This window comes from Shewanella marisflavi (assembly GCF_002215585.1).
Taxonomy (GTDB): Bacteria; Pseudomonadota; Gammaproteobacteria; order Enterobacterales; family Shewanellaceae; genus Shewanella; species Shewanella marisflavi.
The window spans coordinates 1,038,088-1,152,257 of record NZ_CP022272.1; the positions used below are offsets into that span (position 1 = coordinate 1,038,088).

Annotated in this window: 109 protein-coding genes, 9 tRNA genes, 2 rRNA genes and 1 pseudogene (2 of these 121 only partly in view); 68 read left to right on the forward strand and 53 right to left on the reverse strand. The window is 48.6% G+C overall.

The genetic code is table 11. The features are described 5' to 3' along the window. From CFF01_RS04565 to CFF01_RS04575, 3 genes are all read left to right on the forward strand, one after another. Positions 1–1,289, forward strand: a 23S ribosomal RNA gene (locus CFF01_RS04565); it begins 1,604 nt to the left of the window's first position. A gap of 230 nt (positions 1,290–1,519) precedes the next feature. Then, positions 1,520–1,635: ribosomal RNA gene (gene rrf, locus CFF01_RS04570) — 5S ribosomal RNA — on the forward strand. Positions 1,636–2,453: 818 nt separating this feature from the next. Beyond that, positions 2,454–2,530: transfer RNA gene (locus CFF01_RS04575), tRNA-Trp, on the forward strand. Between the two features lie 744 nt (positions 2,531–3,274). Here CFF01_RS04575 and CFF01_RS04580 read toward each other — a convergent pair. From CFF01_RS04580 to CFF01_RS04600, 4 genes are all read right to left on the reverse strand, one after another. After that, positions 3,275–4,303, reverse strand: a complete 1,029-nt coding sequence (locus CFF01_RS04580) for a tyrosine-type recombinase/integrase (protein WP_088904026.1) — start codon at positions 4,301–4,303, stop codon at positions 3,275–3,277. Next, positions 4,303–4,521, reverse strand: a complete 219-nt coding sequence (locus CFF01_RS04585; RefSeq protein WP_088904027.1) for a DUF4224 domain-containing protein — start codon at positions 4,519–4,521, stop codon at positions 4,303–4,305. Before CFF01_RS04585 ends, CFF01_RS04580 begins: the two co-directional genes overlap by 1 nt. Then, positions 4,518–4,706: a hypothetical protein gene (locus tag CFF01_RS04590; protein WP_157704939.1), complete on the reverse strand. Its 189-nt coding sequence runs from the start codon at positions 4,704–4,706 to the stop codon at positions 4,518–4,520. The genes CFF01_RS04585 and CFF01_RS04590 overlap by 4 nt, the downstream gene beginning before the upstream one ends. Before the next feature lie 1,083 nt (positions 4,707–5,789). Continuing rightward, complete coding sequence (locus CFF01_RS04600) at positions 5,790–6,053, reverse strand: hypothetical protein (protein ID WP_088904030.1); 264 nt, start codon at positions 6,051–6,053, stop codon at positions 5,790–5,792. Between the two features lie 779 nt (positions 6,054–6,832). Between CFF01_RS04600 and CFF01_RS04605 the strand changes: the two genes are divergently transcribed. Further along, positions 6,833–7,729, forward strand: a complete 897-nt coding sequence (locus CFF01_RS04605; protein ID WP_232479508.1) for a hypothetical protein — start codon at positions 6,833–6,835, stop codon at positions 7,727–7,729. A 412-nt stretch (positions 7,730–8,141) separates the two neighbouring features. On the opposite strand, the gene CFF01_RS04610 is transcribed toward CFF01_RS04605, so the two are convergent. From CFF01_RS04610 to CFF01_RS04620, 3 genes are all read right to left on the reverse strand, one after another. Further along, positions 8,142–8,741, reverse strand: a complete 600-nt coding sequence (locus CFF01_RS04610) for a short chain dehydrogenase (protein WP_088904031.1) — start codon at positions 8,739–8,741, stop codon at positions 8,142–8,144. A gap of 106 nt (positions 8,742–8,847) precedes the next feature. Next, complete coding sequence (locus CFF01_RS04615) at positions 8,848–9,759, reverse strand: 2OG-Fe(II) oxygenase family protein (protein ID WP_088904032.1); 912 nt, start codon at positions 9,757–9,759, stop codon at positions 8,848–8,850. A 224-nt stretch (positions 9,760–9,983) separates the two neighbouring features. After that, a complete protein-coding gene (locus tag CFF01_RS04620) occupies positions 9,984–11,102 on the reverse strand; it encodes an NHL repeat-containing protein (RefSeq protein WP_088904033.1) in 1,119 nt (372 codons plus the stop codon). A 1,301-nt stretch (positions 11,103–12,403) separates the two neighbouring features. Between CFF01_RS04620 and CFF01_RS04630 the strand changes: the two genes are divergently transcribed. The 5 genes and pseudogenes from CFF01_RS04630 to CFF01_RS04650 all read left to right on the forward strand — a co-directional run bounded on the left by CFF01_RS04630 (position 12,404) and on the right by CFF01_RS04650 (position 17,240). Beyond that, complete coding sequence (locus CFF01_RS04630) at positions 12,404–13,222, forward strand: SDR family NAD(P)-dependent oxidoreductase (protein ID WP_088904034.1); 819 nt, start codon at positions 12,404–12,406, stop codon at positions 13,220–13,222. Positions 13,223–13,261: 39 nt separating this feature from the next. Further along, positions 13,262–13,870, forward strand: a complete 609-nt coding sequence (locus CFF01_RS04635; RefSeq protein WP_088904035.1) for an NAD(P)H-dependent oxidoreductase — start codon at positions 13,262–13,264, stop codon at positions 13,868–13,870. Between the two features lies 1 nt (position 13,871). After that, positions 13,872–15,719 carry a monovalent cation:proton antiporter-2 (CPA2) family protein gene (locus tag CFF01_RS04640; RefSeq protein WP_088904036.1) on the forward strand — a complete coding sequence of 616 codons (1,848 nt, stop codon included), beginning with the start codon at positions 13,872–13,874 and terminating at the stop codon, positions 15,717–15,719. A gap of 315 nt (positions 15,720–16,034) precedes the next feature. After that, a pseudogene (locus CFF01_RS04645) lies at positions 16,035–16,498 on the forward strand (IS3 family transposase); the annotation flags it as partial. A gap of 52 nt (positions 16,499–16,550) precedes the next feature. Beyond that, complete coding sequence (locus CFF01_RS04650) at positions 16,551–17,240, forward strand: type 2 periplasmic-binding domain-containing protein (protein WP_088904037.1); 690 nt, start codon at positions 16,551–16,553, stop codon at positions 17,238–17,240. Between the two features lie 29 nt (positions 17,241–17,269). Here CFF01_RS04650 and CFF01_RS04655 read toward each other — a convergent pair whose 3' ends face one another. After that, positions 17,270–18,166 carry a LysR family transcriptional regulator gene (locus tag CFF01_RS04655; RefSeq protein ID WP_088904038.1) on the reverse strand — a complete coding sequence of 299 codons (897 nt, stop codon included), beginning with the start codon at positions 18,164–18,166 and terminating at the stop codon, positions 17,270–17,272. A gap of 344 nt (positions 18,167–18,510) precedes the next feature. Next, entirely contained in the window at positions 18,511–18,819 is a 309-nt protein-coding gene (locus tag CFF01_RS04660) for a DUF1330 domain-containing protein (RefSeq protein ID WP_088904039.1), read from the reverse strand. A 324-nt stretch (positions 18,820–19,143) separates the two neighbouring features. Here CFF01_RS04660 and CFF01_RS04665 point away from each other — a divergent pair, with 324 nt between their 5' ends. Further along, positions 19,144–20,100, forward strand: a complete 957-nt coding sequence (locus tag CFF01_RS04665) for a LysR family transcriptional regulator (protein WP_088904040.1) — start codon at positions 19,144–19,146, stop codon at positions 20,098–20,100. A 44-nt stretch (positions 20,101–20,144) separates the two neighbouring features. On the opposite strand, the gene CFF01_RS04670 is transcribed toward CFF01_RS04665, so the two are convergent. Next, the gene (locus CFF01_RS04670) at positions 20,145–21,017 is read right to left on the reverse strand and encodes a radical SAM protein (RefSeq protein ID WP_088904041.1); all 873 of its coding nucleotides are present in this window, start codon (positions 21,015–21,017) and stop codon (positions 20,145–20,147) included. 388 nt (positions 21,018–21,405) lie between these two features. On the opposite strand from CFF01_RS04670, the gene CFF01_RS04675 reads away from it, so the two are divergent. Beyond that, positions 21,406–22,149 carry a putative quinol monooxygenase gene (locus CFF01_RS04675; protein ID WP_088904042.1) on the forward strand — a complete coding sequence of 248 codons (744 nt, stop codon included), beginning with the start codon at positions 21,406–21,408 and terminating at the stop codon, positions 22,147–22,149. An 89-nt stretch (positions 22,150–22,238) separates the two neighbouring features. On the opposite strand, the gene CFF01_RS04680 is transcribed toward CFF01_RS04675, so the two are convergent. After that, positions 22,239–22,550: a hypothetical protein gene (locus CFF01_RS04680; protein WP_088904043.1), complete on the reverse strand. Its 312-nt coding sequence runs from the start codon at positions 22,548–22,550 to the stop codon at positions 22,239–22,241. 81 nt (positions 22,551–22,631) lie between these two features. Here CFF01_RS04680 and CFF01_RS04685 point away from each other — a divergent pair, with 81 nt between their 5' ends. Next, a complete protein-coding gene (locus CFF01_RS04685) occupies positions 22,632–23,288 on the forward strand; it encodes an NAD(P)H-dependent oxidoreductase (RefSeq protein ID WP_088904044.1) in 657 nt (218 codons plus the stop codon). A 188-nt stretch (positions 23,289–23,476) separates the two neighbouring features. Here the strand turns inward: CFF01_RS04685 and CFF01_RS04690 are convergent, their stop codons facing one another. Both CFF01_RS04690 and CFF01_RS04695 read right to left on the reverse strand, forming a co-directional pair. After that, a complete protein-coding gene (locus CFF01_RS04690; RefSeq protein ID WP_088904045.1) occupies positions 23,477–23,878 on the reverse strand; it encodes a hypothetical protein in 402 nt (133 codons plus the stop codon). A gap of 8 nt (positions 23,879–23,886) precedes the next feature. Continuing rightward, entirely contained in the window at positions 23,887–24,165 is a 279-nt protein-coding gene (locus CFF01_RS04695) for a hypothetical protein (RefSeq protein ID WP_088904046.1), read from the reverse strand. Positions 24,166–24,675: 510 nt separating this feature from the next. On the opposite strand from CFF01_RS04695, the gene CFF01_RS04700 reads away from it, so the two are divergent. After that, complete coding sequence (locus tag CFF01_RS04700; protein WP_157704941.1) at positions 24,676–25,014, forward strand: DNA polymerase III subunit psi; 339 nt, start codon at positions 24,676–24,678, stop codon at positions 25,012–25,014. Next, on the forward strand, positions 25,011–25,454 hold the full coding sequence (gene rimI / locus CFF01_RS04705; protein WP_198387124.1) for a ribosomal protein S18-alanine N-acetyltransferase: 444 nt from the start codon (positions 25,011–25,013) through the stop codon (positions 25,452–25,454). The genes CFF01_RS04700 and rimI overlap by 4 nt, the downstream gene beginning before the upstream one ends. Before the next feature lie 62 nt (positions 25,455–25,516). On the opposite strand, the gene lipA is transcribed toward rimI, so the two are convergent. The 14 genes from lipA to leuS all read right to left on the reverse strand — a co-directional run bounded on the left by lipA (position 25,517) and on the right by leuS (position 39,554). Next, entirely contained in the window at positions 25,517–26,482 is a 966-nt protein-coding gene (lipA, locus tag CFF01_RS04710; RefSeq protein ID WP_033537316.1) for a lipoyl synthase, read from the reverse strand. Position 26,483: 1 nt separating this feature from the next. Further along, on the reverse strand, positions 26,484–27,134 hold the full coding sequence (gene lipB, locus CFF01_RS04715) for a lipoyl(octanoyl) transferase LipB (RefSeq protein ID WP_033537317.1): 651 nt from the start codon (positions 27,132–27,134) through the stop codon (positions 26,484–26,486). Positions 27,135–27,230: 96 nt separating this feature from the next. Continuing rightward, positions 27,231–27,497: a DUF493 family protein YbeD gene (ybeD, locus tag CFF01_RS04720; RefSeq protein ID WP_033537318.1), complete on the reverse strand. Its 267-nt coding sequence runs from the start codon at positions 27,495–27,497 to the stop codon at positions 27,231–27,233. Between the two features lie 134 nt (positions 27,498–27,631). Further along, positions 27,632–28,804: a serine hydrolase gene (locus tag CFF01_RS04725; RefSeq protein WP_033537319.1), complete on the reverse strand. Its 1,173-nt coding sequence runs from the start codon at positions 28,802–28,804 to the stop codon at positions 27,632–27,634. 135 nt (positions 28,805–28,939) lie between these two features. Then, positions 28,940–29,734, reverse strand: coding sequence for a septal ring lytic transglycosylase RlpA family protein (locus tag CFF01_RS04730; protein ID WP_033537320.1), 795 nt, complete (start codon positions 29,732–29,734; stop codon positions 28,940–28,942). Further along, on the reverse strand, positions 29,721–30,674 hold the full coding sequence (gene mltB / locus CFF01_RS04735; RefSeq protein ID WP_232479544.1) for a lytic murein transglycosylase B: 954 nt from the start codon (positions 30,672–30,674) through the stop codon (positions 29,721–29,723). The genes CFF01_RS04730 and mltB overlap by 14 nt, the downstream gene beginning before the upstream one ends. A 65-nt stretch (positions 30,675–30,739) precedes the next feature. Next, positions 30,740–31,846, reverse strand: coding sequence for a rod shape-determining protein RodA (gene rodA / locus CFF01_RS04740; RefSeq protein ID WP_033537322.1), 1,107 nt, complete (start codon positions 31,844–31,846; stop codon positions 30,740–30,742). Further along, on the reverse strand, positions 31,833–33,716 hold the full coding sequence (mrdA, locus tag CFF01_RS04745; protein ID WP_088904050.1) for a penicillin-binding protein 2: 1,884 nt from the start codon (positions 33,714–33,716) through the stop codon (positions 31,833–31,835). Before mrdA ends, rodA begins: the two co-directional genes overlap by 14 nt. A 77-nt stretch (positions 33,717–33,793) precedes the next feature. Beyond that, positions 33,794–34,264: a 23S rRNA (pseudouridine(1915)-N(3))-methyltransferase RlmH gene (rlmH, locus tag CFF01_RS04750; protein WP_033537324.1), complete on the reverse strand. Its 471-nt coding sequence runs from the start codon at positions 34,262–34,264 to the stop codon at positions 33,794–33,796. Continuing rightward, positions 34,264–34,593: a ribosome silencing factor gene (rsfS, locus tag CFF01_RS04755; RefSeq protein ID WP_033537740.1), complete on the reverse strand. Its 330-nt coding sequence runs from the start codon at positions 34,591–34,593 to the stop codon at positions 34,264–34,266. Before rsfS ends, rlmH begins: the two co-directional genes overlap by 1 nt. 144 nt (positions 34,594–34,737) lie before the next feature. Beyond that, the gene (nadD, locus tag CFF01_RS04760) at positions 34,738–35,379 is read right to left on the reverse strand and encodes a nicotinate-nucleotide adenylyltransferase (RefSeq protein WP_088904051.1); all 642 of its coding nucleotides are present in this window, start codon (positions 35,377–35,379) and stop codon (positions 34,738–34,740) included. Between the two features lies 1 nt (position 35,380). Further along, the gene (gene holA / locus CFF01_RS04765; RefSeq protein WP_088904052.1) at positions 35,381–36,412 is read right to left on the reverse strand and encodes a DNA polymerase III subunit delta; all 1,032 of its coding nucleotides are present in this window, start codon (positions 36,410–36,412) and stop codon (positions 35,381–35,383) included. Beyond that, positions 36,412–36,906, reverse strand: coding sequence for an LPS-assembly lipoprotein LptE (locus CFF01_RS04770; protein ID WP_088904053.1), 495 nt, complete (start codon positions 36,904–36,906; stop codon positions 36,412–36,414). Before CFF01_RS04770 ends, holA begins: the two co-directional genes overlap by 1 nt. 68 nt (positions 36,907–36,974) lie before the next feature. Continuing rightward, positions 36,975–39,554 (reverse strand): leucine--tRNA ligase, encoded by a 2,580-nt coding sequence (gene leuS / locus CFF01_RS04775; protein WP_088904054.1) that lies wholly within the window; start codon positions 39,552–39,554, stop codon positions 36,975–36,977. 121 nt (positions 39,555–39,675) lie between these two features. Here leuS and CFF01_RS04780 point away from each other — a divergent pair, with 121 nt between their 5' ends. Next, positions 39,676–40,176 (forward strand): zinc ribbon-containing protein, encoded by a 501-nt coding sequence (locus tag CFF01_RS04780; RefSeq protein ID WP_088904055.1) that lies wholly within the window; start codon positions 39,676–39,678, stop codon positions 40,174–40,176. 122 nt (positions 40,177–40,298) lie between these two features. Here the strand turns inward: CFF01_RS04780 and lnt are convergent, their stop codons facing one another. The 6 genes from lnt to CFF01_RS04810 all read right to left on the reverse strand — a co-directional run bounded on the left by lnt (position 40,299) and on the right by CFF01_RS04810 (position 46,337). After that, entirely contained in the window at positions 40,299–41,858 is a 1,560-nt protein-coding gene (lnt, locus tag CFF01_RS04785) for an apolipoprotein N-acyltransferase (protein ID WP_088904056.1), read from the reverse strand. Between the two features lie 26 nt (positions 41,859–41,884). Then, positions 41,885–42,760: a CNNM family magnesium/cobalt transport protein CorC gene (corC, locus tag CFF01_RS04790; protein ID WP_033537331.1), complete on the reverse strand. Its 876-nt coding sequence runs from the start codon at positions 42,758–42,760 to the stop codon at positions 41,885–41,887. A 26-nt stretch (positions 42,761–42,786) separates the two neighbouring features. Then, a complete protein-coding gene (ybeY, locus tag CFF01_RS04795) occupies positions 42,787–43,260 on the reverse strand; it encodes an rRNA maturation RNase YbeY (RefSeq protein WP_033537332.1) in 474 nt (157 codons plus the stop codon). Then, positions 43,250–44,293: a PhoH family protein gene (locus tag CFF01_RS04800; RefSeq protein WP_033537333.1), complete on the reverse strand. Its 1,044-nt coding sequence runs from the start codon at positions 44,291–44,293 to the stop codon at positions 43,250–43,252. The genes ybeY and CFF01_RS04800 overlap by 11 nt, the downstream gene beginning before the upstream one ends. Before the next feature lie 218 nt (positions 44,294–44,511). Then, positions 44,512–45,936: a tRNA (N6-isopentenyl adenosine(37)-C2)-methylthiotransferase MiaB gene (gene miaB / locus CFF01_RS04805; protein ID WP_033537334.1), complete on the reverse strand. Its 1,425-nt coding sequence runs from the start codon at positions 45,934–45,936 to the stop codon at positions 44,512–44,514. Between the two features lie 98 nt (positions 45,937–46,034). Then, complete coding sequence (locus CFF01_RS04810) at positions 46,035–46,337, reverse strand: hypothetical protein (RefSeq protein WP_088904057.1); 303 nt, start codon at positions 46,335–46,337, stop codon at positions 46,035–46,037. A gap of 187 nt (positions 46,338–46,524) precedes the next feature. On the opposite strand from CFF01_RS04810, the gene CFF01_RS04815 reads away from it, so the two are divergent. The 13 genes from CFF01_RS04815 to CFF01_RS04875 all read left to right on the forward strand — a co-directional run bounded on the left by CFF01_RS04815 (position 46,525) and on the right by CFF01_RS04875 (position 52,132). Next, positions 46,525–47,718 (forward strand): FAD-dependent oxidoreductase, encoded by a 1,194-nt coding sequence (locus CFF01_RS04815; protein WP_088904058.1) that lies wholly within the window; start codon positions 46,525–46,527, stop codon positions 47,716–47,718. Between the two features lie 152 nt (positions 47,719–47,870). Further along, positions 47,871–48,458, forward strand: a complete 588-nt coding sequence (pth, locus tag CFF01_RS04820; protein ID WP_033537336.1) for an aminoacyl-tRNA hydrolase — start codon at positions 47,871–47,873, stop codon at positions 48,456–48,458. A 172-nt stretch (positions 48,459–48,630) separates the two neighbouring features. Next, the gene (gene ychF, locus CFF01_RS04825) at positions 48,631–49,722 is read left to right on the forward strand and encodes a redox-regulated ATPase YchF (protein WP_088904059.1); all 1,092 of its coding nucleotides are present in this window, start codon (positions 48,631–48,633) and stop codon (positions 49,720–49,722) included. 268 nt (positions 49,723–49,990) lie between these two features. Continuing rightward, positions 49,991–50,067, forward strand: a tRNA-Met gene (locus CFF01_RS04830). A 92-nt stretch (positions 50,068–50,159) separates the two neighbouring features. Further along, positions 50,160–50,244, forward strand: a tRNA-Leu gene (locus CFF01_RS04835). A 48-nt stretch (positions 50,245–50,292) separates the two neighbouring features. After that, positions 50,293–50,367 (forward strand) — tRNA-Gln (locus CFF01_RS04840). A 25-nt stretch (positions 50,368–50,392) separates the two neighbouring features. After that, a tRNA-Gln gene (locus CFF01_RS04845) sits at positions 50,393–50,467 on the forward strand. Between the two features lie 20 nt (positions 50,468–50,487). Further along, positions 50,488–50,564 (forward strand) — tRNA-Met (locus CFF01_RS04850). A 136-nt stretch (positions 50,565–50,700) separates the two neighbouring features. After that, positions 50,701–50,785: transfer RNA gene (locus tag CFF01_RS04855), tRNA-Leu, on the forward strand. A gap of 46 nt (positions 50,786–50,831) precedes the next feature. Beyond that, positions 50,832–50,906: transfer RNA gene (locus CFF01_RS04860), tRNA-Gln, on the forward strand. 54 nt (positions 50,907–50,960) lie between these two features. Continuing rightward, positions 50,961–51,045: transfer RNA gene (locus CFF01_RS04865), tRNA-Leu, on the forward strand. 178 nt (positions 51,046–51,223) lie between these two features. Further along, positions 51,224–51,712, forward strand: coding sequence for a hypothetical protein (locus tag CFF01_RS04870; protein ID WP_088904060.1), 489 nt, complete (start codon positions 51,224–51,226; stop codon positions 51,710–51,712). 12 nt (positions 51,713–51,724) lie between these two features. Next, positions 51,725–52,132 carry a hypothetical protein gene (locus CFF01_RS04875; protein WP_088904061.1) on the forward strand — a complete coding sequence of 136 codons (408 nt, stop codon included), beginning with the start codon at positions 51,725–51,727 and terminating at the stop codon, positions 52,130–52,132. 77 nt (positions 52,133–52,209) lie between these two features. Here CFF01_RS04875 and CFF01_RS04880 read toward each other — a convergent pair whose 3' ends face one another. The 3 genes from CFF01_RS04880 to lolB all read right to left on the reverse strand — a co-directional run bounded on the left by CFF01_RS04880 (position 52,210) and on the right by lolB (position 54,671). After that, positions 52,210–53,157 carry a ribose-phosphate pyrophosphokinase gene (locus tag CFF01_RS04880; RefSeq protein WP_041407381.1) on the reverse strand — a complete coding sequence of 316 codons (948 nt, stop codon included), beginning with the start codon at positions 53,155–53,157 and terminating at the stop codon, positions 52,210–52,212. Positions 53,158–53,221: 64 nt separating this feature from the next. Then, positions 53,222–54,076 carry a 4-(cytidine 5'-diphospho)-2-C-methyl-D-erythritol kinase gene (gene ispE / locus CFF01_RS04885; RefSeq protein ID WP_088904062.1) on the reverse strand — a complete coding sequence of 285 codons (855 nt, stop codon included), beginning with the start codon at positions 54,074–54,076 and terminating at the stop codon, positions 53,222–53,224. Then, complete coding sequence (gene lolB / locus CFF01_RS04890; RefSeq protein WP_232479509.1) at positions 54,066–54,671, reverse strand: lipoprotein insertase outer membrane protein LolB; 606 nt, start codon at positions 54,669–54,671, stop codon at positions 54,066–54,068. Before lolB ends, ispE begins: the two co-directional genes overlap by 11 nt. Positions 54,672–55,041: 370 nt before the next feature. Between lolB and hemA the strand changes: the two genes are divergently transcribed. From hemA to CFF01_RS04910, 4 genes are all read left to right on the forward strand, one after another. Further along, on the forward strand, positions 55,042–56,292 hold the full coding sequence (hemA, locus tag CFF01_RS04895) for a glutamyl-tRNA reductase (protein ID WP_033537343.1): 1,251 nt from the start codon (positions 55,042–55,044) through the stop codon (positions 56,290–56,292). A 13-nt stretch (positions 56,293–56,305) separates the two neighbouring features. After that, positions 56,306–57,391, forward strand: coding sequence for a peptide chain release factor 1 (prfA, locus tag CFF01_RS04900; RefSeq protein ID WP_033537344.1), 1,086 nt, complete (start codon positions 56,306–56,308; stop codon positions 57,389–57,391). A gap of 38 nt (positions 57,392–57,429) precedes the next feature. Continuing rightward, positions 57,430–58,272: a peptide chain release factor N(5)-glutamine methyltransferase gene (prmC, locus tag CFF01_RS04905; RefSeq protein WP_033537345.1), complete on the forward strand. Its 843-nt coding sequence runs from the start codon at positions 57,430–57,432 to the stop codon at positions 58,270–58,272. 185 nt (positions 58,273–58,457) lie between these two features. Further along, a complete protein-coding gene (locus CFF01_RS04910; RefSeq protein WP_088904064.1) occupies positions 58,458–58,700 on the forward strand; it encodes a hypothetical protein in 243 nt (80 codons plus the stop codon). Between the two features lie 76 nt (positions 58,701–58,776). On the opposite strand, the gene CFF01_RS04915 is transcribed toward CFF01_RS04910, so the two are convergent. Continuing rightward, a complete protein-coding gene (locus CFF01_RS04915) occupies positions 58,777–59,202 on the reverse strand; it encodes a GNAT family N-acetyltransferase (RefSeq protein ID WP_088904065.1) in 426 nt (141 codons plus the stop codon). Positions 59,203–59,323: 121 nt separating this feature from the next. Here CFF01_RS04915 and CFF01_RS04920 point away from each other — a divergent pair, with 121 nt between their 5' ends. The 5 genes from CFF01_RS04920 to CFF01_RS04940 all read left to right on the forward strand — a co-directional run bounded on the left by CFF01_RS04920 (position 59,324) and on the right by CFF01_RS04940 (position 64,541). After that, positions 59,324–59,710, forward strand: a complete 387-nt coding sequence (locus tag CFF01_RS04920; RefSeq protein ID WP_033537348.1) for a SirB2 family protein — start codon at positions 59,324–59,326, stop codon at positions 59,708–59,710. Then, the gene (locus tag CFF01_RS04925) at positions 59,710–60,498 is read left to right on the forward strand and encodes a transglutaminase family protein (protein WP_088904066.1); all 789 of its coding nucleotides are present in this window, start codon (positions 59,710–59,712) and stop codon (positions 60,496–60,498) included. Before CFF01_RS04920 ends, CFF01_RS04925 begins: the two co-directional genes overlap by 1 nt. A 136-nt stretch (positions 60,499–60,634) precedes the next feature. After that, on the forward strand, positions 60,635–61,888 hold the full coding sequence (locus CFF01_RS04930; protein WP_088904067.1) for a DUF819 family protein: 1,254 nt from the start codon (positions 60,635–60,637) through the stop codon (positions 61,886–61,888). 73 nt (positions 61,889–61,961) lie between these two features. Next, complete coding sequence (gene kdsA / locus CFF01_RS04935) at positions 61,962–62,810, forward strand: 3-deoxy-8-phosphooctulonate synthase (protein WP_033537351.1); 849 nt, start codon at positions 61,962–61,964, stop codon at positions 62,808–62,810. A 192-nt stretch (positions 62,811–63,002) separates the two neighbouring features. Then, positions 63,003–64,541: an AbgT family transporter gene (locus CFF01_RS04940; protein ID WP_088905877.1), complete on the forward strand. Its 1,539-nt coding sequence runs from the start codon at positions 63,003–63,005 to the stop codon at positions 64,539–64,541. 119 nt (positions 64,542–64,660) lie between these two features. Here the strand turns inward: CFF01_RS04940 and CFF01_RS04945 are convergent, their stop codons facing one another. From CFF01_RS04945 to CFF01_RS04965, 5 genes are all read right to left on the reverse strand, one after another. Further along, the gene (locus CFF01_RS04945; RefSeq protein ID WP_088904068.1) at positions 64,661–66,100 is read right to left on the reverse strand and encodes a methyl-accepting chemotaxis protein; all 1,440 of its coding nucleotides are present in this window, start codon (positions 66,098–66,100) and stop codon (positions 64,661–64,663) included. 123 nt (positions 66,101–66,223) lie between these two features. Beyond that, positions 66,224–66,904 carry a phosphatase PAP2 family protein gene (locus tag CFF01_RS04950; protein ID WP_088904069.1) on the reverse strand — a complete coding sequence of 227 codons (681 nt, stop codon included), beginning with the start codon at positions 66,902–66,904 and terminating at the stop codon, positions 66,224–66,226. 208 nt (positions 66,905–67,112) lie between these two features. Further along, complete coding sequence (locus tag CFF01_RS04955; protein WP_088904070.1) at positions 67,113–69,104, reverse strand: flavohemoglobin expression-modulating QEGLA motif protein; 1,992 nt, start codon at positions 69,102–69,104, stop codon at positions 67,113–67,115. Beyond that, positions 69,091–70,125, reverse strand: coding sequence for a glutathione synthase (gene gshB, locus CFF01_RS04960; RefSeq protein ID WP_033537356.1), 1,035 nt, complete (start codon positions 70,123–70,125; stop codon positions 69,091–69,093). The genes CFF01_RS04955 and gshB overlap by 14 nt, the downstream gene beginning before the upstream one ends. Before the next feature lie 3 nt (positions 70,126–70,128). After that, positions 70,129–70,488, reverse strand: coding sequence for a DUF413 domain-containing protein (locus CFF01_RS04965; RefSeq protein ID WP_033537357.1), 360 nt, complete (start codon positions 70,486–70,488; stop codon positions 70,129–70,131). A 152-nt stretch (positions 70,489–70,640) separates the two neighbouring features. Here CFF01_RS04965 and CFF01_RS04970 point away from each other — a divergent pair, with 152 nt between their 5' ends. Continuing rightward, positions 70,641–71,525, forward strand: coding sequence for a LysR family transcriptional regulator (locus CFF01_RS04970; protein WP_088904071.1), 885 nt, complete (start codon positions 70,641–70,643; stop codon positions 71,523–71,525). A gap of 29 nt (positions 71,526–71,554) precedes the next feature. Here the strand turns inward: CFF01_RS04970 and CFF01_RS19120 are convergent, their stop codons facing one another. From CFF01_RS19120 to CFF01_RS04985, 4 genes are all read right to left on the reverse strand, one after another. After that, positions 71,555–71,671 carry a MetS family NSS transporter small subunit gene (locus CFF01_RS19120; RefSeq protein WP_140946870.1) on the reverse strand — a complete coding sequence of 39 codons (117 nt, stop codon included), beginning with the start codon at positions 71,669–71,671 and terminating at the stop codon, positions 71,555–71,557. Further along, entirely contained in the window at positions 71,668–73,179 is a 1,512-nt protein-coding gene (locus tag CFF01_RS04975; RefSeq protein WP_033537359.1) for a sodium-dependent transporter, read from the reverse strand. Before CFF01_RS04975 ends, CFF01_RS19120 begins: the two co-directional genes overlap by 4 nt. 156 nt (positions 73,180–73,335) lie before the next feature. Beyond that, positions 73,336–74,289: a ketopantoate reductase family protein gene (locus tag CFF01_RS04980; RefSeq protein WP_088904072.1), complete on the reverse strand. Its 954-nt coding sequence runs from the start codon at positions 74,287–74,289 to the stop codon at positions 73,336–73,338. Next, positions 74,286–74,666: a VanZ family protein gene (locus CFF01_RS04985; protein WP_088904073.1), complete on the reverse strand. Its 381-nt coding sequence runs from the start codon at positions 74,664–74,666 to the stop codon at positions 74,286–74,288. The genes CFF01_RS04980 and CFF01_RS04985 overlap by 4 nt, the downstream gene beginning before the upstream one ends. Before the next feature lie 156 nt (positions 74,667–74,822). Between CFF01_RS04985 and CFF01_RS04990 the strand changes: the two genes are divergently transcribed. Continuing rightward, on the forward strand, positions 74,823–75,308 hold the full coding sequence (locus CFF01_RS04990) for a YajQ family cyclic di-GMP-binding protein (protein ID WP_033537361.1): 486 nt from the start codon (positions 74,823–74,825) through the stop codon (positions 75,306–75,308). A 51-nt stretch (positions 75,309–75,359) separates the two neighbouring features. On the opposite strand, the gene CFF01_RS04995 is transcribed toward CFF01_RS04990, so the two are convergent. The 4 genes from CFF01_RS04995 to CFF01_RS05010 all read right to left on the reverse strand — a co-directional run bounded on the left by CFF01_RS04995 (position 75,360) and on the right by CFF01_RS05010 (position 78,571). Beyond that, entirely contained in the window at positions 75,360–76,781 is a 1,422-nt protein-coding gene (locus tag CFF01_RS04995) for an AmpG family muropeptide MFS transporter (RefSeq protein WP_088904074.1), read from the reverse strand. 141 nt (positions 76,782–76,922) lie between these two features. After that, positions 76,923–77,255 (reverse strand): hypothetical protein, encoded by a 333-nt coding sequence (locus tag CFF01_RS05000; RefSeq protein WP_033537363.1) that lies wholly within the window; start codon positions 77,253–77,255, stop codon positions 76,923–76,925. A gap of 143 nt (positions 77,256–77,398) precedes the next feature. Beyond that, complete coding sequence (locus CFF01_RS05005; protein WP_088904075.1) at positions 77,399–77,983, reverse strand: peptidylprolyl isomerase; 585 nt, start codon at positions 77,981–77,983, stop codon at positions 77,399–77,401. A 21-nt stretch (positions 77,984–78,004) separates the two neighbouring features. Then, on the reverse strand, positions 78,005–78,571 hold the full coding sequence (locus CFF01_RS05010; protein ID WP_033537365.1) for a YajG family lipoprotein: 567 nt from the start codon (positions 78,569–78,571) through the stop codon (positions 78,005–78,007). Between the two features lie 199 nt (positions 78,572–78,770). Here CFF01_RS05010 and CFF01_RS05015 point away from each other — a divergent pair, with 199 nt between their 5' ends. Both CFF01_RS05015 and CFF01_RS05020 read left to right on the forward strand, forming a co-directional pair. Next, positions 78,771–79,823 (forward strand): DUF2804 domain-containing protein, encoded by a 1,053-nt coding sequence (locus CFF01_RS05015; RefSeq protein ID WP_088904076.1) that lies wholly within the window; start codon positions 78,771–78,773, stop codon positions 79,821–79,823. A 43-nt stretch (positions 79,824–79,866) separates the two neighbouring features. Beyond that, on the forward strand, positions 79,867–80,754 hold the full coding sequence (locus tag CFF01_RS05020; RefSeq protein WP_088904077.1) for a sterol desaturase family protein: 888 nt from the start codon (positions 79,867–79,869) through the stop codon (positions 80,752–80,754). 47 nt (positions 80,755–80,801) lie between these two features. Here the strand turns inward: CFF01_RS05020 and CFF01_RS05025 are convergent, their stop codons facing one another. After that, positions 80,802–82,013 (reverse strand): methyltransferase, encoded by a 1,212-nt coding sequence (locus CFF01_RS05025; RefSeq protein WP_088904078.1) that lies wholly within the window; start codon positions 82,011–82,013, stop codon positions 80,802–80,804. Between the two features lie 92 nt (positions 82,014–82,105). Here CFF01_RS05025 and CFF01_RS05030 point away from each other — a divergent pair, with 92 nt between their 5' ends. The 19 genes from CFF01_RS05030 (at position 82,106) to CFF01_RS05120 (ending at position 99,412) form a co-directional block, all read left to right on the forward strand. Beyond that, positions 82,106–82,723 carry an alpha-ketoglutarate-dependent dioxygenase AlkB family protein gene (locus CFF01_RS05030; protein ID WP_033537368.1) on the forward strand — a complete coding sequence of 206 codons (618 nt, stop codon included), beginning with the start codon at positions 82,106–82,108 and terminating at the stop codon, positions 82,721–82,723. A 121-nt stretch (positions 82,724–82,844) separates the two neighbouring features. After that, positions 82,845–83,348 (forward strand): ACT domain-containing protein, encoded by a 504-nt coding sequence (locus CFF01_RS05035; RefSeq protein WP_088904079.1) that lies wholly within the window; start codon positions 82,845–82,847, stop codon positions 83,346–83,348. A 109-nt stretch (positions 83,349–83,457) separates the two neighbouring features. Further along, complete coding sequence (locus tag CFF01_RS05040; protein WP_088904080.1) at positions 83,458–83,757, forward strand: BolA family protein; 300 nt, start codon at positions 83,458–83,460, stop codon at positions 83,755–83,757. Between the two features lie 278 nt (positions 83,758–84,035). After that, entirely contained in the window at positions 84,036–84,545 is a 510-nt protein-coding gene (gene luxS / locus CFF01_RS05045; protein ID WP_033537371.1) for an S-ribosylhomocysteine lyase, read from the forward strand. 515 nt (positions 84,546–85,060) lie between these two features. Continuing rightward, on the forward strand, positions 85,061–86,395 hold the full coding sequence (locus CFF01_RS05050; protein WP_088905878.1) for a Na(+)-translocating NADH-quinone reductase subunit A: 1,335 nt from the start codon (positions 85,061–85,063) through the stop codon (positions 86,393–86,395). Further along, positions 86,395–87,594, forward strand: a complete 1,200-nt coding sequence (locus tag CFF01_RS05055; protein WP_088904081.1) for an NADH:ubiquinone reductase (Na(+)-transporting) subunit B — start codon at positions 86,395–86,397, stop codon at positions 87,592–87,594. The genes CFF01_RS05050 and CFF01_RS05055 overlap by 1 nt, the downstream gene beginning before the upstream one ends. Further along, positions 87,587–88,381: a Na(+)-translocating NADH-quinone reductase subunit C gene (locus CFF01_RS05060; RefSeq protein ID WP_088904082.1), complete on the forward strand. Its 795-nt coding sequence runs from the start codon at positions 87,587–87,589 to the stop codon at positions 88,379–88,381. The genes CFF01_RS05055 and CFF01_RS05060 overlap by 8 nt, the downstream gene beginning before the upstream one ends. Continuing rightward, complete coding sequence (locus tag CFF01_RS05065; RefSeq protein WP_088904083.1) at positions 88,381–89,013, forward strand: NADH:ubiquinone reductase (Na(+)-transporting) subunit D; 633 nt, start codon at positions 88,381–88,383, stop codon at positions 89,011–89,013. The genes CFF01_RS05060 and CFF01_RS05065 overlap by 1 nt, the downstream gene beginning before the upstream one ends. Positions 89,014–89,018: 5 nt before the next feature. Then, positions 89,019–89,627 (forward strand): NADH:ubiquinone reductase (Na(+)-transporting) subunit E, encoded by a 609-nt coding sequence (gene nqrE / locus CFF01_RS05070; RefSeq protein WP_033537375.1) that lies wholly within the window; start codon positions 89,019–89,021, stop codon positions 89,625–89,627. 48 nt (positions 89,628–89,675) lie between these two features. Next, positions 89,676–90,923, forward strand: a complete 1,248-nt coding sequence (nqrF, locus tag CFF01_RS05075; RefSeq protein ID WP_088904084.1) for an NADH:ubiquinone reductase (Na(+)-transporting) subunit F — start codon at positions 89,676–89,678, stop codon at positions 90,921–90,923. Between the two features lie 105 nt (positions 90,924–91,028). After that, positions 91,029–92,045, forward strand: a complete 1,017-nt coding sequence (locus tag CFF01_RS05080) for an FAD:protein FMN transferase (protein WP_088905879.1) — start codon at positions 91,029–91,031, stop codon at positions 92,043–92,045. A gap of 169 nt (positions 92,046–92,214) precedes the next feature. Continuing rightward, positions 92,215–92,439, forward strand: a complete 225-nt coding sequence (nqrM, locus tag CFF01_RS05085) for a (Na+)-NQR maturation NqrM (protein WP_011866671.1) — start codon at positions 92,215–92,217, stop codon at positions 92,437–92,439. 301 nt (positions 92,440–92,740) lie between these two features. Then, complete coding sequence (gene bfr / locus CFF01_RS05090) at positions 92,741–93,214, forward strand: bacterioferritin (protein ID WP_033537379.1); 474 nt, start codon at positions 92,741–92,743, stop codon at positions 93,212–93,214. A gap of 9 nt (positions 93,215–93,223) precedes the next feature. Further along, on the forward strand, positions 93,224–93,691 hold the full coding sequence (bfr, locus tag CFF01_RS05095; RefSeq protein ID WP_033537380.1) for a bacterioferritin: 468 nt from the start codon (positions 93,224–93,226) through the stop codon (positions 93,689–93,691). Positions 93,692–93,863: 172 nt separating this feature from the next. Further along, positions 93,864–94,943, forward strand: a complete 1,080-nt coding sequence (dinB, locus tag CFF01_RS05100) for a DNA polymerase IV (protein WP_088905880.1) — start codon at positions 93,864–93,866, stop codon at positions 94,941–94,943. A gap of 456 nt (positions 94,944–95,399) precedes the next feature. Then, positions 95,400–96,344, forward strand: a complete 945-nt coding sequence (locus tag CFF01_RS05105) for a carbon-nitrogen hydrolase family protein (RefSeq protein ID WP_088904085.1) — start codon at positions 95,400–95,402, stop codon at positions 96,342–96,344. A gap of 399 nt (positions 96,345–96,743) precedes the next feature. Further along, positions 96,744–97,397, forward strand: coding sequence for a DJ-1/PfpI family protein (locus CFF01_RS05110; RefSeq protein ID WP_088905881.1), 654 nt, complete (start codon positions 96,744–96,746; stop codon positions 97,395–97,397). A 65-nt stretch (positions 97,398–97,462) separates the two neighbouring features. Then, positions 97,463–97,831: a hypothetical protein gene (locus tag CFF01_RS05115; RefSeq protein ID WP_088904086.1), complete on the forward strand. Its 369-nt coding sequence runs from the start codon at positions 97,463–97,465 to the stop codon at positions 97,829–97,831. A 915-nt stretch (positions 97,832–98,746) separates the two neighbouring features. Then, entirely contained in the window at positions 98,747–99,412 is a 666-nt protein-coding gene (locus CFF01_RS05120; protein ID WP_088904087.1) for a hypothetical protein, read from the forward strand. A gap of 448 nt (positions 99,413–99,860) precedes the next feature. On the opposite strand, the gene CFF01_RS05125 is transcribed toward CFF01_RS05120, so the two are convergent. Next, positions 99,861–101,321: an aminoacyl-histidine dipeptidase gene (locus CFF01_RS05125; protein ID WP_088904088.1), complete on the reverse strand. Its 1,461-nt coding sequence runs from the start codon at positions 101,319–101,321 to the stop codon at positions 99,861–99,863. A 504-nt stretch (positions 101,322–101,825) separates the two neighbouring features. On the opposite strand from CFF01_RS05125, the gene CFF01_RS05130 reads away from it, so the two are divergent. From CFF01_RS05130 to CFF01_RS05155, 5 genes are all read left to right on the forward strand, one after another. Then, the gene (locus tag CFF01_RS05130) at positions 101,826–103,358 is read left to right on the forward strand and encodes a M17 family metallopeptidase (protein WP_088904089.1); all 1,533 of its coding nucleotides are present in this window, start codon (positions 101,826–101,828) and stop codon (positions 103,356–103,358) included. 862 nt (positions 103,359–104,220) lie between these two features. After that, positions 104,221–105,510 carry an NCS2 family permease gene (locus CFF01_RS05140; RefSeq protein ID WP_088904091.1) on the forward strand — a complete coding sequence of 430 codons (1,290 nt, stop codon included), beginning with the start codon at positions 104,221–104,223 and terminating at the stop codon, positions 105,508–105,510. A gap of 197 nt (positions 105,511–105,707) precedes the next feature. Beyond that, positions 105,708–106,826 carry a glutamate 5-kinase gene (gene proB, locus CFF01_RS05145; RefSeq protein ID WP_033537384.1) on the forward strand — a complete coding sequence of 373 codons (1,119 nt, stop codon included), beginning with the start codon at positions 105,708–105,710 and terminating at the stop codon, positions 106,824–106,826. A gap of 42 nt (positions 106,827–106,868) precedes the next feature. After that, positions 106,869–108,140: a glutamate-5-semialdehyde dehydrogenase gene (locus tag CFF01_RS05150; RefSeq protein WP_088904092.1), complete on the forward strand. Its 1,272-nt coding sequence runs from the start codon at positions 106,869–106,871 to the stop codon at positions 108,138–108,140. A gap of 270 nt (positions 108,141–108,410) precedes the next feature. Continuing rightward, positions 108,411–109,052 (forward strand): hypothetical protein, encoded by a 642-nt coding sequence (locus CFF01_RS05155; protein ID WP_157704943.1) that lies wholly within the window; start codon positions 108,411–108,413, stop codon positions 109,050–109,052. 97 nt (positions 109,053–109,149) lie between these two features. Here CFF01_RS05155 and CFF01_RS05160 read toward each other — a convergent pair whose 3' ends face one another. After that, positions 109,150–110,136, reverse strand: a complete 987-nt coding sequence (locus tag CFF01_RS05160) for a DMT family transporter (protein WP_232479510.1) — start codon at positions 110,134–110,136, stop codon at positions 109,150–109,152. Between the two features lie 304 nt (positions 110,137–110,440). Here CFF01_RS05160 and dnaK point away from each other — a divergent pair, with 304 nt between their 5' ends. The 3 genes from dnaK to CFF01_RS05180 all read left to right on the forward strand — a co-directional run. Beyond that, complete coding sequence (dnaK, locus tag CFF01_RS05170; protein ID WP_033537387.1) at positions 110,441–112,354, forward strand: molecular chaperone DnaK; 1,914 nt, start codon at positions 110,441–110,443, stop codon at positions 112,352–112,354. 353 nt (positions 112,355–112,707) lie between these two features. After that, on the forward strand, positions 112,708–113,838 hold the full coding sequence (gene dnaJ / locus CFF01_RS05175) for a molecular chaperone DnaJ (RefSeq protein WP_033537389.1): 1,131 nt from the start codon (positions 112,708–112,710) through the stop codon (positions 113,836–113,838). A 116-nt stretch (positions 113,839–113,954) separates the two neighbouring features. After that, positions 113,955–114,170 carry the beginning of a M48 family metallopeptidase gene (locus CFF01_RS05180; RefSeq protein ID WP_088904094.1) on the forward strand. The gene runs 573 nt beyond the window's last position, so the window shows 216 of its 789 coding nt (coding positions 1–216); it begins with the start codon at positions 113,955–113,957; its stop codon lies beyond the right edge, outside the window.

Below are 114,170 nucleotides of genomic sequence, written 5' to 3' on the forward strand. Positions count from 1 at the left end.
CACAGGTGGTCGGGTAGAGAATACCAAGGCGCTTGAGAGAACTCGGCTGAAGGAACTAGGCAAAATGGTACCGTAACTTCGGGAGAAGGTACGCTGCTGTTGGTGATGGGACTTGCTCCCTAAGCTGACGGCAGTCGCAGATACCAGGTGGCTGCAACTGTTTATCAAAAACACAGCACTGTGCAAAATCGCAAGATGACGTATACGGTGTGACGCCTGCCCGGTGCCGGAAGGTTAATTGATTGGGTTATCTTCGGAGAAGCTCATGATCGAAGCCCCGGTAAACGGCGGCCGTAACTATAACGGTCCTAAGGTAGCGAAATTCCTTGTCGGGTAAGTTCCGACCTGCACGAATGGCGTAATGATGGCCACGCTGTCTCCAGCCGAGACTCAGTGAAGTTGAAATTGCGGTGAAGATGCCGTATACCCGCGGCTAGACGGAAAGACCCCGTGAACCTTTACTATAGCTTGGCACTGAACATTGACCCTACATGTGTAGGATAGGTGGGAGACTTTGAAGCGGGAACGCCAGTTCTCGTGGAGTCAACCTTGAAATACCACCCTTGTAGTGTTGATGTTCTAACTCTGGCCCCTGAATCGGGGTTGAGGACAGTGCCTGGTGGGTAGTTTGACTGGGGCGGTCTCCTCCCAAAGAGTAACGGAGGAGCACGAAGGTTGGCTAAGTACGGTCGGACATCGTACGGTTAGTGCAATGGCATAAGCCAGCTTAACTGCGAGACATACACGTCGAGCAGGTGCGAAAGCAGGTCATAGTGATCCGGTGGTTCTGAATGGAAGGGCCATCGCTCAACGGATAAAAGGTACTCCGGGGATAACAGGCTGATACCGCCCAAGAGTTCATATCGACGGCGGTGTTTGGCACCTCGATGTCGGCTCATCACATCCTGGGGCTGAAGTCGGTCCCAAGGGTATGGCTGTTCGCCATTTAAAGTGGTACGCGAGCTGGGTTCAGAACGTCGTGAGACAGTTCGGTCCCTATCTGCCGTGGGCGTTGGATGATTGAAGGGAGCTGCTCCTAGTACGAGAGGACCGGAGTGGACGAACCGCTGGTGTTCGGGTTGTCATGCCAATGGCATTGCCCGGTAGCTACGTTCGGAATCGATAACCGCTGAAAGCATCTAAGCGGGAAGCGAGCCCTAAGATGAGTCATCCCTAGACCTTTAAGGTCTCTAAAGAGCCGTCCGAGACTAGGACGTTGATAGGCAGGGTGTGTAAGCGTTGTGAGGCGTTGAGCTAACCTGTACTAATGACTCGTGAGGCTTAACCATACAACCCAAAAGGGTTTCGTAAGCAATGGTTACTGAATCAGAAGAATACAAGTACTTGATTGAAGTGCGAACTCAAACAGCTTTCTAAATTTACTATTTTGGTTAATTACGCAGGTAATTGTTTGGCTGACAAAGCCGTAACGAAGCGAGGCGCGGAGTGTACTAGAGTACATGAGCACTGCAGCGAGGAAACAATGCCGTCAGACGAAGAATTAACCAGTAAGAATTTGTCTGGAAACCATAGCATTGTGGCCCCACCTGATCCCATCCCGAACTCAGAAGTGAAACGCAATCGCGCCGATGGTAGTGTGGGGTCTCCCCATGTGAGAGTAGGTCATTTCCAGGCGCCTAATAAAGCAAAAAGCCCTAGCCTAAATCGCTAGGGCTTTTTGCTTTCTACGCTCTGTGAAAGCACCTCCTTCACATGCAGCCCAAAGCTGCTTACGCAGTGTGCGCCCCTCAGCTCGCAGTCTAGCTGCTTCGCGCTACAGCCATCCATCAAGCTTCGCTTGATTAGCGGATGCCTTTCGCCCCCATGTGAGATGAGCGTTGAGTCAATATCAGATAATCGGTTTGAAGCTGGCCATAACAGGTGCCTATTTTCGCCGTCCTTCAACCGCTGAGCTTGGTCATAAACTGCATCCTGCGTTTACGACATTCGGCACATTCATGTCCTTGCCCCCAGCTTGCAGCTTCGATTTATATCAATTGTTTGAAGTTTTGTGTGCTGTTGCTATTGGGCGGTATTCTTATCAGGGAGTGTGCTGTGCAGGTTTTATCTCAGAATCGGCTAGCTGATAACAGGTGTTGCCGCTGTGAGCTGTGAAGATATGAATGCGACTTAAGCGACTTAGGAAGGCTGCTTAGGAGCCTTAGTTCCTGTAAGCCGCTCATTTGAGTTAACATAGCTGTGCAAAAATGCGATTTGAGTGCGTAATAGCGATTAACGTGGGTTAATAAGGCTAGTAGATAGCGGTTTGATGGAGATAAATGAGGCGTTAGCTTGCCTTTATTGAAGTGCTTGTATGTTGTGTTTTCGAGTTCTTGAAGAGGGGGAGTGACTGAATATTCGCTCTCTTGCATGAAAAAGCTGCAATTGAACATATTAGGCATAAAAAGTCCTTTACCTTTGAGAGGTGTTTTAGCATAATGCCCCACGTCAACAGGGGTGTAGTTCCAATTGGTAGAACAGCGGTCTCCAAAACCGATGGTTGCGGGTTCGAGTCCTGCCACCCCTGCCAAATAAAACAACGGCTTGCTCAGAAATGGGCGAGCCGTTTTTATTTGCGTAGAAAAAGATGTAGAAAATGATTGTCTTAGAACTGCATGTTCATTCTAGTTTTTGCTACTGATAGTAGTAACGATAGCTATCTTTCTGTGGTATGTGATCACTTTGACCAGAGGTTTGTGGTCGCTAGAGCGTTGCCAAGTCCATCAGCCGTTAACTGTCTTCCGCCTGATTTATTAATCACGTAAATGTTTGAGACGTAGTGAGCTAATGTTTTTGTATGATGGTCGCCGCTTTAGTTGTATTGACGAAGTATTAATTTATTTGTTGTCTATTTTTTCTGGCTGAACGAAAACGCCTCGGTCATTTGTTTGCAACTAATTCAACGTCAACTAGTTGCTTTTGGCGGGCAGAGGACAGATACCTGAATTGGCAAAATAGGCTTAGTCTTGTTTTGCAGAAGAAAGCAGCGTGGAAAACTCGTTGTCCGTGGTGTATTCGAAGAGAGCGTGAAGCGAAAGCATACAACCAGCAAAGTAATGCGTTTTAGTTAGGCTAGTTTATTGTTCTCTCACTTGTGATTATCAGTTAAGTGATAATCACAAGTGAAATCTTGATGATTGAACATTTCAGGTCTGAGCTAGTTCATCTATGTTTACCGATTTTCGGTAAACATAGATTTTTTTATGGCCGTGAAAATTGGCTAAACTAACTGAACTTGTACATATAATAACTGCATGCCAACCTAGAAATACTCTTAATGGCTTTGCGCGTTTGTTTTGCTGCCGATGCTCGGCACAATTGTCACCTTCCTATCATAGTCATGTACCTGAGAGGTAGACTTATGGCCGCTGAAATGCTGTTTGTCATGAATTGTTCCCTCAAAATCGGAAATGCTTTTGGCTTTAATATCGTGAAAAGTAAATGTGCGTTCAACCTCTGGATGTTCCACCGCTAATTTATCCATTGCTCTCTTCCAAGCGCTGCGAAGCCCATCTGCCGTTAACCTCCCGCCACCTGATTTATTGATCACGTAAATGCTGGCAACGCCATGGTGCAATGTTTTTGCCTCGTTAATTGTTTCAATTAGCTGTTGGGACCAAGCCTTAATTTGTTTCTTGCCTGTTTTGCCTTGCTGAATGAAGATCCCGTCATCATCAATCTGGGACCACCTTAGGGCTAACACGTCACTTTGACGAGCGGCGCACAGGTAACTAATTTGGCAGGCTAGACGTAATCGGGTTTCGCAACAGGAGAGTAAAGCGTCAAACTCCTTGTTAGTGATATAGCGGTCCCTAGGCTTCTGCTTAAACTTCTTGATGCTTTTTGCCGGGTTAGTCTTGCATCGACCTCTCTCATACCCCCAGGCGAAAACAACACTTGCTGCCGAAAGCTCGTGGTTCGCCTGCGTCTTGCTCGAATTGCCTCTCATATCCATGTACTCGCGAATGTGGTGAGGTTTGATGCTGTCGGGCTCCATGGCACCAAAAACTCTGTTGAACATGGCCAGCTCTCGCTGACGGTCTTTTTGAGTCCGCGGCGCGAGCTCTTTAAAGGTTGCTGACACTATGTAGTCGTTGGCCATCTTCTCAAATGTGTAGACGCTGAGACTCGATTCTATTGCTGCTTCAAAGGCCGCCCACACCTCTGCTTTGGTAGCATCTGCCTTGCAGAGGCTCTGCGTTGAGTTCTTTCCCTTTATTATGTAGCAAGAAGGTGTGCCGCCGCGGCGGTGCAAATACACAAAAGGTGGCATCCATTGATCTTCTGGTTTACGTTTTCTCATTATCTCATCGCCTTAAAGTTTGGTTGGTTTACATTGTCTGTAGTTCGTTTGATGAACGGGTAGTTTACTGCTGTCCAGGTGACAACCGGCTTACCATCTCCGCGCAGGTGGTAGTTAATTTTCTGCTGGTTTAACTGCTTGACCTGGGCACTGGCCTTGGTGTAACCAGTAAGCTCTATCAGTTGTTGTTCTGTGAGCATTTCGCTTGAATCCGTCATACCGCACCCTCTTCAAAAGTATTTTTCAGGTTGGCGAGCACTGCCTGTTCGCAGACATGCACTGTTGATAGGTCAAACTCTGGCTGCTGCAACAGTATTTCGACTTGCTGCTCTAGTTCAGTGTTACTTACTCGCAGCTGCGCGTTCTCAGCGCGCGCCTGAATAAGCAGGTCGTTCATGGACATAAAATCAAACCCCCTTAGCTTTTAGTGCTGTAATCGGTAAAGTGAAAATGATGGCGCAAGGGATTCCGACCTTGGCCCACAGTGTCGCTGTTATGTTCATCTTTCCTCCAACAGTCATGAGTGACTGAGTTGTTATCCAAAAAGTAGCGAATGCTTTCGCTTCTACAGTGCAGCCGTAACTGCAGCTGACAGAGGTGAATTTAGAGTAAAAAAATTTTTTTCCAAAAATTGTGAGTTCAGTAAACATGAACTTGGGAGTTACCCTCGTTCTGAGCATCTGCAGCTGACAGAGGTGAACTTTAGAGTAAAAAAATTTTTTTCCAAAAATTGTGAGTTCAGTAAACATGAACGTGGGAGTTACCCTCGCTCTGAGCATCTGCAGCTGACAGAGGTGAACTTTAGAGTAAAAAAATTTTTTTCCAAAAATTGTGAGTTCAGTAAACATGAACGTGGGAGTTACCCTCGCTCTGAGCATCTGCAGCTGACAGAGGTGAACTTTAGAGTAAAAAAATTTTTTTCCAAAAATTGTGAGTTTAGTAAACAAGAACGTGGGAGTTACCCTCGTTCTGAGACGTTTGGTCGTTACAAGCGGGCAGGAAGTTGTTAAAAAAGCGATGAGCGTGGTAGGGCCGAATAGTCAACACTAGCATTTAACGCGCTATTGTGACCTACTCGGCACTCATTATTTTGTCATTAACAAAAGTTTCTGTGAGGCATTGTTTATTCTGGTGTTTTTATATTTCTCTTATGGTTGTTTATGATGTGAACACTCAGGAAGATACTTCCTGCAACAAAAATGGTTAGCGGTATCAGCATGATCATAGATTTTCTTCCTTTTAAATGAATCGCAGAGCGACATAGCATAGATGAGTCCACCTTGTAGGCTTTATCTGATTCGTTGCTTTTCGATATTCATAGAGATAGCCCCCACAAGTAGATTTTAGGCCAAAAAACACAGAGGCTATAAAGTTGGCTTTAGTTTCAAAGATAACTAAACACGCAAATAGACCTCCACCTACGACAACTATGTAGAGTAGTGGTGATATTTCGGCAAAATAATCAATGTCGAATTTTAGGCGCATACTAAAACGTATCCCCAAAGCCGGAATCGAAGCCTGAATCAAAGCTAGAATCACAGAAGCTGGAGTCAGCATCAAAGCCCGAGTCAAAGCAATCGTCATAGCCGCTATCGATTGTGTTGAGGCTCAAGTCACCCTGTATCGAATGAGAGGTTGAATCGTCATTTGTTACGCCAAATGGCTTACCCTGGGCATCGACATAGGTACCGTTTATCATGGGGGTGCCATCAACATTTACAGCAGGTGTAGTCGGTGATTCATTTTTCATATTAAGCTCCTGTTGCGTCGTTTATTGTTTGGTCTTTTTTCGACATTAATGAAAAAAAGTGCGATTGCAAGAGCATTTTTCATCATTTTTTATTCGATGCTTTTTGTTAGTTTAGCTTCTGTTTTTGCTAGTTTTTATTCGTTTATTTCACCGGGAATTGAGTATTGCTAAGCACAGAATGTATATCTTTAAAGCAAACAATCGGCACGATTTTTTGTAAATAAAAGCGCCTGTGAAACAGGCCAACTCAAGGCGTATTTGAATGGGGACGAAGTCCCGATTCAAAGGAGCAACGCGCATGTACAGCTGGTCTGTACTAACCGTATTTACGTTTTGCTTCAGCAAAATTTAGCCTCACATTTGGCACAAATTGATGGCTAAACCATTTGTCTTTTCGTCAGAAAAGCAGAGCGTCGAAAGAGGGGAGAGGAGTGGCACACTCACCCTCGTCGTAAGCGGCGAAAATGCGGTTAGTACAGAGCGTAGCTCGGTGCATGCGCGTTCAATGTCTTTGGAAGGCTAGAGCGTAGCTCGTAAGACAGGTCGATGACGAGTCATCAGAGCTGGCGTGCCTTTCAAGACATATGGCCGAACAACGAAGATGTTCTGCCATCAGGCAAGGCCTGGCTTTGTAGCGACTTCTGTCGCTATTTTCATTCCGATAGGGATGAAACAGATCCTCGTGATGATTATCGAGACCTTTCTATCAATAGGGATTGTTTGCCTGGGGGGGATCTACCTAGTGATACCACTTAATCCGTTGTCTAAAAAGGTATCCCATGCAAACGCACATTTCTCAATCTCAGCAGCTCGTCAATCAGAGCATATTGCAGGCAGGAACCTCTGCAGAAAAGTACCACCCGTATCTCAATATGACCATGCAATATGCTCCAGGTTGTAACAACAACCAGACAGGTAAAATGAGAAGAATGGTGACCATCAAACTCGTGGCGCGCTTCGGCTTAACTTCTCCTAGCATTATAGCCTGGATGTATGCCATTCCTTACCGACTCGCCTTGGAGCACTTAAACAAGTTGGTAAAAGAAAAACTATTGAGTCTAGTCATTACACATCGCTCTATGGATGGCCGGGTATACCTGCTTGATTATGCCGGCGCTAAATATGCCGAAGAGTTACTTTCAGTTGCTGTGTATTTTCGTTCGGGCGAGCCGAGCTTGAGGGTGAATCAGAACACCATCATGCACGACCTTATGATGCAGTACATTTTGCAAAAGGGGCTTATCAATAAAACCAAAGAAGGGGCAAACAAACCGTTTTGGCATGCCTATGTCACGGAGCCTGAGTTTAAGCGTTTATTTAAGTCAAATGACGTCCGCAATGTGGATGCAATAGCCATCGAACCTGATGGCACTATAGTCGCTGTTGAGATGGAGCATTCTTTTAAAACCAAAGCGACCAGGCAAACCATATTGTTGAAATGGCTCTATGGGTTAAAGCATGGGTATTACGGTAAGGTCATGCTGTTTTCTCAGTCACTCTCCATCTTTAGCGATATAAAACGGTTGCATGCTGAGTTGCTAGAGGAAATGCCTTCTAGATACGACAAGGCGACCCGAAAGCCGTTACTTAGTGAGAGTGATGCCCAGTTGCTCAAAAGAGCGATTATTTGCCGGACTGTGCTTTGCACCGAGCTCTCAGAAATGTTCTACGGGTAGTTAAACTGCAGTCTAAAACGAAGAAAAGACACACTAGGTGTCTTTTCTCGGTTCATCTTACCAGAAAGAGGAACAGTAGGATGATGACGGTATGAACACTTTGGCTCAAACGTCGGGTGTCTATGTCTAGACGATAAACACCTCCTCGGTACAGGAATCATCTACAAGGGCGCGCGCTCCCTTGTATTGATAAGTAATATCGATGAGTGGGAATTTTTCAATTTTGCGTTTCCTGTATTGTTAGGTAATTGAAAGTTGGTGATATAATTTGCGACTCCAAGTATGAGAGTAACCTCTTATTACCTTTGACAATGGAATAAGCACCTTTAATCAAAGTGGATAACTCTTTTATTTTGAAATTGAAGAGCAGAGCTAGTCTGAATTAATGCAAATCAGCTAAAAAAAACTCAAGTTACAAATAGTCTGCTACATCAAGAGATTTTCCAGAAACTTCATTTAAAAGTGCATATCTATAAGCTTTTGCGGTGTTGGCTGCAGATATACCGTCAGTGCTATCTATATTCATGAGTTCCATCGTTTCCTTAACAAAGCGAGGGCTCACAGTGTTAATTTTGATTTTTTCTCCCATTTCCAGGGCAACTGCTTTAACGAAGGCATCTAAGGCGGCGTTGGCCAAACTTACTGCCGACGATCCTGGCATAGGGTTTTGTGCCAGATAGCCCGATGTAAATGTAATACTTCCTTTTTCATTTAAGTAATGATGGCCAATTTGAAACAAATTTATGTGGCCCAGTATTTTGCTTTTTACCGTTGTTTCAAACTGCTCATAGCTAAGCTCCTCGATCGGTCCAAACGCTATTAAACCAGTTGTGGATATAATTGCGTCAACACAACCAACGGTTTCAAAAAGTTTTTTAATAGAATTTCTATCTTCAATATCGACTTGGTATTCGCCTTTAGAATGACCTACTCGTAAGACTTCAAATTCTTTTAGCTCATCAGCTACGGCTTTACCAATAGTGCCCGTTGCACCAATCAATAATATTTTCACTTTTTTCCTCTCTAAATCCTATAATTTTAACAATTAACTGCTTACGCAGTGGTGAAATCAGTAATATTCGACCTATCGGCTTAACTTTTAGTGACTTTTCCCTATATTAAAATGGAGCAAATGAATCAAGTGGTGTATTTGGAACCTGCCAACGCTGTGCTGCATCAACCATATGATTAACAGTCACCTCAGCAGGGAGCTTTCCCTGTGTACCGTACAGCCACAACACAATGTTCGTGCGTTCACCGCGAAGTATTGGTTGTGCTGCATGTGCGACATGCCCTCGGTGTAACATCGCGACACCAGGTTCAAAAGCTAGACGATTTACTTTCCCCGTGGCTGGATCATAAAAGTCAACTTCCGACCCCGAATACTCTTCACCTGGTAAATTCAAATTGACGTTCAAAGTAACTGTCGAAGCATCAGTATGAAGGCGAAGTGAAGTATCCATATCGGCCTGATATTGGATGGAGAAACCAAACGACTGACTATCGAATCCTACAATTTCAGGAAACAGCATGCGGGCAATCGGTCGCATGAAACGGTCAATAATATCCCGATAAAATTCTTGGAATTTGGGGGCGGCAAGAAAGCCTTCAGAACGAGGATCTAGCATAGCGCCCTTACGATTTAAGACAATTCCATATGGTGGACGAACAGGAATTTTTGAATCAAACGCTTTGTCCAGATAATCGCGTAATAAAATCAATCGTTCAGGATCAAAAAATTGGGCTTGATACACTCCACTCGAAGTCTCTTTCCAAAGTTCACGTACTTGAATCTCTTTGCTGGGGTCTTTCCATGCCTTAGTTACAGCGTCGAGGAGTTGACTATCTAACACTGAATCATCAGGAAATACTCGAAGCCTTGATTCAGTTTCTTCCCACTCGCCCCAAGCATCTTTTAATACCTGTTTATTGTTATTCCAAAATTTTTGTACTGACTCAGCTCTCTGTAACATTGCTTCACGGCTGGGCAATGGCAACGAACGCGCGAATAGTAATTGATTAACAGACATAAATTTTTCATCTCAAGAACCTTTAATATTCTTAATCTACTATATAAAAACGCGAAGACACATTAGGCGAAAGAAGAAACACTATCAGTTAAAACTAAATAATTTAAAGCACTAATTTTTGTCGATTAAATAGTCAAATCAAAAGAGAGCGACCAGTGAATTAGTGTTATTAGGTGAAGACGTGAATACTAGGTTGGGCAACACCAAATGCATTGCCCCTTAACTTAATCTAGTGAAAAAACTGAAATGGTAACTGGGGCGTCTGGAGTTGTATTTACCATCGATGGAACATTAAACGCCGCATCGAAATTATTTACAAATACCTCCTTTCCACGAACGATAGCCTCACCTGGAGCATCCAACAGACCTCCCACCCCTGTGGTGTCGTCGTTTTGGGCCAACAGGGTTAGCTCACCGTTCAACTGAATGCTGTATACAGAATTAGTAAACAAATCAGTTATGTACATTGCTTTAGTGGCAGAATCCCATTGGATGCCATCCGGTGCAACTAAACCTTTGGTAAACAATACAGTTTCAACAGGGTTGTTTTGACTGTCCAATATGGTTTTGTAAATTGTTCCCTCTTCCATAATTCCAACGTATAAACTTCCGGAATCATCAATCGCTAATCCATTTGCGCCAAAACCAAGACTTCCGTCTGATTCGAATGTTTTGATAAGGTGAGTATCAGTTTCTTCGTCCCTCTTAAAAGAGGAAATTTTTAATGGTTTATCTGAATTCAATTCCTTAAGTTTTATGCGATAAACTCCACTAATAGTTGGTTTTCCTTTTTTTGATGAAAGAACAGTATCAGAAATAAACAAATCGTTTCCTTTCCAAGCGAGTGCATTTGGAAATGACAGGCCCGTAGCAACAATATCTACATCTTGAGCTTTGCCATTTTTGACATTAATTCGAAGGATCCGTGATTCACCACCAGCCCAAAGCTGCATATCAGCCACATACATATTTCCATCAGGTCCTTTTGCAATCCCCATAGGGACTACCGTATGGCTACTGGTTTCCATATCTTGAGGTTGAAATTCATACCACGTTGAGACCTTGTTTGATTTGTCAATTAAGCCAACTACAGGAACTGCAGGCTTAGCTAAAAGTCCTTGTTTTAAAAACAGATCATTGTGCAGATTTGGTGAAGTAAACAGTATATTGTTACTACTGTCGAGCGCAAAACTCGCCGGCGAGTTAAAAGAAAGCGGTAATTCTGCAACTAACCTCGTCTTGTGCAAATTCGCATTATTAGATATTGGCCTGTCATTGGCATTAGCTGTACTGAAATTTACTATGGCCAGAGCTACAATCGATATTTTAAGAAAGCAGTTCATATTATCTCCTAATATTCGTTTAGTTACGGTTATGACTCTCACGGTGGGGAGTCATTCTCATTTTCTAGGGGGCAAAACCACCGAGTGGTTTAAGAAGTTGAGGGGCAAGTGCGGCATGTTATTCACGCCGTTCAATAGGTAGTTCGCCATGGTGCACCATTCTCGTTGGAGTTGCTGCAATCCATCGCTCAGCATGCGTACCCCAGTTTTCGATATGTTCATGAGAAGCATTTGTATCAGCAAGGCGTTCATAAACCACAACCTCTCCCTCATCTGAAATCTAATATTGATAATTGAACGTTCCATTTTTCGTTAAAGCGCGATGAACCTGAGAGTTCATAACATTCTTGAAATTCTCTAGTTCACCTTTTTCATTTTTGCTTCTACTATCTAGCCGAAGCTATCAAACATATTTTTCTCTGTTGACTCTTATTAATACCGTGGCGGTTAAGTTGTCTCTGATGAACGCTTTACTAGTTGAAGCAATACACCTCATGACGGAAGAAATGTTAGACCCTTTCCATCCAGATTGTAATTAAGAAAAAAGAGGAATCACTTTATATAAATATTTTAAAATGATGATTGATCTTGAGTATTGGCTTTCAAAGGAGCACAACATAAATTTCTGAAAAGCAACCTAAATCATCCAAATGATGATTTCTTAAGACGTTGCTCGTTGGTTAAGTTATCGATTTAAAATGATTAATATGACTTGGTGTATGCGTTGATGCATTGACAATGCAGCTTCATGAAATGCTTCACTAATGCTCAGATTAAATCGCCACAACTTCTCTATGTGTTCACTTACCTCAGAATATATGTAGGAGGATTTAAGAAGTGCTTTTGATGGAGTTTATCCAAAATTTAAGCTAGTATCACCAAGTACTGCCGCACCATTAGTTATCACGCTATTTTCCTAAACAAGCTGTCTTTAGTCTCTGGTGAGCGGCACGAATAGTTGTAACGTTCTCACCTGCGCCAGCCGCGACCATAATCAAATCATGCTCACCAGTCATTTCACTCTGTCACACCAAAGAACAATTACGTTTTGAAAAGCCCTTTAGCCACCCACAGTTAACATCAATTGACACAGATTGGATTTTTTTATTATCAACTGATGGTAAAAAGTGATTATCTATAAAAGAGCATTATCTTATCAACACACTGAAGATATTCTGATTACTACGTCTATCAATACTGCAGTGCAAACGGGCAGGTTTTTAAAAGTGGTTAATTTTTGGTGGAGATATTAATTCAATTTCCATTGTGAGAATAATCATCTGAAAGTAGGAGAATCTTAAATGAACAGGGTTATAGTTATAACTGGCTCTACTGATGGTATTGGCTTGGCAACTGCAAAGCTCCTTGCTGGACAAGGCTACAATTTGGGAATTCATGGAAGAAATCAAGCTAAATTAGAAAATACTAAGTCAGTTCTTCTTGGTATAAACGATAAGATCCAGATCGAGACGTTTAAAGCCGATTTGTCAGACCTCAAACAAACTCTCTCATTGGCTGATTCCATCAAAGCGCATTATGGTCATATTGATACTCTGATTAATAACGCTGGGGTCTATTCGGTCCCTCAAACAAAATCTGTAGATGGGTTAGATGTTCGTTATGTTGTTAATGTCATCACTCCATACTTACTCACTCGTGCATTGTTGAAAGTGATGAATGATTCCAGTCGTGTTGTTAATTTGTCGTCTGCAGCCCAAGCTCCTTTTGAACCGCACGAACTATGCTCAGTAAGTTTAATGCCAGATGGAGTTGTATACGCCAAAAGTAAACTCGCGCTTACTATGTGGACACGGTATGTATCAAAAGAGTTTGAAAACAGCGGTCCTTCAATTTTTGCAGTGAATCCTGCCTCGATGTTGGGTAGCAAAATGGTGAGAGACGCATATGGAGTCAATGGCGGTGATCTTAATATAGGTGCGAAAGTACTTGTGGAAGCTTCCCTAGGTAAATCGTTCACTGGAAAAACCGGCCAGTACTTTGACAACGACACCGCTCAGTTTAGAGAGCCACACCCTTTTGCAAAAGACAGCAAATCCGGCGAAGTGCTAATAACTATTTTGAATAATTTAGTGGCCCCTTTTCTTGCTATTCAACATTAAGATTGGTTGCAGCCATGGTTTTTCCATTGAGAAGAGTATATGAAAAAGGTACTAGTTAATTTCGCGCATCCTGCAAAATTTCGTTCAAATATTAATATTGCCTTACGTGAAGCCATTGAGGACTTACCTGGCGTAACGGTCAACGATTTATACGCAAATTATCCGGACTTCATGATTGACGTTAAAAGAGAACAAAACTTGTGTGAGAGTCATGATTTTATTGTATTCCAACACCCGTTTTATTGGTACTCGACGCCAGCCATAATTAAGGAGTGGTTAGACCTTGTACTAGAGCATGGCTGGGCATTTGGAAGCAGCGGGAAAGCACTTGAAGGAAAGTATGTTTTTCATGCGCTCTCTGCAGGTGGAGATTCTGAATCATACCATGAAAGGGGATTTAACCGATTCACTATTAATGAGCTTCTTTCGCCTTTCATCGCTACAGCAAACCTTTGCAATTTAACGTGGCTTCCACCATTCGCAATCCTCGGAGTACATCGCGGACTGGAATCTGAAGTAGTTGTTTCACATGCGGAAAATTATCGTCGAATACTTATTGCGTTACGTGACTCTCAATTTGATTTTAGTGGTCTTGATTCCGAAGAATTCATAAATACAAATATAAACCAGCGCATCAGGAATCCTTAGTATGGAACACTTTCTTCTTCAACTTTTTATTTTCCTCGTATCAGCAGCAATTGCGGTACCAATTGCAAAGAAATGTGGATTAGGCTCGGTGCTAGGTTACTTAATAGCTGGCATTGTTGTGGGGCCTGCAGGTTTTTCACTGATCAATGATGTTGATGAAGTTATGCACTTCACGGAATTTGGTGTTGTAATGATGCTTTTCCTTGTCGGATTGGAGTTACGACCTTCATTATTGTGGAAAATGCGAGTTTCAATTCTTGGAATGGGAGGGGGGCAAGTAATATTGACATCTCTTGCCATTTTTTCACTCGCGGTCTTTTTTATAAACTGGCAATACGCCGTTGCGATTAGCTTAATACTAGCGCTCTCATCTACGGCAATCGTTCTGCAAACATTACAAGAGAAAGGGCTTATGGAGACACAAGCTGGCAAGTCAATTTTCTCGGTTTTGTTGTTTCAAGACTTGGCTGTTATACCGATGCTCGCAATTTTTCCGATGCTGGCTACATTGGCTGTGGAGAATAGCGAGCAAAGTAAACAACAGCTTGTTGATTTCAGTTTACTCCCTCCATATGCGGAATTCATTGCAACGTTGCTCGCTATTTTACTAGTACTTGTTATTGGAAAGTTTGCATGCCGTCCATTTTTCAGAGCTATCGCTTCAACTGGTATTAGAGAAATATTTGTAGCAGCAGCACTTGCATTGGTGATAGGTATATCAGTGTTGATGATTGTAGTCGGATTATCACCGGCCCTCGGCGCTTTCGTGGCTGGTGTGGTACTAGCTGATAGCGAATATAGACATGAGTTAGAAAGTGACATTGAGCCATTCAAGGGATTGTTACTAGGAATCTTCTTTATCTCTATTGGAGCAAGCTTAAACTTTGAGTACATAACCGACAGCGCGGTGCTAATTGCAGCGATTACCATCGCTCTAATGATTATTAAGTGGTCTGTGCTTTTGCTTGTAGGCAAATTGTTTCATTTGAAGAGCAGTGAGCGTAGATTGTTCGCAATCTCACTCGCTCAAGGTGGCGAGTTTGCGTTTGTGCTGTTTCAAGTCAGCAAAACGCAAGGGGTACTGCCTGTATCACTGATAGATCCCGTCATGTCATCGGTTGTCATTTCGATGTTTATTGCTCCCTTACTCTTTTTGATATGGGATAAAGTCGGTCTGGAAAAGGGGACTCCGGTAGAACAAACATTAGATGACGTTATTAACAGTAAAGATCACAAAGTGATCTTGGCAGGATTTGGACGAATGGGTACAGACGTTGGTAGGTTTCTGCTGTCTGCCGGCATAAAGCCCGTCATTTTAGATCATGACGCCAACAACGTAGAAGTTTTAAGAAAGTTTGGATTTGAAGTTTATTTTGGTGATGCTACGCGTCTTGATCTGTTGGAATCAGCAGGAGCTGCCGAAGCAGAGTTATTGGTTATTGCTATTTCTCAAGAAAACACAAGTAAGTTGGTGGACTTGTGTCACAAACATTACCCTAAGTTAAAAGTGGTTGTAGCAGTAAGAGATCGTGAAGCTGCGTTTGAAATGATGGATAAAGGAGTAAAAAACATTCATAGGGAAACCTTTGGCAGCGCTCTTCAGATCGGACAGGACGTTCTAAATCAACTAGGTTGCGATCCCCATTCTACTTATCGTCTTATGAAGATTTTTCAGCAAAAAGACAAGGATATGATGCCCGAACTGCACTTGAACCGAAATGAAGAGAAAAATTACCTGGCACTATACCAGCAACATCATTTCGATTTAGAAGATTTGATAAAAAGAACCGTGGATCCAAATGCACAGGTGTCAGATCAGGCTTGGACTGCGAAAAATCCTGAGCATTAGCCGATCTCGGATTTAACCGTGTTTTATCAACAATTGCAGACTTTATTCAGATTATGAAGTGTTTAGGGAAAGGAAGATTCTCATGATTCTGCGCTTGATGTTACACCTACAACTGGTGCTTGGGGCGCTTACTATATGGAACAGCAAACCTGCTTGTAAAGAAGCATGGTGGTAAATATATTGCGTGGGCTGTAAGTCATGAGCGTATGGAGGGGGCATGCTGATTCGGTAATGTTACGTTGATTGCCTTCAAAAGAACCAGCCGTTGCACTAATGAATGAACCTTAGTATCAACCCCATTTAAAAGCAAGGACTGAAGGTTGGCTCTATCTTGGGGCGGTGATGGACTTGTTTTCACGTCGCATCATTGGTTGGTCAATGGGTAGTCGGATCACCAAAGAGCTTGCGTTAGATGCCTTACTGATGGCGGTGTGGCGTCGTAAGCCAGATGAAAGAGTCTTAGTGCATTCAGATCAAGGAAGCCAGTACACGAGTCATGATTGGAGTGAATTTCTGAGTGCTCATGGTTTGGAAGGTAGCATGAGTCGTCGAGGGAATTGCCATGATAATGTTGTGGCAGAGAGCTTTTTCAACTACTGAAACGAGAGCGGATTAGGCGAAAAATCTATGCTACAAGGGATGATGCTAAGATGGATGTATTTAATTATATTGAGATGTTTTACAACCTGAAACGACAACATAGTTCCAATAATGGGCTATCACCGTTAGAGTATGAACGTCAGTATTTTTATGAGGCTAAAAGTCGTCTAGTGAACTAGTGAAGTAGTGGCGATTCACATGTCCCTCCATTGTTTAATTGGAGGAGGATTTATGAAAGTAGCTTTGCAAATTTTTTTGGTCTTTTTGTTATTAGCTTTGTCGGGGAAATCCGCTGAGGGTATATCGCAACTACGTGTTGGTATTATTGATGTAAAACCTTGGGGGTATGAAGAGTCAGGGGTAATCCGCGGTACTCAAATTGACAGGTATCGAGAGTTGGAGAAAGAATCAGGTCTCAAGTTTACTTATATATTACTTCCTTTAAAAAGAGCATTGTTCATGCTTGAGAAAGGGCAGATTGATATTCTATCTGTTTGGGAGCGTGAGGAATTGAGCGATTTCGCAGAACGAATTAACACTGTCAGTTGCGATGAGTATTTTGTAGTTGAACTTGAAAATACTGTGCAAGTAAACCCAGCAATTAATTTCCAAGTAGCTGTTCAAGCAGAGAGTAACTTAAGTCTTAACAATCTGAAATCACGAGATGTTAAGTATGTGGGGGTAAATTATAAACAATTAATTTTAATGTTGCATAAACAGAGATTTGGTTCAATACGCATTGGGTTGTCAGGATTGAAATCAGGAGCCAGTGAATTAAATTTCCCACTAGCCGACTTCAGATTGGTTGAATCGTTGGGCCAAGTCAAAGAGTACTTGTATTTTTCGCGATTATCGCCCAACTTTGACATTATGTTGGTTAAGAAACTAAGTCAGTCAATCAAATTAGAGGTTGAGCATTAGTTCAATTTTATCCAACGCTCGATGGAAATTTAAGAACAATTCCAATTTTGACTTGAACTGAAGAGGTTTGCAAAGTAATCGATAAAAGCACGAACTTTCGGGGCGAGAAATCGAGAAGATGGATAGAGAGCCCATATGGCAGTTGTGCTTTCTATGGGATAGTCTGACAGAATTTCTACAAGCTCACCAGTTCTTAGCTTTTCGTAGGAGCACCATGTGGAAGAAACTGCGATGCCCAGCCCCGCTACGCAGGCATCTCTCACAGCTTCACCGTTATCTACCTTTACGACACTGTTTGTTTTAATATTTATATGGCCATTAGGTGTTCTAAACACCCAGGTATTCATCCCCATTAGATTAATAAAAGTGTGCCGATATAAATCTTCAGGAGTTCGTGGTTCCCCGCATTTTTTTAAATAACTCGGTGCAGCAACAAGTTTTCGATCGTCACCACAAAGCTTTCGTGCCTTTAAGGATGAATCATTTAATGCAGCATCTCTGATAGCAATATCGAACCCACCTTCAATAATATCAATAACGTTGTCGCTGAACCTTAGTTCAACCTTTATCATGGGATTGTTGTCTAAAAAACCCTTAAGGTTTGGGATAATATGCATGCGACCAAATGAAGCTGGCGCAGTAACTCTTAGAGTACCGTGTGGTGTTATACTTCCACTGCCTACAGCTGAACGAGCAGTTTCAATGCTAGCCAGTATTTCCTCTGCATGAGGCAAAAAGGTTTCGCCTTCATTAGTTAATGAAACTTTTCGAGTAGTTCTATTAATCAATCTAACACCAAGCGCTTCTTCAAGTTTGTTCATATGAGAACTGGCGACAGCGGGTGATAATCCCAGCTCATTTCCCGCTGAGCTGATGTTAAACGTCGAGGCAATTCTAACAAAGAGTCTTAGATGTTCGATGTTCATAGTGTTCCTTTTATCTACTTTGCTTTACCGTTGAGGTAAAATTCTTAGAATCAGGGTAAGTTATGTCATCGCCTAATGGTAGCTTAGTTGAGGCTGCTTTTTGTAGTGACTAACTAGCTTTTTGTTGTGGCTGGAATGGCCCGTATTTCATTGACACCCTAATACCTCAAAATGAGGCCTTAAAATGTCTAGGATTCTGGGGCGAGTCCAAAATGAGGTTGTTTAAATTTTTCTGGGATCTTACCGTTAGGTGTAAACGATAGCGCATAGGGTGGGGTTGTTAATTTGGTTAGATGATGAAACGCTGGCCGAAAAAGGGCCAGCGTTTCTAATTTCTTTTATAGCTATGCAAGATCGTCTTTTGCTTCGACTAATCCATGATGGCTTACTGACCCTGCGGTACGAGCTCTGAGGTGTGGAACATACTCAGGATCATTCATAAAATCAATGGCGGCTTGGCGAGATGGCCACTCGATAACGATTCGTAGTGCGGGATCTTCTCTGTCGCCTTCAAGACGTTCATGGCTATTTGTTCTAGCTAAGTATTTTCCACCGTATTTGGTCACAAGTTTGTTTGCGGTGCCTATGTAATCAGAGATCCAGTCTTGACTGGTTGGAGTTACTTCTAGTACTGAGTAATACTTATTAGACATAGTTTATTCCTTCGTTTTCATCTGTGAGAAGCTAACTGCCCACTTGAGCGATAGTTGGGATGGCTAGTAATCCCGTGTTGTAGAATTAAATTTAACGCCCTACCAATTTTTCAACAATATCGAAGATTCAATAAACATTTTATAGATAATGTATATAATAAGTTCGTGTTGCGCTTATTGTTTTTGTTTTATATTAAATAGAATGAGTAGAAAGGCTCAGAATTTTTAAATTCAGAGAGATGACATTATCCAATGTTGTTCGTTCGTTCTTCGTGATGAATGTAGCGGCTTTTGGGAGGGGTAATATTAGGGGTCGTTAATATTATGAATGTTGAGCATGTAAAGCTGTTTGTTCGCCTTGCCGTTACTCACAATATAAGCTCTGCAGGGCAAGAGTTGGGATTATCGCCTGCCGTGGCAAGCTCTTATATCAATAAGCTTGAAACAGGATTGGGAGTCCGTTTAGTACACAGAACTACTCGCAAGGTTTCTCTGACTGAAGAAGGGCTAGCTTTTCTTCCACATGCTGAAAATGTTATTGAAAGCATCGATGCAGCATGTGCATCTGTTGGTGTAGGAAGTCATACACCTAGTGGTGTGTTGCGTATTTCGGCTCCGGCATCATTTGGGCGGCTATACCTTATTCCCGCTATTAAAGCCTTTATGAAAGCATATCCAACCCTCAAAGTTGATTTCAGAATGTCGGATTCAATTATTGATCTGGTTGAGGGTGGCTTTGATTTGGCAATTCGAAATGCAGAGCTTAAGGATTCTACTTTAGTTGCTCGTAAACTTGCGGAAGATAAGCGTATTCTATGTGCAGCGCCAAGTTATTTGGAGGCGCATGGGGTTCCCTCTCACCCATTAGAAGTTGCAAGTCATCAGTTTGTTAATTTTAGTGAATTTGATAATTGGATATTTGCTACACCAGAAGGCCCGATTAGTGTTAGAGCTCAAGGGGAGTTTAAGGCTGACAATGGTGAAGCGGTTCGTGATGCTTGTGTTCAAGGTCTTGGGCTTGCAGTTAGCTCAATATGGTGTTGCCACAAGGAGTTAAAACGAGGAGAGTTAGTTCCTATTTTAGCAGAATACCCACTGATTACCGATTCAGCTATTTGGGCAGTATATCCAAGCTCACGTTTACTGGCCCCAAAAGTGAGAGCATTTATTGATTTCTTCATTGATTACTTTGGAAGAACACCTGATTGGAATGACTATTCCACTACGGAGATTAAAGAGAAAATGAATTTAGAATCTAGGAAAGGTGTAACTGGTAAGTAGAAGAGGCCTTCATTAACTGAAGGCCTACGTTGCGCTAATAGTGATTACCAAGCGTAGGTTTGAATTATTTTGTCTTGTGCTAGCGGATTTGCTGCGATAGCTAGATTGAGGTTTGCTAAAAACTGCTTTCGCGAGTTTATTAGATAGCCTTTTTGTGGCACTAAGTTGTTTCCGTGATCTCCCCAATAGTATGTGTCGATGTTAAGGTTTTCAAGTAAGTACTTTTCTTCCATTAACACTTGCATTTGAGTCGGCATTATAAATTCACCACGTTGTACCTCTTGCTCCATCAAGGTTCCAGGTTGTAGAGCTAATGCCATAGGAGCAATTTCCTCTGGTTGTGTAACGTTGAGAACTGCAGTGGTTGCTTCAATATGTTCGCTAGAGCGTTCTCGTCCACCTAATCCTAAAATAAAGGACAGTAGTGTTCGTATGCCAGCTTCTTTCGCCATGCTCATACCCTCAATTGCTTGTTCAGCCGTCATTCGTTTTTTGATGCGTTCAAGTACGATTGGGTCTCCAGATTCTAAACCTGAGTAACACATGTCTAACCCTGCATCTTTGATCTCTTTAAGTTCAGACACTGTTTTACGTCTAAAGTCGTTTAAACCACTGTACATTGATATCCTTTTCACTTCAGGAAAAGTGTTTTTCAATTTGTCGAGAATTTGTAGCAAATAATCTGTACGTGCTGCCATTACATTACCATCTATTAAAAAGATAGACTCAACAAAAGGATAATAAGCACGTGCCTGAGCGATATCCTGAAATACATCATTGATGTCACGCACCTTGAAACGCTTGTCATCAAACATGTTACAAAAAGTGCAGGTATTTATGCTACAGCCAAGTGTTGTTTGTATCAGAATGCTACGCGCTTCTGTCCACGGACGGTAAATCTTGCCTTCATATTGCATTCTTATTTCTCCAGCTGACTGTACGAGTGTTATGATTTTCGCTTGTCAAAATATACGAGCAAGATTAACAAAGCGCAGTGGTCTTGATAATAGGTGTTGCTTATTAATCAGTTTATTTGTTTTGTATATTATTGTGTTTAATTTTTATTATCATCTTACTTGTTTTTTTATGTTTTTTATGTTTTTAAATTTTTGCGTTAGTTTATGCTTTTTGTATATGGTGTTTCACTGCTTTGTTATATTGTTTGCTCGAATGTTCTCTAATAAATTAGCTTCAGCGACAGCGCATTCCCCTTTGTGTAGCTTATGTATGGAGAGGTTTGGTTATGGCCGTCCATTTTCGCTAAATGAGTAGAATGCAACTTACTAAGTAAATTGGAGAAGAATTATGTTTGTAAACAATGGCTGGATAGTTGAAGCGAAATTAAATGAAGGTGAATTAGAACGCTTCAAAGAAGTTATGAACTCTCAAATAAACCGTGCTTTGACCGAAACTGGCACGCTTAACTATCAGTACTATATGTCAGAAGATGGTGACATTTTAGTTTATGAGCGCTTTGTTGATCCGCAATCATCGCATGAGCATATTGAAAACTGGGACGACCATGCGGCACGTTGGATGGCTGCTGCTACCCCAACTCGTATGCTTCATCTTGGTGAATTACCTGAGGATGTTCGTAAACGCCATTCAGCACTTTCTCCACTATGGTTTAAACCTTTAGGTGGTTTTGCTCGCGAAGAGATCGAACCTAGTGAGATAAAGCGACAAGATGGTACAACTACTTTTGAAAACTTTGGTTGGATTGTCGAGGCAAAGCTTAATGAAGGCCAACTTGAAGCATTCAAAGAGGTGATGAATTCACAGGTAGAGCGTGCAAAAACAGAAGAGGGTACCCTTAACTACCAATACTACATGTCAGATGAAGGTGACATTCTCGTTTACGAGCGTTTTAAAGATTTAGAATCATCATATATCCATATTCAAAACTGGGATGATCATGCTGAGCGCTGGATAGCTGCTGCAACGCCAACTCGTATGGTTCACCTTGGTGATCTCCCTGAGGAATTACGTGAAAAGCATTCGGCTTTGTCACCTTTACTGCTAAAGCCTCTAGGAGGTTTTGCCAAGTAAGTCATTGTTTAGCTATACATAGAAGTTAAGAGCATTAAAGCATCTTCTAGTTAGGAGATGCTTTTACTAGGAAAAACATACAGTTTTGTTCAGCTGTTTTTGCTTATTATGTTCTTTATCACGGCAATAATTCTGCTGTTTATTGAATCATCGTACGTATCACTGTGCGGCGATATGAAAGCTTCAATATCGTTGTCAAAGCATTTCCCATGTGCCATTGTGAAATCTTGTGCAAGTGCATCATGGACTATAATGTTTTCTCCTACTTGAATATCTCCAACTGTAATACCATAAGAAACTTGAGCCGCCACTACTTCACTATGCCACTGCAATGCTTGTTTAATTTTCAATGAAAACCATAAAGTGATTGTGGAAAGTGGTGAGTTATCAATCTGTTTCAAATTGATATCATGGCCGCCATTCCGAAGCTTGCATTACTTTTAATTAAGTGGTTTTTTTACTGACTGAAATGGGGATGGCTAATGTCTCATCAAATTATCAAAGATCTGAATAAGCGTTATACAACAAAAAAATATGATGCAGAGAAGCGAATCTCTCACGAAGATATGGTTGTTATTAAAGAAGCAATTCGTTTATCGGCATCATCTATCAATTCTCAGCCTTGGAAATTTATTGTCATCGAAAGTGATGATGCCAAGCACAGATTTCACAACACTTTTGCAAATGTTCATCAGTTCAATCAACCACATGCGAAAGCAGCTTCGCATACTATCTTATTGGCTTACGATCCAAAATTTACTAAAGAAAAATACGCTAAACGTGTGGATGCTGAAGTTACATCAGGCCATCTCCCTGCGGAGATGTATAACACTTTTATGGGAGCATACGCTTTTGCTGAAGCCAATACAGATGACGTAGGATATAACGGTACCTGGACAAAAGCTCAGGTTTATATCGCTTTGGGCAACTTGTTACACACGTTGGCTCGCTTAGGTATTGATTCTACGCCTATGGAAGGGGTGGATTCACTATTAATTGGTGAAGAGTTTAAAGAAGAATTAGATGGTCATGTCTGTGAAGTGGCGTTAGCAATTGGCTACCATAAAGAGGGTGAAGACTATAATTACGGTTTACCAAAGGCGCGTTTGTCATTAGATGACGTGATTACAACTCTATAAATTTAGATGTAGCTTTTCGTTTCATGTAAAGGCAATCTGTTGATGCTTTTCTTGTTATTGACAGTTTGCCTGTTTAGTTAAATCAACACTGAATGAGGTCGTGGTGATTCATATGTGTTTTTGTAGACTGTAAAATTTTCTGTATAAGTGATCTATTAAAAGCGAGCCAATTGGCTCGCTAGTAGGTGTTACAAGTCATCATTTAACCTGTCTGCCCAGTGTTGCTCCGCTTGGTCGAAATACTCATTAGGATAGAGGCCGTATAGTTCCAAAAACTCATGTTTGAACAAGTTACAGAAAGTTCTGATCTCTTCCTTTAGCAAGAGGAGAATGATGTACATATCTGTGCCCTCAAGATATTGGCAAGTGAACTCTGGAAAGTCCTCTAGGATAGACTTGCTAACGCTGATACCTAAAATTCTTCCTGCTGAATCCCTATGCTGGTAGATGTATTGTCCAAAACTTAGTTCAATTGTTCCTTGAATATCTCCTTGCTGTTCAGCTAGCAAAAGAACTGTGCAGTGGTCATCCCAGGGACTTTTCGATTTCCTTTGATATTCTCTAATGAATAGTGACTTGTTGGTGCTCATGGCTTCTCCTAGTTAATGGATGATGTGTCCTCTTCAGTAGCTAGGTTCGTTAGTGGCATATTAATTAAGAATTGATACAAGAACTCCAAAACAAGTTCGCATTCAATTTCATTCAAGCCATTTTTGCCAAGGTATGATTCAACCGAGTAGAGCAGAAATTCCTGTTCAGCAAGTAGTCCGAGTTGAACATCGCTAACGTTTTCAAGCTCTATGTTTATCACTTTATAAAGTTGTTTAATGATGCCTCTTAGTCTGATGAGCTGAAGAGCGATAGTGTTGTTTTTCATAGGTACTCCTTAAAAGGTTAGTGACGACAGATTTAGCCGCAACACTAAGTAGTATCTGTGTGGGCAAATTTTGGAGCACTAGAATGGTTGCACTACTGAGGAGGCGCTTAACTCATCTTTTTTGTCAAAATAATTTTTTTCATGGCGTTAGCGTTAATGTTGAGGGGGAACTTCCATTTTTATGCGATTTATCTGTTTAAAAGCGGTAGAAAATAAAATCGTACAATAAGGGAAATCAAGCTGTTATAGCTCTAAAATCGGTGGTTTATTTTCTACGACTTCAAATTAAGATATTGATTTTATTGGTTTTGACAGCGGTCTCCAAAACCGATGGTTGCGGGTTCGAGTCCTGCCACCCCTGCCACATTCTAGAAAAGCCGTTCAGAAATGAACGGCTTTTTGCTTTTCTAAGCTTTATCATTTCACTCACCCTCCCTGATTATTTACGTACAGTGACATAGGTAGTGCCAAGGGGTATCCTTATGGGGATGATTTTTGTCGGGAGGCGACTTGGAAAGAAGTGCATATTTAGATGCTATGGGCATTACCCGTTGGGTAGAGAAAGGTGCTGATCTCCCCCTTTATCCGATCTTGGTAGACAGGGGCGCAAGTGTTTCAGCCGAGCACCCTATTATACGCCAAGTGTTGACACTCTTTCCTGAACAGGAAAAGCAGGTGGTCATCAGCGATACCTTGAGCGGTACTAAAGAGGTATTTTGGGATATGCGCAGTGTCAGATTACCTAAGGTGGCTTGTGTCATTAGCTCGGCGCCTTTGGCGGTTTTAGAGCAGCAGAGCAAGGCCAAACGTGCTTTGTGGCAGGCGATATGGGAGGCAAATGCCCAATGACCTTAGCGCTGAAAACCCTTAATCGAGAACAGGCTCCGCTTTTACATGAGCTGGAGAGCGTCTGTCATCGTTTCCCAATGTCTTTGACCAACCTTGAGACCTGTTTTGGGCGTTTCTACCATGTTATCGGCCTGTTCGATGATGAGGAGCTCATAGGGTTTGCCATTTTGCATCAACTCTTTGAAGATGCCACCTTGATGGATATCTGTGTCAGACCCACTTCTCAGGGACAAGGTTTAGGCAAGCGTCTCACGGAGGCATTAATCGAGCTGGCAGCGACCCAGGGAGCCGAACGTATGATGTTAGAGGTAAGGGCCTCTAATGAACGGGCTATCGCCTTATATCGCCAAATGGGCTTTGTTCAGACAGGGATGCGCCCTAACTATTACCAGCTGGAACAAGGTAAAGAGGATGCCATCTTGATGGAGCTCTTGTTTTAGATAGATCTTAGATATAAAAATAGCGCCATTTGGCGCTATTTTTGTGTAGAGGTAATGCAGAATTACTTAACTTCTTTTCCCTGAGCCTGAAGGTCGGCATGGTAGCTAGAGCGTACCATAGGTCCACAGGCTGCATGGGTAAAGCCAATCTCTTCAGCAAACTCTCTCAGTTCATCAAACTCAGCTGGCGGTACGTAACGTTCAACCGGCAGGTGGAATTTAGAGGGCTGTAGGTATTGACCGAGTGTCAGCATCTCAACATTATGGGCACGTAGGTCACGCAGTACCTCGGCGATCTCTTCGTTGGTTTCGCCCAGTCCCATCATCAAGCCCGATTTAGTCGGAATATGTGGGTGTTGTTCCTTGAATTTCTTCAGCAGATCCAGTGACCATTGGTAGTTTGCCCCTGGTCGCGCCTTACGATAATGCTTAGGTGCGGTTTCCAGGTTGTGGTTGAAGACATCGGGTGGCTCGGTAGCCAGGATCTCCAAGGCGGCGTCGATACGGCCTCTGAAATCGGGCACTAAGATCTCAATCTTGATCTCTGGGTTGAGCTTACGGATCTCGCGGATACAGTCAGCAAAATGCTGTGCACCACCGTCACGCAGATCGTCACGATCCACTGAGGTGATCACCACATACTTAAGCTTCATGTCTTTGATTGTTTGCGCTAGTTTAACCGGCTCTTCTGCATCGGGTTTCAGCGGACGACCATGGGCCACATCACAGAAAGGGCAGCGGCGGGTGCAGATCGCACCTAAGATCATGAAGGTCGCCGTACCATGGTTAAAACACTCAGCCAGGTTAGGGCAAGATGCTTCTTCACAGACAGAGTGCAGACCGTTTTTACGCAGTGCCTGCTTGATGTCGACGATACGCTGATTTGACGCTGGCAGTTTTACTCTCAACCAATCGGGTTTGCGTAGCATGGTTTCGCGCTCGGAAGGCACGACTTTGACCGGAATACGAGATACCTTTTCAGCATCGCGTAGCTTGACTCCAGGTTGTAATCTTTCAGGCCTAGTCATATTAGTCTGTTAACCCTTGATGATGTTCTAGATGTTGATAGCCCAATTCTTGGCTAAAGGTTTGTATCAGTTTTTCGCCAGCTTCTTCGACGCTCTGGGGCCCGTTGAGAGCTTTGCATTGGATCATCTCTAATCCAGCATAGCCGCAGGGGTTGATGCGTTGAAAAGGAGACATATCCATATCGACGTTAAGCGCTAGGCCATGGAAGGAGCAGCCTTTACGTATCCTCAGACCCAGAGAGGCGATCTTACGCTCATCGACATAGACGCCGGGCGCATCGGCCTTGGGGTAGGCTTGGATATCATATAGGGCGAGCATATTGACGATACTCTGCTCGATATCGGTCACCAGTTGGCGTACGCCTATTTTGAGGCGCTTAATGTCCAGCAGCGGGTAGGCCACCAGTTGCCCTGGGCCGTGGTAGGTCACTTGGCCACCACGGTCGACTTGAATGACGGGAATATCGCCGGGATTAAGAATATGCTCACTCTTACCCGCTTGGCCTTGAGTGAAAACCGGAGGATGTTCTACGATCCAAAGTTCATCTTGGCTGTTTTCATCGCGATTATCGGTATAGTCCTGCATGGCATGCCATACCGATTCGTAATCTTGGCGTCCAAGATGGCGAATATGTAAAACCGTATCTTTCAAGGGCAACCTCTCCCCTCAGGATTAAAGTGCGCTTATTATACGCGCGAAATCAAGAAATGTAAGACAGATCACATTTCGAACTTGGGTGAAGGCGTTTTACAGGACGCGTTTCACCCCTTCGATGGCCGCTAACTCTATGTAGAGCAGTTCGATCTGTTCTTTGCTGTGGACGGTCACCTTGATGGTAATAGAGTGATAGGTGCCTTTACTTGATGCTTTAGACGTCGGCATATAGTCGCCAGGCACGTGGCGTTGAACCACACCCACTACGTCATCGGCGAGGTTGTCTCTGGCATCACCCACCACTTTGAAGGGGAAGGCGGCTGGGAACTCTAAAAGTTCATGAAATTTGGTGTCTAACATAACGGTATATCTCTTGCCCAATCTAATGGCTATAAAATGGGGGGCATTATACCTAATTCAACCCTCGGAGGCTAAAAACAAAAAAGCCACCCTTAGGTGACTTTTTAATATAGGGGCGTTAACCCCAGGTGTTTTTAGCTAAACCAGCTGGCAAACATCTGCTTAAAGTAGTCCATGAGCTTGCTAAACCAACTACCTTCATTGACCTCTTGCAGGGTAACCAGTGGGAACTGGGCGATATCTTTGCCGTTAAGCTGGAAGTAGATGCGGCCCACGGTTTCGCCTTTGGCGATTGGCGCGGTCAGCTCTTTGTTTAGCTCATAGTTGGCTTCCAGGTTTTTGGCCTGACCACGATTGATGGTAATAGGGGTATCGGTAATAACGCCTAAGTCCACCGACTCTCTGTCGCCATACCAGATCTTCTGCGTCACAAAGCTATCACCTGCCTTGTAAGGCGTGATCGTTTCGAAGAAGCGGAAACCATAGTTCAGCAGTTTTTTACTTTCAGCTTTACGTGCAGACTCGCTGGCGGTACCCATAACCACAGATACCAAGCGCATGCCATCTTTAGTGGCAGAGGTCACTAGGTTGTAACCGGCTCCTGAGGTGTGGCCCGTCTTGATACCGTCGACGTTTAGGCTCTTATCCCACAGCAGACCGTTACGGTTATATTGCTTGATGCCGTTAAAGGTAAAAGATTTTTCTGAATAGACGCGGTATTCCTCAGGAACATCGCGGATCAGCGCCGCGCCCAGCAGTGCCATGTCGTAGGCAGTCGTCTTGTGGTTTTCAGAGTCTAAGCCGTGAGAGTTCTCGAAGTAGCTGTCACGCATGCCCAGCTGTTTGGCCCAGGAGTTCATTAGGTCGACAAAGCCATCTTCTGTACCGGCAATGTGCTCGGCCATGGCCACACAGGCATCGTTGCCTGATTGAATGATGATGCCGCGGTTAAGATCGTCTACTGATACCTGCTTACCCACCTCGATAAACATCTTGGAAGAGTCAGGGAAGTTTTTCGACCAGGCGTTCTTGCTGATGGTGACCTTATCTTCAGGTGAGATGTTACCTACCTTGATCTCATGACCTATCACGTAGCTGGTCATCATCTTGGTCAGACTGGCGGGGTTGAGGCTCTCGTAGGCATTCTCTTCGGCGATGATCTGTCCTGAGTTGTAATCCATCAGGATAAAGGCTTTTGCCGCTACCTTGGGTGCATCTGGCGTAACAACGGGTGCCGCGTTGGCCGCCGTAAAGGAGAGTGAGGAGACAAGGAGCAGTGTTTTGAAGCTGTGATTCAATAATTTCATATTTTCAAGGCACGTCTTTTGGTTGAATGCAAAAATTTGGGCGCTATGTCGGGCGAGTATAACATTAGTCGACCACCGAAATCAGTGAAGGTTCCTTAATCTTACGGAAAAGCTCACTGATTTAGGGTGGTGATGTTATTCGGTCACCAGATAGCTTTGGGGATAACCGTTTTGCTGCAGGGTTTGATGCAGCTGGGCGGCGATCTGTTGGCGGCCTATAGGGCCAAGTTGTAAGCGGTAGAGATTGCCGTTTTGTTGTATGCGGGTCTTGACCTGGTATTGGTCGGCCAAGGTTTGCGCCAGATGATCGATACGCCCTTTATCGGATGAGGCGATCACCTGCACATAGTGAAGTTTGGTATTTTTGAGCGCCGCCAGTGCAACCGACTCTGGGTTTTCGATATAAATCACCTCAAGCTTCACCTTGGCGGTGCCCGTCTTGAGCATATCCAGACGATGAGCGGCGGCGTAGGAGAGATCGATGACCCGATTGTCATGGAAAGGACCGCGATCATTTACCCGCACTATGACGGTCTTGTCATTGGCAAGATTCGTCACTTTGACATAGCTGGGCAGCGGCAACGTCTTGTGCGCTGCAGACATGGAGTACATATCATAGGTTTCGCCATTCGAGGTAAGGTGACCATGAAACTTGGCACCGTACCAGGAGGCGATACCTGTCTTCTGATAGCCTTTGCCTGAGTCGAGAACCCGGTAGGTCTTACCTAAGACGGTATACTCTTTACGGTTGCCGCCACGACTATAGGGTTCAAACTTGGGGTGTGCATCCTCCACCTTAGAGACATCGGGTGCATCTTTAGGTGCCAAATCGTCGGCAATCTTATAACGGCTGCCGCTCTGAGATGAACATCCCGCAACGATTAATAGCAGGACTAAGGTCAGTAGGGGGAGGCCTTTACTGGTTCGCATAAGCTTCTTTTAGTTGTTGGCTAAATTGATAAACCGCCATGGCGTAGAGCGGGCTGCGGTTATAGCGGGTGATGACATAAAAGTTGTTCAGTCCCAGCCAGTAATCGTTGCGGTCTTCTTGCACCAGTTCTACCAGGAGCGCTGGTTGCTGCACATCTAAATCGACATTCTGCGCCAGGGCAATGGTTGGTGACAGGATATCGGCCACCTTGTAAGAGAGCTTTTCACCTGACCAGGTCTTTAAGTGGGCAGGCAGCTGGTGCGTGGTCAGCGGTAGGGTCACCAAGGCGCCCTTTTGCCAGCCATGCTGGTGAAAGTAGTTGGCAACACTGCCAATAGCATCGAGCGGATCGCCAAGCAGATCCCGGCGGCCATCACCGCTGAAGTCTACCGCGTAGTGACGATAGCTCGAGGGAATAAACTGGCCATAACCCATGGCACCCGCGTAGGAACCTTTGAGTTCGGCGAGGTCCAGGCGTTCCTCTTTGACTAAGGACTGCAACTGCGCCAGCTCTTTGCGGAAGAAGTCGGCGCGGGGCGTGTAGTGAAAACCTAAGGTGTAAAGGGCGTCGATGACAGGGTAGGTTCCCATGTAGCCACCATAGAAGGTTTCGATCCCGATAATGGCCACTATGATCTCTGGATCTACCTGATAGGTTTTTGCGGCCTTGGCGATCGCCTCATCATAGGTCTGCCAAAAGGTTAGTCCTTTGGCGAGACGCTTATCGGTCAGAAAGATGGGATGATACTGATACCAGGGCTTAGCCTCCCACGGGGTGGTGATGGCATCGATGACCTTTTGGTTGTACTGGGCGCTGCCAAGAAACTTGTCTATCTCAGCCTGGGTAAAGCCAGCTGCGCGTTGCTTTACGATAAAGTCGGCCTTGAGCTGACTAATATCGCCGTCTTGAGGGATGACTTTGTTATCGGCATGGGCCAGTAAAGTGGCGCTGCCCAGCAGTAGGGACAAAAGAATGCGTGCAACGGGTTTCAAATTGTCTTCCTTTAACGGTCGATGAATCGTCTATGGGTATGTATGCTCATCAAGATGCCGAAACCTGTCATCAGGGTCAACATAGAGGTGCCGCCATAACTGATCAGTGGTAAGGGCACGCCAACCACGGGCAACAATCCAGATACCATGCCGATGTTGACAAAAACATACACAAAGAAGGTTAAAGTAATACTGCCTGCGAGTAAACGGGCAAAACTGGTCTGGGCACGCGAGGCAATCACCAGACCCCGGCCTATCACGTACAGATAGAGACAGAGTAAAATCAGACTGCCTATCAGGCCAAATTCCTCGCCGATAACGGCAAAGATGAAATCTGTGTGACGCTCGGGTAGAAACTCAAGTTGAGACTGAGTACCGTCTAGCCAGCCCTTGCCCCAGAGGCCACCAGAGCCGATGGCGATCTTAGACTGAATGATATGATAGCCGGCACCCAAGGGATCCTTTTCAGGATCCAACAGAGTCAGTACCCGGGTGCGTTGGTAATCGTGCATCAGGAAGTACCAGAGCACGGGGAGCATGGCCAGGACGCCACCGATAAAACTGCCAACAATGGCCCAGCTCATGCCTGAAAGAAACAGCACGAAGATCCCTGAGGCCGCTACCAGGATGGAGGTGCCGAGATCGGGCTGTTTGGCGATCAGCAAGGTTGGGACCAGCAAGATCACCCCGGCGCCAGCCAGATAACGTTTCTTCGGTGGTAGGGGATACTTACTGATATACCACGCCATGGTAATAGGAAAGGCCAGTTTTATCAGCTCTGAGGGTTGAAACTCCATGAAGCCCAGGTTGAGCCAGCGCTGCGCACCCTTATTAATCTCACCAAAAAAGTGCACCCCGAGCAGGAGGATCACCCCCGCAATATAGATGGGAAACGCCCAGCGTTTGAGTACTTCGGGATTGATCTGCGCCACGAACAACATGATCCCCAAGGAGAGTCCCATACGGGTTAGCTGACGCTCCATCAGCGCCATATCTTCACCGCCTGCTGAATAGATGACAAACAAGCCAAAACACATGAGTGCCAGCAGGCCCAGGAGCAGTGGCAGGTCGAGATGCATCCGCTGCCAGATGTTGGGGCGATGACTATGGGCGTTCATTGTGAGGGCTCCCGGCGGTTTCTATGGGCAGGTTATCGCGTAGGATATATTCATCTAACAGGGCGCGGGCGACAGGGCCTGCGTTTGCGCCGCCCCAACCGGCGTTTTCCAACACCACGGCTAGCACGATACGCGGCGCCTCATAGGGGGCGTAGGCAACAATTAGGGCGTTATCTCTTAAATGCTCATCGATGGTTTCGGCGTCATACTTCTCATCTTCCGCCACGCTAAATACCTGGGCGGTACCTGTCTTCATGGCTGCCGTATATCCGGCATCCACAAATCGTGACTTGTGGGCGGTATCTTTCATCGCCTCGTTGATGATATCCCAGTTATTGGGGTTTTTCAGTTCAACGGGCGGCATCCTATCTACCGGCGTGTCGACCTTAACGGTATCGTTTTTGATCGATTTCAGCAGGTGCGGCACAAAACGCTCACCCTTATTGGCCATGATGGCGGTAGCGTTGGCCAGTTGCAGTGGCGTGGTGGTCCAGTATCCCTGGCCAATTCCCACAGAGATAGTGTCGCCGATATACCAAGGTTGATTGTACTTGAGACGCTTCCAATCCTTAGAGGGCATATTACCGGCCGATTCTTCAAAGATATCGACCCCTGTTCGCTCGCCAAAGCCAAACTGCTGCATGAAGTTACTGATCTTGTCTATACCTGTCTTGTAGGCCAGATCATAGAAATAGGTGTCGCAGGAATGCACCAAGGCGCCGTTAACATCGACCCAGCCATGACCCCAGCGTTTCCAGTCGCGGTATTTGCGTTCTACGCCGGGGATCTGCCAAAAGCCAGGATCCCAGACCCGAGTTTTAGGGGTTACCGCCTTATCTTCCAGGCCCAGCAGTGCCATATGAGGTTTGACCGTTGATGCCGGGGCATATTGCCCTTGGGTCGCGCGGTTGATCAGTGGGCGTGAGCGTGCATTAAGCAGATCGCTATAGGCCTTAGAGCTGATGCCGTGAACGAACTGGTTGGGGTCGTAAGTGGGGCTAGATACCATGGCCAGGATGCCACCATCGCGCGGATCCATGGCCACGATGGAGCCTCTGCGTCCGGCAAGGAGTTCCATTGCCTTCTTTTGCAACTGGAGATCCAATGTCAGGTAGATATCCTGTCCCGGCTCTGGTGCTACCGACTTGAGGGTGCGAATGGTTCTGCCGCGGTTGTTGACCTCTTCTTCAAGATGCCCAGGCATGCCATGAAGTAAGGTTTCATAAAATTTTTCAATGCCTTGCTTGCCGATATCCTTGGTGGCTGCATAGTTTGGCCACTGGCCATTACTCTGTAGCGCCGCCTGATCTCGGTTGTTGATGCGGCCGACATAACCCAGTACGTGGGTTAAAAGACCATCGTAAGGGTAGTGACGCTTAAGGCCGGCATCGACAGAGAAGCCAGGGAACCTGTGTTGATTGACACTAAATATGGCAACTTCATTTTCCGATAGACGGTTTTTCACCGTGATCGGTTTGAAGCGGCGATGGAATTTGAGTGACGACAATAGGCTTTCCCGCTCATCTTTGCTGATGGCGATAACTTCGCTCAAGGCATCTAAGGTGGCGGGAATGTCTTTAACCTTTTCAGGGATCAACTCAAGCGAATAGAAAGGCTGGTTCTCGGCCAGTAGCTGGCCATGTCTGTCATAGATCAGACCACGACTGGGCGCCACAGGAACGACGCGAATACGGTTGTCGTTGGAACGGGTCTCATAATCTTTATACGACAGGATCTGCAGATGATATAGGTTGGTGAGCAATATGCTCAGTAGCACCACCACACAACCAAAGGTAAAGATAGCCCGGCGTTTGAATAGCGAGGCTTCGGCAGCATGGTCGTGCATGGCCATCCGTTTGCGTGGCGCCAATTATACTCTCTCCGGCAGTATGTTGGTTGTCACTATCATTGTCTATCCCTTGATTGACTCGAGTGTCGCGCTAAGCGCTACTCTCTATGATACGGGTGGTTGTTGTTGATGCTCCAGGCACGATACAGGCTTTCGGCTACTAAGACACGTACCAGTGGGTGTGGCAGGGTCAAGGCCGACAGACACCAGCTTTGGCTTGCTGCTTGTTTGCAGGCGGGGGCCAGTCCCTCTGGCCCGCCGATCAGCAGGCTTACATCGCGGCCATCGAGTTGCCAGCGGTTGAGCTGAGTGGCCAGCTCTGGCGTAGTCCAGTTTTTGCCGGGCAGATCCAGGCTGACGATATGGTTCCCCTTGGGGATAGCCGCCAGCATCTGTTCGCCCTCTTTTTGCAAGATACGGGCGATATCGGCGTTCTTACCGCGCTTTCCCGCTGGGATTTCGATCAGCTCGAAGGCCATGTCCCGGGGGAAACGGCGTTGGTACTCTTCGAAACCTTTGGTGACCCAGTCGGGCATACGCGTGCCCACGGCAACGAGTTGTAACTTCATTAAGCCGGCTTTTCAGACCACAGCTTTTCAAGCTGATAGAAATCACGGGTTTTGTCTTGCATGACGTGAACGATCACATCGCCCAGATCAACCAGTACCCATTCGCTGCTATCACGGCCTTCGACGCCATGGATATGCAGATTAGCACGCTTGGCTTCTAGTACCACGTTTTCGGCGATTGCCTTAACGTGTGTTTTAGAAGTACCAGAACAGACCACCATATAATCGGTGACATTAGATTTGTCGGTGACTTCTAGCACTACGACATCTTTGGCTTTTAAATCTTCGACTTTGTCGACTACAAACTGTTTAAGCTCGGCGCTTTGCACGCTAATTTCCTCATTCATTTTTAACAGCGAGGCAGTATAACAGGTTATCCCTTCAAAGTAATTGCTAATAGTGCCCGCCTTGCGGGCTGGCGCGCCATAAATGCTAGCGATTTATATCACCTTTAAAGGCTTGTTAACGCGAGGTTAGCGGTAGAGTCGATGGGCGTCGATATAGTCGATGACGGCTTGGGGAATAGCGTTAGGGGCTGGCGCATGTTGGCGCAGTTGCTGACGGATCTCTGTAGAGGAATAGGGCTGAGGCGTGATGGTGACCGGAAAGATGAGCCCACTGAACTGCTCGGTCGTTGTGGCATTATCCAGAGCAGGTTTATCAGCGCTGCGCTCACTGAGCAGCTGCGCCATTTGCGGCGCATCTGCCAGGCTCCAACCGGGGCGCTGACACACAGCGATATGGCAAAGCTCTAGCAGCTGCTGCCAGCGATACCAGCTGGGCAAAGTCACAAAGGAGTCCATCCCCATGATAAACACCAGTTGATCATGGGGGTGAGCCAGCCTTAGTTGGGTCAGGGTGTCGACCGAGTAGGAGGGCGTGTTGCGTTTTGCCTCAAGGTCGCAAAGCTTAAGCTGTGGGTATTGCTGGCACACCAATTGAGCCATGGCGAGGCGATGGCGCGTTGCCGTGCGGGTCTCAGATTTGTGAGGCGGTATATGGTTGGGCATCAACCAGACTTCATCGAGCCCCAGCGCCTGCTGGACTTCCAGCAGAGGCTTGATATGGCCGTAATGTATCGGGTCGAAGGTGCCCCCCAGTAAGCCTATTTTCATGTTAGCTCAGCTCGATATGACTCAGGTGAGCGTGGGCCTTAGGATCGTACAAAAGGCAGAGGTGGCTCATGGCCGTCCAATCTTCATCCCCTTGCTGTTTGAGCTTAAGCTCAGTCTTAGAGGCGCAGGCGAGCAGGGTCTCTATTTGACTCAGGCTCAGACGCGATAGCGCGCCCTGGTAGAGCCCTTTACGTTTATCCCAGATCCTGAACTTACTCCAAAGGCTTTGCAGTGGTGTACCAGCCTCCATGGCCTGCTTGAGCTGCAGCAGGGTGGTGAGCTCTTTGAATTGTCCCCAAAGCAGTATGGGGAGTGCAGTGCCTTCGGCCTGGAGCTGGGCCAGGATGTGCTGGGCCTTTTCTTGCTGGTTGGCCAGCAAGCAATCCGCCAGTTGAAATACGCTAAAACGGGATTGATCTTCAAAGTAGCTCTGCAGTTGTTCGCTGGTGATCTGCTGATGTGGACTCAGTAGTTGCAGCAGTTGTATGGCTTGATCCGCCGCTAGCAGGTTACCCTCATACAGAGTTTGCAGCAGTTGCTGAGCATCAGGGGATAGCTTTAACCCCGCGGCGCGGATCTGCCCCTGCAGCCAGCGCTGGAACTGCGGCCCCTCAGGTGTTGCGCAGGGGATATAAATGCCCTTGTCGTCGAGTTGTTTAAACCATTTTGATTTGGTTTGTTCACTGGCCAACTTGGGACCCGTGACGATCAGTAGCAGATCGGGATTGTCCTGCTGCATCAGGCTTTGTAGCTGGCTGCTGCCTTCGCTACCGGGTTTGGCCTGGGGCAGGTGCAGTTCTATGATGCGTCGACTGGCGAACAGGCTCATGGTATTCCATTCATCCTGCAATTCACGCCAGTTGAATCCCGTCTCTTGGGTGAGCACAATACGCTCCTCGAACCCTTCTCGCTTAGCTTGGGCCAAGATAGCCTGCTTGCTGGTATCACACAGCCAGGGATCGTCACCAAAGATAAGGTAACAGGGCTTTAGCGGTGAGAGCTGCTTGGCGAGTTGATCCGGGTAGACGCGCATCAGTTGGTCTCGATGGACGCCAAGATCTGTAAGATCTGGTCAGCGGCTTGAATGCGCATCTCTTTGACTAAGAGCTCCATTTCACGGCTCTTTGCCAGGGCGGTGCGGGGATCGTCCAGGTAGTCGCGATGGATATCCACATCGAAGGCCTTGGCTTCGCGCTCTGGGTACTGCACCGCGAAACGCACATGGTAATTCAGCTCATATTCGGCCACGTTGCCCGTAGGGTAGAGTGACAGTGTGCTTCTGTCTAACGAGTCGCTGATGATGCGTACGCTAGGTACGCTGGCATCGCCTTCGACCACACTGATGTTATTAAGACGCAAACGTTCACGCACCAGGCGGGTAAGCTCGCTATATTCATCCTGACTGGTCAGGTTGAGGGTCTTAAGATCATCTGGGATCGAATAACTGCGCTGAAGTTTAAAACCGCATCCGGCGCTCAAGAGTACCGAAAGGGCCAAGATTGCAAAACATAAGCGTTTAATGAGCATAGGCTAAGCCATCTATTTCCATAATTGATAAGACTCGGCCACCCAAGGTGGCCGAGTAGAGAGGGCGATTAGTTTGCTACGATATTGAGTAGCTTACCAGGTACGTAAATCACTTTACGAACCGTCTTGCCTTCAGTGTGTTTGAGTACGCCTTCTTCTGCCATACCTGCCGCCTCAACCGTTTCCTTATCGGCATCGGCTGCTACGGTGATCTTGGCGCGCAGCTTACCGTTCACCTGTACGATGATCAGCTTGCTGTCTTCCACCAAGGCTGACTCGTCAACGTCTGGCCAAAGCACGTTCTCGATGGCTTCTTCGTGACCCAGTGCCTGCCAAAGCTCGAAGCTGGTGTGCGGAATGATAGGGTAGAGCAGACGGACCACGGCGCACAGGGCTTCCTGCATTAGGGCTCTGTCTTGCTCGCTTTCCATCGGCGCCTTCTGTAGACGGTTCATCAGCTCCATCACAGAGGCGATGGCGGTGTTGAACATTTGACGACGTTCGATATCGTCACCCACTTTAGCGATGGTCTTGTGCAGCTCACGGCGAAGCTCTTTTTGAGCGCTGTCGAGAGAGGCTAGATCCAGTGCGACGGTTGGGCCTTTTGACACATGGTCGTGCGCCAGTTTCCACAGACGCTTGATGAAGCGGTGAGCCCCTTCAACGCTTGACTCTTGCCATTCCAGTGTCAGTTCTGGTGGCGAGGCAAACATCATGAACAGACGCACAGTATCAGCGCCGTACTTGTCTACCATCTCTTGTGGATCGATACCATTGTTCTTCGACTTAGACATCTTGCTCATGCCGGTGTAAACCAGTTCATGACCCTGACTGTCAACGGCCTTAACGATACGGCCTTTGTCATCGGTTTCGGTGACCTTGGCATCGTTTGGCGATACCCAGACGCGTGCACCCTTCTCATCTGTGTAGTAGAAGGCATCAGCCAATACCATGCCCTGGGTCAGCAGGCGCTTGGCAGGCTCATCGCTGTTTACTAGGCCTATGTCGCGCAGTAGCTTGTGGAAGAAACGGAAGTAGAGCAGGTGCATACAGGCGTGCTCGATACCACCGATATATTGATCCACTGGCAGCCAGTAGTTGGCCTTGGCTGGATCCAGCATCTGGTCTGCCTTAGGGCTACAGTAGCGGGCATAGTACCAAGATGACTCCATGAAAGTGTCGAAGGTATCAGTCTCTCTGAAAGCTTCTTGACCGTTCACCTGCGTCTTGGCCCACTCTTTGTCGGCCTTGATTGGGCTTTGGATACCGTCCATGACCACATCTTCAGGCAGGATAACGGGCAGTTGATCTTCTGGCGTTGGCATCACTGTGCCATCGGCTAGAGTCACCATAGGAATTGGCGCGCCCCAGTAACGCTGACGTGACACACCCCAGTCGCGCAGACGGTAGTTCACCTGACGCTTACCTTTGCCTTCACTGGTCAGTTTGGCGTCGATGGCATCAAATGCCGCTTGGAAGTCTAAATTATCGAACTCGCCAGAGTTAAATAGGATCCCCTTCTCTGTGTAGGCTTCTTCGCTGATATCCAGCTCGCCGTCCACAGGCTTGATCACGCCTTCGATAGGCAGACCATACTTAGTGGCAAATTCGTAGTCGCGCTGGTCGTGACCCGGTACCGACATCACGGCGCCCGTGCCATAGTTCATCAGGACGAAGTTGGCGGCCCAGATAGGCACCAGCTTACCAGTGAGCGGATGAATCGCCTTAAGGCCAGTATCGACACCTTTCTTCTCCATGGCGGCCATGGCGGCTTCTGTGGTGTCGGCGTTCTTGCACTCTTCGATAAAGTCGGCCAGCACAGGGTTGTTTGCCGCTGCTTGCTCAGCTAACGGATGACCTGCGGCGATCGCCACATAGGTCACGCCCATAACAGTGTCGGGACGAGTGGTGTAGATGTCGAAGCTCTGATCGCTACCTTCAACCTGGAAGGTCATCTCGATACCTTCGCTACGGCCAATCCAGTTGCGCTGCATGGTCTTGACCTGCTCAGGCCATTCGTCCAGTTGGTCGATATCGTTTAGCAGTTCTTCTGCGTAGTCGGTGATCTTAATGAACCACTGAGGGATCTCTTTTTGCACCACTTGAGTGTCACAGCGCCAGCAGCAACCATCTTGAACCTGTTCGTTGGCCAGTACGGTTTCATCGTTTGGACACCAATTGACCGAGGCAGTCTTCTTGTAGACCAGGCCCTTCTCGTAAAGCTTAGTGAAGAACCACTGTTCCCAACGGTAATATTCTGGGGTGCAGGTGGCGATCTCACGGCTCCAGTCGTAGCCAAAACCCAGCATCTTGAGCTGGTTTTTCATGTAGTCGATGTTTTCATAGGTCCAAGGCGCTGGGGCGGTCTTGTTGTTGATTGCTGCGTTTTCAGCAGGTAGACCGAAAGAGTCCCAACCTATGGGTTGTAATACGTTTTTTCCTTGCAGGCGCTGGTAACGCGCAACGACATCGCCTATGGTGTAGTTACGGACATGGCCCATATGCAGTCGGCCTGAAGGGTATGGAAACATAGAGAGGCAGTAAAACTTCTCTTTGCTTTCGTCCTCGGTAACTTCAAATGTTTTAGTGTCTTGCCAGTGCTGCTGCACCTTAGCTTCAATCTCTGAAGGTAGATATTGCTCTTGCATTGATGATTCCCGGCCATGCCGCTTATTTATTTGATCTTGCGCATCTTGCGCGCGAGTTAGATCTGCATAGAATAAACTAGAAGTGAGTCATTAAAAAGGTTCGCATGAAGGAGTATTGAACATGAGCAAAAGAAGTACCGAGTTGCTATCGTTATACGAGGCCCTGTTTGATCAGGTGAAATCGGATTTCTCTGAAGATAACTCAATGACTGCAAAGGAATTATATAAGGTCGTTACTGCGAGCAAGGAGTACTTGCGACTCAAGAAGCAGGCCAAGGAAGAGGAGCTTGCCTTGGTGGAAGAATTTTTAAAGCGTGATATCGGCAGCTTCCTTGCCGAGAAAAACGCTAAAGATCTCAGCCACAGTCCTACCGTTATCGCCGCGGAGAACACCTTGTGGCACTGGTTGAGTGAGATCACTGACAGGAGCCAGGTTGAGTGGCATGAGGTGACCCAAGACTTCAAACATCACGGTTATTACCAAAGTGGTGAGATTGTGGGTCAGGGCACTATGGTCTGTACAGACTGCGGTCATGAGATGCGCATCGAGTTTCCTGGTGTGATCCCTGAGTGCCCCGAGTGCGATGGCAGCCAGTTTACCCGTGAGGCTCTCGCTCCCTAAATAGGAGCTTCTTAAATAGGAGCTTCTTAAATAATAGCCCTTAACTAGGTGCCGATAGAGATTGCCAGTGTTATTAAAAAAATCCCCGCTAAGGCGGGGATTTTTGTTTGTTATGGGCTTGCTTATCTAAGTTGCAGGCGTCTTATCACGGCGCCAATTAACACTAGAGTGCACAGAAGCAGAAGCGGCGTCTGACCCCATCGGGCAAATCCTGTCATCCCTGCCACGAGCGGCACCTCAGCCTTAAGTACTCCGGTTTCAAACTGGGGCAAACTATGGGTTATCTTGCCTTGGGTATCGACGATTGCCGTGACCCCGTTATTAGTGGCCCTTAGCAAAGGTCTACCTAATTCGATGGCGCGCATCTGGGCGATCTGCATATGTTGCAAGGGGCCATTGGAGCGGCCAAACCAGGCATCGTTTGAGACGGTAAGCAGCAGCTCTGTCCCTGCGTTGACGTTGGCTCTGAGCTGCTCGGGGAAGGCGATTTCATAGCAGATGGCTGGTGCTATCTGATGTCCCACAGCGTTCAGGTTCGGCTGCTTAAAATCACCTCTGGCGAAGGAGGACATGGGCAGATTAAAGAAGGGCGCCAGTGGCCTGAGTAGATCTTCAAGGGGCACAAACTCGCCGATGGGCAGCAGATGATGCTTACGGAATTCGTTATTGCCATCGCCGCTATAATCGGCGCTTTTCTGTTGTCGCTGCTGGTGGTTGCCTAGGACAATCAGCGAGTTATAGAAGCTATTTTGCTGCTTGCTGATAATGCCAGTGATGATGGCACTATCGTTCAGGCCCGCAACCTTGTTAGCGTTATCGAGAAACTCTTCGACCATATATTCGGGCGCAGGGATCGCCGCCTCTGGCCAGATAAACAGATCTGTGTCTGTCAGCGAAGGCCGTGAAAGATCCATATATTTCAGCATGGTTGGCCAAAGCGCTTCTGGTTGCCACTTCATGCTTTGAGCGATATTGCCTTGCACCAGGGCGACCTTTACCGATTTACCCGTAGGCGTAATGCCAGACCAGTGACCGCTGGCATAACTGCCGCTACCGGCAAGGATTGAGATGAGGATGAGAGGCGTAAACCTGACTGCGAGTTTGTGACCCGGCCTAGCCGCGATAACCAGAGCACCAGAGAGCATCACCAGCAATAAGCTAAGGCCTAATGCGCCTATGTTACTAGCTAGTGGCGCCAATGGACCACTGGTTTGACTGTATCCTGCCCAGATCCAGGGGAACCCGGTCAGCACCCAGCCTCTGGCCCATTCCATTAACACCCAGAAGGCGGGAAAGACGGCAAGATAGCGTAACCAATATGAATGAGGGGATAACTTGGCGCTGAGATAACCGGCAAGCGCGGGGTAGAGCGCCAAGTAGAGCGCCAACATTGCCATCAGACCGAGAGAGGCAATAAGTGGGAGACCACCATAGACGTCCATGCTGACATGGACCCAACTGATGCCGATAGAGAAACAGCCAAAACCAAAACTTAGCCAGTAGCCAAATGCCTGTTTAGGGGCAAGTGAATGACTGTGACCAAGGGCGAAAGCGAGTGCCAGCAGGTAGATGGGCCAGTAACCATAAGGGGCGAAGGCCAGTGTGGTACTGGCACCCGCCAGATAGGCGAGTACCAGCCGTATTACAGGATGATGGGCAATTGCCCTAAGTCGTAGCAGCATTATAGCCTCATCAAGGGACTGAAAAGTTAAGCGTTTTCTTCTTCAGTCTGGGGATCGGGGAGCTTGACCCTAAGCTGAACCAGTCTGCGGGTATCGGCGCTAATCACCTTAAATTCAATGTCATCTATGGTGATCTTTTCGTTACGCTCGGGCAGGTGGCCAAAGGCATGGGAAACCAGGCCGCCGACGGTATCAAACTCTTCGTCACTAAACTGAGTGCCGAAGGTTTCATTGAAATCGTCGATGGGGGTGAGCGCCTTAACCATATAGAGTTGTTTGCCGACCTTGCGGATCTCTGTCTCCTCGGCTGAGTCATGATCGAATTCATCTTCGATTTCACCGACGATCTCTTCGAGAATATCTTCGATGGTGACCAGGCCTGATACTCCGCCGTATTCATCGACTACGATGGCCATATGATAACGCTGAGAACGAAACTCCTTGAGGAGGACGTCGACGCGCTTGCTTTCTGGCACAACGACCGCTGGGCGGATCACCTGTTCGAGGGAAAAGGGTTCGTCGTTATTTTTAAAGCCGTACTGCAGTAAATCTTTAGCCAGCAGTATGCCTTCGATATGATCTTTATCTTCATTGACCACGGGGAAGCGGGAATGCGCCGAGCTGATAACGGTCGACAGCAGCTCCTCTACCGTGTTGTCTATTTTTAGCGCCACAATTTGTGCCCGTGGGATCATGATGTCACGCACGCGCAGATCGGAGACTTCTAAAACACCTTTAATCATTTCGCGCGTGTCTTCGCTGATCACTTCTCTTTGTTCAGCGTCGTGGATCACCTCCACTAACTCGTCGCGACTTTGTGGTTCGCCCTGGAATAACTGACTTACTTTTTCTAACCAGCCCTTCTTATGGGCGTTGGTACTCGGTGGGTTATCGTCACTCATAGTATTTACCTGACCAAAAAGGTCGATTATTGCTCCTTGTAAGGATTGGGAAACCCCAAGCTTTCAATAAGTTGAGTCTCTAAAGACTCCATCTCTTCTGCTTCGCTATCAATGATATGATCATACCCTAGCAGATGCAGACAACCATGTACAACCATGTGAGCCCAGTGGGCTTCGAGGCTTTTTGCTTGCGCTTTTGCCTCCTGTTCAACCACAGGCACACAGATGACTAAGTCGCCAAGTAGTGGCAGTTCGACCTCTGGTGGAGACTCGAACGGGAATGATAGCACATTTGTCGGCTTGTCTTTGCCTCTATAGGTATGATTTAACTGCTGACTTTCAGCCTCATCCACCAAGCGAATAGTCAGTTCGGCTTCTGGCATAGTATTGCCAAGAGCGAGGCGTACCCAAGACTCAAACTGCGCCTGAGTCGGTACCTCGCTCGCCTCTGTGGCGAGTTGTAGATCCAGATTAAGGATTAAGGGGGTATCAGGCGTCATGGTGCTTTGGTTCCTCAGCCCTAAATTGGCTCTCACGCTTGGCCTTTTCGCTGGCCACCTTCTGTTCGTGAACCTCATAGGCTTCGACGATACGGGCCACCACAGGGTGACGTACCACATCCTTGGCCTGGAAGAAGTTAAAGCTCACTTCATCGACTTCGCTCAATACCTCGATAGCATGGCGCAGGCCTGACTTTTGATGCTTAGGTAGATCAATTTGCGTGATATCGCCTGTGATCACCGCGCGAGAGTTAAAACCGATACGGGTAAGGAACATCTTCATCTGCTCTACCGTGGTGTTTTGGCTCTCATCTAAGATGATAAAGGCATCGTTAAGGGTGCGGCCACGCATGTAGGCCAGTGGCGCAACTTCAATCACGCTGCGCTCAATTAAGCGCTCCACCTTTTCGAAGCCCATCATCTCAAATAGGGCGTCATATAGGGGACGCAGATAGGGGTCGACCTTTTGACTGAGATCGCCAGGCAGGAAACCCAGCTTCTCGCCTGCTTCAACTGCCGGGCGGGTTAGCAAGATGCGTCTCACTTCCTGACGCTCCAGGGCATCGACCGCCGCAGCGACCGCCAGGTAAGTCTTACCTGTACCAGCAGGACCGATACCAAAGCTGATGTCGTGGCGCACAATATTGGCCACATACTCGCTTTGATTCGGGTTGCGGGGCTTGATCACGCCACGCTTGGTCTTGATATAGAGTTCTTTATCGTCGCGGGGGGCTTCGGCTTCCAGGGCTATCGCCTCCTGAATTGCCATATGCACCTTATCGGGTTCCAGATCTGGGGTGCTGCCGCGTACCGGTTGTGTCTCGATATAGAGTTCTTTGAGCAGATTATTGACCGTTAGACAGTTACGCGCCTGACCGACAATTTGAAAGTGGTTGTTGCGGTAGTTGATCTCTACACCGATGCGGCGCTCGAGTTGTTTGATATTGTCATCAAAGGGACCGCATAGTGACGCGAGTCGACGGGTATCAGAAGGCTCTAGATACAGATTGAGCGTAGTGAGTTTGTTTGACAAAAATAGCTCCAGTTGCAGATTGTCGTAAAAGCATATTTCGTGAGGCTTAACCTCAACAGACTATAGAGACAGTTTACGAGGCATTAAGTTTAATTGCTAACGCTATTTGTTTGAAGTTATACGCTCGGTAAGTCAGCGTAGCGCCAAGCACAAAGCGGGAGCAATAAAAAAAGCGACCCGATTAAGGTCGCTTCTTCTCTGCTGTTAGCTGATCACGGTTACGGGATAAACTGAGTCACGCCGAGGTCGTCATCTTTCTTGTGCTTGGCCAAGATGTCAGATGGGCGCAGGTCGCGGCGCAAATCCATCTCATCTTCGCCGCGAATGAACTTGCCACGCAGTGAGTTGGTAAACACATCGACAATCTCAACATCGACGAAGCTGCCAATATGTTTAGGGTCAGCCTCGAAGTTGACCACGCGGTTGTTTTCGGTGCGGCCGCGCAGCTCCATCGGGTTTTTCACCGAAGGGCCTTCTACCAAAATACGCTGGACTGTGCCGAGCATCTGACGGCTGTAGCGCATTGCCTGCTGGGTGATCCTGTCTTGCAAGATCGCCAGACGTTCCTTCTTCTCTTCCAGCGACACATCATCGGGAAGATCCGCTGCCGGTGTACCCGGACGCGCGCTGTAGATGAAGCTGAAGCTGTGGTCGAATTGCACATCTTCAATCAGCTTCATGGTATCGGCGAAGTCTTGCTTAGACTCGCCTGGGAAGCCGATGATAAAGTCAGAGCTGATCTGGATATCGGGTCTTGCCTTACGCAGACGGCGAATGATCGACTTATATTCGATCGCCATATGGCCACGTTTCATCTGGGTGAGAATGAGATCCGAACCCGACTGCACCGGCAGGTGCAGGAAGCTCACCAACTCAGGCGTATCCTCATACACATCAATGATGTCTTGGGTAAACTCGATCGGGTGGCTGGTGGTGAAACGGATACGATCGATACCATCGATGGCGGCCACATAACGCAGCAGCTCGGCGAAGGTACAGATATCGTCATCATGGGTCGCACCGCGATAGGCGTTGACGTTCTGGCCTAGCAGGTTCACTTCGCGCACGCCTTGCTCGGCAAGCTGGGCGATCTCAAGGATCACATCGTCCACCGGACGACTCACCTCTTCACCGCGGGTATAAGGCACCACGCAGAAAGAGCAATATTTGCTACAGCCTTCCATGATTGAGACGAAGGCGCTTGGGCCTTCGGCGCGCGGCTCAGGCAGACGGTCGAACTTTTCGATTTCGGGGAAGCTGACGTCGATAACCGCCTTGCCACCTTGTTGGATCTGCTCGATCATCTCAGGCAAGCGGTGCAGCGTCTGTGGGCCGAAGATCAGGTCGACACACTGGGCTCTGTCTTTGATCGCTTTACCTTCTTGAGACGCCACGCAGCCACCTACACCTATGATCAGGTTAGGGTTCTTATCTTTTAGCGTCTTCCAGCGACCCAGCTGGTGAAAGACTTTTTCCTGTGCTTTTTCGCGAATCGAACAGGTATTTAGCAGTAGGACATCTGCCTCTTCTGCCTCTTCGGTCAAGGTATAGCCTTGATATTCGTCGAGTAGGTCGGCCATCTTTGATGAGTCATACTCATTCATCTGACAGCCCCAGGTTTTAATGTGGAGTTTCTTACTCATCAGTTTTGCGCCGTTGTTGCAACTACTGGGAAAAATAGCGCGACATTTTACCCTCTGAGCACTCCGCTGGCTAGCTTTTGCGCGTCATAAGCGTGAATTTACTCTGCGCGCGCCTTTTGCTCAGCCGGGAAATCCACTAGCGCGACCTGTCTGGGCATGTCCTGTGCAAAAAATGCTTCGGCCATCGCCTGGCTGCTGTTTTTAGCTTGTCGTTGTATGCTTGTTCGGATCTCGGCTCTATAATGGCTCATTAATTCAATCGTATATTGATATAGGGCATAATCGAGCGAGTTACGATAGGTTACAGTCATCGTCTCCATTTGGGAGGTGACGCTAGCACCAGCTAGGTTAGATAACAGGGCTGATGCGGTGAATACACTAGCTATCATTAACTTTTTCATCGGACACTCCATGACACTCAGTAAGTGGTAAAGATTGCTTTGAGGTGAGAGTGTAGGGGGCATAGCTCAGGCTTGCGCCCTGGCTTTGTAACTGAGTGTGAGCAGTAGCCTTGCTGGTAACATTTATATACGCAATCCGCCCAAGTGACATATTTGGTAATAAAAGAAGTAGGGAGTCGAACTCAAGGTGAGTCAGAACCAGCGCAAGACCTTAGTAAAAGATGTCGTCGTCATTGGCGGCGGTATGGTGGGGGCGGCAACCGCCCTTGGCTTGGCGCAGCTTGGCCTGTCTGTAGCTGTGGTTGAGGCCTATGCGCCGCAGGCTTATGACAGTGAACAGGCTTTAGATCTTAGGGTTTCGGCGATCAGTGTGGCGTCAGAGCAGTTGCTTGAGCGTCTAGGGGCCCTAGCGTCGCTTGGCGAGATGCGGCAGGTCGCTTACAAAGGGCTGGAAACCTGGGAGCTCGATGCTTGTATCACCCAATTTCATAGCGACCAGATTGGCGCCTCTCACCTGGGTCATATCGTCGAGAACCGTCTGGTGCAACTAGCCTTGTGGCAGCAATTTGAGCAACATGAGCAGTTAAGTTTGCTTTGTCCGGCTAAGGTGAGTCAATTCGAGCGCATGGATGAAGGCGTTCGGGTCAAACTAGAGGATGGCTGCGAGATAGAGACCCGTCTATTAATCGGCGCCGATGGTGCCAACTCTCAGGTGCGTCAGTGGGCGGGTATTGGCGTTACTGGGTGGGACTATGGCCAGTCGGCTATGCTGATTAATATTGCCACAGCGCAAGAAGAGCAAGATGTGACCTGGCAACAGTTCACCCCGAAAGGACCAAGATCTTTACTGCCGCTACCGGGCAAACATGCCTCTTTGGTGTGGTATGACGATGCCAGTCGCATTGCACAGCTACAAAGTCTGAGTAACCAGGCGCTCTTTGAGCAGATAGATGCTCATTTTCCTAAACGCCTGTCGCGGGAGTTTAAGGTGCTCTCGAAGGGCAGCTTTAAGCTGACCCGACGTCATGCTCAGCGTTACTATGATGATCATCTGGTGATCCTGGGGGATGCCGCTCACACCATTAATCCGCTAGCCGGTCAAGGGGTTAACCTGGGTTTTAAGGATGTCAGCGCCCTTATCGATACTTTTGCCGATGCCATTGCCGATCATAAATGCTGGTGGGATAGGGCAGTGCTCAAGAATTACCAATGTAAACGCTATAGCGACAACCAGCTGATGATGACCACCATGGATCTCTTCTACGCAGGTTTTAGCAACAATCTGTTGCCATTAAAAGTGCTGCGAAACGGCGCCCTCAAACTTGCCAATATCGACGGTCCCATCAAGCAGAAAGTGCTCAAGTACGCCTTGGGGCTTTAAGATGTTCAGATCAGGGTTTCTCTAATAAAGCAGACTTTGGGGGGGCGTTTAGCCCCCTTATTCTCTGGGCTCGGGATAAATTTGTTGCTGGCTCGATTGAGTGCTAAAATGCCGCGTTTTTTATTGGCACTTGCGAGATGGACTAGAGTGAGATGAGCAACATAAAGCTGATTGTCGGGTTAGCTAACCCGGGCGATAAATATGAACAGACTCGGCACAACGCAGGTGCATGGTATGTCAACGAGCTAGCGCGAGTGTGTGGCGTGAGTTTAGTTGCCGACAGCAAATACTATGGCCTTACCGCCAGAGCCACCCTCTATGGTAAAGATGTACGCCTGCTGATCCCGACCACCTTTATGAACCTTAGCGGTAAGTCGGTAGCGGCGCTGGCGAATTTCTTTCGCATCGAACCCGAGGAGATCTTGGTGGCCCATGATGAACTGGACATGCCGCCGGGTGTGGCTAAGTTTAAGCTGGGCGGTGGGCATGGGGGTCATAATGGCCTCAAGGATATCATCGCCAAGCTGGCGAATAACAAAGGCTTTTATCGATTACGTATCGGTATCGGTCATCCAGGGGACAAGAGCTTGGTCAGCAACTATGTGCTGGGCAAGGCGCCACAAACCGAACAACGCCTCATCGAAGAGGTGGTTGACGAGGCGGTGCGAGCGACTGAGATCCTCTTTAAAGAAGATATGAGTAAGGCGATGCACAGGTTGCACTCTTACAAGGCAGGTTAATGCCAATCGTACTAAATAACTGAGCATTCTAACTTGTTAAAACGCTCGATAACTGCGTTTTCCAGTGCTATGACTGATCACTTATTTATTGTGATTGGTAGAGCCAAGAATTCGACAGTGAACAGCTTCATTATCGCTTAGGCGATAAGATTAATTGAATAAAGGTAAATATATGGGTTTTAAATGTGGCATCGTCGGCCTACCAAACGTAGGTAAATCGACACTGTTCAACGCCTTAACTAAGGCGGGTATCGAAGCGTCTAACTTCCCGTTTTGTACGATCGAACCTAACACGGGTGTAGTGCCTGTGCCCGATCCACGTTTGGAGGCCCTGGCGGAGATCGTTAATCCTGAACGTGTATTGCCAACCACCATGGAATTTGTCGACATCGCTGGCTTAGTTGCTGGCGCCTCGAAAGGGGAAGGTCTGGGCAACAAGTTCCTGGCAAACATTCGTGAAACCGATGCGATTGGTCACGTGGTACGTTGTTTCGAAGATGACAATATCGTGCACGTTGCTAACAAGGTGTCGCCAGTCAGCGACATCGAAGTGATCAACACTGAATTAGCGCTGGCCGACTTAGATTCTTGCGAGCGTGCTATTTTACGTCAGCAAAAGCGCGCCAAAGGCGGTGACAAAGATGCTAAGTTTGAGGTAAGTGTCCTTGAAAAGATGCGCCCTGTGTTAGATGAAGGGCATATGCTTCGCTCTATGGATCTGACCAAGGAAGAGCTGGCGGCAGTTAACTATCTTAACTTCCTGACGCTGAAGCCTACCATGTATATCGCCAACGTTGCCGAAGATGGATTTGAAAACAATCCGCATTTGGATGTGGTACGTGAGATCGCCTCGAAAGAGAATGCGGTTGTGGTTGCTGTGTGCGCCGCCATCGAATCTGAGTTGGCCGAAATGGATCCAGATGATCGCGACGAGTTCATGGCCGATCTTGGTTTGGAAGAACCTGGTCTTGACCGCGTGATCCGCGCCGGTTACCAGTTGCTGGACCTACATACTTACTTTACTGCGGGTGTGAAAGAGGTTCGAGCTTGGACTGTGCCTGTGGGCGCCTGTGCACCACAAGCGGCTGGCGTGATCCACACTGACTTCGAACGTGGCTTTATTCGTGCTCAAGTTATGTCTTATGATGACTTCATCGCCTACAAGGGTGAGGCGGGTGCTAAAGAAGCGGGTAAACTGCGCGTCGAAGGTAAGACCTATGTGGTTAAAGATGGCGATGTGATGCATTTCCTCTTTAATGTCTAGCATCTAGCGCCGAGTTCGGCGCCCTAGAAGTAGATGACATAAAGGCGGCTCGGTAGTGATATCGGGCCGTTTTTGTTTTAACAAAGGGGCAAAATAGCCGCAAATCTTCGCTTTTAAGGGGGAAATTGCATAAGGCCTGGCCACTTTGGTGAGTTTATAGGCGAACGGCTTAGATAGTTTAAATTAGCGAAAAAAAGCTGTTGACCTGCCTACGCTGAATAAGCATAATACGCCCCGTTCCTCAGCAAGAGGGGCGCGAAATATTGATGGCTATGTAGCTCAGCTGGTTAGAGCACAGCACTCATAATGCTGGGGTCGCAGGTTCAAGTCCCGCCATAGCTACCATCTCTTCAAGATGTAAAATTGAAATCGTGGCAGGGACTGAGTCCCGACTATATATGGCCACCATCTGTTCAAGATGTAAAACATGAAGCAGTGCGGGAGTGGTGGAATTGGTAGACACGCCAGATTTAGGTTCTGGTGCCGCAAGGTGTGAGAGTTCAAGTCTCTCCTCCCGTACCATTTATTTTTGACTAGAGGTTGTCTACCTTTAGTCTTAAGCAAGAAAATTGGGGTATCGCCAAGCGGTAAGGCACCGGGTTTTGATCTCGGCATTCCTAGGTTCGAATCCTAGTACCCCAGCCATTTTCCTCTTGCTTAACTTGATTCTTGGGGTATCGCCAAGCGGTAAGGCACCGGGTTTTGATCTCGGCATTCCTAGGTTCGAATCCTAGTACCCCAGCCATTTATCAGTAAGATAAATGTGGCTATGTAGCTCAGCTGGTTAGAGCACAGCACTCATAATGCTGGGGTCGCAGGTTCAAGTCCCGCCATAGCTACCATCTTATTTCAGGTAAATCCGCCGTTATCGGCGCCATCTGCTCGAGATGTAAAACTTGAGGTTTGCTAGTTAGTTGAGCCCTTAGTGGTTCAGACATATGACTAGAATCTTTATCAGGATGTAAAACTAGATGCAGTGCGGGAGTGGTGGAATTGGTAGACACGCCAGATTTAGGTTCTGGTGCCGCAAGGTGTGAGAGTTCAAGTCTCTCCTCCCGTACCATTATTTTGAGGTTATAGGTTTAGCCTGTAATCTAAGCCAAGCTTGTTGGGGTATCGCCAAGCGGTAAGGCACCGGGTTTTGATCTCGGCATTCCTAGGTTCGAATCCTAGTACCCCAGCCATTTTTATCTAGCTTAAGATGTAAAACTAAGCCATCTGATCAGATGTAAATCGATGCGGGAGTGGTGGAATTGGTAGACACGCCAGATTTAGGTTCTGGTGCCGCAAGGTGTGAGAGTTCAAGTCTCTCCTCCCGTACCATTATTTTGATACAAAAAAGCCTGTCCAAGTGACAGGCTTTTTTGTGTCTGTTCGTTAGGATCTTAAATCTCTCGCCTGTATCTGTTTCAGCTTACTTCAGGGTATCAAACGGTTCTTTTATCTGGCTCTGCTAGGGCGAATTGTCGGCTGCTGGTGGCTGCTAGCGCCTTGTGATAGCATGAGTTTTTTATCACAGGGAGTGAATACCTTGAGCCTTAAAACCTTACTCTGTGGCCTTAGCCTGCTGGCCCTAAGTCCATTTGTACTGGCCGAGCCCAGTGTCTTATCGATAAAGCAGAGCGTCAAACCAAAATCTTCAGATCGTTATATTCGCGCCGTACACCAAGAGATAGAGACCAATAACCTAGGGCTAGAAAAGATTCGCTACGCCATCCTGATGGGCATGCTCAATACCAAGGGCTTTGCCTGGGTGTACGATGGTGAGGGCGAGGGCTATATTCTGGCGCGCTTCGATTATCGCGGCGACACTAACGTCATGCGTATCGAATACGATGAGTCTATGGTGCAGCTCAAGTATCAGGACGCGCTAGGAGATTATCAGTGCGCCAATCTCATCGATGGGATCTGCTATAAAAATGGTCGCGGCTATTACAACTACATTAAAAATCTTAGGGCCAGCATCGCCAGACAGCTGCAAATGCGTTAGGGAAGGATGAAGATGAAGAAGATAACATTTGGAATGCTATTAACGCTAAGTCTTATCAGCCCGCTACAGGCTGAGGGCCTGCACATCTATCAAGATCCCATTCCACTGGGCAGCTATGTGAGCGATTATGATGACATGCTCGATAAAGCCGTTGCCCGTAATCATTGGGTCTTTGAGCGCCAGGGAGACAAGCGTTTCGCCAGGCTTAATTACAAAACTTATTTGATCAATGTTGAACTGGTTGAAAGCGATAAGGGAATTGCCGTTACCTTGCTTGATGCCAAACGCGAAGGTTGCACTAAAAGTTGTGACGTCGACATGAAGAAGGTCACTGGCTGGTTAGTGAAACTGCGCCGTGCTATCGCCTATGAACTAACACTTCTGGTTCGTGATGACGCCCTGCGGCGCGCGGTTCACTAACCCATATATGTGATTATGATAGATACAAAAAAGCCACTCAATTGAGTGGCTTTTTTCGTTAAGCAGCAAGCTTGCGATTAGTGCTTGAACATCGCAGAGATAGACTCTTCGTTGCTTACGCGGCGAATCGCTTCTGCCATCACGCTAGACATGGTCAGCTGAGTCACTTTATCCAGTGCCGCCATCTCTTCACTTAGTGGGATAGTGTCGGTAACGATCACTTCGTCGATCACAGACTCGGCGATGTTCTTAGGCGCGTTGCCAGAGAATACTGGGTGAGTGGCGTAAGCGAATACGCGGTTAGCACCGTGCTCTTTAAGTGCTTCTGCAGCCTTACACAGGGTACCGCCAGTGTCGATCATGTCGTCGACTATGATGCAGTCGCGGCCTTGTACGTCACCTATGATATGCATCACCTGGGCAACGTTTGCCTGTGGGCGACGCTTGTCGATGATAGCCAGATCTGAATCGTCCAGTAGCTTAGCGACGGCGCGAGCACGGACAACACCACCAATGTCAGGTGAGACAACAACAGGGTTGTCTAGTTGCTTAGCCAGCATATCTTCAAGCAGCACTGGGCTACCAAATACGTTGTCAACAGGTACATCGAAGAAGCCCTGGATCTGCTCGGCGTGCAGGTCACAAGTCAGTACGCGGTCAACCCCAACGCTTGATAGGAAGTCGGCGACAACCTTAGCGGTAATAGGTACACGAGCACTACGAACACGACGGTCTTGACGTGCATAACCAAAGTAAGGAATAACCGCAGTAATACGGCCAGCAGATGCGCGACGTAACGCGTCTACCATAACGATAAGTTCCATCAGGTTATCGTTAGTAGGTGCACAAGTAGATTGAATGATAAACACATCCGCCCCACGTACATTTTCGTTAATCTGGACACTGATTTCACCGTCGCTGAAAACGCCAACCTCAGCGTCTCCGAGTTTACAAAATAGGCGATCTGCTATCTTTTTTGCGAGACTGGGTGTGGCGTTACCGGCAAATAGTTTAATGTCAGGCACTGTATGGACCTCAGGCGTATGCTTCATTGTAATGACCGGGATAAATGGCTTATCCCGCATGATCTTAGCGCTGTTCTAATCTCAGCACTAATGGTGATTTATTTGTCCCTTTGGCGATAAAACCGCGCAATGCCGCCGGCAACTGGGCAAAGACCTGCTCTGCTTGCTGGCGAGTGTCAAAGATACCGAATACACAAGCACCGGTTCCCGTCATTCTGGACGGCGCATATTCTATCAGCCACGCCAATGCTTTGGCAACTTGGGGGTATTGCTCGGCGACCCTCTGTTGGCAATCGTTGTGCCAGTCACTGCTCATTAAATCGTCCATCGACAACTTAGGTGTATCCCTTGGGAGTTGCGGATCGTTAAACACCTCGGCGGTGGAAACGTGTACATCAGGCGTCAGGATCAGGTACCAGTTTTCAGGGGCGTCGACTGGGATTAGCTTTTCCCCAACACCTTCGGCAAATGCGGCGAAACCATTAATAAAAACAGGGACATCAGCCCCAAGGGATAGACCTATTTGGGCCAGTTCTTCCTGGGGTAAATGGGTCTGCCACAGATGGTTCAAGGCGACCAGTGTGGTGGCTGCATCGGAAGAACCGCCGCCAATACCGCCGCCCATAGGCAGTTTTTTATCCAGCCAGATCTCGGCGCCGAGGGGAGTACCTGTATACTCCTGCAGTGATTTTGCAGCTTTTAGAATTAAGTTATCGCTATTTGCGACAACAGCTTCCATCTCAGAATGGAGAGTAAGGGTTCCTTGCTCATTGATGGCAAAATCCAGATAGTCGCAGTAGTCAATAAACTGAAACAGGGTTTGCAGTTCATGGTAGCCATCAGGACGGCGACCGTTGACGTGAAGAAACAGGTTGAGTTTAGCTGGCGCCGGCCAGCCCTTAGAGAGGTTATTTGTCATCTGTCGATTCCGATTGCGCGTCGGTTATGCTGTGCGGTGTTAGAGCTTGCCATTGATTAACTTGCAGTTTCAGACGAATCTCATCTCGTTGTAACGTTAATAATCTGGGTACGTCTGCGCCGCTTTGTTGCTGCCAGCTGTTAAAGCTGACCTGCCAAGGGGTATTGTCTGTGTGGTTAAGCACTTCTTGTGGGCGGCCTTGCGCATCAAAGGTGATCACCTCATCTTGGGGCGAGATCTGGCCTGTGATCCACAGAGGTAGCGTGTCGACGGGGATAGACCAGCCTGTGAGACGCTTGAGCAAGCGCTCCGCCTCGGTATCCTGATAGACCTTGCCATCGAGGGCTAAGGTTGCCTGGTTTGGACGCTTGGTAAGTGTCATTACCGTGGTGCCTAACATAGTCGTTAGGGTGAGCTCGTCATTGGATTGAGTGTGAAACCAGTAAAGGTTTGTGCTGAATTTGTCGTCTGGAGTACGAACGGCCAACTTACCTTGTAGTTCCCAGGCATGGGCCTGACTGGCATGTTCTACTTGGGTGGGGAGAAGACTAGTTGGCTGACGGGAAGCACAACCTGAGAGTGCCAACAGGACCAAGACTACACCGCTTATCGATATTTTTGTGAAGTAGTTCAAATTATTCGTCTATTGCTAAAATGACTGGTGCCTATGATACGAGGGCTGACATTAAATACCAATGACTAATCGTTAAATTTCCTGCCAGCCTAGGCTAGGGTTAGCAATGGCTAATTTTCCAGAGTGGACCGCGAACTTGATTTAAGCCTGCAGGTTTAATAGAAAAAAGTTGTGACAAGCCAGATTATTGTTCGGTTTTGTTAAGCGTATTCTGTTTTTAGTTGATTCAATTGCGTAGAATGACTGCCATTAAGTGAGATGATTTCGGGCGAGTACCCCAGTAGTCATAAACTCCCAAGATTAACAGACCCTAGAGACCAGAAAGAGTCAGATGAGCCTTGTAGCAATCGGTATTAATCATAAAACAGCCACTGTAGACCTACGTGAAAAGGTAGCGTTTGCGCCTGATAAAATTCATGAAGCAATGAAGAGTCTTGCCAGTCGGACTAAGACAGGTGAGGCGGTGATCGTTTCTACCTGTAATCGCACCGAACTCTATTGCAACACGGGTGATGAGGCGGATGTGATCAGTTGGCTGGAGTCTTATCATCAATTATCCCACGATGATGTCTTGCCATGCCTGTACAAGTATCAGGGTCAGGAAGTGGTGCAACATCTGATGCGTGTCTCTGCCGGCCTGGATTCGCTCATTCTGGGCGAGCCGCAGATCTTAGGTCAGGTTAAACAGTCGTTTGTGAAAGCCAAAGAGGCTGGCACAGTGGCTGTGACCATGGACAGATTGTTTCAAAATACCTTCTCGGTTGCTAAGAAGGTGCGCACCGAGACTGAAATCGGTGCCGCGGCGGTTTCCGTTGCCTTTGCGGCAGTGAGCATGGCTAAACATATCTTCTCGGCGCTCAGTGCCACTAAGGTGCTGCTGATTGGCGCCGGTGAGACGATAGAGCTAGTAGCACGCCATCTAAAAGACAATGGTGTCGATTCTATGATAGTCGCTAACCGCACCATTTCTCGCGCCGAGGCTATGTGCGAAGAGTTCGGCGCCACAGCAATTACGCTCGAACAGATACCAGATTTTCTCCCTAAGGCCGATATCGTGATATCCTCTACCGCCAGCCCATTACCTATACTGGGTAAAGGCATGGTAGAAAAAGCGCTTAAGCAGCGTCGTCATCAACCTATGTTATTGGTTGATATAGCAGTTCCTAGAGATATCGAGGCCGAAGTTGCCGATCTGGACGATGCCTTCTTATACACGGTTGACGATCTGCAAAGCATCATTGAACAGAATATGGCCTCCAGACGTGAGGCGGCCGAGAAAGCTGAATTAATTGTTGAAGAGGAATCTCATCAATTCATGGAATGGATTCGATCGTTAGAGTCGGTCGATAGCATTCGTGAATACCGAAGCCAGAGTATGGCGATCAAAGATGAGTTGGTTGAGCGAGCAATCAATAAATTGGCCCAGGGTGGTGATAGCGAACAGCTAATACTGGAACTGGCGAATAAGTTAACCAATAAGTTGATCCACGCGCCGACCCAAGCGCTCACCCAGGCGAGTCGCCGTGGTGACCTCAATACCATTGGACAATTAAGAGCAGCGCTCGGACTAGATAAAGACTAAGGTTAGCGTTGTAATGAAGGACAGTGTTATTCGCAAGCTCGAAGGCTTGCTTGAGCGTAATGAAGAAGTTTTGGCGCTGCTGAGTGATGCGGAAATCATCGCCGATCAGGAGCGTTTTCGCGCTCTGTCCAAAGAGTATGCTCAACTCGAAGATGTCGTCAAAAGCTTTCAAGCTTATCGTCAGGCTGAAGAGAACCTCGCCTCAGCGCAAGAGATGCTTGCCGAAGATGACGCCGATATGAAAGAGATGGCTCAGGAAGAGATCAAAGAAGCCAAGGCGACTCTGGAGACCTTGGAAAGTGAACTGCAGATCCTCTTGCTGCCTAAAGACCCTAAAGATGATAACAACGCCTTCCTTGAGATCCGTGCCGGTGCCGGTGGTGACGAGGCGGCAATCTTTGCGGGCGACCTTTTCCGCATGTACAGCCGTTACTGTGAAGCAAATCGTTGGCAGATGGAGATCATGAACGCCAACGAAGGCGAACATGGCGGCTTTAAAGAGATTATCGTCAAAGTCTCTGGCGACGGTGTTTACGGTAAGCTCAAGTTTGAGTCTGGCGGACATCGCGTGCAGCGTGTACCAGAAACAGAATCTCAAGGTCGCGTACATACCTCTGCCTGTACCGTAGTCGTGATGCCTGAGATCCCAGAAGCCGAAGCGATTGAGATCAATCCTGCTGACTTGAAGGTCGATACCTTCCGCGCCTCGGGCGCCGGTGGTCAGCACGTTAACAAGACAGATTCTGCTATTCGTATTACCCATATTCCATCGGGCATAGTCGTAGAATGTCAGGATCAACGTTCACAGCATAAAAACCGCGCCCAGGCCATGAGCGTCTTGGCGGCCCGTATTCAAGCTGTCGAAGATGAGAAGCGCCGTAGCGAAGAGGAATCGACTCGCCGTAACTTGGTGGCCAGTGGTGACCGTTCAGAGCGTGTGCGTACCTATAACTTCCCTCAAGGACGTGTGAGTGAGCACAGAATCAACCTGACCCTTTATCGCCTCAACGAGGTAATGGAAGGGGATCTCGATGCCATCCTAGGCCCCTTGATGCAGGAAAACCAAGCCGACATGTTAGCAGCCCTTTCCGAAGGCTAATCCTGCTTGCATTGCCGCTGGGTAATTAAGGAAATTCTTTGTTTCAAACGTTAGCACAGGCCCTTGAGTGGGCCTCGACTCGACTACAGGATGTGTCTGACAGTGCCAAGCTCGATGCTGAGGTGATGTTGCTGCATGTTATTCATAAGCAGCGCACTCATCTCTATACCTGGCCAGACGAACGCCTGACCAGCGAGCAGGTCACCGAATATAAGCAGATGGTCGCGCGTCGTCTGCTGGGGACTCCTATCGCACATATCGTCGGAGAGCGTGAGTTTTGGTCCTTGCCCTTCATGGTCAACCCCACCACGTTGATCCCGCGCCCAGATACTGAGATCTTGGTTGAAACCGCCCTTAACCTGCCGCTGGCCGATAACGCCAAAGTGTTGGATTTGGGCACGGGCACCGGGGCTATCGCTTTGTCGCTGGCTTTTGAGCGCAGTAACTGGCAGATCACCGCGGTCGATAAGGTGCTCGAAGCAGTGGTGCTTGCCAAAGCGAACCGGGACAATCTCAAGCTGCCTCAGGTTGAGGTGCTGCAGAGTGATTGGTTTGACGCCATTACTCACTATGACTTCAACCTGATCGTCTCCAATCCGCCCTATATCGATGAGGAAGATGAGCATCTGTCTCAAGGGGATGTGAGGTTTGAACCCCACAGCGCCCTGACGGCGGGGGAACATGGCTATGCGGATCTCTTCCACATTGCCACGGCCGCCCGGGATTATTTGGCACCAGGCGGTTATCTGCTGCTTGAGCATGGCTTCGGCCAGGCGATCACTGTGCGTGATAAGATGATCGAACTGGGTTATGAGGCGGTGTCGACGGTGCGAGATTTTGGCAGTAACGACAGGTGTACCTTGGGTCGCTGGCCAAGATAGCCGTTGAGTGTCCTAAGTCCAAATCACAAGCGCCATGGGTTTACCCCGTGGCGTTTCTGTTTTTGCCTTAGGAAAAATAGTTGAGTTTTCATCTAGATTGTTATCGGCGCAGTCGGTAGGCCATAATTTAGCAAGTAAAAAGGCAGCGGCGGGGACGCTCGCCGTGACGTCGTGAGGAGAACTGCATGAAGATGATCGTTATGTTACTGGCCTTATTGATCCTTGGTTTCCTGTATTATCAGCAACTTGGAAAGCAACCACTGCTCAGCGAGCAGACTGAGGCGGCTTTGGAGGCAACCCAAGGCGCGGGCCCTAAGGTGCCGACTCGGCCCGAGGAGATAGCCGACTTCGAGAAGGAGATGAACACCTTGATGCAGGAGGAGGCTGATAAACGTGCCAAGGCGTTAAAGGAAGCTCAAGAGCAGTAATTTCAGCGCAGCAGGTCACCAGGGGCAATGGCTTGAAGTGCTTGAAATCAACACCACCGCCCTGATGCTCAATCTACTAGAGAGTCTTGGTCATAAAATACTTACAGCCCGTTGCCGGATAGGCTTTTTGTGTCCATTCCAGTCGATAGCCTCTGGCCTCATAGAAAGGCTTAGCTTGAAAGTTTAGGGTGTCGAGTATGGCATAGACACAGCCTCGTTCTTTGGCAATGCGCTCGGTTTCGGCCAACATCTTGCTGCCGATAGCTTTTCCTCTTAGTGCTTCGCTGACCCAGAAGTTATCTATCATTAGCCAGTTGCCGAAGGTGCGCGCCGACAGACCGGCTATCAGCTCTCCAGCCTCATTTTCCAGCTTTAAACCTAGCGGTAAGCGCTCGCTAACCTCCCAATGTTGCCAGTTAAATTCAGCGATTTTCTGTTTAACCGTCTCGGCGAATTCGGCCGAGTCATCACGTATTAAACGAGTGTCCTGTAGTGTTTTCAAAATGCCTTCTCTTATTGAAAATGATTGTGTCCATTTAACTTAGATATTCTCAGTACGATATTGGTGCCTCGGCCTTTGATCGGGTACACTAGCGCCTTTGCGAGCCACTAAAGAAGAGACAATGGACAGTTTATACCCAGCTATTAAGCATATTCACCTCACCTTAATTGCCGTGAGCGTGCTGTTTTTTATTGTACGTTTTGCGCTGCATCTTAAGCAATCTGCCATTATGGAGAAGAAATTTGTTAAGATAGCCCCCCATGTTATCGATACCTTCTTGCTCCTATCTGGTTTAGCTTTATGTTTCATCATTAAGCAGTATCCGTTTCAGGATGCCTGGTTAACCGAGAAGATCGGTGCCGTCTTTGCCTATATCTTCCTGGCAACCATAGCGATGAAGGCAAATCGCAACAAACTTTTCAAGACTTTTGCCGCCTTAGGCGCTCTGGCTTGGGTGATGTACGCCGCTAAGCTAGCGATGTTTAAACAAGCAATATTAATGAGCTAATGACAAATCCGATCCTAAAAGATGAACTCTCCTTGCCTGAGAGTGCGTTTGACATCTCTACTCACTTAGGGTTTTCCGATAAGGAAGCCGCTAAGTGGGCTTGGTATGAATTGGCTGGCTCAGTGTTAAGCCATTACCTGGTGGACAGAGAGGCACGTCTGGATGCGCTGCTGAACTGGTTTTATCAGGACCTGGGCTTTTGCGCCCGAGATTCTTACTTCAGTATCGAAGCGGCCGATCTGGCGACCTGTATTACCACGCGTCAGGGTAACAGTACCACACTGGCGACAGTGCTGATGCTGCTGGGTAAACAGCTGGATCTGGTATTGCAACCTCTGCTACTGCCTGGCACGACTGTGCTGGCTTGTCGTTTGGATGATGTGGTGCGTTATATCGATCCTCTGACCGGTAAATCCCTTACGCGTCACCAGCTGCATGTATTGGTACGTGGAGAGCTGGGTAATGGCGCGCCATTTAAGCCGCGCTATTTGAAGGCTGCGAGCCTAAAGCGCCTGCTGTCGCGTATGCTCCATGAACTGAAAGCCGGTGCCATATTGGCCAGTCAGTTTGAGAGTGCGATGGAGTGCTGTAACTTGCTGTTACAGTGGCATAAAGATGATTTAAACCTGAATCGTGAAAGGGCCTTTATTGCCCAGCAGCTAGGCTGTATCAGTGTCGCGGCAGCGGATCTGAGACACTTTGTCGACAATAGCCCTCACGATCCTGTGACCGAACTGGTCAAGTTGCAATTAAAAGAGCTCAACGATGAGGTTGAGGTCTATCATTAACCCTTAGCGTCGAGGCCGGGAAGGCCTCTCGCGGGGCAAAAGATAAAGCCCGCATCCCCACTGTGATGCCGTGGCCACCCATATAACTACAACAATAAATAACGAATACAGAATAATAAATACTAAGGGAGATGAAATGAGTAGTACCGCATTAGTGACCAATGACGCCACGGGCCTGGGGCTACTGGCGATTATTTTAGGCTTCGTATTTTACACCAACAGTAGCCAACATCCTTTTTGGGTTAAGTTTTACCGATTTATCCCCGCCTTACTGCTTTGTTATTTTCTTCCCTCGTTACTGAATTCATTCAATATTCTCGACGGTGATACCTCGAATCTTTATTACGTGGCCTCCCGTTATCTGTTACCCGCCTGTTTGGTACTGTTGATCTTAAGTGTCGATCTCAAGGCGATCTTAAGCCTGGGACCCAAGGCGATAGTGATGTTCCTGACCGGTACCGTAGGCATAGTGATCGGTGGGCCTATCGCGCTGCTGATCATCTCGGCTATCAACCCTGAGGTGCTGGGTGTCAGCGGACCCGATGCGGTTTGGCGCGGTATGACCACGCTGGCCGGTAGCTGGATTGGCGGCGGCGCCAACCAGGCGGCGATGAAGGAGATCTATGAGGCGGGCGGCAGCATCTTCTCTATCATGGTGACAGTGGATGTGATTGTCGCCAATATCTGGATGGCAGTACTGCTGTTTATGGCCTCAAAGGCCAAAGAGATCGATGCCAGGACCGGCGCCGATACTCGTGCTATCGAGACACTCAAGCAGAAGGTTGAAAAGTATCACGCCGAAAACGCGCGTATTCCCAGCCTGAGAGACCTTATGATGATCGTGGCCGTAGGCTTTGGTATTACCGGTCTTGCCCACATGATCGCCGATTTTCTCGGGCCCTTCTTTGAAGCAAATTATCCTTGGACGCGCGATTACAGCCTGACCTCTAAATTCTTCTGGTTGATCGTTACCGTTACCACCATAGGCTTGGCCATGTCTTTCACGCCAGTGCGTCACTTGGAAGCTGCTGGTGCCTCCAAGGTCGCCTCGGCCTTCCTGTACATTCTGGTGGCGACAATCGGTCTGCATATGGATGTATTTAAGCTGTTTGATCCGGCCAACCTTTGGTATTTCGCCATCGGGATTATCTGGATGGTAGTGCATGCTAGCTTTATGTTGCTGGTGGCCAAGTTGATTCGCGCGCCGCTGTTTTACATGGCGGTGGGTAGCCAGGCTAACGTGGGCGGCGCCGCTTCGGCACCTGTTGTCGCCGCAGCCTTCCATCCTGCGCTGGCCCCGGTCGGTGTACTCCTGGCGGTATTAGGCTATGCTGTAGGCACTTATATGGCGTGGTTATGTGGGCAAATATTGCAGGTGGTCGCGCTATAATCAGGTGATCCGCCCGATAAGATTCAGTTGATTCATGCCGGGTATGGCCCGGCAACTTAAGAGAGAAGTAGCAATGAGTAATAAGACCATAAAGTTAGGTAGCATTGAAATTGCAAACGATAAGCCGTTTGTTTTGTTTGGCGGCATGAATGTGCTCGAGTCTCGCGACCTGGCCATGCAGATTGCAGAGACCTATGCGGAAGTTACTCAGAAGCTGGGGATCCCTTATGTGTTTAAGGCCTCATTCGACAAGGCTAACCGCTCGTCGGTTAACTCTTACCGTGGTCCAGGCATGGAAGAGGGATTGAAGATCTTTCAGGAGATTAAAGATACCTTTAATCTCCCCTTGATCACTGATGTACACGAGACACATCAGTGCCAGCCTGTGGCCGAGGTCGTGGATATCATTCAGCTGCCTGCCTTCCTGGCGCGCCAAACCGATCTCGTAGTGGCCATGGCTAAGACCGGCGCGATTATCAATGTGAAGAAGCCGCAATTTTTGGCCCCACATGAGATGCGCCACATCATCACAAAGTTCAATGAAGCGGGCAATGATGAGATCATCCTGTGTGAGCGCGGTTCTTGTTTTGGCTATAACAACCTGGTTGTCGATATGCTGGGTATGGACGAGATGAAGCAGTCGGGTTATCCAGTGATCTTCGATGCGACTCATGCACTGCAGCGTCCTGGTGGACGTTCCGACAGCGCAGGTGGTCGTCGTGCTCAGGCCACAGAGCTGGCCCGTAGCGGTATGGCACTTGGCTTGGCCGGTCTGTTTATCGAAGCCCATCCCGATCCTGACAATGCTAAGTGTGATGGCCCTTGTGCATTGCCACTGCATCAGCTCGAAAATTATCTCACTCAGATGAAGGCTATTGATGATCTGGTGAAATCTTTCGCACCGATTGACACCAGCAAGTAGTCACCAGCAAATAGACACTAGCAAATAGACATCAGCAAGTAAAAGTTGCTGCATCGTAAGCCTCGCTCATTGAGTGGGGCTTTTTTCTGTCTGTGATTTAAGGTTGATTACAGCCTCAGTTTGTATCCTGTTGCTATATTAAGAAAGCCGATTAGTTAAAAAATCGGCGTTATAAATCAGAAGGGTAGAATGATGGCAAGTAATGATAAAGCGCCAGGCATGCTGGGAAGAGCATTGGATGGCATTGAACGTGTGGGCAACAAGTTACCAGATCCGGCGATGCTGTTTCTGATGTTGCTCTTTACCGTGTGGGGCCTTTCCTGGCTGTTATCCGGTGTGAGCTTCGAGGCGATAGACCCTCGCTCCAATGAGCCAATTCAGGTGAGCAATTTGCTCAGTGGTGAAGCACTTACTCACTTTCTAACCTCCATGGTATCGACCTTTACCGCCTTTGCTCCCTTGGGGGTTGTCCTGGTCGCCATGCTGGGTGTCGGTGTTGCAGAACATTCTGGTTATATCAATACCGCGCTGAAACAGATGTTGAAAGTCACACCTGCCAAATTGCTTACGCCTGCGGTGGTATTGGTGGGGATTATTTCTCATACCGCGACAGATGCCGGGTATGTGGTAGTGATTCCCTTGGCCGGGGTGATTTTCTTTACCGTTGGGCGACACCCGTTGGCTGGGATAGCGGCGGCATTTGCCGGCGTATCAGGTGGTTTTTGCGCTAACTTTATTCCCTCAGGCATAGACCCTCTACTACAGAGCTTTACCCAATCGGCAGCGCAAATCGTCGATCCGGATATACGAATCAACCCGCTGAACAACTGGTTCTTTGCCGCTTCTTCTTGTATTCCCATCACTTTGTTGATCTGGTATCTCACCGATAAGGTGCTTGAGCCTAGGTTAAACCGCACCCATAAGGTGGCGCGGGATCAGGTGGATATTCCTGCGATGGAGCAAACCACAGAAGCAGAATTGAAAGCTTTTCGTATTGCCACTGTGGTGATGTTGCTTGCGATTGCTGGTTTCTTTTCTCTGACCCTGTCGGAAACATCGACTCTTAGGGATGCTAACGGCTCATTGACCAGTTTTAGTGCGCCTTTGATGCAATCGATCGTGCCGCTGATCTTTCTCTTCTTCGTCTTACCTGGGGTCGTGTTTGGTTATCTGACTAAGACATTTAGCAGCTCAGCTGATGTAGTGCAGGCGATGTCAAAATCCATGAGCGGTATGGCGCACTATATCGTGATGGCGTTTTTCTGTGCCCAGTTTGTGGCTGCTTTTTCTGCCTCAAATCTTGGGGCGCTTATTGCCGTAGAGGGCGCTGGCGCGCTAAAGGCGATGAACCTTTCGGCCGAAGTCACCATAGTGGGTATGATTATCTTGGTCGGCTTCGTGAACCTTTTTGTCGGCTCATCATCTGCCAAGTGGGCGCTAATTGGTCCGGTACTTGTCCCCATGTTGATGCAGTTGAATATTAGCCCTGACTTATCCCAGGCTGCCTATCGCGTTGGTGACTCTAGCTCGAACATTATTACCCCTTTGATGCCATATTTCCCCTTGGTAGTGGTCTACTGCCAGCGCTACGTTAAAGGGATTGGCATAGGGACCTTAATCTCTATGATGCTGCCATTCAGCTTGGCCTTGCTCACTATCTGGAGTGCTTGGTTGCTGCTCTATTGGTCGCTGGGGATCCCACTTGGCTTAGGGGCAAGTTATATCTATTAATTTACAGCCTAAGTGTCGCCGTCTCTCTTAAAGGCGGCTGATACAGGCTTTAAACCTGAGCATTAAAAATGGCCGCCCAGGGTTAGCATGGCGGCCATTTTTTATACCTTACCTTTTATTTAGGCGGTCTGGTAACGTGCGAGGATTTTACCAAGACTCTCAGAGGCTTGGGACAGCTGACTCACGCCAATTGATGATTGGTTTGCCAGCTCTTTAATGACATTGGCCTGCTGCCTAATTTCACTCAGTTCTGAGGCGATGTCGTTAGCCACTGCGCTCTGCTCTTCGGAAGACGCGGCGATCTGGAAGCTCATATCGATAACCGATTGCGATGATTCGTTAATGGAGCTGACATCTGTGCCTATTTCAGTGATCAACGACTGACTGGATTCGGCCTGCTTAACGGTGCGCTGGGTGATGTTGTCTATGTTATTGGTTTCCTGCTGCAGATTTTCAATCATCGCCTGGATTTCTACCGTGGCAGACTGAGTGCGGCTGGCCAGGGTTCTTACCTCGTCAGCGACAACGGCGAAGCCGCGGCCCATTTCACCTGCGCGGGCCGCCTCAATGGCAGCGTTGAGCGCCAGCAGGTTAGTCTGCTCTGAGATGGCGTTGATGGTGGTGATCACCTCATTAATCTTAGTGGCGTTGATCTTCAGAGTGCTGACCGAGTCGGAGGTCTGCTCGATAAAGCCTGAGAGCTGCTCGATATCCTTAATGGCGCGCTGCACGCGCTCATAGCTTTGGCGGACAGATTGTGAGTTCTGCTCCACTTTTTCTACCGAGCTATTGGAGATGTTAGAGACTTCACCAGCAGAGGCCGTCATCTCCTCCATGGCGGTCGCTACCGAGTCGAGTGACTGGTATTGCTGCTCGATCTGACGCTCGCTCTCCTGATTTTCCGCTGCAAAAGAGCTGGCGGTGGCATGCAGGGTCTCGGCATTTTCTTTCACCGTGACCACAAGCTCGGTGAGGGTGTCCATGGCATTATCCAGGGCGCAACCTATGGTGCCAAACTCATCGCGGCCAGGGTGAAAACCTAGGCGAGAGGTGAGATCGCCCTTGGCGATATTCTTAGTGGTCGTCCACAGTACCCAGAGCGCGCCGCCAATAAAGGTCGCGTTCCAGTAGAGCAGAATAGAGAAGGGGATTAGCCAGAGATAGGTGAGCAGCAGGCTGTATAGTGCCGATTGTTTGGCCTCGCGCTCCTGACTGGCGACATTCTGTGTCAGAGACAGGTTTTGTCCGGCGCTGCTGCGAACCACTGCGGTGACACTGTCTTGGTTGCGGCTAGATTTCGCTTGTCCGCTGGATTGTATATTGAGGCTGGCAAATTTGTCCGTTTGGCCGCTGGCCTCGAGGGCTCGTATCATGCCCGTGAGCTCACCTTCGAGGGCCATGACAGACGCCTGCTCTATCTTGTCGATACTCTCCTGATAGCGGTTGACGCCTAAAAAGGTGATGGCGATGAAAAACAGCGTGCCAATGACCCAAAATTTATCGTTGATAGACATCTTGATGAAGAGTTTATCTATGGTGCGAAAATTCACTTCTCTCATAGTTTTTTTCCGTCTTAAACTAAGGCTGAGGCCTTAGGCATTAGTAGAACAAAATAGGGCAACACATTTAAAATTACGCCCTTTTTGCTAATAAATACAGGCTGGTTTAACGTTTTTTTACACCTATGGCTTGCCGTCAGACTCATTATGCTGACGGATGAATAGCCTGAGTTTGTGATGCAGGCTGAGCGACAGCTGACTGGCGAGTAGGGCAAAGCTTGCTCCTGCCAGCAGATCCCCTAGGTAATGATAGTTGAGACTTAATTGCCCGGCGATGACGGCAGCCATACAGCCTAGCCATAGTGGCATCAACTTGGGCGAGTGGCGCCAGAAGGTAAAGGCGAGGGCGAAGGTGAGCAGAGCATGGCCTGAGGGAAAGGAGTCGTAGGCTTGCCCCTGGGCAAAGGGGTGAAATGCCTCTACCTTGTCTGCAATCCACGAGGGGTTTAGCCTATCGCCGAGTTTAAACCAACTTTCAGGCCAGGTTCGGCCAAATAGTATCTTACCAAGCCAGCGCAGCGAAAATGCCAGTATCAGAGTGAAGGTAAGCTCAAGTGCCAGTGCTTGAAACCTTGATCGAAATCTTTCGCTAATACAGGCGAAGATGGTGAGGCCTGCCAAAAATTCCAGCAGTAGCGGGGTCTTGCTTAGAGCTTTTAACCATGTGCTCGACAACTGCTGGGCGTGCATCAGCTCCGCCAGAGGTCGATCGACAAACAGTACACAAATCAGCACCAAAGCAATCAGTAGTGTGTAGAGAATCAGTGCATTTTTAAGAGTGTTGGGAAATAGGTGTTTTAACATGCTCGGCTAGCGGTTCTTGTCATGATGGGAAGCTCCAGCCTAAGGCAAAAGCGCTCGCATGCAAAGCATGCTAATTCACATTCTGAGTAGCCCAGTGGCCACTCGCAGATATAAGCGGCAATGCTTTGGCAGTATTTGCTTTTGGGCAGAATTTGCTTTTGGGTAGAGTTATCGCGACCGGGCAAGGCCTGGCCGCGATAATGGGCGATTAGCTGCGCAGGCTCTCTATCAGATAGTTGAGGCTGGGGCTCTCTTCTAAGTTACTGCTCGGGAAGAAGTTATACTTAGGAGGCACAAGCCAGTCCCGCTGCACCAGCTCATCGAGCAGATCCAAATACTGCACACTGGTCTTGCCCACAAGGAGGTTGTCCAGGCTGCGAGTATGAGATAGATGCAGCATCTCCAGGAAGCCGCTTAGATAGAGGTGATCCTTAGTGAAGCCGCCGCCGCGATAGACGCGGGCCGTGGTCACAAAGGCGTCGTCCTTATCCATCTCCAGTTCATCTATCAGGTAGCAATAGGTGAGGTAGAAGTCCTGCTCTTTCAGCATAGAGTCCACCGCCAAGACTCGACATGCCAAGGTATTCAGGCGTGAGTGCGCCATAAAGCCTGCCTTGAGCTCTGCTAAGATGGCAAGCCCTTCCTGGGTATAGGTTGAGCCTGGTAGTCCCAGACGTAAGACCTTAAGGGATTGCTGCTTGGCGTTAAGCGTGGTGGCCATATGTACCCCCAGCTCATGCTGGATCAAGCGCTGCACTTCGCTCTGATGAAATTGGGCATGGCTGCTGATCGCCAGCTGGGCAGGATTTGAGCTCACCATGGCACGGGCAACTATGGTGCCGCTAAGGCCTATCTTACAGCGCATATCCCACTGCTCGGCGCGCTGTTTCATCATCTGGCACACTTGCTGAGGTTCAAGGGCAGGCCCCTTATCTTCCGGGATCTCCTTGGCATATAACAGGAACTTGGCGTTAGCGATGGCACTTGGCTGTGGCCGGCCATGATAACGTAGAGAGTTATAGACAAAACCCTCCTGGCCGACACTGGTGAGCAGATCTATCTGCTCGCCCAGCTTATTGACGATATCCTTGTAGAGCTGCTTAAGCGCGGGATCGGCGATATTATCTATGGGCAGACGGTAGAGACGGTACTTAAATTCGTTAGCGTCTATTGGCAGCTGACGATAGGCAAAGTTAGGCTTATAGCGACTCGGCGCCTTCATGAAGCGTCGACGTTCGGCCGCCAGGTTGGTCGGATTGACATACTTTAAGGTGTCGACCTTCTGCGCCAGGCGGAACAGGGCGGCATCTATCTCCAGCACCTCTGGTTCGATGGCACTGCTGAGCATGTCGGCGCGGCGGGTCTTGCTTTGACGATTGAGCTTACGCTGAAAGTAGGCGCTGGTGGCGCTAAAGGCGTTCTTCAGTCCAAGCTTGAGATCGTCCAGTACTATGGGATAGACCTCGCCGGTCAACTCATCCATAAACACCTTTTTGATCTCCGTCGGCAGCACTAAGGTGCGGTCGAAGCGGGCGTTGGTGTGGGCGATCAGATAGCCGCGGCCCTCGAAGGCCACATCCAGCTCGGCATCCACCTCTACATTGGGTAGGGTGATGGTTTTCAGCTCGCGCTTGAACTTGTGCACTACGCTACCCCAGCGCTCCATATCGATCTGCGAGGTGCCTATGTTAAATACTGGCGTCGGCTTTTCGATGCGCTTGTAGTTGTAAGAATGCAGATCGAACACGACGACCATGCCGAACATACTCTCTAACTTGGCGATCAGTGCCTCGTAGAGTTGATAGAACTCCTGATGCTTGGCGTGACTGATGGCGCGCTGTTTAGCGCTTAGCGGCTTGCGCCATACCTGCTTCATCCAGGCGGATTTGTAATAGGTACTCAGGCTCTTAGGGCGATTGAGATCGTACTCGAAGCGCGAATCGCAGCCCGCCAGCGTGATCGGCTGAGAGGCAATAACCTCATCGGTAAAGGGATCTTCTTCGAAGTAACGTTCCTCGGCACTGAGCTGACATAACTTTATCAGCTCGGGGCGCAAGTTGTGCCCCGCGTGGATCGCGGTGCACACAACGGGCAGATACTCTTGGATGGTGATAACGCAGCCGGAGGAGGCCAGCTGGCCTGAAAATGTCTCCCCGCGTTTAATCAGGGAGAGCATTTGGTCGAGACTATAGGTTTGCATTTTCTACCGCTTGACGATATGCACTCTTACGTTGCATCAATAGCTCTTTGGAGTTGATGATATTTTCGGCGAAATCGATCACCTGCTTTTGCAGTCGTACGCGGTTAAGCTTGTTGATACGCGTGATGCCGCCTGGGCTGAGCACGTTAACCTCAACCAACTTATTACCGATCACATCCAGACCCGTAAAGTAGAGGCCGTCGCGCATCAGTTTAGGGCCAATGGCGGCGCACAGTTCACGTTCTTCACGTGTAATAGTGTGTTTGACCACGCTGCCACCGGCGTGGACGTTAGATCTAAACTCGCCACTGGCAGGGACACGGCGCATGGCGCCAATGGGTTCACCATTGAGCATCAGAATGCGCTTGTCACCCTCTTCTGCACCTTCGATATAGTCCTGCAGAATCACATAGTTGCTCTGCTCTTCAGTGCCTATGTAGAAGTCCAGCAGCGAGCTGAAATTTTGGCGAGCGCTTTTTTCGATCACGATAACGCCATGACCACCGAAGCCATTGAGGGGCTTAAGGATCATCTTATCGCTGTCACTTTCTTCCAGCACCCTTTGCAGGTAGTCGCGATTTTTCGACACATGGGTGGTGGGAATATATTGGCTCGCGGCACCGCTCATGCTGGCGGTGTAAAGTTTGTTGTTGGCGACCCTGAGGCCTTCAAGATCATTGATGATCAGGGTGTCGCCTTTGACCGAATCTAAGAAATTTAACGCCAGATTATCCAGCGGTGGGTTAGCGCGCATAAAAATACAATCAAAGCCAGCCATGGGCAGGCGCGCTTTATGAAATTCGGCGGAGCGGTAAAAACGTGGAATGTTATCCGATATTTTCATCCCTTTTTTGATGATTTGACAAAACCCGTAGACACTACTGTCACGAATGGTCAGCCCACTGGTCGTGGTGATGGCAACGGTATGACCACGCTGCGCGCACTCATGAACTAATCTTAGGGTGGTATCGCTCTCTGGATCGATACGCTCCCACGGGTACATCAAAAAGCAGATGTGCATTCTTTAAGCAACCTCATCTTCAGGGTGAGATTCCACATACTCAAACTGATCAACACGCTTGTTATTCGTGCTGTTTAGGGTGTGGAACTTTTTTGGCTCTCGGGTAAGCTTGGTGTATTTCAACCATACATGCTCAAGCTTGGTATTAGCCTTGTTGGGGTGTTTTAGGACCTTAACAAAGTGTTTTTCCTCTGCAGTTTCAGGCTCAAGATCGCCTGCTTCAAAGGCTTGCATAGTGTCGCCATATAGGCTCAACAATTCAGCTTCAGACAAGGTAAACTCTCCGGACTTACTAAAGCCGCGGGGAAAGTTTTTGTCATCAAAAAAACGCTTTTGACCAAAACGAAATGACTCTTCTGACATAACAACCTCTCACTGTGATAGCAACGCTGTAACTACAGGGTTTTTCGATCGCGAAATTATGATTTTTGTCGTCAAAAGAGAAACAAAACTTTTTTATCGTCACCATTAGGATTAGTTGTTATTCTCTCGGTGAAATTGACTGAGAGAATAAAATGGACGTCAAAGTATTTAAAACCTTTCTAGAAGTGGCCAGAACCCGTCATTTCGGCCGTGCGGCGGAGAATCTTTATATCACTCAGGCGGCGGTGAGTGCCCGAATTAAGCAGCTGGAATCCTTCTTCGATTCCGCCCTATTTGTGCGCAACCGCAATAGCATACAGCTTACCACTTCGGGTGAGCGTCTGGTGCCTTATGCTGAGGTGATGGTGAGTACTTTAGAGCAGGCAAAGAACGAGCTGGCTTTGACCAATCACAAGGCGTTGCAGTTGACCATGGCAGGTACTCCCAATATCTGGGATGCCTACCTTCAGCACTGCCTGAGTAAGGTGACCGATGCCTTCGGCGGTTATGGCTTTCTGGCCGAGGCGCTCAGTCGTGAACAGTTAAACCGAAACCTGCTGGAGCGCACCTTAGATATGGCCTTCGCGTTCGACCCGCTTAAGTCGGAGGAGTTGGTGTGTAAGCAGGTGGCCGATCTTATTCTGGTGCTGGTTTCTACCCAGCCTTGCGATCAGGCCCAGGCGCTGAGTCAAAAATATGTTTATGTGGATTGGGGAACACGTTTCGCTTCGGAGCATGCCGAGCGTCACTATCGTATGCCACCACCTTATTTAAGAACCTCCACCGGACGTATCGCGCTGGATTTTATCTTGGATAAGGCGGGGGCGGCTTATCTGCCGCTGTCGATCGTTGAGCCATTTTTACAATCTAAACAGCTTTATCGGGTCGAAGGGGTCGAGCCCTGGAACCGCCCCATCTATCTTTCCTATCGCAAAGACAGTGGATCCCTTGAGGCGATCATCAAGATTGAGGAACTGGTTAAGGAGATCGATCCACTAACGGCCTTTAGCCTGCAGCAGATAGGTCAACTGGGTTAACCTTCTTGGATTGGATGAGAGGGGACCGGCTAATCGTCGGCCTCCTCTTTTTGTTTGCGCTTGATGGCAATGGCGATACACAGGGCGGCGCCACCCCAGGTGAGCGCCAAGGCAAACAACATCATGATAAAGGCACTCTGGCTCATCTTTTACCTCCTGGGTGTTGATCTGGATAGCCTGGCGATTTGCTGGTGAAGTTGATCAGTATGGCGAAGAAAAGCATGGTGCCCACCAAGCCCCAGCCTAAGATCAATTGATCGGCTATCGGATAGTCGCCATAACCATCGACCAAAGTGTTGTAGAGATTCTTCATTAATATGGTGGCTAAGATCGCTGGGCTGATAAAGCGCAGGCAGATCACAAACCAGCTGCCCACCTTAAACTCAGAACTTTCGTTGGCGTGTTGGTGGATAACCGTGACCTTTAATAACCAAGTGATGATCAGCAGCTCGACCAAACAACTGAGCAAGAGAGCAATATTGTTAATAAAGTAGTCCACCAGATCCAACAGTAAGAGACCGCCATTGGTCGCAAACGCCATGGAGACCAGATAGCCTAGGCTACACACCAGTATCGCCGCTACTTTTCGTGGCAGATGAAACTTGTCGATAACGGCGCTGGTGACCGCTTCTATGATAGAGATATGGGAGCTTAGCCCGGCGATCACCAAGGCGATAAAGAAGAGGGGCCCGAGAATATAGGGCGCCGGCATCAAGTTGATGGCGGTGGGGATGGTGACAAAAGCCAGTCCTATGCCTGAACTCACCACCTCAGTCAGTGGCTTCATCTGCTCCTCGGCCATATAGCCCAGCACACCGAAGATTAAGATACCCGCTAAAATAGAGAAGCCGCAGTTGATCAGCACCGTCATAAAGGCGTTGTTATTGATGTCAGCCTTGGTCGGCAGATAGCTGGAGTAGGCCAGCATGATGGCAAAGCCAACACTGAGGGTAAAGAAGATCTGCCCATAGGCTGCAGACCAGACCTGGGCATCGAGCAGGCGGCTAAAGTCAGGTTCAAACAGATAGTTGAGCCCAGACAGTGCCCCTGGCAGAAACAATATACGGCCGATCAGCACCAGCACCATGATAAACAGTATGGGCATCATGATCTTGTTGGCTCGTTCAATTCCCCCCTTTACCCCGCTAAAGACGGCGAGGAAGGTCATCAGCCAGGCGATACTCATGGAGAGAGCAATGCCCAGCTGAAATTCTCCGAGATGGGACGGCGAGTTGTTGCCCAGTTTAAGATACTGATTAAAGAAGAAGTCGTTAGGATTATCGCCCCAAGCCTGGCTGAAGGAGAAGCCGAGATAGGAGAGAGTCCAGCCGATGACGGCGACATAGTAGACGGCGATCACCGCGGCAATAAACACCTGAAACCAGCCGAGCCATTCGAGTTTTATGCCTAGGGTGTGTCCTAGCTGGGCGAAGATGCGTGGCGAGGTCTTCTTTATCTTATGGCCCAGGCTAAACTCCATAATCATAAAGGGGATACCAGCGGTTATCATGGCAAACAGGTAAGGAATAAAGAAGGCGCCGCCACCATTTTCATAGGCCATATAGGGGAAGCGCCAGATGTTACCCAGGCCAATAGCTGAGCCGACGGCAGCCAAAATAAAACCTACCCTAGAGTTCCACTGCTCTCGCTTCATCTATCACCTCAAGCCCTGCGCCTTGTACAGATAATTCTAGACCTTAATACTCAGGTGAGAGCGGAAATTTCCACAGATTATGCAGGGTTATATTGTGCGTTCGACCAATAGGGTCAAGATGTTAGCGCTTTAGCACGGGAATTGCTGCGTGGTTCTCTATTGCTTGACGGCTTGGCGTTCTACTGCTTTCAGTTGCTGGTAGATTGCCAGGTTTTCAGGTGTTGCTATGCCATGGCTTTCGGCGCGGCGAAGCAGATAACCTGTGATCGCTTCTATCTCTGTCTGGCGACCGTGATGAATGTCCTGATGCATGGAGGAGTAGTTACTGGCCGTTAGCGCTATCACCTGATATACACGTTCAATTAGCTCAGTTTTGTCGAGCGGGATTTGCTCGGCGCTTGCCACTGTCACCACCTCGTCGATAAGCCTTAAGATGCTTGGCCTATAATGCTCATCGGCCAGGTCACCGTTGTGACAGTCATTGATGGCGGTCAGCGGGTTGATAGCGATGTTGATGGCGAGTTTCTGCCACAGCATAGGCAGAATGGGCTCACACCACTGACTATTAGCGATAGCTCTTAGTAAGGCTTGGCGTGTCGCTGCTGGCAAAGCCGGCCCCTGTGCGTGACCCAGTTGAGTTAGACCCGCACCAGTTTGTCTTATCTGCCACTTGGCCAGCCTCAACGCTCCCTGAGAAGTGGTCCCCAGGCTTAAGCCTCGACCATTTAGCTTATCGGCGAGCTGCTGGTGGGGCCCTAGGCCGTTGTGAAGCAGTAAGATATGGGCCTGGGGATTTAAGTTATCAAGGCATGGCAGCAGGGCGTCCTCGACTTGATAAGCCTTGACACAGACGATCAGCAGTTTGCAGGCATTTAGGGCTGAGCTATCGATAAGGCGAGCCTCTCGCTCAATGGTGACGCCGTTTAAATCGGTGAAGGTTAAGCTTTGACTTGCGGCGAGCCCCTCTCTTGCCATCAATACTGGCTTGAGATCATGGGCCGAAAGCTGGTGGAAGATCAGCTGACCTATCGCGCCTGCTCCGAGGATCACTATTTCACCTTGTAACTCGCCCTGAGAGTCGCCTAGAAGAGAGGTCGCCGCAGATTTCATGGCTGGCTGTTGGCTCCCGTTTTGGTGATCACGCTGGCCTTAATATAGCGGCGATAGAGCCAGAGGCCGAAATAGAAGAGCAAAACGCCCACCATATCGGCAATAAAATCGGCGCTGGAGGCGCTGCGGTAGGGCAGGCGCGACTGTACCAGCTCGATAAACAGGGCGTACCCGGCCAATATACCAGCCAGACTGTACCACTTGGGCTCGAAAGCAAGATGGGTTAATAGCGCCAGAAAGAAGAAACTGCCCAGATGGCCAACCTTATCCATGTGAGGGATCACTTGAGGGTAGTTAGGGCGAGAGAATACCAGGTAGCTGATCACTATGATGGTGAGAAGTAGCGCTATTTTAAAAAAGGTTTTTCGAGAATTCACGAGTCGCTTCAGTTAAGTGGTTTTGCCAATCATAGGAAAATGTCACCTTAAAGTCATTAAGAAACGCCCTTGGTTTTGCCAAGAATTTTTGGCGAATGCCTGTCTGAGCGGGTAAACTAGCGGGCAGATAAAGTGACTATAAAGAGGATGATAAATATGCCTTCGATGGATATCGTATCGGAAGTGAACGAAGTTGAACTGCGCAACGCCGTCGACAATACCCGCCGTGAGCTGGATAGTCGTTTCGATTTTCGGGGTGTCGAGAGCGAGATCACCTATAAAGATCATCAGGTGACTCTGTCATCTGAATCAGATTTTCAGTGCCAGCAGTTAGTAGACATGCTGCGCAATCAGCTGAGTAAGCGTAACGTAGACCCCGCCTCTATGGATGTGGCCGATAAGGCGATTCATAGCGGTAAGACTTTCTCGCTCAAGGTGACCTTTAAAGAGGGGATCGACAGTCTGGTGGCCAAGAAGCTGGTGAAGCTAATCAAAGACAGCAAGCTTAAGGTGCAGGCCGCTATTCAAGGCGACTCGATTCGCGTCAGTGGTAAGAAGCGTGATGACCTGCAGGCGGTGATGGCCATTGCCCGCGAATCCGATCTGGGCCAGCCTTTCCAGTTTAATAATTTCAGAGATTAATCTGCTTACCTCATAAGAAAGCCCCGCTATTAAGTGGGGCTTTTTATTGGCTTATTGCTCACCGGGCTGTTCTTTTACTTTCGTCGTCAGTGGCTCGGCCTGTTCATCACCGTTGGGATGAGGCGCATATTTTTGCACTAATAGAACAAGCCAAAGCACGGGGAAACCTATTACGCTGGCGGCGACAAAGAAGTTCACATAGCCGAAGGCGTCTATATATTGACCCGAGAAGCCTGCCACAAACTTGGGAAACAGCAGCATGATAGAGGAGAGCAGCGCATATTGGGTGGCGCTGTAACCGCTACTGGTGAGGCTTGATAGATAGGCGATAAAGGCCGCCGTGGCGATCCCGGCGCTGAAGTTGTCGATGGAGATCACCGCTGTCAGCAGCTGCAGGTTATAACCTATCATGGCCTGATAGGCGAATAATAGGTTGGTCACCGCTACCATAAAGGCCCCTAGAAAGAGGATCTTCATGGTGCCATAGCGGGCCAATAATATACCGCCGGCACCGGCGCCCACTAAGGTCATGATCAGACCATAGACCTTGCTCAGAGTGGCAATCTCCGTCTTAGAAAAGCCCATATCCACGTAGAAGACGTTAGCCATGATCCCCATGACGATATCTGAGATCCGGTAGCAGGAGATAAGCAGCAGGATTAAGATGGCGCTGCGGCCATAGCGTTTAAAGAAGTCGATAAAAGGTAAGATACTGGCGGTGTACAGCCAGGATGCGGCGGCGGCCACGACCCTAGGGTAACGCTCAGATAATCTTTGTTGCAGCGCCGATTCTACCTCGTCGGCGTCTTTAGTATCGACCTCAGGCTCACTGCTCGCCAAGGTGGTTAAGATACCGATAAACATCAGGCACGCCATCGCAAAGTAGGCGGTCTGCCAGGAGGTGAGATTATAGCTGTCGCTAGTGGGGTCGACCCAGGCGGCAATGGTGAGCGCCCCTGCGGTGGCAACAATCATGGCGCTGCGATAACCCACCTGATAGGCGGCGGCAAGGGCGGCCTGCATCTTTTGCGGCGCCGATTCGATACGAAAGGCATCGATCACTATATCTTGGGTGGCCGAGGCAAAGGCGACCATTAAGGCAAATAGTGCCAGATGCTCGAGATCGGCGACCGGATCGCTCTGGCTCATGCCTAAGATGGCGCACACTAACAGCGCCTGGGCGAACAACATCCAAGCGCGTCGCCGACCAAGCAGCCGGGTCAATATCGGTAATGACAGCCGATCCACCAGAGGTGACCAGGCCCACTTGAAACCATAGGCCAGGGCGATCCAACTGAAATAGCCGATGGCCGTTCTGTCGATCCCCGCCTCTCTAAGCCAAAAGGAGAGGGTGGAGAAGACCAGCATCAGTGGCAGACCGGCAGAAAAGCCAAGTAGCAGCAGAATCAGTACCCGTTTGTGACAATAGATAGTAAGGGCGTCTTTAAATCGGGATACTTGGGATGAAATCAAAATAGAGTAGGCTTTATAAGGCTAGGTGGGGTTAGCTTAAACGCTGACGCGACAAATAAAAAGTGAAAAATCCATCATGAAAAAAGCCCAGTCTCGAGAGACTGGGCTTGGCTTTCATAATTAAACGTTTTAAGACGTGAATTATGATATTGAGCTAGGTCGTGTTCCGACACAACAGCTAGGACATTGGCCGCCAAGACTGAGGAAATCACAGCAATCGTCTATCTGCTTGCGCAGAAACTGGTTGCCTTTAATTGTCCAGTCAGGCCATTTGTCGAAGGCGTGTATCAAGTGCCAAAACACTCGCTCGATATCGGTTTGCGCATCACCTTGATGATTGAACTGTTGCCACTCTTCCAAGGTGTCCCATAAGTAAAGCTGGATCTCATTGAAATCGAGTTGATTATTTAAGAACGCTTTTCCATATTGAGCCAGCTGGGGCGCTTTATTATCGATGAACTCATCTGGGGTCATCGTTCGCCTCCTTGCCACTACAGGGCTAATTATAGCCAGTGGATCTACCGGCGTTTGTCTGAGATAAAAAACTTAGCGTTCTGTTTTATGGCACTTTAGTGAAAGCGCCATTAATTTTGAGTGAACCCTAAGCCGTTGCTAACTTACTCTCTTGGGAGCAGGGTCGCCTTGTTCAGGATAATGGGCTTCACCGGAAAGTCGGCCCAGCCTAGCTTAGTGTTGATCTGAGTCTCTACCTCTGACATCGCCTCTAACACTTCCATCCCTTCAACCACCTCACCGAACACGGCGTAGCCCCAGCGACGCTTGGAGGGATCGAGACGCTTGTTGTCGCCCACATTAAAGTAAAACTGCGCGGTGGCTGAGTGTGGGTTGTCGTCGCGGGCCATGGCGATGCTGCCCAGGCTGTTGCTAAGACCATTGCCCGACTCGTTTACGATTGGTTCACCGTAAGGCTTCTCTTCCAGCTTAGGGTTGAGTCCGCCGCCTTGTACCACAAAGCCAGGGATGATGCGGTGAAATAGGGTGTTGTCATAGTGGCCTTTGACCACATAGGTGAGAAAATTATCGACCGTAATGGGCGCACGTTTGCGATCCAGCTCGACGATGATATTACCCATGCTGGTTTCCAGCTTCACTTTGGGGTAGATGGTATCGCTCTGAATATCCAGAGCCTGAGCCAGGCTAGAAAATGACAACAGCAGCAGGGAGGCGAGCCAGATTCTCATGTAACACTCCTTATCTTATGATTATTGTTGGATAAACTCGTTGAGTTCGGGGTCGTTGATGATCTTAGCCGTGAGATCGCTCAGTAGATCGTTTACCGATAGCTCCAGAGTGGCAAAATCGGCACTAAAGGGGCCTGAAACCAGGTTGCGCGCCGTGTATCGCTTGGTAAAAGTCTTACTGGTATTGCTGGCGATCACATTGATGATGATGTCATTGGTGGCCTGATAGCCGAAGGTGGTGTCGCTCACATCGGTTAGCAGTTTCTCCAGCTGCAGCTGCATATGGTTTACCGAGGCAGGGTCGATGCGATAGCCAGCCTTGGTAAAGCCGTCTCTGAACACTTGCTCCAGCTGACGACGGGGTGACTCCGATGGGCTGACGAGTCTGGCGGCATCACCTTCATTATTAAAGCGGGCAATAAAGTTTGCCGAGCGGGTATCTATCATCTCGATAGCGATTGGCTTGCTGGGAATGCCCTGAGACTGTACCACTGGCAACTGAGGGTTGAGCGCCATATGGGTCGGAGTATGGCTGGCGCAGCCAAAGAGTAGGCCGGCACAGGCGATGATAGGAATAAAACGTTTCATAGCGATAAATCATGCTGTAAAAAGGTGGCATCAGCATACCAGAATCCTCATTGGATGCCAGCCTGAGGCGCTATTGTTAAGACTATGTTGCTCGGCAGGGTTTTAACTTAAACGAGAAAGCGTTAGAGTAAAAATTCAAGTTTAAAATAGACGGCCGACAGCCATTCGGTTCGATAATAATGACAAGCGATAATAAGCGATGAAGATGGATATACAACCCGGTGCACTGCACACCCTGATCGCACCAGATAGCCTGATCTCAAATACGGGGCAAGTGCAATTTGGTCATTTTGATGGCCCGGTTAAATCGTTCGGGTTAGAGCATTTTCACTATACCAATGTGATGGATAAGCCAGCCAGTCACCTTGCCAGGCATTTTCATTTTAAGCAGTTTCAGTTTGTCTCTGTGTTTACCCCGAGATATGTCATTGGTGTCGCGATTGCAGACATTCGCTATGCCGGTACAGGTTTTTGTTACCTCTACGATATTAAAGCCAACCGCTTGGTAGAAACCAACTGGCTTAAGCCTCTGGCGCTGGGCTGTCAGCTGGCTGAGTCACCTTGGTCGGGACGGGCGCAGCTTGCCAGTGGCAAGGGTAAGGTGGTTATCGATATCGAGCAAGGCCAGTGGCAGCTCAAGATAGATACGGCGCAGATTAAGGCCGAGCTCAGCCTGACACCTATGCCGCTTAGCCTGCCCATGGCCATGTGTAACCCAACGGGTTACAGCGGTTGGACCTATACCCAAAAACACAATGGTCTCAAGGTTGGTGGCAAGTTAACCATTAACCATGAGCCACAGCCTCTTAATCGCGCGCTCGGTGGCTATGATTTTTCGGCGGGCTATATGCGCCGCGAGACCAGTTGGCGCTGGGCGAGCATTAACGGCTATCAAGGTGACTCATTGGTTGGGCTCAACCTGGCTGCCGGGGTAAACGAAACCGGCTGCAATGAAAATGTCTTCTGGGTCGATGGCCAGCGACACCTGCTGGGGCCTGTGCATTTCGAATTCAGCCGCGCCCCACAGCATCATGATGATGCCAGCTGGGCTATTCGTTCGTTAGATGGTCGGGTGGACTTAAGTTTTCAACCGTTAAATTGTCGTCAGGAGAAACTCAACCTTTGGCTGCTTAAGAGTAACTTCAGACAATATCTGGGCTATTTCGATGGCCAGATTAAAGATGGCGAGGGGACGACTCACTATATCGATAACCTTTTGGGCTTGACCGAAGATTATTTTGCCCGTTGGTAACCCAAGGCTTACGTATTACATAGGGACATAAAGGAATAATTAGATGGATTTTAATTCACTCATCACGCACCCAGAGGTGTTGCTATTGGTGCTGGCACCGCTGTTTTTCGTTTGTATCTTACTCGAATGGTATTTTGGCGATCGTAAGGGTCACCTGCCTGACAACGCCCGTTATCAACTGCCGGAAGTCTTGTGTAATTTTACGCTGGCGGGGCTGCATCAGGGGGCTGATATCCTGACCGGGCTATTGATTGCCAAGCTGTACCTTTGGTTTTTCGATTGGCGCCTGTTGGATATCCAGATGGGATTAGGCAGTTTTATCGCCCTGCTGATCGCGCAAGATTTCTGTTATTACTGGTTTCACCGCGCAAGCCATCGCGTGCGCTGGATGTGGGCAGCCCATGTGGCTCACCACAGTTCGGAGCGAATGAATTTCAGTACGGCCTTCAGGCAGAGCCTGATGTATCCCTTTGCCGGTATGTGGATCTTCTGGTTGCCGCTGGTGGTGCTAGGCTTCGATCCAAACTGGGTCGTGTTTGCCGTATTGCTTAATCTGGGTCTGCAATTTTTCGTTCACACCCAAGCGGTTAAGACGCTGGGGCCGCTGGAGTGGATCTTTAACACCCCCTCTCATCACAGGGTGCATCACGGACGTAACCCACAATATATCGATAAAAACTATGCCGGAGTGTTGATCATCTGGGACCGCTTGTTTGGCACCTATGTTAAAGAGGAGGAGACTGTCGACTATGGCATTACCAAGCCGGTCAAGAGTTTCAACCCTCTGGTCGTGACCTTTAGCGAGTGGCGCGACATGTTTAGCGAGGCCTTTGCGCCCGGTCTCAGCCTAAAGCAGCGTTGGCAGCTGTTATTTGCACCGCCACTCAGTAACTCTGATGCTAAGGCGACAGAAAAACGAGACGCTGCATAACAAAACAGGGCCAAATGGCCCTGTTTTGTTATCTTGAGTAATTAGCGCTATTCGTTTGCTGTTGAAGTATTTGCAGCCGTATTTGTAGTCGTATTTACAGCCGTATTTACAGCTTTAGTCGCCTGAAGAATGACAAACTTACCGTTCGAGGCCACTGTGGTGCAGTTTTTAAATATGCGCTTGAGTTTCACATGGTAGGCCAGATGACGATTACCCACCACCTGCAGTAGGCCGCCTGGCCTTAACTTATGAAAAGCGTCTAAAAACATCTGCCAGGCAATATGGTCTGTGATGGCCTCTCCCTGGTGGAAGGGCGGGTTGCACAGCACCAGATCGGGTTGCAGCTCCTCACTTAAGTGGGTCAGGCAATCGTCCCAATGAAAATGTGCCTGTGGCAGGGGCTGATTTGCATTATCTAATTGGTTGTTCTGCCAGTTAAGCTTCGCCGAGGCGATAGCCATCTCTGAGTCGTCGACAAAATGGATTATCGCGTCTGGATAAAGCTGTTTTGCCCTCAGGCCGAGAATGCCGTTGCCGCAGCCCAGATCCACTATGGTATCAAACTGCCCCTTGGGCATATTATCCAGCATGATACGGGCGCCGATATCCAGCTTATTGGCGGCAAACACGTTACTGAGATTACTGATAGTGAGATTAAACTCCTTCACCGGCCAGCAAACCTCGCTCGGCAGGGCTCTTGGCGTGCCGTCGGCGATACAGGTGATCACTCGGGTCTTCTTCCACGCTAGGCTGGCCGAGGCGGAACCTAAGTGCTGGGCGATGGTTTCAAGTAGCGCCTTATTGATCGATTTAGCCTTGGCGCCTATGAATACAGGAGTCCCAGGTGCCAGTGATCTTGAGAGGCGTATCAGCTGATGGGCAAAGTAGCTCAGGTTTTTTGGCAACTTCATCAGTACTAAGCCTATCCCTTTTGGCAGGGTGTCTCGGCTATTGAGCCAGGTGAGATTATCATGGCTCAAGTTGTTGCTAGCAAAGTTTTCCAGGGTGCCCAGTTGACTGGTCTTGGCATCGGTTTCGACCCACAAGGGCCAGTCGGCGGCCTGAGTGGTGAGCACCGCGCACAAGGCACCGAAGCTATCGTTGATGATGGCAGTATTAACTTTTTCTTGCTCTATCTCCTGTAAGTGTTTTATCAGGTGCTCATCTGCCGCATCCCATGCTTGCAGGTTAGAGGCCTGCTTGGCCGGATAGCGAGAGAGTTGAAGCGTGATATCGGCGAAGGAGAATTGAGTTGTCATCACTTGGCTGCTACTTTGAAAATTAGGGTCGCGATTATCGCAGATTTACCCAGTCAGGTATATGCCCAGCACTAAGGGCAACAGGAAGAGAGATGCATCAACAAGACCTTGGTTTTGAACTACCGGGCACGGCAACCACAAAGCCGCCTATTAGCCTTATTCCCGGGTACCTCAATCAGGCACAGCAACAAGCGCTGATGCTTGAGGCCGAGCACTATCCCTTTAGCCGACCCGAGATAGCCGTATATGGTCGTATGCATCCGATCCCAAGGCGTCAGGTGTGGTTTGGTGATGATGGCTGCGATTATCAATATTCCGGCCTGTTTATTCGTGCCTTGCCCTGGCCTAAGTATGCTTTGCGTTTGCGAGATAAACTGGCGCATGACTTTGGCCTGATTAGCAATGGGGTCTTGGTCAATCACTACAAAGATGGGGCCGACACCATGGGGTGGCACAGTGATGATGAGGCTGAGATCATGCCAGGCTCTGATATCGCCTCCATCACCTTGGGGGCGAGCCGCCCCTTCTTTCTGCGCCATAAGCAGAGCAAACAGAAAGTGGAATTGCAGCTCAATAGTGGCGATCTCTTAATCATGCACTGGCCGATGCAGGCGAGTTGGCAACATTCTTTGCCAAAAAGGGCCGGGGTGACTCAGCCTAGGCTAAACTTGACCTATCGCCATTTAATTCCACACTTTCATCAGGGATAATGTGTAAGGCTGAATTGTAACCTGGCTCTCACTCTTGGGGCGATGAAAGGTCTATCCTCAGGGGGAGCCCACAGCTCGAATAATCGCTGGATAATGAGACAAGCCCATCAAGGAGTCTGCTATGAATAAGATGTTCGTGACAACGGTAACCGGCACTGTCACCCCTGGAGTTGTGAAGGCGATGGCCAACCTGACCCGAGATGCCGGAGGCGAGTGGTTAAGCAGCAAGGTAATCAAGATGGACGCCTGGTTTGCTGCCATGATGAAGGTGGCAATTACTCAGGATAAGGTGGCGCAGCTACAGGCCAACTTTGTGCAGGAGTTTCCTGAGCTTACCTTTAGTTTCAGCGATATGGCGGAGCTACATAGCGAACACACCCGTAGCTTGAGATTCAATGTCGATTGTTCAGACAGACCTGGGCTGACAAGGGAGATAGTCGATATTCTCTCTAACCTGGATCTCGAAGTGGATCAGATGGAATGCAACCGAGTACATGTCTCTACCCTAGGGCAGACGGTGTTTTCCGCTAAGTTGGCGGTATCCGTGCCCGATGAGATCAGCGGGGACAGCATCATAGAGTTACTGGAGAATGTCTCTCAAGATGCCAGGGTCAGCCTGACCTGATCTGCGGTTAGTGCTCTGCGGTGGGGACCGATGAAGATGAGTTGATCTTTTGATCCACTCAAAGTACTCTGCTGCCACTTAAGTTTTCTACTCGACAGAGATGATGACCATGTCAGTAAAACAGCAGATAATCGATACGCTCACAGAGGTTCTATCCCCAGTTCACCTAGAGGTGATCAATGAGAGCGACAACCACCATGTCCCACCTAATTCAGAGACTCACTTTAAGGTGATCGTTGCTAGCGCGGCTTTTGAAGGTAAGCGACTCATCGGTCGTCACCGCGTGGTCAATGAAGCGCTGCAGCCTCAGTTCGATGCTGGACTGCATGCCCTGTCTATGCACACTTTTACGCCTGACGAATGGGCGCAAGAGGCAGAAGTTCCCGCTTCGCCTAAGTGTCGCGGTTAATCTAAGTCTCTCGGTTAACCTAAGTGTCGCGGTTAACCTATGATTGTGCGGGCATAACTGTCCTTTAGGTGTTGACGAGACAGAGCTAGTTTAAAGCCACAGCAGGCATGGCCGCTGTGGTTTTTTATTGGCCGGGTTTTGAGATATGTTCACTTTACTTTGCTCGGCACCTACCGCATATTGTGTAGGTCAGTCGGCGGCTGAAGCTATCAGTCGGTCGCACTCAATCTAGGTGCCTTGGCAAACTCTAAGATGCCTTTGTTTATGGGAGAAAAATAATGCCGTTACTCGATAGCTTTACCGTAGATCATACCCGTATGAATGCCCCTGCCGTGCGCGTTGCCAAGACGATGACCACCCCAAAGGGCGATACTATTACCGTTTTTGATCTGCGTTTCTGCGCCCCGAATAAAGATATTCTGAGCGAGCGCGGTATTCACACCCTAGAGCACCTTTTTGCCGGTTTTATGCGAGATCACCTCAATAGTGATAGCGTCGAGATCATCGATATATCTCCTATGGGATGCCGCACCGGTTTCTACATGAGCCTTATTGGCACCCCCAAAGAAGCGGAAGTGGCCGAGTGCTGGCTGGCTGCCATGGAAGATGTGCTAAAGGTAAAGCAGCAGTCTGAGATCCCTGAGTTAAACGAGTACCAGTGTGGGACTTATGAGATGCATTCTTTGGAGCAGGCTAAGGATATCGCCAAAAATATCATCGCCGCCGGGGTTAATGTCAATCGTAACGATGAGCTTAAACTTAGTGACGATATCTTAAAGGGACTCTGATCTCAGCTCACCTTTTACCTGTTCAGAGACAAAAAGCAGCCGTGGCTGCTTTTTGTTTTTTTAGCCTGTTGGTGGTCATAGAGGCGGTAAACAGGAAAAATCGGTAAATTTACTGGTTAAACTTTAGTCGAACAGTGTCGGGTTTTGTTGTTTTTTTGCCCAGCGAAATTCGCCAAAATAAGGCCGTTAAAAAGTAGATTTTTGGCTACTCAAATTCATATAACCCTGCTAGGACAGGGGGCTAAATTAATTTCCATTTACCTAAATCATAAAAATCACAGGAACTGTGATCTACTCCTCACTGTAGAAATCCCCTGAGTCCGTTTTAAAACACCCGTATTTTTCATAGCGATAAGGAATTATTTACGGTAAAATGCGCCCGACCAGCGTGATTGCGATCGCATTTCTGTAATAAATCTGCGCTAGCTCAATGCGATAGCTTCTGTTTGAAATCTATCTCATTTAGCAGGAACGCGACGCATTATCTTTCCTTCATAAACGTAGTGCTTGTGGATATGATTACAATAAAGAAAGGATTGGACCTGCCTATAACAGGTGGACCAGAGCAAGTTATCCATAATGGCCCAGCCATTAAACACGTAGCTACTTTGGGTGAAGAGTATATTGGCCTGCGCCCCACGATGAAGATCAAAGTGGGTGACAAAGTGCAAAAAGGTCAGGTGATTTTTGAAGACAAAAAGAATCCTGGCGTTAAATATACTGCTTTAGCCAGTGGCACAATCTCAGAAATTAACCGGGGCGCCCAGCGTGTTCTTCAGTCTGTCGTCATCGAGGTAGAGGGAGACGATAGCGTTTCTTTCGCCAAGTACGATGCCGCAGCATTAGACACCCTTGACCCGCAATTAGTGCGCGATAACCTGATCGAATCAGGCATGTGGCCCGCCTTGCGTACGCGTCCTTTCAGCAAAGCACCTGCAGTTGACTCAACGCCTGCTGGTATTTTTGTGACCGCTATCGATACTCAACCTCTTGCTGCCGATCCTGCCGTTATCATTAACGAGCACAAGGAAGATTTTGCCAATGGCTTAAAAGTCCTTGCAAGATTGACAGAAGGTAAGGTGTATCTGTGTAAGGCGCCAGGAACCGATATTCCTGCAGCCAACGCACAAGTTGAAGAGTTTGCCGGTCCGCATCCTGCGGGTCTTGCCGGTACTCATATCCATTTTGTTCTGCCCGCATCGGCTAAGCGCACCGTTTGGCATGTTGGCTATCAAGATGTGATCGCAATCGGTCAACTATTTACTACTGGTGAGCTAAACACCCAACGTGTGGTCGCGATAGCAGGTCCTAAGGCGCTTAAGCCTAGACTGGTGCGCACTCAGAGTGGGGCATCTATTACCGAATTGACGACTGGCGAAGTGGCCCAGGGCGATGTTCGTGTAGTTGCAGGTTCAGTGCTCAACGGTAAAACGGCAACAGGCCCACATGCCTATTTAGGTCGTTTCTTTAACCAGATTTCTCTGCTTGAAGAAGGCCGTGAACAAGAGTTTATTGGCTGGGCGATGCCTGGTCCTAACAAGTTCTCTGTTACACGTGCATTCCTGGGTCACCTGTCACCGTCTCGTCTGTTTAACATGACGACCAGCACTGGTGGTTCTGACCGTGCCATGGTGCCAATTGGCAACTATGAGCGTGTTATGCCTCTCGACATTCTTCCTACCATGCTATTGCGTGACCTGGTGTCAGGTGATACCGACGGCGCTGCCACTTTAGGCGCGTTAGAGTTGGATGAAGAAGATTTGGCACTATGTACTTTCGTATGTCCTGGTAAGTATGACTATGCGTCGTACCTACGCGACTGCCTAGATACGATTGTGAGGGAAGGCTAATGGGCTTGAAACAATTTTTCAAAAGTATTGAACCCCAGTTTGAAAAGGGTGGGAAATACGAGAAGTGGTATGCGCTCTTCGAAGCGGCATACACGGTATTTTATACACCAGGCCACGTAAACAAGGGCCGTACTCATGTGCGTGATAACCTTGACCTGAAGCGTATGATGATTACGGTTTGGGCCTGTGCATTCCCTGCGATGTTCGTAGGTATGTACAACGTAGGTCTTCAGGCACAAGAAGCTCTAATGGCTGGCTTTGCCACTCCTGATACCTGGCAAGTGGCTTTGTTTGGCTTGTTTGGTACTGAGCTGACTGCTGATTCAGGTGTTGCTGCACTCATGTGGTATGGCGCCTGTTGGTTCCTCCCTATCTACGCGGTGACCTTTGCCGTGGGTGGTATCTGGGAAGTGCTGTTTGCTATGGTTCGCGGCCATGAAGTTAACGAAGGTTTCTTCGTCACCTCGATTCTGTTTGCGCTAACCCTGCCGGCAACTATTCCGCTATGGATGGTAGCGCTGGGTATCACCTTCGGTGTGGTCGTTGCCAAAGAGATCTTCGGTGGTACGGGTCGTAACTTCCTTAACCCTGCACTGGCCGGTCGTGCCTTCCTGTTCTTCGCTTACCCGCTAAACATGTCAGGCGATACCACTTGGGTGGTTGCAGACGGTTTCTCTGGTGCAACGGCGCTAAGTCAAGCGGCACAGGGCACTCTGGACTACGGCTTTAACCAAGCTTGGTGGGATGCCTTCCTAGGTTTCATTCCTGGTTCTGTGGGTGAAGTGTCTACTCTGGCGATTCTGCTGGGTGGTCTGGTGATTATCTACACCCGTATCGCGTCATGGCGCATCGTGGGTGGTGTGATGGTCGGTATGATTGCCGTTTCTTACCTACTTAACATTATCGGTAGCGATACTAACCCTATGTTTGCTATGCCTTGGCACTGGCACTTGGTACTGGGTGGCTTTGCCTTCGGTATGATGTTTATGGCGACTGACCCAGTTTCTGCGTCTTTCACCAACCAAGCTAAGTGGGCGTACGGTATCTTGATTGGTGCTATGGCCGTGTTTATCCGTGTCATTAACCCTGCTTTCCCTGAAGGTATGATGTTGGCTATCTTGTTCGCCAACCTGTTTGCGCCGCTATTCGACCACTTTGTGGTTCAAGCGAATGTTAAGCGGAGGATTGCTCGTGGCTAGTAATAAAGATTCGTTCGGTAGAACGCTGTTTGTTGTTGTTGGATTATGTTTTATCTGTTCGGTATTCGTTTCTACCGCGGCAGTACTGCTTAAGCCAACACAGCAAGAAAACAAATTGCTTGATAAGCAAAAGTACATTCTTGAAGCGGCTGGCTTGGTGGACACTAAGTCTGGCGAAGTGAGCAAGGATCAGATCCTTAATACTTATGAAAAGTATGTCGAAGCTAAGCTGGTTGACCTTAAGTCTGGCGACTGGGTAGAAGGCAACGCCGATACTTTTGATACTGAAAAGGCTGCTCGTACACCTGAGACCTCTTTTAAGCCTGAAAATGATATCGCTTCAGTGAAGCGTGTGGCGAATAAAGGCGTGGTCTACTTGGTTCGCGATGACGCTGGCACGCTACAGACTGTGATCATTCCGGTTAAAGGTTATGGTCTTTGGTCTACCATGTACGCTTTCCTAGCTGTTGAAGCCGACCTAAACACGATTCGTAGCTTAGTGTATTACGACTTTACCGGTTCAGGTGAAACCCCTGGTCTGGGTGGTGAAGTACAGAATCCTAAGTGGATTGCTAAGTGGCAAGGTAAGAAGCTTTATGATGACCAGGGCAACTTGGCGATTAAAGTGACTAAGAACCCTGTCGTCGCAGAAAGTGTACACGGTGTAGATGCATTATCAGGGGCGACGCTTACCGGTAATGGCGTTCAAAACTCACTTGACTTCTGGTTAGGAGAAGAGGGTTTCGCTCGCTTTATCGAAAAGGCGCGCAACGGAGGGCTTAGCTAATGGCTGACGCTAAAGAACTTAAACAGGTTCTAACTGGACCTATTATCAGTAATAACCCGATTGCGTTGCAGATCCTGGGTGTATGTAGTGCGCTGGCGGTAACCAGTAAAATGGAAACCGCACTCGTGATGACCATTGCACTGACAGCAGTTTGTGCGTTTTCAAACTTGTTCATCTCGATGATCCGTAATCACATTCCAAGCAGTGTGCGTATTATTGTTCAGATGACCATTATCGCTTCACTGGTTATCGTGGTTGACCAGGTACTGCAAGCTTATGCCTATGACGTGGCTAAGCAGCTGTCGGTATTCGTCGGTCTGATCATTACCAACTGTATCGTAATGGGTCGCGCTGAAGCTTATGCGATGAAGACACCGCCTATGATGAGCTTCATGGACGGTATCGGTAACGGTTTGGGTTATGGGGCCATCTTGTTGTCAGTTGGCTTTGTGCGTGAATTGTTTGGTAACGGTTCGCTATTTGGTGTCGAGATCCTAAGCAAGATCTCTGACGGTGGCTGGTATCAGCCAAACGGTCTGCTACTGCTACCGCCAAGTGCGTTCTTCCTGATTGCTTCGTTAATCTGGATCATTCGTACCATCAAGCCAGAGCAAGTTGAAGCAAAAGGATAAGCGTAATGGAACATTTTATTAGTCTGTTAATTCGTTCTGTTTTCATTGAAAACATGGCGTTATCCTTCTTCCTTGGTATGTGTACTTTCTTGGCTGTGTCTAAGAAGGTGACCACAGCCATGGGCTTGGGGGTCGCTGTTATCGTGGTATTGGCTATCTCTGTACCCGTTAACCAAATTATCTATCAGAGTATTTTGGCTCCGGGCGCCTTAGCCTGGGCTGGTGTACCCGATGCGGATCTGAGCTTCCTTAAGTTCATCACCTTTATCGGTGTGATCGCGGCGCTGGTTCAAATCCTTGAGATGACATTAGATAAGTATTTTCCACCGCTATACAACGCGCTGGGGATCTTCCTACCGCTAATCACCGTAAACTGTGCGATTTTTGGTGCGGTATCTTTCATGGTTGAGCGTGACTACAACCTGACTGAAAGTTTAGTGTTTGGCATAGGTTCGGGTATTGGTTGGGCGTTGGCGCTTGTCCTACTGGCCGGTATCCGTGAGAAGTTAAAATATGCTGATGTCCCTAATGGTCTACGTGGTCTAGGTATTACCTTTGTGACTGCAGGTTTGATGGCTCTAGGTTTCATGTCGTTCTCAGGTGTGTCTCTGTAATAGAGACACCTTAACGGCTTCTGAATTTGAACCTTAAAGGATAAGTTAATGGGTATTATTGAATCTACTCCAATCGATGTATACCTCGGTGTGAGTATGTTTACAGCCATTGTACTGGTATTAGTTTTGGTGATTTTGTTCGCCAAGTCTAAGTTGGTACCAAGTGGCGATATTACTATCGGCATCAATGAAGATGCGGATAAGGCGATTAAAACGGCTGCAGGCGGTAAACTGCTTGGCGCATTGGCTGAAAACGGCATCTTCGTTTCATCGGCCTGTGGTGGCGGTGGTTCTTGTGGCCAGTGTAAGGTGATCGTTAAATCTGGTGGCGGTGATATTTTGCCAACAGAACTCGACCATATCTCTAAGGGCGATGCCCGTAATGGCTGTCGTTTATCTTGTCAGGTAAACGTTAAGTCAGATATGGAGATCGAGCTGGAAGAAGAGATCTTCGGTATCAAGAAATGGGATTGTGAAGTTATCTCTAACGATAACAAAGCAACCTTCATTAAAGAGCTTAAGCTGCAAATTCCTGATGGCGAGTCTGTACCTTTCCGTGCCGGTGGTTACATTCAGATCGAAGCACCTGCTCACCATGTTAAGTACGCCGATTTTGACGTACCTGAAGAATACCGTGGCGACTGGGAACACTTTGGCTTCTTCAAGCTAGAGTCTAAGGTTGATGAAGAGACAATCCGTGCGTACTCAATGGCGAACTATCCTGAAGAGGAAGGTATCATCATGTTGAACGTACGTATCGCGACGCCGCCTCCACGTAACCTGTCACTGCCTTGCGGTAAGATGTCTTCATACATTTGGAGCCTGAAGGCTGGCGACAAGGTGACTATCTCTGGTCCATTCGGTGAATTCTTCGCGAAAGATACCGATGCCGAGATGGTATTCATCGGTGGTGGTGCAGGTATGGCGCCTATGCGTTCACACATCTTCGACCAGCTCAAGCGTCTTAAGTCTAAGCGTAAGATGAGCTTCTGGTACGGTGCGCGTTCTAAGCGTGAGATGTTCTACGTTGAAGACTTCGACGGCCTGGCGGCTGAGAACGATAACTTCGTATGGCACGTGGCCCTGTCTGACCCGCAACCCGAAGATAACTGGGATGGTTACACAGGCTTCATTCATAACGTCTTGTATGAAAACTACCTACGTGACCACGATGCGCCAGAAGATTGTGAGTTCTACATGTGTGGACCTCCAATGATGAACGCGGCCGTTATCGGTATGCTTAAAGATCTTGGCGTTGAAGATGAAAACATCTTGCTGGATGACTTCGGCGGCTAAGCAATCATTCTTGTGATATTATTGCCGTGATTATCGTGCTCCCTAAGGCGCCCAAAGGCCCTTAGGGAGTGTGTTACCGGGTTATCATTAAGGACAATGGTCAATATGTATAAGACCTTTATCAAGGGGTTAGTCCTGGCGGGACTAGCCTTTTTTATTTCAGCCTGTACCCAACCTGTTAAGACGATCTCCCTGTCTGGGCAGACCATGGGCACGACTTACCATATTAAATTTGTCGGCGATCAACAGATGCCTGACGAACAACTGCTGCAAGCGGAGATCGACCTGGCGCTGGAGCAGGTGAACGATCAGATGTCCACTTATCGCACGGACTCAGAGTTGTCACGCTTTAATCAGATGACGCTCGAAACTGGTCTGGCGGTATCGCCCGATACGGCCAAGGTGGTGCAGACGGGGATCGACCTCTATCGTAAGACTGACGGCGCGTTGGATATTACCCTAGGGCCACTGGTGAACCTGTGGGGCTTCGGACCCGATAAGCGTCCAACACGAGTGCCGAGCGCGGAACTTATTGCTCAGACCAAAGCTAAAACGGGTATTGAATACCTTAAGGTTGATGGCCTCAAACTGAGTAAAAGTAACCCAGATCTCTATGTGGATCTTTCCTCAATCGCTAAAGGTTTTGGGGTCGATAAGGTGGCCAAGCTGCTGAGCAAGTATCAGCCCAAAGGTTATCTGGTGGAGATAGGCGGCGAGATCAGCCTCTTCGGCGTCAAGGCGGACGACAGCCCTTGGGTGATCGCCATAGAGCAGCCCGATGAGGATGAGCGAGTGGCGCAGCAGGTGATTGAGCCGGGCAATATGGCCATGGCAACCTCTGGCGACTATCGCAACTACTATGAGGAAGAGGGGCAACGCTTCACTCATATTATCGACCCGCGCAATGGCTACCCCATCGACCATAAGCTTGCCTCGGTGACCGTGCTGGCCAAGGAGAGCATGATTGCCGACGGTTATGCCACCGCCATGATGGTGCTGGGCACAGAGGCCTCGCTGGCGCTGGCCGAGCGTGAGCATCTGGCCATCATGCTGATCGAGAAGCAAGCGCAAGGTTTCAAGGTCTACTATAGCGATGCCTTTAAGCCCTACGTGGGTTTGTGATAGAATAGCGTCCATCGGTGCGCCAGCCCGCTAAGCATAGTGGCAATGCGCACCTTTGAATGCAGTCTTGCATGTCGGTTGATTAGCTTGCCAAATAGCTATTCAACTAGTTAGCGAATGGTTAGACACATAAGCGATACAGCCAACTTATGTGTATCTGGAGTCAGTGATGAGCACTTTTTTAGCGGCTTTTGTGGTATTACTACTGTTTTTCGTTCTTATGTCTATCGGCTACCTGGTGAAGCAGAAGGCGGTTGCCGGCAGCTGCGGTGGTCTGGGTGCCCTGGGTATCGAGAAGGCCTGTGACTGTGACGACCCATGCGATAAGCGTAAGGCGAAGATGGCCGAAGAAGAGGCCCGTCGCGAGAAGCTGGCTAAAGATCGTATCATCTAGGTTAATAGACTCGTCCCGATTAAAGGTTCCATTTTGGAGCCTTTTTTATTGCTCTGAATTTGTCGACTCCCACTAATTTCTATCTATTTTTGAGTGCTTGATCCTGACGTCGCTGGGGCAAGATGGCGCTTAACAGTCTGGATCTATTATCTTTAACCTCTTACTTTTTTATCGCTAATCAAAGCGCGAATAAGAATGATTATCTTTGATAACCAATTGAAACATAATGTTTATTTGTAATTGGCTTAAAATTGCTCTAGTCTTAAATATTGATTTAGATCAAGTTTATTAAGGAGATCAAATGAAGGGTCATCCGAATGTCATTCGTCAGTTAAATAAGATACTGACCTTTGAATTGACGGCAATCAATCAGTACTTCCTGCATGCGCGCATGTATAAAAATTGGGGTCTGGAAGAGCTCAATGAGAAGTGCTACAAGAAGTCGATTAAAGATATGAAGCACGCCGACAAGTTAATTGAGCGGGTGCTATTTCTCGAAGGCCTGCCTAATCTACAGCAGCTTGAAAAATTGCGTATCGGTGAGCATCCAGAGGAGATGTTGCAGTGTGACAAGACCATGCTTGAAGAGCAGCTGGTCGAGCTTCGCAGCGTCATAGACCTGTGCGAGACGGAGCAAGATTATGTCAGTCGTGAGATCCTCGAAGATCTGCTGGAAGATGAAGAGGAGTACCTTGACTGGATCGAGGCGCAGCAAGATCTCATTAAGATGACAGGCATTCAAAATTACCTGCAGTCACAGATAGAGTCGGAATAGGGAGTCAATATGAAAGGTAACCAAGAGGTGATCAACACACTGAACAAGTTATTGACCGGCGAGCTGTCGGCAATGGATCAATATTTTGTTCATGGCCTGATGTATGACGACTGGGGACTGACCGAGCTGCATGAGCGTATCTCTCACGAGTCTGACGATGAGCGCGAACACGCCAAAAAGTTGGTCGAGCGCATTTTGTTCCTCGAAGGTACACCCGATGTGGCCAGCCGTGAGGCACTCAACATCGGTAAAAACCCGCAGGAGATGCTGCAAAACGACCTTAACTATGAATATCAGGTCGCCAATAATCTGCGCGCCGCCATTGCGCTATGTGAAGAGAAGAAAGATTACGCCTCTCGCGAGTTGTTAGAGGTCTTGCTGGAAGAGACTGAGTCGGACCATATGTACTGGCTAGAGAAGCAGTTAGGCCTGATTGATAAGGTCGGCCTGCAGAATTATCTTCAGTCCAAAATGTAAGGCGTGAGATGTAAAATACCAGTCGCTGCTTGATTGTCATGCGGCAGATTCAGATAAAGCCACCTTAGGGTGGCTTTTTACTGGGCGCAATTCAGTGCCAAGCTATTACCTTAGCGCAAAGCGATTGAATACTGTTTAAATGTACAGTATTCTTGGCGCCGGAGGTATTAAGGTGAAAAAGATTATTCATGTAGATATGGACTGCTTCTTTGCGGCGGTCGAGATGCGTGATTTTCCTGAGCTCAGGGGCAAGCCCATTGCCGTTGGTGGACGCAGCGATCGCCGCGGCGTGATCAGCACCTGTAACTATGAGGCGCGCAAGTTTGGTGTGCGCTCGGCCATGGCCTCCGCCTATGCCCTCAAGCTCTGCCCAGATCTTATCTTGGTGCCCGGCCGCATGTCTGTGTATAAGGAAGTCTCGGCGCAGATCCGAGAAGTGTTTGCCCGCTACACAGAGTTAATCGAGCCCCTTTCCCTGGATGAAGCCTATCTGGATGTCAGTGATTGCACTCAACATCAGGGTTCGGCCACCTTGATCGCCGAGGCAATACGCCAGGAGATCTTTGAGCAGACAGGACTCACCGCCTCAGCCGGTATCGCGCCGGTGAAGTTTTTGGCCAAGATTGCCTCAGATCTCAACAAGCCTAATGGCCAGTATGTGATCACCCCGCAGATGATCCCAGAGTTTGTGAAGACATTGCCACTGATCAAAATTCCCGGCGTCGGTAAGGTGACAGGCGCTAAGCTGGAGACCATGGGGCTGAAAACCTGCGCCGATGTGCAGGCTTGTAGTCGGCAGAGCCTGATGGAGCGCTTCGGTAAGTTTGGTGGTGTCTTGTATGACAGGGCGCAGGGGATAGACCCCCGCGGTATCTCGCCCCACAGAGAGCGTAAGTCTGTCGGCGTTGAGACCACGCTCGCCAAAGATATCTATAGTTACGAGCAGTGTCAGGCGGTGATGCCGCAGCTGATCCAGGAGCTATCCGGCCGCATTAGTCGCAGCGCTAAGTCGCGGCGTATTCACAAGCAGGTGGTTAAGCTCAAGTTTGATGACTTTAAACAGACCACCATAGAGCAGCGTAGCGACGAGGTGTCGGTGAAGTTGTTTTACGACCTGCTCAGCCAGGCTTTGGAGCGCCGCGCCGGGCGGGGCATTCGCTTGCTGGGGGTGTCGGTGGGACTCGAGAGTGCCGATGTTAGCCCTGGCCAGGAAGATGAAGTGCATGGGGCACAGATGGATCTCGGGTTTTAGCGTTAACCCTATTAACCTTTTTGACTCGTAGCCTCATGGTTATCTATCACCTGCGGTGGGCTTATGTGCAGATACGTTTGTGAGACGGTGAGTGAAGCGCAGCTTCGCGCTCGCGAACGAGAGGCATGGATGCCGAACTGGCATTTAAACACGGATGTTATTTGAATAAGTCCCTTTAGGATCTGCCGAAACATCTGATGTGAATGGACTCACGAATGCTGCGGTGACATGGATGTCAAAGAACGGCCCTGTTTCGGAAGCTCACCGACGTATCTACACCGGGTTATCTATCTCTTCGATTAGACCTTTATTATTTCTAACAGTTTGGCATGGATTGCTTTTGGGGCTTGGGCCATCTGAGAGGGGGGATTTTACGAAACTTGGGGGGAGGCAAACTATACTGAGGGTTATCTCTATTCTTGATTAAAAAGAGCGATCTATGAAGAGGAGCGATCTATGAAGAAGGTAGCTATCATTCAAGAGGCGCCTTGTGTGCTTGACAAAAAAGGCACAGTCGCTAAAGCGGTGGCTCTGATAGACTCGGCATCGGCTCAGGGAGCTAAGTTGATTGTTTTTCCCGAAGCCTTCATTCCCGGCTATCCGGCTTGGATCTGGCGGCTCAGGCCGGGCGGCGACTGGGGGATCTGTGAAGAGTTACATGCCAGGTTACTGCAAAATGCCGTCGACCTATCGTCGGATGATCTTGAGCCCCTGCAAGCGGCGGCTAAACGAAACGCCGTCACCCTCGTCTGCGGCATTAACGAGAGAGACAATGCCAACAGCCGTGCCACCCTTTACAACTCCCTCGTCACCATAGACCCCCAAGGTCAGATTGTTAATCATCACCGTAAACTCATGCCGACCAATCCCGAGCGTATGGTCTGGGGGATGGGGGACGGCCATGGATTGAAAGTGGTCGATACCCCTGTGGGCAGAATCGGCAGCCTAATCTGTTGGGAAAACTATATGCCCCTTGCCAGGTACGCGCTCTACTCCCAAGGCGTAGAGATCTATATCGCGCCGACCTACGACAGCGGCGCGGCATGGATAGGCTCGATGCAGCACATCGCCAGAGAGGGTAAGTGCTGGGTGATATCCTGTGGCGTCGCCCTAGAGCGGCGGGATCTCCCGGAGGATTTTCCCGACATCGACCGACTCTATCCGGCCGATGAAGCCTGGATCAATCCTGGGGACTCTACACTGATTTCGCCAAGCGGCGAGATAGTCTCCGGGCCGCTGTCGAAGGAGAAAGGCAGCTTGATAGTGGAGATCGAGGCGCAGCAGGCGGTGACCGCCAAACGCGCCCTGGATGTGGCCGGGCACTATTCTCGGCCTGATGTGTTTGAGCTGCATGTGGATAGGACGCGTCGCGCACCGACGGCTTTTAAGGAAACTGACTAGTATTTTTTCTGAATCTATTGAGATTGGCGAGCAGGTTTGAAAGCCGTAACTTTATTGATATTTATCATCTGCGGTGGGCGTATCTAGACTCGGCATCAAATGTCTATTCGATTTGGCATTGTCTATTGCCGGCGTGGTGGCTTTGATTGAATAAGTCGTAAGGCTGAAATTTTCGATATCTGGGTTTGAACTGGGGGAGGCTCGGATTTTTTGAGTGTTTTCTTCGTTACTTGTGAGATATAACTCTGGTAACCAATTGCCGCTATTGAATTAATTGGTTTTTAGGCGGCTGGGTGTCGCCTCTTTGATGTTCACGCTAGCTTGGGGCTACATAGATATAGCTAATTCACAGTAAGACGTGATTCGATTCGGAGTTAAGTGATTAAGGGTACAGGGATTATGTATAAAGTTGGCATCGTGTTGTTTGATAACTTTACCGATGTAGATTTCTTTTTGATGAATGACTTGCTGGGAAGAACCTCTGATAGCTGGACGGTCAGGATACTCGGCACTAAACCCGAACATCATTCGCAGCTAGGGATGACAGTGAAGACTGACGGTCATGTGTCTGAGGTAAAGGAGCAAGATGTCGTTCTTATCACCAGTGGTTACCGCGGTATTCCCGCGGCGCTGCAAGATGAGAATTTTATGTCTGCCTTAAAACTCGACCCGAGCAGGCAGTTGATTGGCTCAATATGTGCGGGTTCCTTTGTGCTTCATGAGCTGGGGTTACTGAAGGGGAAGAAGCTAACGACAAACCCTGATGCTAAGGCGGCTTTAGTGGGCATGGGCGGTGATGTTCAGGATCTACCCCTGGTGATTGAGGGGAACATAGCAACCGCTGGTGGTTGTCTTTCTCTCCTCTATCTAGTGGGCTGGTTAGCCGAGCGTCTGTTCGATGCGGCGAAACGCAAACAGATCCAGAATCAGTTGATCCCCGCAGGGCAAATGGAGATATTCGAAACGCTTATATCCGAGACTATCCAATCGGCGGAATCCGCCTATGAGCATCGCTTAGCTAGTGAGAGTGATGCCGAGTCTTTGGTGATATAGGGAGTAGGGCCCGCTTAGGCGTTAGCTGGTAAGAGTTAGATTCAGAAGTAAATAAATGGAGTTATATGAATTTTCTGAAGCAATTAATCATGAAACCACTGGAAGGCTATCTAGATCTAACCGCTTGGTTAATCTTTGCATGGCTGTACTTTCAAATCGTACTTTCTGCAACCGCAATTTTTTGTATGTTGAGTGTATTTGGATTTTATCTTTTTGACTTCGAAACGGCCTTAAATATCTGCTACGGCACAGCTGGTGTCGGCGCTATTGCGGGTGTTGTTTGGGCCGAGAGAGTTCGTAAGACACTCGGAATCATTACTTTTCATGCTTATCTTCTTTCAACTCCCGAAATTGAAGGTTGGCGTGATAAGCATGGAAATGTCATTCGTAAATGGAACAAACAGGGGAGTCATAAGGGCGTCCTGTTTGAATAGTATTTGACGACACGCTGTACGTCTTCAGATCTGCAGGGATGCTGGAGAGGCAAGTGAAGGTCGTACCTTCGCTGTAATTAATAGCCTGCGGCTCGCTTTTGTGCAGATACATCTGCTACACGCCGTGAATACTTCCTTGTAGGCTCGACGATGGCATCCTTGCCATCGACGTCCGCAGATGCATCTACACTCGGTATCCATCGCCTCTTCGATTTGACGGTATTGGTGTGTTTCAGGCGTGAAAGCTAACTGATTTTTGCCCCAAAAAGAGTTAACAAGTTGTCGGAGGGTCAGTAACGAGCAGACTTTCTGGCCTAAAAATTTTTATCGCTACACCAGCGTAATGTAATTCACTACTCCACAACCAAAAAAACTGGATAACTATACAGTCATATCTAAATCATAAGGATTTTGAATGATTTTCATCCGGTATTTGTGCGCGTTTTTGTAGATGGTATATTTGGAAAAATGCTGATAAGTTCATTGTATACAGATAGTTAACAATGCGCGTTTTCACTGGTCCAACGAGGTAAACGCGCATGCACACTAATAAAATGTTCTTGACCTGCGGTAGACGATTTTTAGCAAAAAAGAAGTGATATTTAAGTCTAGCCGAAGGAATAGATAGAGCCAAACGCGATGGAAGAAACGCCTTATTTATGATAGCTTGAAGGCCCTTGCTAAGGCTCGTAAAGCGAAGCTTTGAAGAGACCAGCAAGAGTCTTCAAGTAAAGCAGCGATGCTTCCCTCACGCCGCAGGGGGCATCAATTAAGCCCCAAGGGCATGGAATATAAACTCACGGATTGAGTAGCGATAACCTCCTCTCTCCGAAAGTAAAGAACAAGCCGTTACACGAGACCTTCGGCTCGTGAACTAGATCGTTAAATGCCCTAGTGAAAGTTGAGTCATAATAAATGGAATTATTTAAATATCTAAAAAGTGAGCACTTTGACGCACTGTCTAATAAAGGCTCCATAAGAATTGGAACTCTGAAAAACTACCAATCTCTAGAACATGGAACAATGGTTTCTGATTCAATGGAAGGCTCAAAGCGTTTTACTGGTATTTACGACAACGTAACAGCCGATCAAATCAAAGGTTCAAGTGCTCTCAGTTCATTGATTTCAATTGGTGAAGGTGGCGGGATTGGAACTTTGAAAATGAACAATGTAGTCATCATTGAACCAAATTATTTTGTGTTTAGTTTATCAAATGGGTATTCAAAGTCAGATCATGACACATGGCTTGAACAGGAGTCTTATGATGCATGCTATAAATTAGCAACACCCAATCATTTTTTTCGAAAAGTCACAAAGCAAATCAATAAAATCCAGCCTGTAAAGTTCTTAGGTCTTTTTGAAGTTCATTATTATGATGAAAAAAATGGGATGGACTTTTTTGACCCAAAAAACTCCTATCCAGCGTTTATGTTAAAAGATTACGATGGTTTTTCTACACAAAAAGAGATACGTGCGGTTTGGGAACCCATAGAAAAAGAAGAAATTGAGCCCATCTTCATTAAAGATATAAAATTGAGATCATACGTAAACTTACATGCAAAGGTGCAAGTGGGCACTTAACAAGCTGTTAAACAAGGACAAAAAACAGTTGGTTTTTGCTCCTTCGTCGCTTATTTTAACCAACTATTTTATTGCCTGTTAACAGGGCGTTACCAATACTTTTCCTAATCCTTCAGTCTACCTTTAGAGTGTTTGCGTTAGCGCATTTCTGTCCAAAAACAATTTAGCTGTTGATTTTCGGATGATACAAGTAAAGGCCAAATCGAAGAGACTGATAACTCGGTGTAAACACATTTGTGACCTTCCGAGGCATGGATGCCGAGGCAGAGCTCACAAGGATGTGCTCGTAGCGTGTCACAAATGTGTTTGCACATGAGCCTGCCGCAGGCAATTCAAAACAATGAAGGTTAACGCTGGAGTTCGTTACGGTCAGAGCTATACCGTTGAATTCGGCACCAAAGAAGCAAAAAAGGCGTCTTGTTAGACGCCTTTTCTTATCAATGACCTTTTAGGCTTTCTCTGGAATACGTTCCAGTACGGCGAGGAGTAGTTTCCAGTATTGGTCGACGGTTTCGATTAACACCATCTCATCAGGGCTGTGTGGGAAGCGGATAGTGGGGCCAATGGAGACCATATCCATCTCTGGGTAAGGTTTCTTGAACAGACCACACTCCAGACCCGCGTGGATCACCATGATGACAGGCTCTTTGTTGTAGATAGACTCGTAGGTGTCTTTCACAATCGCCATCACAGGAGAGCTACTGTCTGGCTTCCAGCCAGGGTAGGCGCCGCTGAATTCTACTTCGGCACCGGCCAGGTTGCTCAGTGCGGTGAGGTAGCCTTCAACTTCTTCGCGGCCTGAGTCGATTAGCGAGCGGATAAGGCAAAGTATGCTCACCGATTCGCCTTCTGTGGTGATCACACCAACGTTAAGCGAGGTCTCGGTGACCCCTTGGATCTCATCGCTCATGCGCATTACGCCATTAGGGCAGGCGTGTAGTAGATCGATCAGGGTCTGCTGTGTGGCTTCGCTCATTACCTGAGTGGCGGCTGGGATCTCACTGAGAGTCAGCAACATACCAGGGTCGGCGATGGCCAGTTCCTGACGTACCAGATCGGTATATTCCTTCATCAAGGCTTCGAGGCGTGGCAGGTTTTCGCTCGGCAGCATGAAGCTGACGCTGGCCTCACGAGGGATGGCGTTACGCAGTGAGCCGCCGCTAAAGTTGGTTAGCTCCAAGGCTAACTCGTCGGCATAGTTAAACAGGAAGCGCGCCAACAGCTTGTTGGCGTTGCCGCGGCCCAGGTGAATGTTCACCCCTGAGTGACCGCCTTTTAGCCCTGACAGGGTAAGGGTGTAGGTAGACAGACTCGGCTCAGCCGCCTGCCAAACCATAGGCACAGTGATCTGAGCATCGACGCCACCGGCGCAGCCCATGTAGATCTCGCCTTCTTGCTCTGAATCTGTGTTGATCAGGATCTCGGCGTCAAGGTAACCGGCTTCAAGGCCAAAAGCCCCTGTCATGCCTGCTTCTTCATCTATGGTCAGCAAGACTTCCAGTGGGCCGTGGGGGATATCGTCACTGCCAAGGATCGCTAATGCTGAGGCCATGCCGATGCCGTTATCTGAGCCCAGGGTGGTGCCTTTGGCCTTAACCCAGTCGCCGTCCACATAGGCTTCAATTGGATCTTTCTCAAAATCATGAACCTTGTCGGCATTTTTCTGCGGCACCATGTCGATATGTGCCTGCAGGGCGACAACTTTACGGTTTACCATACCCGGTGTTGCGGGCTTCTTAATGATCAGGTTGCCGACCTTATCTTCGACAACACTAAGTTGTTTGTCTTTGGCCCAGTTTTGGATGTATTGGCTTAGTGCCTGCTCATGCTTAGACGGGTGGGGAATGGCGCAGATCTGTTCAAACCACTGCCAAAGTGCCTGAGGTTGCAATTGACTTAATGTGCTCACGGACAAACTCCTCTGTTATAAAGGTCTTTGAGGTCTAATTTGGCGATAGTCTATCATAGACTCTGAGGCGTCGGGGGGATTTGCCGCGCCCAGAAGTGCGCAGGAAAGCGCGGAGCTTATGGGTAAAGTGTCATACTAAGTTGCCACCTGTTTCAGGGAGCCTTTGGGGCTTACATCATTATTTTCATTTGGCTTTAGTGCCAGATAGGAGAATAATGCCAACTCTCACGACGATTTAGCCTTGGCTGACATGGCCTTAACCCAACCCTCAAATTGCGGGTAAGTGGCCATATGAGGTTACTGAAATTTGGCAGGGCTAAGGGCTTATGTCTTAGGACCTAGGGCTAAGGGCTTAGCAAGACTCAGTATCGTCGCTAGAAGCTAGGTTGATATTCACGATAGGCAGGCACAGATCTGTCGAAAGGTAAGGGCACTTGTATCATTTATATAGGTGTCAGTTGATTCGGCTAAGACCGAAAAACCGTTAGATGAAAAGGATGAGGCATGACCGGGGTTAAATTTATAGATGTAACAGATTCAGAAGCTATTTTTGACGATAACCGTTGGGATGCTGTGGTCGTTGTGACCCATGGCCTAGACGCCATCGCTCAAGAGGAGCTGGCGATGCTTGCCAGCCATGGTGCCCAGGTGGATGCTAGAGTCGGTCGCTCGACCACACTATTGTTTGCCCCTGGGCTGGCCGGTGGTCGTCTGATCGTCGCGCCGCTAGCTGACAGCGACAGCGATATTCAGGATGTGAGGGTCTATAGTGATGCGGCGCGTCAAGGGATCAAGGTCGCCTTTGATTCGGGTGCCAGACGTCCCTTGTTGATTGTCACGCCATCGACTCAGGCTAGGTATCAGCAATCTTTGGGTGTTGCTGCGCTCGGCTGTGCCCAGGCATTGTGGCAGGCGCTGGAGCGCCGCGAGGCCATGGGTGAGATGGACAAGATTTCTCAAATTGGTCTGCTGGTTGACGACAAGGCTGGCGAGCTGCTTAGCGCCATCGAGGCCGGCAAACATCTGGCCCGTGACCTTTGTGGCACTGAGCCTGAGCGCATGTCTGCGCCAGCCTTTGCTCAATACTGTGTCGATGCCATGCAAGGGCTTGATCTGAATATCTCTGTGGTTGAAGACAGAGACGTGCTGGAGCGTGACTACCCCTTGCTGAGTGCAGTGGGCCGCGCCTCTTTCGCCGTACCACGACATCAGCCAAGAGTGGTTAAGCTGGAATATAAAGCCGAAGGGCCTATAGAGCGCAGCTATTTCTTTGCTGGTAAAGGTGTGGTGTACGACACGGGCGGCGCCGATCTTAAAGTGGGTGGTGCTATGGCGGGAATGAGCCGAGATAAGGGCGGCGCAGCCGCTGTTGCCGGCCTGATGAAGACTCTGGCATTGCTCAAGCCTAAAGGTGTGCGTGTGGTAGCCGAGCTTGGCCTAGTGCGTAACAGCATAGGTAGTGAGGCCTTTGTAACCGACGAGATCATCACCAGCCATGCTGGTGTGCGGGTACGTATCGGTAATACCGATGCCGAGGGGCGTTTGGTGCTGGCGGATCTCTTATCCCATCTTAGGCTCAAGGCGCAGCATGCGGAGGCGCCGCAGCTGTTTTCGGTGGCGACCCTGACTGGACATGTGGTGCGCTGTTATGGCGGCTATACGGCACTGGTGGAAAATGCGGTGGCGCGAGAGCAGAAGGTAGGGCAAAACCTGCAGGCGATCAGCGAGGCCTGGGGCGAGCCGGTAGAGCTGTCGCGTCTGCGTCGTGAAGACTATCAGAAGATTGTTGATCCCTCTGGGGTGGCGGATATCTTGTCATCAAACAATGCGCCGTCGTCGGTTACCGCCAGGGGCCATCAATATCCGGCGGCCTTCCTGCTTAAAGCCTCTGGCCTTGAGGAACATGGGCTGACAAGCGACAAGCCGCTGGCTTATACCCATGTGGATATTGCTGGCAGTGCAACCGAAGGAGACCCGCTTTATGGCACGCCAACAGCGGCACCATTATTGAGTCTGTGCCAGTTGATCCGCAGTTAAACGGCAAGAAATTTGACCGGGGTAGCCATCGCGCTGCCCTTTTTTATTGCCTGATCACTAATCAGCCTAAGTTTGTGATCTCGATCCATCCTGAGTAAGTGTTATTTTGTTGTAAAATTACATTTTGAGGCTATTTTTAAAAAAAATGGAAAAAAAGCTTGTAATAAAACTACATTTAAATATAATGGCTCTCGTTGGTTAGACACAGTGTCTTCCACCTCAGGTCTATCCAGGACGGATAATTCTCCAAGGAACCGAGCGACAAGTTGAATACTGCGGCATAAGGCCTTCGATGAAGGTTTGCCAAGTTTCACTAGAGATTTTTTTTCAACTTTGTTAGGAGTTAATGACTATGGCTTATACCGGAATTCAGCACATTTATTGGCAGAATACTTGGTTTTGTACTGATGCCCTTCGTGGCGGTCTGTACGCTATGACTTTTAAGGGTTAACTACCCCTAAGATCATTTGGACCTAGTTCACTTGATTAAAGTAGTTGCATCATCCATCAACCTTGCCCCGTTTGGGGATTTTTAGACTCAAGTAGTCTATTGCTCATTGAGCGATAGACCAGTGTAACCCGCTAGCGCGGTAACTCTTTCCTTTCGGAACACTTGAAACATGTCTCGCCTGCTCTTTGAGCAGGCTTTTTTTTGCCTGAAATTTGCCGTTTGGTCCTCGCTGACGTGCCAATAAATCTGCTGTAGATCACCTTTATGAAACAGGCTTGAGTTATGGCTCTAAACTGGCTCGCGTTTGGTTAATTTTTGCGTATATAATCGTCGCTCAATATCAGGCTGTTAACCTGGTATTAACTTTACCCTACCTAAATAAACAATAATTAAATCAAGGAACCATGTTCCATGTTAGAGAAAGTATTCAAGTTAACCGAGCACCAAACGACGTTAAAACAAGAAGTTGTAGCCGGATTGACCACATTTTTAACCATGGCCTATATCATCTTCGTCAACCCTATGATGTTGGCTGACGCGGGTATGGATCACGGCGCCGTATTTGTCGCCACCTGTTTGGCCGCAGCGGTGGGCTGTTTGGTGATGGGGATTGTGGCTAACTATCCCATTGCACTGGCACCCGGCATGGGGCTTAACGCCTTCTTTACTTATACCGTTGTGGGCGAGATGGGCTATAGCTGGGAGACGGCGCTGGGCGCGGTATTCCTCTCGGGTATCTGCTTTTTGATCTTGTCTCTGGTGAAGATCCGTGAGTGGATCGTCAATAGTATTCCTATGTCGCTGCGTTTAGGAATCGCCGCCGGTATCGGTCTGTTTCTGGCGCTTATTGGCCTCAAGAGCGCCGGTATCGTGGTGGCCAGTCCGGCAACTTTGGTCACCATGGGCGATGTCACCGCCTTACCGGCAGTCATGTCTGTGCTTGGCTTCTTTATCATTATCGCCTTGGTACACAGAGGCTATCAGTCGGCGGTGATCATCAGCATTTTATCGATCACAGCGCTTGGGCTGTTGCTGGGGGACGTGCAGTATGGCGGTTTGGTATCGGCGCCACCCTCTATCGCACCGACCTTTATGAAGATGGATCTTGCCAATGTGCTTGAGATCAGCATGCTCTCCGTGGTGTTTGCCTTCCTGTTTGTGGATCTGTTCGATACCTCGGGGACCTTGGTGGCCGTGGCGCAGCGTGGTGGCTTTCTCGATGACAGAGGCAGATTGCCCCGACTTGGCCGTGCGCTGACCGCCGACAGCACAGCAACCATTGCCGGTGCCATGCTAGGCACGTCGACCACCACTAGCTATATTGAGAGTACTGCCGGGGTGAGCGCTGGTGGTCGCACCGGACTTACGGCCGTGGTGGTAGGGATCATGTTCTTGTTATCTCTGTTTATTTCGCCATTGGCGGGTATGGTGCCAGCCTACGCGACGGCAGGCACCTTGTTCTACGTAGCTATCTTAATGATGTCTGGACTGGTGCATGTGGACTGGGAAGATCTGACCGAGGCCGCGCCAGTGGTGGTGGTCTGTATCTTGATGCCGCTGACCTTCTCCATTGCCACTGGTATCGCGATGGGCTTTATCGCCTATGCGGGGATCAAGCTGTTTAGTGGCCGTTATAATGATCTCACTTTCGGCGTGCTGATATTGGCGGCGCTCTTCTTAGCCAAGTTTATCTATGGATAAGCACTGCTAGGGTTAAGTTTAGTTATCGTTAGCTGAGTTTCTTGGCGAAAAGGTTAAAGGTCATACAATGTATGGCCTTTTTTATGGGATTTTTTTGAAGGAAAGTAGACTTGCTCTAATCTTTTATCTACGCCGCTACCATTTGGTTTAGGGATTGGGTATAACTTGAGGTTCGGTTTTTTTCTGTCGATATGTAAATGAACTTAAGTGAGATAGGCTACCGCCGAGTGGTAGTGAAATTGGGCACCAGTGTGCTCACCTCTGGCTCGCGCCAGCTGGACAAGGCGCATATGGTGGAGCTGGCCAGACAGATGGCCAACTTGATGAAGGCGGGGGTTGAAGTGGTGCTGTGCACCTCGGGGGCCATCGCTGCGGGACGCGAACACTTAGGTTATCCGCAACTGCCCGATACCGTGGCCAACAAGCAGCTCTTGGCTGCCGTGGGGCAGAGCCAATTGATCCTCGCTTGGGCACAGCTGTTTAGTATCTATGGCTTGCATGTGGGCCAGCTACTGCTGACCCGCGCCGATCTGCATGACAGAGAGCGCTACCTTAATGCCAGAGACTCGCTTAACGCCCTGCTGGCGAACGGCATTATTCCTATCATCAATGAAAACGATGCCGTGGCCACCAATGAGATTAAGGTGGGCGATAACGATAACCTGTCGGCGCGGGCGGCGCTGCTGTGCGATGCCGATCTATTAATTTTGCTGACGGATCAGAAGGGCCTGTTTGATGCTGATCCCAGAACCAATCCCGATGCCAAGTTGATTAAGCAGGTGGTGAATATCGACGATAGCCTCCGCAGCCTGGCAGGCGGCGCAGTGTCTGGCTTGGGCACGGGGGGCATGGCGACTAAGTTACAGGCGGCAGATATTGCCCGCCGAGCAGGCATCGAGGTGGTGATCGCTTCGGGCCATCATCCAAAGGTGATTCTCGACGCCGTGTGTAAACAGCCTGTGGGCACTCACTTTACCGCGCTGGAAAATCCGCTGGAGAGCCGTAAACAGTGGATTTTGGCGGGGCCTGCGACTAAGGGACGTTTGGTACTGGATAGCGGCGCCGTGAATGCGGTGACCCAGAAGGGGCGTAGTTTGCTGTCTAAAGGGGTGTTGTCGGTCAGCGGCGTGTTTGAACGGGGGGCCACCTTGCAGCTGGTGGATGAGCAGGGGCGTGAACATGCCAGGGGCATGAGCCGCTACAGCGCCAAAGATCTGCATAAGATAGCCGGTAAACATTCTGATGAAATTGAGTCGCTGTTGGGTTACGACTATGGCGATGCCATAGTGCACCGTAACGACATGGTGGTGTTGTAAGTGAGCTTGGCCAAATAGAGCGATGTGAGTGGAAGAGAAGCAATGGACGATAAACAGCAATATTTAAACACACTGGGCGAGCAGGCCAAGGCGGCAAGCTATGCCATGGCAAGCCTTACGGGTCAGCAAAAGCGTGAATTGTTGCGGGCAATTGCGCGTAAGCTTACCGACAATAGTCAGCAGATAGTGGCGGCTAACCAGCAAGATGTGGCCAAGGCACGAGAAAATGGCCTGAATGATGCCATGATCGACAGGTTGCTACTCGATGATGAACGTCTATCTGGGGTTATCGCCGACATAGAAAACGTGGTGGCCCTGGCCGATCCTATTGGTAGCGAGCTGGAGAGTCAGCTGCTGGAAAACGGCCTGCGTCTATCCCGTCGCCGTGTGCCGCTGGGGGTGCTTGGTGTTATCTATGAGGCGCGCCCCAATGTCACCGTAGATATCGCCGTGCTGGCCCTGAAGACAGGCAATGCGGTGATCCTGCGTGGTGGTAAAGAGACGCTGGCTTCTAACCAGGCCTTGAGTGAAACGATTCGCGCCGCCATCGCCGAACAGGGGCTACCGAGCGATGCGGTGCAGCTGATCCAAGACCCCGACAGAGCGCTAGTCTCAGGGCTTTTGAAGCTTGATAACTATGTCGACATGATAGTCCCAAGAGGCGGTCAAAACCTGCAGCGGCTGTGCGCCGAGCAGGCGACCATTCCGGTGATTTTAGGTGGTATCGGTATCTGCCATCTGTTTGTCGATAGCCAGGTGGATCAGGACAAGGCGGTTGAGGTCATTGCCAATGCCAAGGTGCAGCGGCCTACCGTGTGTAATGCCCTGGACACTGTGCTTATCCACAAAGACCTTGCCAAGAGCTTCTTGCCTAAACTCTACGCTCATTTGCAAGGGCTTGGTGTGAGTTTTTATGCCTGCCCGCAGGCTAAGGCAGTGGCTGGTGACGCTGGTGTGGAGACCTTTGAGGCGAGCGATGAGACCTTTGGTACCGAGTGGTTGTCGCTGAATCTTGGCGTCAAGGTAGTCGATGATATCGATCAGGCGATTGCCCATATTCGCCGTTTCTCAAGTGGTCACTCAGAGGGGATCTTGAGCGATAACATTCATGCCACGGCGCATTTTATCAATCAGGTGGATGCGGCGGCCGTGTATGTCAATGCCAGTACCCGCTTTACCGATGGTGGCCAGTTTGGCCTGGGCGCCGAGGTGGCAGTATCGACTCAGAAGCTACATGCCAGAGGACCCATGGGGCTTGAGGCGCTGACCACTTATAAGTGGATTGGCGTTGGGGATTACACCGCCAGAAGCTAAAGTAGAGGCCAAATGCTGGCCTAAGAATTGATGATAAAAGGAGCCTTATGGCTCCTTTTTGCTTTTAATCCAGTAAGCCATTTATGGTATTTAATCTGAGTGATGAATTTCACCAGTTATCTTGGTGAGTTTCACGATTTGTTTGCCTGGCTGCTAACTGACTATGTGCTATATTTCTGTAAAATCATTTAAATACAAGACGTTAACTTTTTGGCATCTTGTTTGCTAAGTCTTATCTATTCTCACAGGGAGTCGATGAAGGGGCTTAAGATGAAAAGCAATAAGATAAACAAGATGTTGGTTGGAGCCAGTTTAGTGTTCGGGTTAATGAGCGCTGGTGCTCAGGCGGCATCTAGCATCACTTTAAATGATGAATTTGATTATCAGGGCCAGAAGGTGGTGTTGGACATGGAAGTTGGCCAGGCGGAGCTGATCGCCAGTGACCAGGATATGGTACGGGTTGAGGTTGAGGTGAAGCCCAGCAACTCTAAGTGGTTTGGCTTTTGGCAAAATACTGACGTGAGTTCGGCCAAATTTGATGTGATCGATAATGGCGAACGCCTAGTGCTTAAGCTGGCTGATCAAGATGATGTGAACCAGAAGTGGCGCATTTATCTGCCCCGTGACGCCGCATTAAAAGTTGATGCAGGTGTCGGCGAGGTGATTGTTAATGGTCTGAGTGCCAGCATAGAGGTCGATGTGGGTGTGGGCCGCGCCGAGATCACCCACCAGGCCAAGTATGGTGAGATCTCGCTCGAATCAGGCGTCGGTGAGGTGAAAGTACGTGATGGCGGTGAGCACCTTAAGGTGGAGCGTAGCATGGTGAGTCAGAGCTATCATCAACGTGGCTCTGCCGGTGATGAGCATCTGTATGTGTCAGTGGGTGTGGGCGAGATTGACGTGCGTAACTAAGGCCCTTGCGAGACGGGCTTGAGTGCCTGTCCCTTACAGAGATTGTCTGAGTGACAAGCCATAAAAAAACCGACGAAATGTCGGTTTTTTTATGGCCTTAAGAGTTGATGGAGGACTCGTTATTTGGCGGCATAGTATTGTCGAGCGTGACTGGTATTTCGGCGGCCAGGGTGGCTTTGGCATACCGCTTGGCGCGCATACGGCTTAGCTGCGGCAAGAGCTGCTGCAGCGCCAGCGCCGTTAAAATCAAGCCTAAGCCGATAAAGGTCGATGGCGTAATGGTCTCTTGTAAGATCCAGGCGATAAAGCCTACCGACAATACCGGCGTAATAAAGACCAAGGTACTCATGCTGGCGGTGCGATCCGCTTTTTTCAGCGCCACCAACCAGAGAACGAAAGTCACCCCCATTTCAAACAGGCCAACATAGATGCCCGCTCCAAAGGCTTTAAGATCCCAGCTGGGTAGCGACTGGGTCAACAGCAGCGTCACTAGGATAAAAGGCAGCCCCACCATGAAACTCAGCAGCAAGCTTACCACCGGATCGCCTTTATCTTTGGTGTTGACTATCCAATACAGCGACCAAAGCAGAGTACTGGTCAGTGCCAACATTACGCCTGTGGCACTCTCGAAGCGCACACTGGCGATTTCGCCATTGGTTGCGATAACAAATACCCCCATATAGGCGATAAGCGCTGCGGTGAGATCGCTCTTACGTAGTTTCTGTTTGAGCAGTGGCACTGCTAACAGGGGCAGCAAGATAGCCCAGGTGTAGTTGAGTGACAGGGCTTGCTGGGCGGGTAGCAGGGCGTAGGCTTTAAACAGCACCAGATAATAGAGAAACGGATTGAGCAGTCCAGTCTGTAGGTAAAACCAGGGGCGATTGACAAATTGGCGTCGAATCAGGTGTAGCTTACCCATTGCGGCCAAGATAGCCCCTAAGGCCACGATAGAGGTAGAGACGGCGACAAACACCAGCTGCAGCGGAGTAAAGTGGCTCAGCGCCAACTTAAAGGCAGTGGCGACCGTCGACCAGAGTAAGATGGCCGCTATGGCGTAGAGATAAGCTTGGTTGGATGATTTCACTGAATCTTCTCACAAAACGAGACAACTAAAAAAATCCCGCAGGCTGGGCACAGAGGGACATTTACTTCGATTGCATGCATTATACGCTGCTTGTTGGTCACTCGGCAGCTTTTAAGATCAAAAAAATACTCAATTAAGTTAATTTTTATCTTTCTTGCCCTTGTAATCCCAATCGCTGTCCCAATATAGGGTGTTAAGGAAAGATATTGGCTTGGAAATATAGGCTTGAAAACAACTTCGCCTATCCCCATATCTGAATCAGATAACAAAGTTAGCGTAAGTTAAAAGTTTTTTGGAGGACTCCATGGGTAAAATTATTGGTATCGATTTAGGTACAACTAACTCTTGTGTAGCTGTACTTGATGGCGATAAAGCACGCGTAATTGAGAACGCGGAAGGCGATCGCACCACACCATCGATCATCGCATATACCGGCGAGGAAGTATTAGTTGGTCAGCCTGCGAAACGCCAAGCTGTAACAAACCCAAAGAATACCTTCTTTGCTATTAAGCGTCTTATCGGTCGTCGTTTTAAAGATGACGAAGTACAGCGCGACGTAGACATCATGCCATTTAAGATCATCGGTGCAGACAACGGTGATGCATGGGTTGAAGCGCACGATAAGAAGATGGCGCCACCACAGGTTTCTGCAGAAATTCTGAAGAAGATGAAGAAGACTGCTGAAGACTACTTAGGTGAGCCAGTGACTGAAGCGGTGATTACCGTTCCAGCATACTTCAACGATTCACAGCGCCAGGCGACTAAAGATGCTGGCCGTATCGCGGGTCTTGAAGTGAAGCGTATTATCAACGAGCCAACCGCTGCGGCACTGGCTTATGGTATCGATAAGAAGCAAGGCGACAACATTGTTGCAGTATACGACTTAGGTGGTGGTACTTTCGATATCTCTATCATCGAGATCGATAGCGTTGATGGTGAGCAAACTTTCGAAGTGCTTGCAACTAACGGTGACACTCACTTAGGTGGTGAAGACTTTGATAACCGTCTGATCAACTACCTGGCTGACGAGTTCAAGAAAGAGCAATCACTGGATCTGCGTAACGATCCGCTAGCAATGCAGCGTCTGAAAGAAGCTGCCGAGAAGGCGAAAATCGAGCTATCTAGCACCACGCAGACTGAAGTTAACCTGCCATACATCACGGCAGATGCGACAGGTCCTAAGCACTTAGTGGTTAAGATCACTCGCGCTAAGCTTGAGTCTCTGGTTGAAGATCTGATCCAACGTTCACTTGAGCCGCTAAAAGTTGCACTGGCTGACGCAGACCTGTCTGTATCAGACATCAACGAAGTGATTCTGGTCGGTGGTCAGACACGTATGCCTAAGGTTCGTGAAGAGGTGTCTAGCTTCTTCGGTAAAGAGCTGCGTCAAGACGTTAACCCTGACGAAGCGGTTGCTATCGGTGCTGCGGTTCAGGCGGGTGTACTTTCTGGTGACGTGAAAGACGTACTGCTACTAGACGTTACACCACTATCTCTTGGTATCGAAACCATGGGTAGCGTAATGACTAAGCTTATCGAGAAGAATACGACTATCCCGACTAAGGCTAGTCAGACCTTCTCAACGGCTGATGACAACCAGAGCGCGGTAACCATCCACGTGCTACAGGGTGAGCGTAAGCAATCTAGCGCGAACAAGTCGCTGGGTCAGTTCAACCTGGAAGGTATCGAGCCTGCTCCACGTGGCATGCCACAAATTGAAGTGGCTTTCGATATCGACGCCGATGGTATCTTGCATGTGTCAGCAACTGACAAGAAGACAGGCAAGGCACAGAACATCACCATCAAGGCCTCTTCTGGTCTGAGTGATGAAGAAGTGGAAGCCATGGTACGTGACGCTGAGGCACACGCCGATGAAGACGCTAAGTTCGAAGAGCTAGTGACTGCACGTAACCAGGCTGATGGCATGGTTCACGCAACCAAGAAGCAGATCGAGGAAGCGGGCGACGCATTGCCAGCTGAAGATAAAGAGAAGATCGAAGCAGCAATGGCCGAAGTCGATACAGCCTCTAAGGGCAAAGACAAAGAAGCCATCGAAAAAGCAACGCAAGCCCTGATGGAAGCGTCTGCCAAGCTGATGGAGATCGCTCAAGCTAAGGCGCAAGCTGGCCAAGGCGAGCAGGCTCAGCAGTCTAATGAAGCTCCTGCTGACGATGTTGTCGATGCCGAGTTTGAAGAAGTTAAAGACGACAAAAAATAATTCAGGCCCAGCCTAAATTATTTCCAGCGGGCGTTATGGGGTAACTCTAACGCCCGTTCGTACAACTTTAGGGTCAGTTGACCTTTGCTGTTTGTTTTTGCAGTTATTTGTTGGTCAGTTATACAAGGCAGAGCCTGTGCGGTGTAGTTATTCTGCATAAGCAGGCGATAACGCCGTAGAAATGGCCAACAAACACTGTCCAAAGGATTCATCTAAACGCGCCTTGCCCAGCGTTATGTGCGACTTACATAGAATAACTATGCTACGCAGCGAGCGCCTTGGGCACAATGTTTAGATTGAACAAAAAGTAAACCTAAAAGGTCAACAGACCCTAGCGCAGAAAGTATGAGACTATGTCAAAGCGAGATTATTACGAAGTATTGGGCGTAGGTCGTGACGCCAGCGAGCGTGAGATTAAGAAAGCTTATAAGCGCCTCGCCATGAAATTTCACCCAGACCGCAATCCGGGTGACAAGGCAGCTGAAGCCAGCTTCAAAGAGGTAAAAGAAGCCTACGAAATTCTAACCGATAGCGATAAGAAGGCGGCCTATGACCAATTTGGTCATGCGGGTGTCGATCCTAATCGCGGCGGCGGTGGATTTGGCGGCGGCGCTGACTTCGGTGATGTATTCGGTGACGTCTTTGGTGACATTTTCGGCGGTGGACGCCGTGGTGGTCAACGCCAGGCGGCGCGCGGTTCCGATCTGCGATATAACCTCGAATTGTCACTGGAAGAAGCGGTCCGTGGCCTAACCAAAGAGCTACGCATTCCGACGTTAGCCACCTGTGATCTTTGTGATGGTAGCGGCGCCAAAAAAGGTAGTTCGCCAACCACATGTGGTACCTGTCACGGTCAGGGTCAGGTGCAGATGCGCCAAGGTTTCTTTGCGGTGCAGCAAGCCTGTCCTACCTGTCATGGCCGCGGCAAGATCATCAAAGATCCTTGTGGTAAGTGTCATGGTGAAGGCCGCGTAGAGAAGAGCAAGACACTGTCGGTGAAAATTCCGGCGGGTGTGGATACCGGCGACCGTATTCGTCTGTCGGGCGAAGGAGAAGCGGGCGAATTTGGCGCGCCTCCAGGAGATCTCTATGTGCAGGTTACTGTGCGTGAGCATGCCATCTTCGTGCGTGACGGTAATAACCTCTACTGCGAAGTGCCTATCTCCTTTAGCACTGCAGCACTGGGCGGTGAAATTGAGGTACCAACCCTAGATGGTAAGGTTAACCTGAAGATTCCATCGGAGACTCAGACTGGCCGTATGTTCCGTCTGCGTGGTAAAGGGGTTAAGTCGGTGCGCAGTCATGCGGTCGGCGACCTGCTGTGTAAGGTGGTGATGGAAACGCCGGTGAACTTGAGCGACAAGCAAAAAGAGCTACTGCGAGAGTTCGATAACACCCTGACGGGTTCATCAAAGAAGCACAGCCCTAAGGCGGAAGGCTTCTTCGATGGCGTGAAGAAGTTCTTCCAGGACTTGAACAGTTAAGCCTTGCTGATACACAATAAAAACCTCGCAATGCGAGGTTTTTTTATGCCTATTTTTTACCGCTATTCTTAGTAGATACTCAAATAGCCAAGTTTCATAAACAGAAGGAATGAAAGATGAAGCAGTTAACCGCGGTGCTGGTGGTCCTACTATTAGCCGGTTGTGCAATGACACAGTCGCCTACTGGGCGCAATCAGACTCTATTGTTTTCATCGCAGCAGATGGATCAGATGGGCGCCGAATCATTTGCTCAGATGAAAAAGCAGCAGAAGGTGAGCCAGGATAAGCAGGTTATTCAGTATGTGACCTGTGTGGCCGAGCGTATCACTTCC

Excerpts from the sequence above, each read along its gene's own strand:
- CFF01_RS05140 (WP_088904091.1), top strand. The coding sequence starts at position 104,221 with ATGTTAGAGAAAGTATTCAAGTTAACCGAGCACCAAACGACGTTAAAA.
- ispE (WP_088904062.1), bottom strand. The coding sequence starts at position 54,076 with ATGACAAATAACCTCTCTAAGGGCTGGCCGGCGCCAGCTAAACTCAAC.
- CFF01_RS05025 (WP_088904078.1), bottom strand. The coding sequence starts at position 82,013 with ATGACAACTCAATTCTCCTTCGCCGATATCACGCTTCAACTCTCTCGC.
- CFF01_RS05150 (WP_088904092.1), top strand. The coding sequence starts at position 106,869 with ATGGACGATAAACAGCAATATTTAAACACACTGGGCGAGCAGGCCAAG.
- corC (WP_033537331.1), bottom strand. The coding sequence starts at position 42,760 with ATGAGTGACGATAACCCACCGAGTACCAACGCCCATAAGAAGGGCTGG.
- CFF01_RS04970 (WP_088904071.1), top strand. The coding sequence starts at position 70,641 with ATGGACGTCAAAGTATTTAAAACCTTTCTAGAAGTGGCCAGAACCCGT.
- CFF01_RS05155 (WP_157704943.1), top strand. The coding sequence starts at position 108,411 with ATGAAAAGCAATAAGATAAACAAGATGTTGGTTGGAGCCAGTTTAGTG.
- rodA (WP_033537322.1), bottom strand. The coding sequence starts at position 31,846 with ATGAACGCCCATAGTCATCGCCCCAACATCTGGCAGCGGATGCATCTC.
- CFF01_RS04640 (WP_088904036.1), top strand. The coding sequence starts at position 13,872 with ATGGAACACTTTCTTCTTCAACTTTTTATTTTCCTCGTATCAGCAGCA.
- miaB (WP_033537334.1), bottom strand. The coding sequence starts at position 45,936 with ATGAGTAAGAAACTCCACATTAAAACCTGGGGCTGTCAGATGAATGAG.
- CFF01_RS04950 (WP_088904069.1), bottom strand. The coding sequence starts at position 66,904 with ATGTTAAAACACCTATTTCCCAACACTCTTAAAAATGCACTGATTCTC.
- dnaJ (WP_033537389.1), top strand. The coding sequence starts at position 112,708 with ATGTCAAAGCGAGATTATTACGAAGTATTGGGCGTAGGTCGTGACGCC.
- rlmH (WP_033537324.1), bottom strand. The coding sequence starts at position 34,264 with ATGAAGTTACAACTCGTTGCCGTGGGCACGCGTATGCCCGACTGGGTC.
- CFF01_RS04910 (WP_088904064.1), top strand. The coding sequence starts at position 58,458 with ATGAAGATGATCGTTATGTTACTGGCCTTATTGATCCTTGGTTTCCTG.
- nqrE (WP_033537375.1), top strand. The coding sequence starts at position 89,019 with ATGGAACATTTTATTAGTCTGTTAATTCGTTCTGTTTTCATTGAAAAC.
- CFF01_RS05050 (WP_088905878.1), top strand. The coding sequence starts at position 85,061 with ATGATTACAATAAAGAAAGGATTGGACCTGCCTATAACAGGTGGACCA.
- CFF01_RS04615 (WP_088904032.1), bottom strand. The coding sequence starts at position 9,759 with ATGTCTGTTAATCAATTACTATTCGCGCGTTCGTTGCCATTGCCCAGC.
- CFF01_RS04725 (WP_033537319.1), bottom strand. The coding sequence starts at position 28,804 with ATGAAATTATTGAATCACAGCTTCAAAACACTGCTCCTTGTCTCCTCA.
- CFF01_RS05115 (WP_088904086.1), top strand. The coding sequence starts at position 97,463 with ATGAATTTTCTGAAGCAATTAATCATGAAACCACTGGAAGGCTATCTA.
- CFF01_RS04810 (WP_088904057.1), bottom strand. The coding sequence starts at position 46,337 with ATGAAAAAGTTAATGATAGCTAGTGTATTCACCGCATCAGCCCTGTTA.
- CFF01_RS05055 (WP_088904081.1), top strand. The coding sequence starts at position 86,395 with ATGGGCTTGAAACAATTTTTCAAAAGTATTGAACCCCAGTTTGAAAAG.
- CFF01_RS04690 (WP_088904045.1), bottom strand. The coding sequence starts at position 23,878 with ATGAGCACCAACAAGTCACTATTCATTAGAGAATATCAAAGGAAATCG.
- CFF01_RS05015 (WP_088904076.1), top strand. The coding sequence starts at position 78,771 with ATGAAGATGGATATACAACCCGGTGCACTGCACACCCTGATCGCACCA.
- prfA (WP_033537344.1), top strand. The coding sequence starts at position 56,306 with ATGAAGGACAGTGTTATTCGCAAGCTCGAAGGCTTGCTTGAGCGTAAT.
- CFF01_RS04930 (WP_088904067.1), top strand. The coding sequence starts at position 60,635 with ATGAGTAGTACCGCATTAGTGACCAATGACGCCACGGGCCTGGGGCTA.
- leuS (WP_088904054.1), bottom strand. The coding sequence starts at position 39,554 with ATGCAAGAGCAATATCTACCTTCAGAGATTGAAGCTAAGGTGCAGCAG.
- CFF01_RS05030 (WP_033537368.1), top strand. The coding sequence starts at position 82,106 with ATGCATCAACAAGACCTTGGTTTTGAACTACCGGGCACGGCAACCACA.
- hemA (WP_033537343.1), top strand. The coding sequence starts at position 55,042 with ATGAGCCTTGTAGCAATCGGTATTAATCATAAAACAGCCACTGTAGAC.
- ybeD (WP_033537318.1), bottom strand. The coding sequence starts at position 27,497 with ATGTTAGACACCAAATTTCATGAACTTTTAGAGTTCCCAGCCGCCTTC.
- bfr (WP_033537380.1), top strand. The coding sequence starts at position 93,224 with ATGAAAGGTAACCAAGAGGTGATCAACACACTGAACAAGTTATTGACC.
- pth (WP_033537336.1), top strand. The coding sequence starts at position 47,871 with ATGAGCAACATAAAGCTGATTGTCGGGTTAGCTAACCCGGGCGATAAA.
- CFF01_RS04990 (WP_033537361.1), top strand. The coding sequence starts at position 74,823 with ATGCCTTCGATGGATATCGTATCGGAAGTGAACGAAGTTGAACTGCGC.
- CFF01_RS04875 (WP_088904061.1), top strand. The coding sequence starts at position 51,725 with ATGAAGAAGATAACATTTGGAATGCTATTAACGCTAAGTCTTATCAGC.
- CFF01_RS04955 (WP_088904070.1), bottom strand. The coding sequence starts at position 69,104 with ATGCAAACCTATAGTCTCGACCAAATGCTCTCCCTGATTAAACGCGGG.
- CFF01_RS05000 (WP_033537363.1), bottom strand. The coding sequence starts at position 77,255 with ATGACCCCAGATGAGTTCATCGATAATAAAGCGCCCCAGCTGGCTCAA.
- rimI (WP_198387124.1), top strand. The coding sequence starts at position 25,011 with ATGACCTTAGCGCTGAAAACCCTTAATCGAGAACAGGCTCCGCTTTTA.
- CFF01_RS19120 (WP_140946870.1), bottom strand. The coding sequence starts at position 71,671 with ATGAGCCAGAGTGCCTTTATCATGATGTTGTTTGCCTTGGCGCTCACC.
- CFF01_RS04685 (WP_088904044.1), top strand. The coding sequence starts at position 22,632 with ATGTCTCATCAAATTATCAAAGATCTGAATAAGCGTTATACAACAAAA.
- CFF01_RS04770 (WP_088904053.1), bottom strand. The coding sequence starts at position 36,906 with ATGCTCATTAAACGCTTATGTTTTGCAATCTTGGCCCTTTCGGTACTC.
- CFF01_RS04965 (WP_033537357.1), bottom strand. The coding sequence starts at position 70,488 with ATGTCAGAAGAGTCATTTCGTTTTGGTCAAAAGCGTTTTTTTGATGAC.
- CFF01_RS04650 (WP_088904037.1), top strand. The coding sequence starts at position 16,551 with ATGAAAGTAGCTTTGCAAATTTTTTTGGTCTTTTTGTTATTAGCTTTG.
- CFF01_RS04920 (WP_033537348.1), top strand. The coding sequence starts at position 59,324 with ATGGACAGTTTATACCCAGCTATTAAGCATATTCACCTCACCTTAATT.
- nadD (WP_088904051.1), bottom strand. The coding sequence starts at position 35,379 with ATGAAAATAGGCTTACTGGGGGGCACCTTCGACCCGATACATTACGGC.
- luxS (WP_033537371.1), top strand. The coding sequence starts at position 84,036 with ATGCCGTTACTCGATAGCTTTACCGTAGATCATACCCGTATGAATGCC.
- CFF01_RS04975 (WP_033537359.1), bottom strand. The coding sequence starts at position 73,179 with ATGAAGCGAGAGCAGTGGAACTCTAGGGTAGGTTTTATTTTGGCTGCC.
- CFF01_RS04695 (WP_088904046.1), bottom strand. The coding sequence starts at position 24,165 with ATGAAAAACAACACTATCGCTCTTCAGCTCATCAGACTAAGAGGCATC.
- lnt (WP_088904056.1), bottom strand. The coding sequence starts at position 41,858 with ATGCTGCTACGACTTAGGGCAATTGCCCATCATCCTGTAATACGGCTG.
- CFF01_RS04980 (WP_088904072.1), bottom strand. The coding sequence starts at position 74,289 with ATGAAATCTGCGGCGACCTCTCTTCTAGGCGACTCTCAGGGCGAGTTA.
- CFF01_RS04600 (WP_088904030.1), bottom strand. The coding sequence starts at position 6,053 with ATGAAAAATGAATCACCGACTACACCTGCTGTAAATGTTGATGGCACC.
- CFF01_RS04940 (WP_088905877.1), top strand. The coding sequence starts at position 63,003 with ATGGCAAGTAATGATAAAGCGCCAGGCATGCTGGGAAGAGCATTGGAT.
- CFF01_RS05065 (WP_088904083.1), top strand. The coding sequence starts at position 88,381 with ATGGCTGACGCTAAAGAACTTAAACAGGTTCTAACTGGACCTATTATC.
- nqrF (WP_088904084.1), top strand. The coding sequence starts at position 89,676 with ATGGGTATTATTGAATCTACTCCAATCGATGTATACCTCGGTGTGAGT.
- holA (WP_088904052.1), bottom strand. The coding sequence starts at position 36,412 with ATGCGCGTCTACCCGGATCAACTCGCCAAGCAGCTCTCACCGCTAAAG.
- CFF01_RS04870 (WP_088904060.1), top strand. The coding sequence starts at position 51,224 with ATGAGTTTTTTATCACAGGGAGTGAATACCTTGAGCCTTAAAACCTTA.
- gshB (WP_033537356.1), bottom strand. The coding sequence starts at position 70,125 with ATGCACATCTGCTTTTTGATGTACCCGTGGGAGCGTATCGATCCAGAG.
- CFF01_RS04620 (WP_088904033.1), bottom strand. The coding sequence starts at position 11,102 with ATGAACTGCTTTCTTAAAATATCGATTGTAGCTCTGGCCATAGTAAAT.
- CFF01_RS04925 (WP_088904066.1), top strand. The coding sequence starts at position 59,710 with ATGACAAATCCGATCCTAAAAGATGAACTCTCCTTGCCTGAGAGTGCG.
- CFF01_RS04590 (WP_157704939.1), bottom strand. The coding sequence starts at position 4,706 with ATGTCCATGAACGACCTGCTTATTCAGGCGCGCGCTGAGAACGCGCAG.
- CFF01_RS04945 (WP_088904068.1), bottom strand. The coding sequence starts at position 66,100 with ATGAGAGAAGTGAATTTTCGCACCATAGATAAACTCTTCATCAAGATG.
- CFF01_RS04655 (WP_088904038.1), bottom strand. The coding sequence starts at position 18,166 with ATGAACATCGAACATCTAAGACTCTTTGTTAGAATTGCCTCGACGTTT.
- ychF (WP_088904059.1), top strand. The coding sequence starts at position 48,631 with ATGGGTTTTAAATGTGGCATCGTCGGCCTACCAAACGTAGGTAAATCG.
- CFF01_RS04585 (WP_088904027.1), bottom strand. The coding sequence starts at position 4,521 with ATGACGGATTCAAGCGAAATGCTCACAGAACAACAACTGATAGAGCTT.
- CFF01_RS05035 (WP_088904079.1), top strand. The coding sequence starts at position 82,845 with ATGAATAAGATGTTCGTGACAACGGTAACCGGCACTGTCACCCCTGGA.
- CFF01_RS05080 (WP_088905879.1), top strand. The coding sequence starts at position 91,029 with ATGTATAAGACCTTTATCAAGGGGTTAGTCCTGGCGGGACTAGCCTTT.
- CFF01_RS05105 (WP_088904085.1), top strand. The coding sequence starts at position 95,400 with ATGAAGAAGGTAGCTATCATTCAAGAGGCGCCTTGTGTGCTTGACAAA.
- nqrM (WP_011866671.1), top strand. The coding sequence starts at position 92,215 with ATGAGCACTTTTTTAGCGGCTTTTGTGGTATTACTACTGTTTTTCGTT.
- CFF01_RS04675 (WP_088904042.1), top strand. The coding sequence starts at position 21,406 with ATGTTTGTAAACAATGGCTGGATAGTTGAAGCGAAATTAAATGAAGGT.
- CFF01_RS05040 (WP_088904080.1), top strand. The coding sequence starts at position 83,458 with ATGTCAGTAAAACAGCAGATAATCGATACGCTCACAGAGGTTCTATCC.
- CFF01_RS05010 (WP_033537365.1), bottom strand. The coding sequence starts at position 78,571 with ATGAAACGTTTTATTCCTATCATCGCCTGTGCCGGCCTACTCTTTGGC.
- CFF01_RS05005 (WP_088904075.1), bottom strand. The coding sequence starts at position 77,983 with ATGAGAATCTGGCTCGCCTCCCTGCTGCTGTTGTCATTTTCTAGCCTG.
- CFF01_RS04730 (WP_033537320.1), bottom strand. The coding sequence starts at position 29,734 with ATGCGAACCAGTAAAGGCCTCCCCCTACTGACCTTAGTCCTGCTATTA.
- CFF01_RS04780 (WP_088904055.1), top strand. The coding sequence starts at position 39,676 with ATGAGCAAAAGAAGTACCGAGTTGCTATCGTTATACGAGGCCCTGTTT.
- proB (WP_033537384.1), top strand. The coding sequence starts at position 105,708 with ATGAACTTAAGTGAGATAGGCTACCGCCGAGTGGTAGTGAAATTGGGC.
- kdsA (WP_033537351.1), top strand. The coding sequence starts at position 61,962 with ATGAGTAATAAGACCATAAAGTTAGGTAGCATTGAAATTGCAAACGAT.
- CFF01_RS05120 (WP_088904087.1), top strand. The coding sequence starts at position 98,747 with ATGGAATTATTTAAATATCTAAAAAGTGAGCACTTTGACGCACTGTCT.
- CFF01_RS04670 (WP_088904041.1), bottom strand. The coding sequence starts at position 21,017 with ATGCAATATGAAGGCAAGATTTACCGTCCGTGGACAGAAGCGCGTAGC.
- CFF01_RS05110 (WP_088905881.1), top strand. The coding sequence starts at position 96,744 with ATGTATAAAGTTGGCATCGTGTTGTTTGATAACTTTACCGATGTAGAT.
- CFF01_RS05130 (WP_088904089.1), top strand. The coding sequence starts at position 101,826 with ATGACCGGGGTTAAATTTATAGATGTAACAGATTCAGAAGCTATTTTT.
- CFF01_RS04660 (WP_088904039.1), bottom strand. The coding sequence starts at position 18,819 with ATGTCTAATAAGTATTACTCAGTACTAGAAGTAACTCCAACCAGTCAA.
- CFF01_RS04635 (WP_088904035.1), top strand. The coding sequence starts at position 13,262 with ATGAAAAAGGTACTAGTTAATTTCGCGCATCCTGCAAAATTTCGTTCA.
- CFF01_RS05020 (WP_088904077.1), top strand. The coding sequence starts at position 79,867 with ATGGATTTTAATTCACTCATCACGCACCCAGAGGTGTTGCTATTGGTG.
- ybeY (WP_033537332.1), bottom strand. The coding sequence starts at position 43,260 with ATGACGCCTGATACCCCCTTAATCCTTAATCTGGATCTACAACTCGCC.
- dnaK (WP_033537387.1), top strand. The coding sequence starts at position 110,441 with ATGGGTAAAATTATTGGTATCGATTTAGGTACAACTAACTCTTGTGTA.
- CFF01_RS04605 (WP_232479508.1), top strand. The coding sequence starts at position 6,833 with ATGCAAACGCACATTTCTCAATCTCAGCAGCTCGTCAATCAGAGCATA.
- CFF01_RS04630 (WP_088904034.1), top strand. The coding sequence starts at position 12,404 with ATGAACAGGGTTATAGTTATAACTGGCTCTACTGATGGTATTGGCTTG.
- bfr (WP_033537379.1), top strand. The coding sequence starts at position 92,741 with ATGAAGGGTCATCCGAATGTCATTCGTCAGTTAAATAAGATACTGACC.
- CFF01_RS04580 (WP_088904026.1), bottom strand. The coding sequence starts at position 4,303 with ATGAGAAAACGTAAACCAGAAGATCAATGGATGCCACCTTTTGTGTAT.
- lipA (WP_033537316.1), bottom strand. The coding sequence starts at position 26,482 with ATGACTAGGCCTGAAAGATTACAACCTGGAGTCAAGCTACGCGATGCT.
- CFF01_RS04665 (WP_088904040.1), top strand. The coding sequence starts at position 19,144 with ATGAATGTTGAGCATGTAAAGCTGTTTGTTCGCCTTGCCGTTACTCAC.